Genomic DNA, 109,179 nt, shown 5'->3' on the forward strand with positions numbered 1-109,179 from the left:
CTGGGACTCCGTCTTTCCGTACCGGGTGGGACTCCTGAAACGCGAGTGCGTACTGTTTCGGCCCCTTCGCGGTGATAAACGACGGGAGTTCGTCGACGTACGAGGGGAACTCCTCCGTGTAGTACCTATAGATCTCTTCGCGGGTTGCGTGACGCCAACTCATGGATTCAACTCCTGATCGAGTTTGTTGAAGCTCCGAATCGTCGTCATCCCTTCTGCATTTAGCGATTCAACGGCTTCTCGAATATCCGAGAACCGACGCGCGGCGCGCCCACCTACGCTATGCTCTATCCGGTCGGCTTCTGCAAGACAGTCCAACACCTCGACGGCTGTCTCGCGCCTATTGAACGCCCAGACAGCGTTCGCATCCACCGCACTCTGCTTGTCATAGTCGTCAACCGGAGCGTGTTTGTTGTTACTCTGGAGTTCGGCTTCACCAACCCACACGAGTTCCCCGTCAGCGTCGAAGCCGGCGACGTCGAACACCGTCTCCTCATCGTATTCGTAGTACGGCTTGACCTGTGCGACGTCGTCGCGGGAGTCTAACCACCGTTCGAGCAGCTTCACACCGACCTTGTGCGGTGTCTTCTCACCGATGTCCCCCTGACCAGGACCGACCTTAAGCTTCTGACCGAGGAGTTCACGCCCTGCCGGGAGGACAGTATAGTATTTCCGACTACAGGCTCGCCCTTCTTCCAGCAGGTTTTGCTCGGCAAGTCGTTGTACGTCCAGATTCCCAAAGTCGCTCTTGAACGCACTCATATGATTCAGGAGCGTGTGATTTGGTGCATCTCTGTTCATCACGTCCAAGACGCGAGCCAAGAACCGAACATCATCATGAGTGAGCCCACGGCGCTGGAGCTCGTCATCCGGGACGGGTACACCACCAGACTGGACTGGTGACGACCCACTTTCGTCGACAGCAGCCTTCTCTTCTTCATCGGCTGGTTTGTCCGACTCAGCCATTCCGGCATTCGCAAACAGGGAGGTGGTGGTGTCAGCGCCGTTCTCTTTCTTCTCTTCGTCGCTTGCTGAACCACTGGTTGCTTGTCCGATGAACGACGACTGCGGCGAGTCCACCGAGTTAGCCGAATCAGCTGGTGCCGGCTGTTTATCGTTTGGTCTACTCCCCCAGCCCTCATCTTCGGCTGTCTCCGGTTCGATGGGAGTCTCAGCAAGCCCATACTGAGCCTGTGTTCGCTCCGACAGTCGTGGGAGGGCCACAGTCTCGAAATGGTCCGCCTGTTCGACAGATAACGGCTCGTCGCTCTCTGGATGACCGGCCGCTATCGGGAGCGGCTTCACCGAAAACGGGGCTGGGCCGGTCTCCCCGAATGACGGACTCGAGAGTTGGGCGATCCACTCCCCGCTCGGGAGCGTGTTAATCCGGTTTCGGAGATCAGTCGGACTCAGATCTTCGTGGGCCAGCGACTCTGCGAGGTCACGCTCGATGGAGATGTTCCCGATGAGTTTCGTCTTGATGTTATTGAGAACCTCGTCGTAGGCGCGTTCGTTCCGATTTCGAACCTGCCCGGGGAACTGCATTACCAGTCCCATGCTCAGACCGAACGACCGTCCCTGTGGAAGCAACTGCTCGGAGACAAGTTTCGTTGCTGCAACAGGAGCGGCCTCTTCGATGATGAGATTAGTAAGGTTCTCGTAGTCCGTATTCCCGTCACGTCGACGCACCTGCACTGCGTCCCAGAGGTTACTCAACAGGAGGAGTGTGATTGCTCGCTGTGCCTCCGGACGGAGGTCCCCCAAGTCGAACAGGATCGTGACGTCTTCGTCGAGGAACTCGCGGAAGTCGAATCGGTTGTCGACGTACTCTCCGGTCTCGTCCTGCTCCGGAACGTGGCTGAAGATCCGTCGCAGGTGTGCGTCCTCTCTGAGCTTATCAAGACGGTTCCCGACGGCGTCCATCGACACTTGGAACTGGTGATCATCCTTCGCGAAGTGCCGCGTGAGCGACTCCTCGACGCTCCGATTGTCCGCCGAAACCGGTGGCACAGTTCGCTCCCGCTGCATCTCGAGGGCGGCCGCAAAGAGGTCATCCAACCCGAAGACGTCGCTGCCGTACTCCTCGTCGAACAGCGCCTTGATGAGGTAGCTGAGAATCTCGTTTGCGACGAACGCTTGTCCGTACTGCTCGCGGCCCATGATCATCCGCATGATATCGTGGAAGTGGTCGACCTTGTCCTGAATCGCGTCCGCCCGATTCCGTCCAGCGTCGAGTGCCGGCCGAATATCGAAAAAGGAAAACGCGGGAATCGTCTCGGGGACGCGGAACTGGTAGACATCGCCCAGCCCGTTGAAGCGCTCGTAATGACTCCGAAGATAGTTGACGCACATCCCGTCGCCCTTCGGGTCAACGATGACGACGGGACCACCAGTCGTCTCACGGAGCGACAGCGCATCGTTGATGATTGCTTTCGACTTCCCACTTCCAGTTGAGGCGAACCGACCGTAGTGTGTCGTCAGGAGCTTCGGCGGAATCCGAATCGGACGCTGTTGCGGCGAGCCGTTTTCATCGAGTGCATACCCGATGGCCATCCCTTCCCGGAACTGCTGGACTAAGTCGGGATTGGGCCACGGAAGCGGATCACGACTCTGCTGTTCAGCACGCGTCCCTCTCGTCCCTTCGACCGTCAGTTGGTCCGACGACGGCACCAAGATGAAGTTCGCAAGCTCAGCGCCACAGAGAACCAACTCCGGCCGGGTCTTACCACGTCCAGTCGTTACCTCTCGCGAGAGGAGTCGCTGGAGCGCTGCTCGCGCGTTTTGTTCTTTCTTCGATTGTCGGAAGCCACGATCTCGAAGTCGCGTCGCTTCGATCTCGTAGAACGGGCCGTCGAGTGGGTCAAAGACCGGTGCGAGTGACGACAGGCGGTCATCAAGGACATCGCGACCAGCATCACTCGTTGGTACGCCAATCGCCCGGATATTCGTCGTGTACGAGCGCTTGGGATTGACCGCATCAATCGCGTCAAGCCGCTTGACGACGATGTCACTCAACTCGTCACGGGTTCGACGTTCGTACTCTAGTTCGGGGTCAAGTAGGTCGCCAAGGATCTTCTGCGACAGCGTATCCCGTCCATCATTCAAGTCCTCTTTGCGGAGTTCCGCATCCGCTTGCCAGCTCTCCCGGCGCTGAAACACGACTTGGAACGCGAGCGGTTCGCGTGCATCGTTCAGATGGTCGATCAGCGACGCAAGCACAGCACCCGGTTCGTCGACCGCCGGCAGCGTGCTCTCGTCGGGCGTCGCCGTCAGCGGTGTCAACGACGACATCCAGTCTTGCTTTCGAACTGCCGACCCACACCACCGCACGCCCCGTGGTGAGACGGCGTCGACTGCGGGGCGGGCGAGAATCGTCCCGTCTGCGGCTACTGTCGGCTTCTCGACGGACGTGGGCGGAACCTCGTCAGCGAGGGAGTCAGTCGTTTCAAGTTCGACAACTGTCTCTCCAATCGACACCAGTCCGTCCGCCGTTCTGCTGACTACCTCATCGTCAGCGTCCGTCGGTGAACCCTCAGACTCGTGTACAGTACTTTCGCCGTCTTCCGGCGTCACGTCCGCGTCGCCATCTGCAGTCGAGTACTGCTCGTCGTCGGTGAACTCGTACTGCAGGTCACCCTGCTGGTACCGCTCAACGAACTCCTCGTGAGACAATGCGACCGGGTGAATCAACTTCGACGCGACGTCCACCTCGACACGCTCGATGTCGAACGTCTTCGGATAGATCGACCGAAGCCGCTCTTCGAGTGTTCCGAGATAGTCGTCAGCACCATAGTAGAACTCAACCGGCGCGTCTTGTCCGGTACTGAGTGCGAGGAACTCGAAGCACGGTGGGGTCGCGGATGTAAACGGGTTGAGTTTCGACCACAGCCCCGAACTGTCAGGGATCAGTTTGTGGAGACTCTCGAGCGTCTGCGGGATACCACGAGCCGTGAGTTCCTCCGAGGTCGGCGTCACGCGAAGATACTCACGCTCAGGCATCGTCGGTACCTCCAAGCTGGTCGGTGTCAGTTGCTGTTGAATCAGTCTGCATGTCTTGTAACTCTCCGTTTGCTTGCTGCGCTAACTCCGTCCGAAAGGTCTCAATCTCGGGTGAGACCGCCGTCTCACCAGCCCCGGGGAGCGACGCCCGCCGTTGCTCGGTCGGGTCGAAGTCGATGACTTCCTTCTCTTTGGGCATCGCTTCGACTCTGATACCACGCCACTCGCCGTCGACGCCGACAAGTGCCTCGGAGAAACCAGCGTCTTCGTTCCCGGGAACCGCGTCCTGTACGTACCGCATCTGGGCGTGATTCAGGCCGAACTCGTCGGCCCATTCTTTGTCCATCCCATCCAAGCGATGGAACTGCTTGACGGCACACTGGTCGAGGATGGCTTCGGACTCGGCGTGTTCGAAGAACTCGTCGACGGTCTGGGTAACGAGGCGAATCGAGAGGTCGTGGTGGCGATGGTGTCGGAACACCGTTTCGAGGAACGCCAGACTCGCGGCGTCCTGCATGATGTACCGCGCTTCATCGATGACGAACACGACCTCTTTGTCCGTCTCTTTCGCCCGCTCGTAGACGAGCGAGATGAGCAACTGCATCGTCAGCGCCGTACTGCTGTCGACGCTGCCTTCTTGCTGGGCGAGGTCGAGATAGATGACTTTCTCGTCACGGATGTCGAACTCCGATTCCTTCCCGAGGTTCGCGTAGCGGCCCGCTTCTTCAAAGGGCCGCAGTTGATCGATCAACCACGTTGCATCGTCGCTGATTTTCTCGGCTTCCGCATCCGACCGAACCACGAACGACTCGGGGTCGCCGACCATCTCTTCGAAGACATCCAGCATCTCTCGAATCGTCGGGCTAGGGTTACCGTGGGTCGTGATATCATCGGTAATGCCATGACGCTCGTAGGCGTGTCTGAGACCGAGTTCGAGTGTCGTTCGCCGGTCGCCGAGTGAGATGCCACGGAGAGCGAAGAAGTTCGTCAGGAAGCTCATCGCGTCGTCGAGTTTCTCGTTGAACGGGCTCGCGTCTTCACCCATCGCCCGTTGGACGTGTTCGGGCGTCTGGCGGATTTCGAGCGGGTTCAACCCGAGTGTCCCACCAACGGTAATGCGCTTGGTATCGAGTGCTTCGGAGACGCCCGCCCAGTTGTTGAGCGGTTCGAGAATGATCCCGATGCGGTCCTTGCTCTGTTCGATCGACCGAATGAAGTTCTCCTTCGCACCGAACGATTTTCCGGAGCCTGTGTCGCCGACAGTGAACATCGCATAGCCGTTATCGCGGGCAAACGGGTCGATGACGACCGGACTCTGGTTGTCCTTGTGGATCCCGAACTCGACGCCTCCTTCTTCGAGAATCGTCGCGTTATGTGGCGACGCCAGAAGCGACCCAACAGCACCCCCGAGGGCAATCGACTCCCTACCAAAGACGTTGTCGCCAATTGGCGCGGCGGACTGGAGCGCGAGGTCCTGCCGGCAGATAGCCGTCTTCGGCGTGAGATTCGCCGGTTCGTCACGGAGCGCGCTTTTGACTGCTCTGACAGCATCTCGGAGGTCGTCCGTGTCGTCGGCGCGGACGGTGGCGAATAGCCCTTGGTCGAACACACTCGCACCGCTCTCGACGGCCTTGTACGTCGCCGCTGCCTCGTTCGCCCGCTCTTGGAGGTACTCACTCCGGACGCTCTGTTCTAAATCGGCGTCGACCTGCAGGTCGTCCGCAATATCCTGCAGTTCGTTTCGCGCGCGCTGTTGGTTCTTCGGCGTGATGTGCGCCGTCAGGTCAAACTCGACGTCGGTCAACTCGAAGAGGTCACTCAAGTAGCCGTCATTCGGGTAGTCGGCGTAATCAGCGATGTACAGCGTCGTCGTCCATTGCTCACCGACACGGGCAGCTCGTGTCTCCCATTCGATTGCCGCCGGTGCTGTCGCCGTCTTGTGTGACTCCGAGATGTCGTCGAGGAGTTGACCTTCCGCGTCACCCGCTTCGAGGGTTTCCTCGTCGAGGACATCCGAAAAGTCGACTTCCGGCTCGTCGTCGGTACGATATCGTTGCCAGAGGGCTGTCCCGCCGACGCCGAGCACCACGATAGTCCCCAGATAGAATGCTGCACCTTCGGGGGATGTCGGCTGTTGAGCCCACCGGCTGAGCTGCGTGAGAATATCACGACTCGCCTGCAACGGGAGGTTACGCATCGAACGCCTCCTTCCGGCGTGAGCGACCGAGAATCGGCTGTTCACGAATTACGTCGGCTTCGGTCTCGAAATCGTGTTCCTCGCCGTTCCAGAAGTCCATGTTCAGGACGAACAATTCGACCGTGCTGAGTCGGTGGGCAGACCAGCCGGAGGCCTGCTGGATGAACTCGGAACGGACGTCTGCGATCCGGTCGTCCAGCTTCTCGAACATCTGGGCGCGGCGTTCGACGTCAGAGAGGTCCTCTCGTCGTGTGACGAACGGGTTGAACAGGATGCCAATCACGGGGAACTGCGTCAGCTTTTCAGCCGGCGTTCCCTCGTCACGGTATCGGTCGTAGACTTCGAGTGGCGAGACTTCCACGCCGATGTAGTACCGAACTTGCTGAATACCGCGGTCACGCATTTCTTTGGGCCGCGTCTCCCGATACTCCTCGAGGAGTTCCCGGAAGATCGGGTTCTGTGTGACGTCTTCGTCGGTGAGTCGCTCCTCGATCGTCTCGGTGATCTGTTCGACCGGGAATGACCGGGTTGTTGCGTGGAATTTGAGCTTCGAGTCGAGTTCTTTGTTGGCGAACTCGGTGCCTGCGTCCTGGAGTTGGGCCCAGTCGTCGGCCATCGCGAAGTCCATGTTCCCCGGGTCGATTTCGATGAACGCCTCCATCGCGCCGTCAGTCCGCTGAATCGCGCCGGCGCCAGGCCACGCTCGCTCGATATTCGTGAGGTCTTGGGTTCGCTCGTCGGGAGTAAACGGCGTGTAGTTCGCGAGCCCGCCCTCGTTGCGCACGGTCTCGTTCGTTTGGCCGTCAGGGTGCTCCGGCGCGCTCAGCGTAACCCGGGGCCGTTTGGCGTAGCGATAGACGTCTTTCGTCCACGTCCACGCGTTCAGATGGTCGGGAGTGACGTAGACGATGGCTGCGCCCATCCCGAGGCCGCTTGCGATAAGCGGGACGGCGAGTGATTCAATGCCCGTGAGGCCGGCGAGGAGCAACCCACAGATGGGGAGAGCGATAAGGATGCCGACGTCACCCTCTTCGATGTTGAGGTAGGGGATGCGACTCGCTTCGCCGAACTGGTCCATGATGCGCCGAGCGGCTGTGTCTTGATCTGTCGACATGGTTAGCGGGTTCGGGGTTCGTTTTCGGTCCGCCGGTACGACGGCAGTCCGTCGCTGTCATCAGTCGAGTTACGCTGTGCGGCTGCTCGCTGGGCGAGGGCTTGGCCGGCGGCGGCTTTCGGCCCCCAGCGGGCGGCCGTCGTCGCGACGCCAGCACCGCCGACATACGCGCCGGCTGCGACGCCGCCGACGAGGGCTGCGCCTCGCGTTGCACCACCAATCACCTTCGCGGTGAGGGGCGTCGCGTACGTGAACGTCTTCCAGGTGAGATAGAGCGCGATTAGTGGAAGTGACGTTGCTACAAGATACCTCAAGAATGGACTACTTGGAGCAAGAGCATTCTGTGAGAACAGTAGGTCGTACCCTTTGAATACGACTGCTGCAGGGAGAGGGAGAACTGCAAGAGGGACAAACCGTTTGCTGAACCCAACTGCGATATCAGAGATGACCGGGAGGTTACCGTAACCGAGGGCGAACGCAATCGGCATCCCATACACGTAGACATAGATGAGAACTTCACGGATGTAATAGAACGCCTCAAGAGACCACATTGACAGTCCGCCAGCAACGCCGAATAAAAAGGCGAGAACGGGGTTAGTTAGCGACACCTCTAGAAGTTCGAACATCGTGTCTCCAAGTGAACTCAGACTCGGCATCAAGGCGATCGTGAAACCATCAACGAGGTAGAGGGACAGAATACTAACCCAGTACCAAGATACGATGAGGAGCGCACCAACCCACGCAGTTTTCTTAGTGCGTCTTGCCTCGTACGCACTCCCGATATTGAAAATTCGGAGCGCATGACGCCCCTGAACACACATTACCAACAACAACAGCGAGATCAGCATAATCTCACCGCCAACTAAAGCGTCTTGTATCGCAGGCCACGGCCCATTAGACGCTGTTCCAAACACAATCGGCCCATCAGTACGTGGAGTCGGAGTTCCAAACATACCCTCCGTGAGAGACTGATATCCAGTTCTCAGACCCCGCATGAACAGGCCAGTCAACCAGCTAAGCGCCTCTTTGAATCCCTCAAGTACAACGTCAATTAGATCAACCATCGTGCTCTCCGATGGAGATACTGCAACCCTCAGTACTAGTCGAGTCTGTATACTGAACGTTGTAGGTCTTAGACACCTCAGAAGCAGCTACACGTGTTTTGAGGATGAGGTTGAACTCACCACTCTGCTCCCCGTCTTGACACGAGATATCTGAACCGGGAACAAAAGCAAACGGAGACCGGAAGCTGTAAATCGTGAGTTGCTTCCCGGCTGGAATAACAACTTCAGCTACTTCAGAGTCAGACTCGGGGTCATAGATCCCACTAACATCGTCATGGTTGGCGTAGTTCGTCCCCTCTTCATCGGAGGGATACGGAACGTCTCCGATGAAGAGTAATTTCGTGACTGCGTTTGGCCCCGTTCCACGGTTCTCAACAGTCACAAACGCCTCATCAGTAACTTCGTCACCCGAAGAGTTCCACATCTTCTCTGGCTGATTTCTCCCAATCCCCATCTCGACGATGCTGAGGTCCGGTTGAATCGAAAGTGAACCCTCAGCAACGGTCTCCTCACCATCCAACGCGACGACACGGTACTCACCGGGCTCGTAGGCAGTCCCGATTTCGAACGAAACCTGTCGTGCGCCGGCGGCAAGCCCACGTTTCCCGAACAGTTCCCCATTCGGCTGAATGAGGTTCACCTGTTCGACGGGTGCGTCAGCATCAACCTCAACGACGACGGCTTGCCCCTCAACAGCGATGCGTGAGAGGGGACCAGCACGTTCGGTCGTCGCCGATGTCTGGTCGGGCGTCGTTGTACCCGAGCGACGATTACCATCAAGGCAGCCGGCAACGCTGGCGAGGGCGGCCCCGCCGAGTGTTCGAAGGACGGTACGTCTATCAATCGGTGAATCGGTCGGTATCATTGGTTTCGGTAGTAGCTATCTGTCGGTCCAAACATACGGAGGAGTCGGCGACCGGCGTAGAACGTCACGACGAACGGGATTGCCTGCCAGCCGACTTCGAACACGAATGCAACCCAACCCTCGAGAGTCCCGAGTGGGTGCCAGCGAACGGAGGCCGTATCACCCACATATGCTGGGTCGTGGCCAAGCCACGTGCCGGGGTGGTAGCGAGCGGTGTAGATCCCCGGCTCGTCCAGCGTGACGATCGCGACGCCACTCCCGTTGGTCTCAACGCGCTGGTCACCAACGGTGATGTAGCCGCTGTGTGACGACCCGCCAATCGGGTACTGTCGGTCACTCCCATTCGACGCGATCGGCGCACCCGTCTGATTATCGCGCAACTCGACTCGGAGCGTCGCGTTCGACGTCGTCTGCGAAACGAGCTCAACAGAGAGGTTACTCTCTCGAAGCTGTCGCGCCGACCCGACTTGGGGGTCGACAACCGTGGCATTCACCCCGCGAACGATCCCGCCTACCCGAAGCGCCTCCCGGTCGACAGTCTCTGCGCGGACGGCCAACCCGTAGGTCGGGGTGTACGACTCGTTGACGACCTCGATAGTCACGTTCTCGCCGATCGTCTCACGGGGTGACGCCCGGTCAGCCCCCCACGTGTCGATGATATCCGGCCCATCGCGAACCGGCTCTGCTCGCGGGCCAATCTGTGAGGGATACGCGTGAACTCGGACGGGAATCGCATCCGACTGTGCCGTGGTTGTCGTTGACCCGGTCGATGTGACGAGGGTGTCCCAGTTCGTGTTGCGAGCGGTGTAGAACCGCCACACACCACGGACCCGAGAGTTCTCATCGTCGGTGAGCGTATAGCCCTGCCACGGCCGGGACTGGAAAATCGCGACGCCAGTATCCCCGTTCGGGTACTGCGCGTAGTAGGGGTACGCCGCGAGGTCGTAAATCTCGGTATCGAGTGTATCCGAGACGGTTCGTGTCTCCGTCCGGTAGTTGACTGTCGTCTTAGATTCGCCACCAACCGTTGTCTCGACTGTCTTCTTGAGGCGAACAGAGATGGTCGCTTCGAGCGTGAGGTTCGCACCCCACGAGTGAGTGGTGTGATACTGTAATTCTGGCGTGTGAGTGCCGCTCGCAGTTGCGACTGGAATGCCGTCGATTTTCAGACGGATGTCCTCAATCTCATGGGAGACGAGTGCCCAGTCGGTAGTCCGGTTGCCCGTTTCGTTCCTGGTTGGAACGCGAACGCGGTAATCGACGAGTCCACGAACCGTCCCGTTGGGAGCGATATAGAGCGGTGTCTCACCTGCATCGAGATGGCCGCGCGTCGATGGCGTGACCGCGAAGATCGTCGCGTGCGCATCATCGATGAACGTCCCATCTTCGAGTGATGCGTGGGGCGGATACGTCGACGTGTCGGGCCCGCCGGCGTCGAGATCCGCGAAGTCGTTGCGCGTCCACGTCGCGGCTGTTGCCGGCGGGCGCGTGAACGTGATGTCAGTCCCGTTGGCGAGTTGGTGGAGTGCCGTTCGGTCGTCGCCGTACTGCTGCTGGTAGGCCTGTTGACTGACGTAGCGGTCGCTATCACGAGACCAGAGCGTCGCCGCCTCGCTTTCCGTGAGGCCGTTTGTCTCAGTCCCTGGTCTCGGGGGCTGTGCCGTGGCGAGGCCGATAATGGAACTCGACACGAGCAACGCGGCTACCAGTACGGAGGGCACTCGATGCTCCATGGGAGGGTAAAGGTGGATTGGTGGGGCGCTTACCAGGGGGCGAGGTTCACGCAGTCGCCGAGTGGGAGGCCCATAATCGACGCCACGACGGTGTAAAGCGGGCCAAGCACCGCCAAGATGAGGGCGGATTTGAGTGCCGCGCGCTTGTGGACTTTGAGTCGCTTTTTCTGTTCGGGGCTGGCGGTGAAGATCTCAGCGAGGGAGTCGGCCTGCCAGATGACTGCTAACCCAATGAAGCCGAGCGTCGTCGTGATCTGGAAGAAGCCCTCGACCATCCCCGGCAATTTCTCAGCGCTGCAGACCACGCTGTCTTGTGCGGCAACTGGCTGGACAGCAGCGATCGTGAACAGGACGCTCCCGATCGCGACGTGTCGGAGGATGGATTGGGAGGGCCGTCGCTGGTCGGTGGAGCGAGCGTCAGTAGGGGAGTGTGAGTCAGACATGAGGTCACTCGGTGTGGTCGTACACGAGCGCTTGGAGGTCGGCGTAGCGACTCGTCATGGTTGCAATCTCATCGAGCGAGTAGCCCAACTCACGCGCTTCGGAGAGTTGTGCGCGGAGTTCGTGCGGCTCAACGTCGCGAAGTTGCATCTCGTCGCGGAGGGCTTGCCGATAGAGGGCCGATGCGTTGAGATGGTCGTTCCATCTGAGGAACAACTCATCGATGTCTTCGACGGTGACTGAGCGGGAGATCATGGGTTCGGTATCGTTCCACACCGATTGTCTTGCGGTGCGTACATGTCAACCAGATTTCCGTAATATTATATATTTACTGGCCGACACGAAGTGTGGTAGCATGCCAAATCAGATGTAAGGTTCACAAAAGAAATCTCGAAGGCAGATAGATTTGTATCGTATTCTGCTTGAGTCCTTGATTCCTACCTGACTGCCAGGCGTACTCTGGGAAGACGCACGCGTTGAGATCCTCGAAGTGAGTTCTCGGTAAACATCGTCGGACACGATTGCCGTCTAGTCATCATCAGTATGGTCACCAGCGGCCCACTCGGAGAACCGCCAGCCAATGAGAGGGTTGCGTCAATAGTTCCTGTCGTCACCACCGCGACGTCATCCCCTGTTCTAGGGTAATGCTCAAAGCTTCGGCGAGAGTTATTTTGGAACGGAAGGATGATCGTCGTTCATCGGTCCTCACCTCGTTGCTGTGTTATCGAAATTCATTGGCCGTGATCGTCTCGAGATACTCAACGCTGACATATCGGAATTCGATACGGTCACTGAAGCCATGTTGAGGAAGGAGTGTTTCGGCCGCCCGACCCGCCGGTTTGTCGGTCGTCAAGAGAACGACGTGATCCGCCTGCTCTGTATCGAGTACCTGAGCAGCAAGCCCCACGAGTGCCGTGTCCGCTTTCTCGGTGATATCTTCGTCACGGCCAGTCTCGTTAGCGATAAACCGGCGGGCTTCGTCCATCACCGTCGAGACAAGCGGGTTGGTGTAGTCAAGTTCGTCGGCAACCACGATCCAGCCCTCCTCGAATCCATCGGGATAGGGAATATTTCCCGAGGGATACGCGTCCGCTGCCGGATCGCCACCGAGTTCTTCGTAGACGCGTTGGGGGACACGCAATGAGACACCAGCCTGTTGGAGTGCTCGACGGAGCCGTTGAAACTTGTCCTTGTCTGGCCCACCACACCGAACGAAGACACCGGTATCAGCGATATACACCGTCTTCATGCACCGGAATCGGCGTACTCAGTGGCAACTGGTTCCAGCGCCTGGAGAATGATCTCGGCTTCAAGCGGTGAAAGGTCAAGTTCCCGGGCCGCAATCCGATGGTTGACCGTCCCGTCGACGTACTCGGAAGCGTACTCGAGGGCGACAGCAAGGCCGTCGAGACCATGTCGCTCGATGTAGATGTCGATGTCCTCGTCCTGGTCGCGGCGGGCAACAGCGGCGATAAGTGCTGGTGTGATCGTTTGGGTTTCACCGTCTGTCGAGAGCGTAAGTGCGATCGACTCGGCATCGTATTCGTACGGACGCTGCTCACAGACTTTCTCTACTAACCCAGCTGTTTCGAGGTTCTGCATATAGTCGTAGGCAGTTCCCTGTGGAATATCGAGTTTGCCGACCAACTCGGACACGGTGACCGGTCCGTGTTGTAAGATATGGGCATACAGCCGAGCAAGTGTGGGTGTGTCGAGGAGGTCGGCCACCGTCTGAAGCTGCTGAATTGGTGGGCGGCCTGACCGGGGAGGTGATTGCGCCATCTCAATTACGAATTATCCATAATTCGTGATAAGACTTCCGGCGAAGGGCCAAAGCTCGAAACTAACTTGCCACTCACCGAAGGCCAGTCGCTCGCTGCGGCACCACCCCATTCTTGTTCTACAGAGAAAACAAGGCGAGTGCCTCGGGCTTGGCCCCGAGATGGTTCACTCCGCACCCGAGTCTGCATCTTCATACTCATCGAGGTCTGGGAGATTTGCATCCCAGTCCGGATTCTCGTCGTAGTAGTCGCCCTCAAACTGCTCGCTCACGGCAGCCAAGCCAATCAAGCTCGCAGTATGTGCATCGTAGGCGCCGGGATTGATCGCCCAATACTCGCCCTTGTGACGCACAAACCCCTGATTATGGAGTCTGCTGAGCGTCGTCCCAACACTTCCTCGTGGGATGTCGAGCGCCTCAGCAATCTCACCTGCTCGATAGCCTGTTTCTGGAGTCGCTGCGAGGAAGCGAAGAATGGTCCGCCCATTCGTATTCGGTCCTGGAAGATCCGATGGCTGGTAATTTTCGAAATCAACGGGCATATGTAACAGTATGTAACGGGGAGTAATAGACTTGGAGGAGTAGTTGTTCCAGAGTACTCTTTGGACGCTGGAAGGTCTCGATTGACGCGTTCTCCAATAGAAGTGTGATGAATCTGAGGTCGTTGGGAGGATACTAGTTTTTACTGGCAATAGTGGTGTGTCTGACCGAGTATTTAAAGAGTGGCGAGTTGATTCAGCAAGGAGATTGTTGATAGACAAAGACGACTCAGTATCCGCATTTTACGGCGGTACAAGGTGTTGTGGCTCCGCGCCAACTGATGAGTTTCCTACTGAAGCCACCGAGTGGCAGTGTCAGCAGGAACATCGGAGTGAATCTGGCCCCAGCAAAAAATGCCGCACCGTCAGTTGGACCGAAGCTCGAGTGAATCAGGGATGTACGGTTCGATACTGCGAAGGACTCCTACTACTTTCAGGGTTTCTTCTATCGATTCGAGAATGTTAGAGATGTCAGTCTTCAAGTCCCACTTCCGGTATTTTCCACCTTTCCGGCCAAGGTTCTTTTCGGTCACCGAAAGCAAGCCAAGCATTTTGAGCTCGTCAAGATGGTCAGATACCCAGCGAGAAGTATGGGGGTCGATATCACCAGCTTCACAGATTCGCTCATACTGTGGGTAGATCACACGTGTACGCGCAGGCATCTTGCCGTTTGCAGCCAACACACAGAGAGCATAGAGTATGTAGTGGTCGTGTTCGTGTAATCCCTGAATCCCACGCCTGACCTTCTTCGATTTCAGCCGGCTTTGTGCTCGGTTGACGTCGTCTTCGGTGACTAAGCTGCGTTTGTTTTCGCGAGCAACGTCGCCTGCCTCTAGTAGTAAGTCAAGAGCCTTACGAGCGTCACCTGCTTCTTTGGCGCCGTATGCAGCACAGAGTGGAATTACTCCTTCATCGAGTCCGTCGTCTTTGAACGCGATATCGGCACGCTGTTGGAGGACATCTTGGAGTTCAGTCGCGTCGTATGTTGGAAAGTGAAGTTGGCGTTCACACAGTGAGCTTTTGACCTTTGGTGAGAGGTCATCTGTGAATGTCAAGTCGTTTGAGATACCGATGATTCCGATCTTCGTATCGGAGACGTTCCCATTAGCATGGGCACGAGACAACTGGTACAGAATACTGTCTTCACCGGATTTGATGTGATCAACCTCGTCCAGAACGATGAGGACAGTTCCAGCTCTCGATTCCAGTTCTTCCCACAGCATCGCATATGCTTCAGACTTCGAGTAACCGGATTCAGAGATTTGTTGGGAGGCCGAGCGCATCTGGTTGACGAGTGCAATACACAGACGATAGCTCGTCTCCAGTCCGTCGCAGTTCAAAAATACCGTCCGCAGGACAAGGTCATCGTACTGTTCGGAATCTGCTTCGAGCTGCTTGAGGAAGTATTTAGTTGAGGCAGTCTTGCCGACCCCGGTCTTACCGTAGAGGAAGATGTTCTTTGGAGTCTCCCCCCAAATAACCGGCTCAAGCGCCGAGTGGTACTCTTCGAGTTCGTCATCGCGACCGACGAGAGAATTTGGAGTATACTCGTCGGTGAGTGCCCCTCTGTTGACGTAGGGGGTGTTCCCACGCTTGAACTCAAATTGACCCATTGGTGAGGGTTGTGTTGCCAAATGATATAAACCCCCCGGACCGCCTGTTCATCTGTTTCGTTTGTACACACCGTATTTCATTTGTTTCCCGAGCTGTTGTCCATATTGTCCACGGTCGACGAGACTAGTTCCCCAGCTTTTGCCCGGAGACAACTCCCAAGATATACTAGCGAAGTCCAAAAGTCGATTAGCTTGTGGAACTCTCGCTGTTTCCTTTAGAGAAATCAGGCATATCTCACCGGGTTGAAGCATCAATAATTTATCTATTGCAGAATTTCACGACGAGAGTGCTAGAACCACCTGTTCATCTGTTTCTTTTGTAGACACCACATTTCATTTGATTCGCTTGTTCAACTACACACTGATGTTGTAACAGACACCGCTGTTCATCTGTTTCTTCTGAAACATAGTCGAGGTCACGCTCTTACACCAAATATTCGCCAAAGCGATCATTACAGAGTCACCGCCCAATTCTCTTTTTCATCGATGTAGATTAGCGAACTACCGTGACGTCAGCTCGGCAAGGAAGCCTCGAATCTATGTCAGACACCACCTCTTCATCTGTTCGTTTGTTCTTCAGAGATTCCGACACACACACACCACATTTCATCTGTTCTTCCACGTGAACCCGAGGTCAGCAAGTGGCAAAACATGATTCATCGTGTTTGTACCACCAAAACCGAATCAACACTAGACTAGAACTAGAACCATTGAATGATTTTTACCACAAATCACTGCCTTCGCATTATTATATATTTACTGGTAGAAGATAATTATACCGTCTATTCTAAGTTCGCCTAGGTAGTTTATCAAGCCGTCAAACGCGTGTTAATGACGTTTAATCAATTCACCCAGAGTTATGAAACTGAGTGAAATATCCTTGTTTTATATACTAACTATAGTCGTCACTCCATCACCACTCTACTCTCGACTCAAAGAACAGATGAACGACGGTGTATGTGTCCGGACTCCGTGAGTGACCAACTTCGCTTCATCGTGGAGTGTCAACGGGTTGTGGAATAATTCTCGTCCTATGTCTCGCGAAGTTGGACCACCTTGTCGGCAATTGCGTCAGGATGTTCCATTACGAACTGAAGGATTGCTTCGTGTATCTCACGCTTCTCGTCATTCCGGATACCGTACTCTCTGAGCGCTTGTTTCACGTCGAATTGAATGAAGTCCTCAAACTCGTCGTGGGTGGTTCGCCGTGGGTATATCTGAGCTTGTACCGACTCAGAGAAGGGGAAACCGGGATTACTGTCTTCGAGCGCTCTAGAAGTATTTGGCCTTACTTCTTGATTGGATTCCTGTTCTGGTCCATCGATGCCTGACTGCTTACTCACCTCTGATTCACGTTCGAGGCTTTCATCTTCCTTTTTGGAATCAACGTCTGACTCTATGTCTTCATCTTTGACCGTCACCTCGTCCCGTACCTCTCCAGAGGTGTCCGTAGTTTCAGACTTGGCTGTATCGGACTCCTGCTCTTCGTCATCGTCTTCGACTTCCGCAAGTTCCTCATCCAACCCTGCAAAGCGGTCGGTGTAGTCCCCCATTAGCGACGCACCTCTCCGTGTTCAATGATGCTTGCGAGTTCTTCGAACGACGAGAGGATCGAATCTTCTGGTGCGTAGTCTCGAAGCGGTTTGTGATCTCCAATTGCACGGGAAAGTGACTCAGAGTGGCGAATACCTGGCTTTGGGAGTGAGCCATCCCATTCTCCGGAATCAATCTTTTCCAGGTCAGCTGGAGAGATATACGCGAAGTTTGGGACCTTCGCAGCGAGATGTTCACGCGTCACCAACGACTCGATCAGCTCTCGGTCAAGAGTTTGTTGATCGATACGACGTTGGAGGTCTGTCGGTACAATTGCAAGCAAGTCCAGCGAAATGAACTCTCGAAGTGGCTTGATTAGACGCTCGACCGTTCGCTCGAACCCTCCGAGTGATTCAGGGCCTGGGCGGAGTGGCACAAGAATCGACTCGGTTGCGACGAGTGCGTTGTCCGTGAGGTGGCCCGTACTCCCGGGCGTGTCGATGATGATGTAATCGTAGGTGTCGCCCAAGAGCGGCTCAACAAGGAACTGTCGCATCCTGACTGTTCCGTGGTTCACCGACCCGAGACGATCTTGGACGTCTTCGAGGTCTGCTGTTGATGGGAAGAGGTCAAACCCAAACTCAGTCGAAACGATTGCGTCATCTGGCTCTGCATCCCGATCTATGATGATCTCTCCGAGATCTGCGTGCTCATCGTCTAGATAGACTTCGCGGAAGTCAAGGCCAACTGTGAGGTGACCATTCGGGTCGAGGTCGACAAGCAGAACATCGTGACCTCGCTCAGCTAACTCGCGGGCAGTGTTAAGCGAAATCGTTGTTTTCCCGACGCCACCCTTGAGCGTGTTCAGTGCGACAGCGTTTGGTTGGGGTTCCTGTGACATTGGAGTTCACCTGAGTCACCTAAGGTAGCTGAGGTACCTGTGGTTGTGCGGATAGACTCACGCATATCATATAATATTTCCTGACTTAACTACCTCACCTAAGCCACCTAAGGTACCTAAGGCAGGTAAGGTAGGTACCATTGTACAGCTTGATTCATCTATGTTATCTATTGGTCCTAGCTCAACTACCTCACCTAATGGGCCTGTGCCACCTTAGGCACCTGAGGTACCTAATGTGAATGTGGAAACTAAGCTAACTAAGGCTGTTCTCGATTATGGATGGTATCCAGAAATGTCTCTGTCCTACCATTTCTACCTTAGGTGACTTAGCTGCCTTAGGTACCTAACTTGCTCCTAACCTTCTGCTCGGAATATGCGAGCAGACTCCGTTGCGCTTGAAGGCAAAATAGCCTATCTCGAAATAGCCAACTCTGAAATTGGTTATCCTGGTCCGATATCAACAACCAGTGCCGACCACAGGTCCGGAGATTGGGACTTTGGGGGGCGCGCGAACTGGCCAAACATCTTTGCTGTGACACCATGTAACTACTACTGGAGACAATCTGTGTCACATGCGTCTCCACAATCCCCCATGACGAGTGATTCGACGGCGCTTGGCCGATGCCCTGACTGCGGCGAAGAGATCGAAGCCTATCAGTCGATTATTGAGTTCGAGGATGGCGATGGGACAACTGGCGTGTTCGCAGAGTGCTATTCATGCGATGAAGTTGTCCGCCCAGAGTGACAAACTGCGCTACGTGTCCACGAGGTAGTCTGCGCCGTATTCCTTCTCGAATTCGTATTCTGACGGGAAAACCGGATCTGTTGTCGCCCAAATATCGTTAATTCGTTTCTCGATCGTCTGAAGAACGACCCGAAGCACGCCATTCGGATCATCTGGGTAGACTGCATCGACCGCACTCTCTTCTCGCGGCTGGGGTGGTACGTGGTAGTGGTCGCGTGTGTTGTGTGTATTCGGGTGGCGGTCCCATCGACACGACCAGCGCTCACCAGCCCATTCCTCAAAATACTGGATATTGAACTCACCATTCAGTCGAAGACGGATTTCGAGAGTAGCAGTATCCACGACGTCGGGATAGTAACTCGACTGAAGAGTGGCAACAACACGGTCTTCCTTTCCAGACGGGAAGTACTGGACGGTCTCGGTTACCGAGAGATCTGCGAGTCGACCACCGAGAATTCGCATCCGTTCTTCGTTGAGGTCATCTGTGCGTCCCATCGAGGTTAGGGAAACGAGGAGGCAGGACTTCCACTGACATTTGATTCGAGACGGAATTTGGCTTCTCGGAGTTCACGAAGGCGGCGAGTGACTGTTCGCCATTCACTCAACCTGTCGTACGCCTCATCGAGATCGTCGTACGTCGTCTCGGAAAGGACAACTGCCTCAGGCGAGGATTCCTCAAAGTAACTCGAGAGTTCCTGTTCTCGGGCTCGGTACTCGTCGATTGCTTCCTCAGCCGCTTCTGGTGTATTGAGCTCCCGGGTCAGTTCCGTGACACGACGGAACTCAAAGTAGGCCTCATTGCGAACGAAGAGAGCAGGATTGTCTGCGACTTTTTCGAGCACTCCGACGTCAACGAACCACTCGAGATGAGGACGTGCGCCTTCTTTTGTACAGTCAGCACGTTCTGCGACATCTGCAACAGTGGTCGGCGACGTGAGCGTCGTTACTGCTTCATACACACGATCTTTGACCGTCCGGCTCTCGACTGCTTTGTCCCACTCACCGGCCAGATTCATGTCCGGCGGAGACGGCGTATCCTCAGTCATTGTCCTAGAGACGGATTACGCTCATATTAGTTTGTGGGTGCTAAGATATGTTTGCAATTACGATAACACCTTCTAGGGTATGATACTTTGTACGATAATCCTGGTTTGGCGCTTTGACCCGTGGATGGTGAGCTGAAAAGAGGCTGTGTGGGTTTGTTCTGAGTCTTGGATACGATTCGCGGCACTGACTTAACCAACAAAATTTTTGATTAGCGACTTGTGTTGGTTAACACGAGGCAGCAGCCGATGTCCTACGAACCACCAACGCCGCCGCCGAACCTCCCCACGGAAGTCGTCAACGCTCTCAATGGATCATCGCCGAACCGTCTTCGGGACGTTGGCCGCTATGCCGAAGAGCTGGCCGAACACAAGGAGCGCGAGGCTCGTCTTGAGGACGAGTCACCGGAAGGCGAGCTCGAAGAACGGTCGGACGACCTTCCAGACGATGTCCCTACGAAGGCGACGATCACTGTCAAAGAGATCAACGACAACCGATACTACTACTGGCAGTGGCGAGAGGGAGACAAAATCAAGTCGAAATATAAAGGGCCAGTCAATTCGGGCAGGTGAATGAGAGACACGCGCAAGTACGGTTCAGCACCCGTGTGAAAGATGAAAAATTGAGGAAGAGAAGGCTGGTGATGAAGGGCTCTCGCGTAGGGATAGCATTTTTCGGCTCTGTTGAAATCCTATTATTCTACCACTTTTTTGCAGGAATAGCTGTTAGGTAGGTGTGTAAGTGGATTAGCTCAGACGTCGAATCCGTTTCGCCTGAGTGCCTCTGCCAGTTCCCCGTCAGGGTCGGCCGCAAACTCAACCAACGATGACTCAGGCCTTGTTGTCGTATATAACTCAGAGTCAATATTGTCTGGGATTTCGTTCGTGTGGCTCTTATCTACAACTGCAACTGATATTTTTGGTCTCGTGTCCGCGTCTTTTGGCTCACTCATTAACTGATTGTACGAGGAAACGATGTTTGGATTTTACCATTCGGGTATCAAATTTTCTCTTGGAGGACGAGTGAGCCGTCCTCACCGTATCTGACGACTCCGATCTGGTGGAGCCACTCAATATCGGACGTAGCTGTCTCCTCACCAAGCTTCGATTCAACCGCCCGTTCGGGAACTCCTTCGTACAGGTCGTCATCGTATTCGGTTTCCGCAAGTAGTCGAATACACTGAGCGACCCGTTCACGGTCTACGGTTCGCGAGTTCGTGAAACTGTTCTCGGATCGCCGTGTATTCCAACGTCGACTCGCGGGTCATATCTCTACCTCGTAGTCACGAGCGAGCGATTCCATTTCAGACCAGGGTGGGGTTTGGGCTGAGGACTGTTCGCCTTCTGTTCGTAGGTACGTCAAGAGAGGTGAGATGATGTCTTCGACTCCGTAGGATGTTGCGACTTTGTGAACGTCTTCGTGAGATGTGTTGGTTGCGGTAATGAGAAGTATAGCGTACTTTCGGTGGCGAGCGTCGTTCTCGATGAGGAGTGGGTGACAGACCAAATCGGCCGGTGAGAGTGACTCTCGGCTTTCTGAGTAGAAGTAATAGTTCCCCGAGCGCGTGAAAAACTGCAGACCGTATTCGCTGAATGCATCGAGTCCTGTTAGCAGGTACTGACTGTCGTCAACACCCTCGTCTGTTCGCACAATGAACTCGTCATAAGATTCCCACAGAAGTGTTCCACTCCCGATGTCGCTCTGGACTTGCATACGGTGGTGTTGGTGCCGGAGCTCCACGGCGAACTTGTGAAGTCCTGAGAACTGTTCGGTGAGGTGGTATCTCGTTCCTTGCTTAACAGCTATTGCCCGGTTTGTAAGCGTCTTGAGCGTCCGATAGACAGTTGCCCGTGACACCTCGGTTCGTTGGGCAAGCTCGGCTGCCGACACTGGTTCATCGGCGGGGAGATAATAGAGGACGCGAAGCATCGACGACGTCAGCAATTCCGGGAAGTCAACGTGGGAGTTGGTTGCCGTGAGGTCTTGGTACACCTCGAGGCACTTCGCAGACGTTGGGTGTATTATCGTCTCGTTTCCCACCCGATCGCGGGTGACCAAACCCAATTTTTCGAGATGTACCACAGCGTTCGTGATGGTCCCCGGCTCATATCCGAGCTCAGTAGCAAGTGCTCGGCGCTTTTTAGGGGAATCAAGTGTCGCCATGATTCGCAACTCATTCTCTTCTAGCATGGTGTCTCAAATTAGATGTACTTGTAATAAAGCACTACATCAGATATGAGACTTTTGGTGATGGTTGTTGAGAGATTCGATTGTTCTCTGCCGTAGAGAGTACACTGTATTCAAGGACAAAATATGGCTCTGAAATTGCGTCCGACAAAGAAATTGAGCGTGTCCAGATACCCTCGATTAGATGGAAAAGTGCTAGCACAACGGAATTGTTGTAACAGCCGGGACTTGGATATCTGCCCGTACGAGAGGTTGTTTCAGGACTGATCGCGCTGTTTGAATTCTAAGGGACAGGGCTTGTCGAACGAAATCTAAGAGAACGGCCTAGTTGGTCGCATTTCTCAGAAAACATACATAAGTATCGGTTAAGATGGTCACTATACTGCAGTCACCCCATTATGTTATTACTTTGACTGACTCTCGTCTAAACTGATGAGAGTATTTGAAGTGCCTTTGCACCTCCTGTACGAGAGGACCAATGGTTCTCAGACTCTGACGCCGGATGATTTGGCACTTGCACACCATATACTGACACCGCTATCTAAAGACCAATTATTGAGTGAGATTGATGTTGATAACCCATTTGAGGTTATCAGAGACAATCCCGCTGAACAGCCACAATTCTACTTGGCCCAACTATGTGGCTACAGTGAAAATGAGCACCCTTCGGTAGACACCCCATCGGCAGATCTACCACTCAATTGTGATGTTGCGTTTACTCAGGCTGTAGACGGACGGTTGGGACAAGCGCGTGAATTGCTAGAATACCTGATTCAGCGAGACGCAGAGGCAGATTCTCTCGACACTGCACTAATTGAGCGATACGAACAAAGACAACGCGAGTTCTCGTCTGAAGAACGTGACATCACAGTCCGTGCAGCCTCTGGGACTACTGCTGAGGAGGACGCATTGGCTGGGAGGTTGCTTAGATGGTTAGAGACGCAGGAGAACGACTTTGTATTCGCTCAACAGGAGGCACCAGTTGGAATACAGCGATCCGCGGCGACTTTAGATAGGGAGATTAGCACTGATCGAACCGTTTCGGAAGTACTCAAGCCAAGCGGACGCAGAAACCTTCCGAGGGGTTTCTGGACGGAAGCAGAAATCACACAGAATTTCGGCTCTGGGACTTCCTCTGGAGTCGCTCGGGTCGACCTTGTTATCGCTGGGCCAAAAACAGTCTATGTAACCGAATTAAAAACCAAGAGTCAACCTATTCGGTCTGTTTCTGATGTCTACCAGTATCTCGGCCAATCCCTATTTTACTCGGACTGCTTTACTGAGGACTATCCGTCAATCGCAACTGAACAAAGAGTAATCCCTGTATTAGCCGCTGGGAGTATTAGAATCGAAGACGAGATGATGAAGCCAAGCTTCCAGAAGCACGGTGTTGCGCTGTTAGATGTCTCCAAAGAGAAGTGGGTCGTACATCCCCACGACGTTGTGTGAACATCAATTTTGAAGCAGGGATTTTGCCAGTGACGTCATCTGTGCGAAAATATTTCTGATTTGTCACCGGAGCCTTCCACATGGATTCTAATCGGGCCGGTGGCGTGTTGGTGGGGTTCGCGTGTGGGGACGCACTGGGTCGGCCAGTCGAGTTCACGTCTGCAGAAGCGATTGCTGCTGAGCACGGACGCCTGACCGACATGGTTGGGTACGGGACCTGGAATCAACCAGCCGGGACAATTACTGATGACACCGAGCAGGCCCTGTGTATCGCACGAAGTCTTGCAGATAATGACGAGTTCTCTCCAGGGGATATCGCTGACCGATTTGTAGCGTGGTACGACAGCGAACCATTCGACATTGGACGGATGACACTCCGGGCACTAAGCCGACTCAAACACGGTGCAGCATGGGACGAGGCTGGGCAGGCAGTCTGGGAGTCGAGTCCGGAAGGGCAGAACGCCGGGAACGGCAGTGTGATGCGATGTCCACCACTGGCGATTCCGTATGCGAATAACTGGGACACTCTCGTCGATGTGAGCCGACAATCTTCCCAAATCACACACGCTGATCCTCGATGTACGTGGGGGTGTGCCGTGTTGAATCTCACAATCGCTGGTCTTCTTGAGGACGCTGACACACCGCTTCGTGACGCACTTGACTTCGTTGGTAGTGATGCCCCTGTGGCGCTTACTGATGCGCTCGAACCGATTGCTTGTGGAGAGTCTCCGGACGCATTGAAAACCTCTGGATACGTCGTGGCCTCGCTGCAGACTGCACTTCACGACGCACTTGGTGCAGCGACGCTTGAGGGTGCGATTGTAACTGCGGTCAACCGCGGTGGTGATGCAGACACAATCGGTGCTATCGCTGGGGCAGTCGCTGGTGCTCGATTTGGTCAGTCACAGCTACCTCGCCGTTGGACGGACGCCGTTGATGAAACAGCAGGACTCACAGCTCTCGCAAATCAGTTGCTCAGCCACGACTGAGAGAAGTCACACTCAGAATAGGGCTGCAGAAGTCCAGTTAGAGTACAGCGCGAGCAGGTTACACTAATTCACTTTGATCGGCCTCGCGACCGACGCCATCGCCGAGTCGCAGGGCAGTAGAAACCCAGAACGGGATTGAAACCGCTGTGGTCGAGCGAAGCGAGGCCGCATTATCTTGTCCAGTAGGGTATCCACCACGGTTGGTTCGAAATCACCGCTGACCACACCGTCGGTTTCTATATCACCTGGTTCTGTTGAAACCCTGTTTACGTCTGGCAATTTACTGAGAGGCTATTTCGCTAACCGGATCGACGAAATCCGGTGGGAAGAGGAGCCTTTCTCAATATCAACTCTGAAGGATTTCAACAGAGCGACTTTGGTGAATCGCCGGACAGCGACGGCTTTGCCTGTAAGGTGTGGTGTGAATACCCCAGATGAGTGCCGATTGGGGCCGCTATGAGCGTAACTACCGTTGAGACCAACTCCGGAGAGGACTTCATCGTAATCTTCCCGTTTCAAAGTTCTCCACTCCGGTTGCCTTCTAGCGATTCACCCGAGCCGAATGAAGAGGTCCGACCATTGGCATCATGGTAGTTAATCGGATATCGTAGGCCACACACATTCTGTACTTCGAGGTGCCTCATCGAGGATTTCAACTGAGCCAAAGATATCTAACGCGGGTCACATCACGGTGACGTGACACAACAGAAAAGTATCACCTGAACAACGCTCGTGTATGCAGGTTCCTCCCCCAGAGCTCCACAGGGGCGACCACTTTTCCCAAGAGGAAATTGAGGGCGTATTCGATACAGGATTCGGCTACCAAATCACTGGGATCAACCCTCGCACGGATGATAGCGGGCAAAAGTACGTCCTCCTCTTTGCAAAGGAAGACGGCCCGTACGACGACTCAGTACAGAGTGGCGAATTCACCTACATTGGAGAGGGATTGCGAGGTGATCAGTCAGAAAAATCGCCCGGGAACTCGAACCTGCTCCGAGCGGTCTCCGAACGTATGCCGATATTCTTCTTCTACAAGGGTGTCGACGACGGAAAGTGGCGGTACCAAGGTCAAGTTGAAGTCAACGACTCCGACTATGTCGAACGCGATGGACGAATGGTATACGAGTTCTCGATAGTCTATGTCGACAAACGGACCATCGACTCCGAACCCGGCCTCTATTTGATCCCTATCAGCGACGACTGGAAAACTCAGTTTGACCGGACGGTATCTACCCCTGTCGATATCACTCAGTACGACGATCTCCCACTAGCACTCGCTGAGGCGGGAAACCTTCGGGTTTGGGGGACGACAACGACCGAATCTGCAAAGAAACAGAACGCACTTGACCAACTGCAGTCGGGTGACTATCTTCTCTTCTACCACGCTGGTGAGTTTGTCGCTGGTGGACGGGTCGGCCGGATCATAACCGGAACCAATGCAGGTGAGGCGCTCTGGGGAGAGCCTGAAAGCCAGTACGTGTTCACGGTCACACGGTATACAGAGGACGTCCAACCAATTAGCAAGGTATGGAGCGCACTAGGCTACGAGGGCCGAGAAGTCGTGCAGGGATTCACACGTGTCGCTGACGAGCGCGTGAGCTCACTGCGTACTGGGAGACAGAGTCTGGGGGATGTAATTTTCGTCGACAGCACAGAAGACCTACCCTGGCCAGAGGAAATCGAACATGAACGGAAGGCGATAGCCGACCAAGTCAATCGTGCGCCCCAGTTGCTGGAAGACGCAGAGTACACTGAGAACCGGCGGATTGCCAGAGGTCAGGCCTTCGCTGACGCCGTGAAGGACGCATATGACGAGCAGTGTGCAGTGTGTGGAGCAAATCGACTGTCGCCGGCAGGGAACCCTGAGGTCGAAGCTGCGCACATCTATCCCCGCAGTGAGGGTGGGAAAGACGACATTCGAAACGGGGTTGCATTCTGTAAGCTTCACCACTGGGGCTTTGACACCGGTTGGTTCACAATCACCGATGACCACGACGTCGTGGTTCTAGATAAGCCTGACCTGGACGGCTATGAAGAGTTCATAGAGCTGGATGGTGAGTCACTGAATCTTCCTGATGACGAGGATATACACCCTGCCCAGATTTATCTCCAAGCGAGTCGGGAGTATCACGGTTTCAGTGTAGACGAGTGATGGTGAGGAACTCGAAAACAACTCTGAGAAGTAGTCTCGTGGTCTTACTGATTGAACGCTTCAGCCAACTTTTCCTTCATCCGCCGACGCCGCGCCTTCCGCTCTTGTTCCCTCGACAAATAGTTCCGAAGTACAACTTCTGTTGACGAACTCCCTTGGTCTTCTGCAACACCCTCCAATCCTTCGAGAACCTCACCAACGGCTTCCTGATATGCCGAGTACCAGAACCGCCGCCCCATCTTCGGCGTTGGTGTCTCGCCGTCGACAACCACCTCAGAACGGTCTGCAAGCTGTTTGAATCGTCGGCGAATGGTACTCACCGATATATGACCGGTCGAAGATGACCGTGACGGGAACAGATACCCGTTCCACTCTTTGCGGTCAGAAAGCGAATCAATCCGATCAGCGACGACGTCCACGCCGTACAGCAGTGCCACCTCTCCAGGCCCATTTTTCCTTTCACCGTCACAGAACGATAGATGTGCATCCTCAGCGTCGAGTACCACTTGATCGACGTGGAGTGCAGCGACTTCCGAAGGTCGGAGTCCCCATCCCGCGAGTGCGACGACGAGCAACTCCGCTTCGGGCGAATCCACCTCTCCATAGATTCGACGCACCTGCGACGCCGACAATGCCTGTGGATCCGGCTCAGCGGCCTCCCACCCGAACTCTTCGCCCGCCTCCGAGAGTGGGTTGTACTTTGCGTACTTCCGGCGTTTCACGAACGCGTACCACGCTCTGGCGACGTGCAGATACTCAAGTTTCGAGCGGTCGGTCGACAACTCTTCGTCGAAGGCGTCGAGAACTGTGAGGCAGCGCTCGATTTCTCGTGGTTGCTGGTCGAGGTCGGAGAGTGGTTTGAGTAATGCGTCTGTCCCGTGGAGCTCGTGATAGGTCCGAACCCACTTCGCTAGCCGTGTGCGGTGCGTCTCGACTGTACTGTCCGCTCGTCCACCACGGGTCTCGATAGAGGTGATATACGCGTTGAGTGCGTCGACAGTTGCGTCGTGGCCCACTCCCCATTGCCATTCTCCCGGACCTTCGCCTTCGAGACCAACGACATCGACGAAGAATTGCTTGGGTGTGAGGTCGTGGTGCTCACGCAGCGCGTACGCGATTCCGCTGTATCCGTGTTCAGTAAGCCAGTCGTAGGTTGGAATGTCGCGGTCTTCGTCGAACCCGTCTCGATATCGTTCCGGTGCGATGTCTTGCCAGTAGACGTCGACGAGTTCGTCGAGGCTCATTTGTGACCACTTGTAGCGGCGCTCTCTCGCCTCGTTCTCTGAAGCGTCCTCTTCGACCTCTAAACCCTGGGAGTCAGCCTCCGAATTCACGCCTGCTCACCGGGGAGTAACCCGCTCGCTGCGTGTTGGGGTAATTCTGAATGTGTGATTTTCATTACTCACCGACCTTATCCCATTGAGTTAATACTTTGGCTTATGCGGGAGTGGTTCGTACACAACGAAAATTAGTAAAATACGGCTACAGGGGGAGCCAACATTGAATACACTGTATAGTGCTATACAGAATCTAAAACCCGCCCGAATGAGTTTGTGTTCTGTTGCAAGTTTTACTCTCACACATCAGTGTCTGCTTATCTGAAGCACGAACGCTGGATGTTTATTAATAGTACTAAGTCGCTCAACGATGCTTGTCGAGATCGTAAATATCGGTTGAGTAAACTTGCGGAAAGATTTCATGCACCCGTTCGTCCGCGTCTTCGACGATTAGTAGGTTCTCGTCTTCCCACGATGCAAGTTGTTCATTCAGCGCGACGAGTGCCCGTTCTGCGCTTGTAACGTCCTGTATAGCAGCATGTATGAGCCGGTCAGTGTACCGGAGAACAACGCAAACGGCACTCTTGTCCGGTACTGCGAGACGTGAAGCGATGTACGCTTCCGAGTCGACACCACCCTCACCGACTAATGTCCTCGCATCGATTGAGCGGTAGACTATGTTGTCTACTTCGAGGTTCAGTACCTCACAAAGCATCCTCGGCTAGCTGTTTCTGAAGCCTGAGTTCTGTGCCGGAGCGGTTGTACTGGCGGTCTCGACGAGAGAATCTTGGGCGAACCGACGGAGAGCTGTCGCTGTCGGCGGCGGCTGCCGCCGACGCGACAGCGTCGCCACTCCCGCTGGAGGCTGTCTGGGTGGTGATTACCGGGTAAACCGGTCGTCCGGTGGCCGGTTCGCGGGGACGGCCCGACGCACCGCGAGGACCGTCCACGCTGCCCGTCGGATCATGTTGATGAACTCCTTGAACGGCCACTGCCAGAGGCGACGCCCGCCTCGGCGGGGCGTCGCCACGTACTCCCAGTGCAGATACCGCCAGACGTTCTGTAATAGCAAGCTCACCACGACGTACAACAGCCGTACGACCGGACTTTGTGTCGAGGTCGTCGCAATACTTTGTTCGGAGAGTCGATAGCTCGCCTCGATACCGAAGCGTTTCGCGTAGTGGTATCGAGCGTCTCGTGGTGAGTCGATGAACGGCGCGTCAGCGGCGTAGCCGTGACGTGCCACTCCATGTTCGTCGTACCGTCCGTTCTGGTAGGTACAGTCGATGTAGACGGGAAACTCGACGGTCCAGCTGTGACCGTCGAGTTTCGCCATCAGACTGTGCTGAATCACGCGACTCCAGCCTTCCGAGAGTTCTTGCTTGATCGTCCGTCCCCAGCGGACGATCGGCATGACGTAGGCGTGGTTGTGCGCCTGAAGCAGCGTCAAACACTTGCTGTCGTAGAATTCGCGGTCAAGATAGACGGCCTTGACATCGAGGTCAAGGCTGTCGAGGATACCAAGAAACTCGGCGAGGACGCTGCTGGCGGTGTCGCCGTCTTCGAGACGGCGCACCGCCAGCGTGTAGCGTTTGTTCTTCACACGCGCGTAGAGTGTCGCGTAAGCGTGGAACGCGGTGGTTCCACGCTTCGCTTGTGAGTGGTACAGGCCGTCCGTGTCATCTTCGTCACCATAGTAGGGCCGCAGGTGGAGGTCCGAAACGACCTCCACCTGCTGGGGAAGGACGTCGAGAACGTCCTTCTGGAGGAGCGTGTTTCCAACTTGTTCGAGCGTCTCAAGGTCGAACTTGGTGCGGAGATGGTAGAGAACCGAGTTTTTGTGGGGTGCATCTTCGCTTCTCTCACAGAGCGTTGAGACCGAGGTCCCGTCGGCGCACGCGCCGACGAGGACCTCGTAGATGTCTTCAGCATCGAGCTCGGCGTTTTCACCGAGAGTGAGAGCAACTTCCTCGTCAAGAGAGTTGACGAGGAAGTTAAGGAGCTGGTCCTCGTGGATTTCACTGTCTGCTTGCTGCTGTTGTTTGGACACATCTTCAGCAAGCAGACGTCTCAACTAACCGGCTTTGTGATGTACTGAGGTTACTCTCCGATGAGAGCCACTTAGCATACTCCTTTAGAATATCATGAGGAGCGTTCGAATTGCTCTCCGAGTACGCGACGAGACTGTCGTTAATTCCTTGCAACACGTCCGTCTCGATGGAGCGTGTTTCGGGCCCCTGGGATGCATCTCACGGACATGGGGGCCGTGTCTGACCTCATCGACTACTCCTACGGCGGTGAAAACGTCATGCTTAGATTTGATACGGTTACAGAAGCGCTCGCCGCGTACCGTGAAAGTATACAGCGCGTTGACTCGCCTGACGACATCGACGCCTACAATCTAAAAACCGAAGAAGGACTTCCTGAGCTACTCGTAGGCGGAGTCATCCCTACTGACGCGATTGTCGACGTGATTTGAATGAGTGTGCGACGATCTCCGACGTTGAGATAAATGAACAAAAATCGTACTCATCCACTTCAGATCAGTGTCTACGCAGTTCATAGCATTGTGAAGTAGCTTGAGGACAGTCTTGGTAGCAGGTTGAATACTCTCAAGACCCTGCCTTGGGATTAAAACTGGTAATTGTCGTTCCCACGAACCAGGTAGTGCTATTGTTTGTGACGGAGTTCAGAGATTAGAGCGTCCTCGAGTGCCTCACGCATGAATTCAGGGGTAGATATCCCGTGCTCTTCAGATAGTCTTTCAACGGCATCGTGATAGCCCTGCGGGACACGTACAGTCAACTCTACTTGTTTTGCTTCATCCACGTGACGCTGTAGAGCACCGCTAAAGAATTGGCTTCGACTCTCATAAGCCGAAGAACTCTCAACAACAGAATCAATCATCGAAAGCAGATTCGTCGGTAGTGAAATCTCAACCTCTGTTGTAGCGATTGGTGCTTGCGGGGTACTTTGGATACCGTCAATTGTACGCTTCAGAAGCGACCGAACAGCTTCGCCGAAAGCATCGTTTGTCCCGTCATCGGTATTAGCAAGGTAGAACGCAAGAGAATCAACTCGAACCTGGACACACTCGTAATCGGTTTCTTCACCAGAACTGCCGATGACGACCGAACCGGTACCTACCGCTTGTTGCCTCCCTTCGTCTTCCCAATTATCCAGAACCCACGATAATGACCGCTCACGCCACTCTGGCCAATTACAAAGTATTTCAGAACTTGGTATTTCCGTTTCTTCTTTAGTGATACTGTGAGCGTAAATACTCCTCCTGTGAGGCTTCACATCGAATGTGACAATGTCACCAACGTCAATACCGCCGCCCTCCACGTCATCCTCAGAATATGTGAAAGCACGACCTGAATGCGATCTAATTCTGCCGTACCCCTTGTTGCTTAACGAGAGTACAACACCTAGAGACCGCTCATACTCTCCCGGATCTATTCCTCCCAGGTCATTAAGAGACTCAGCGCGCGATTCGTCTTTCGGATTGAGATTTGCAGTTGGGTTTGACGTAATCTTCTTTGGACTAGCACTCGGCCTCGTAATCAAGTGATTGAAGTAGTACAGTATATCAGGACCAACTATCAGGAACTCATCAATCTGCTCTCTCGAGAACGTGTCACCCGCTGTATGCCACTCTACCTCGTCGGGTCCCATTGTGATTGATTGAGAGTGGCTGGTTCCAGGCTGGATTTCGAAAAACAACTCGGCGTTGGTACTTACCTTGTCAACAGTCCGGAAATCATGGACTGTCCAAGCGATACCATCAGTATCGAACGAATACGTAGGAACTCCTTGTGAGCTCACCCGAAAGCGCTGTACGATAATGGGGTGTTCAGTCGAATGATGAGCAATTGATTTCAGGATACCATCTGGATCATCTGCCCTCGCAATCCGATTTAATGTTGCCTCGTACTCGTCATCGGACGGACTCCACTTTTTGATGAACGATCGTTTCGAAGCGTCAATACGACCTACAATCGCGGTTTTCTCATCTGGGCTTGTCGACAATTTCTCTTCATTTAGCTCGCAATCGGTAGGTGTGTGTTGGTATAGAAAGTCTTTGAGCCGTTGCTTCATTTCGAGTGTCAGCTTCCCCGAGGAGACCGTGGCTTCGGGGTCAATATCTTCTGTTTTCACTTCTGTTCCAGACTTGTTAGTGTAGGCATGGCCGATGTCACAAAGAGGCTTGAGAAACTGCCACGAAATATGGTCTTCTCCACGGAGCCCAAGATCAGAAAACAAGCCTTCAGCCTCCGGACTCAACTGAAGTGTAACGTAGCTTCCGTTGATACTTGACCTAATATAATATCCTTTGTCGTTTTGATATTCTTTGACAGTAGGCATACTGTCCGAAATTTAATGCAACGTGATATTCTTTGGTGTTTGAGGAGGTGAGCCCAGGCGAAGATTTAATCATGTCACCTTCCACTATCCTAGGTTCGCGTGCAAACATTCCTATATAAATTGAGCATTTTGACCAGTCCAGTAGTTGCCGTTAGAGATGTTTAATAGAATTATTGACAAATTCTTCGATATCGTGATGAAGTTTTCCAGAAATTGAAAATTTAGTTTTCACTATCTCAGAGTTGCCTGACAAATCCTTCTGGCCGAGTTCCATAACGTATTGATTATCTCTACTTGACTTGATTTTGAACCAGGCAGTCTCAGAACTCTCGTACGATTTCAGCCAACAAATATCGAGGTCTTGCCATTCCCCCTTTTGTTTCTCCTTCTTTGCAGCTGACTGGATAGTTGATGGTATTTTCTCAACCAGATTAACTTCGTTAGGGGTCACGCGGACAAGTATACTTTCAGGCCGAGTTCCTCGTTGACCTTTACTCAATTTCAAAAAATACTGTCCTGTGGGACTCTCAACGAATTGGAGAGATCTCTTCGTCAGGTCTGCCTTCTTACTCAACCAAACTTGCTTGTGTGTCACCCAGCTACTAGACTTGTTACCAGAAACTGCTTTTTCTCTATGTGACGTCTCTGTAGGAGTTGATAGAGTCGGCGACTGAGACGCTTCTTGATAAGCCCGTTTTAATTTGGCTTCATTTGCTTCAAAATACTCTCTTGGAAGTATAATATCGACCTCCACTGACTCTGGGGGTTCGCAGATAGGCAACTGAAGACCATCGTATCCTCGAAGCTTTGGGAGTGCGCGTGGCCAAACGTGTTGAACATGATTAACTGAGACGTCGTATCCCGAATAGTGCTGTTCTGAGAGCCACAATACACTGAACCCTTGGTCATAATAATCTGAATCAGTCGCGAAGAGGTCCTTGGAATTGTTACGGTATTGGACCTCAACTGCGATGCCATGCCCAAACGGATGTCGTGGTTGGTTGAATTCTACGAGCAAATCCGCTCGTCTGTTTCCGACTGTCTTTTCCAACGAGACCGTGGCGTTCGGAAATTCAACCTTCAGCTTGGACAGTGCGATCAACTTCATTCGGAGGTGAGGAATGGATTCGCCAGCACAGTCCTCGTTCGTTTGGTGCCGGAAGTGCCGTGCGACGAATCTCCCATTTCGGTGATGTCCAGTCACTACGGTCAAATTGTCTGAACACTTTGGGCAGGTGAGTGAGGCCTCGGCAGTAACTTGGTGTGGTAACACTCGCTCACCATCGTTCATTGCTGAAAATGGCATATTGGGTTACCTACTCTCCCCGAATATTCTCGACAACTAACTCTCTGATCAAGTCAGATTCTGTTTCGTACGTGTTGTCATTCTCGACTCGTTTCGTCAGTTCAATTCCGACGTCCGGCGGTAATGTTACAGACACAGAGATTGGTTCAGCAATTGAGTTCACGTTCTCCTGTACGATAGATCCTACAAGCTCAGAACTAGTTTCAAATGCTTCATACCGTCCAACGATTGCACTAACCATATCTGCAAGCAGTGAATCGATGGGGATTGAAACGACTTCGCTAGACGATTTTTTAAATAAGGGCGGCAACGACTTTTCATCGCTCCGTAGATGCTCGGTTACTGAGTCTCTCACACAACCATCTACGAACGACTCCACCGAACTGGCTTCGATAACATTGCGGTTGACCAACGCGTCAATCGTGGTCACTAACGAACGTGGTAACTGGACCGAGTCCGACGAAGGTTTCTCATGCTCGCCTTCGACACTAGATACTTGAGTGGACGGTTCTGTTTGAGTGTCTTCAGTACTCTCCTGATTATCTGAACTTTCGTTAGCGTCGGGCTTAGTATCCTCACCTAACGTATCATGCTCATATTGTTTCTTTCCCGATTCAACGTTGTAGGTCTCTGTTCGAGCAAGCTCTTCTTTCCCTCCGAGTGCGTCCGCGATATCTTGGTAGGTGTTTCGTATCGTGACTTCAGTTACACCAACGGCCTCTGCGATGTCCCCTTGGGTGTACTCCAGACGGAGGTCGTTAAGGTAAACCACGAGATAGAGCGCAGATGCGGCGATACCAGCAGGAGAGCGACCTCCGTTTATTACCGAGGCTTCCTCTCTACGGACGTCTGTGAGTAATTGCTTCGTCTGTTCTACGATTTCATCTGACGTCCCTAATTCTGTACCGTAGCGCTCGACGAGGTCTTCCGGTTTTGTAGGCGTGTTTTCGATATTGAACTCCTTTGCGAGCACTTTCTCTGCTCGGAGGACACTCTTCAGGCTGAACTCTTCGTTGAGGTCACTCGACGCATCCACCTCACGCCAAGAACTCACGATGTCTTTGGCGGTGTACCACCCGCCAGACTGTTTGACCGCGAGAAGGAGTGCCGCTGCAGCGACGGTATCGTTTCCTCGCCCAGACGTGATGCCTTCCATCGAAGCTTGACGAGCAAGCATCTCTGCAGTTTGAAGAGAATCACCCGATACTTCGAGTTCCTCGGCGATACGGTTCATTCGATCCCCTCTCGGAACGTCAGTCATTAGTTATCGTGGAGGTACGACCAAGGGCCGTAAAAGCATTCCTAATACTGCATCTAGAAAACGGTAGAAAACTATTTACTCCATTGTGATGTATCTATCTCTGAAAAGATAATCGACAGGGAGTGTGACTGTATAGGTGATTTATGTATCTGTCAGTACGCCTGTCGAGCACACAAACAAACGAACCGGCTTGGGGCGTTCCGGTTGATCCGACTCGAAGTTCGTCCTATCCAAGAGACAGTTGGGGCACATAGATGGGATTTGATCCGTTCGAGAAGCAGTTCGGCAACAACAGCAAACAGGTCGACGAAGTATTCCGAGAATCACGACTTGATGGTCGTGGGCTGAGTGAAACTCAGTGGCCTGCACAGATCGACCGCGCAGCGACAGACCTCCTCTATGGTGTCGCAATTGGTGGGGGAGCGGGCACAGGTGATATCGGGGGAGTCATCGATCAAGTAAACTTCTCGGAGGCAACCGGGAGGTTCTACGTCGACGGACTCAGAAATCTCGGTGGCTCCGGTTCTGACCTCGACCGATCCCTGAGACGATACGATTCCGAAGCCGTCGGGAAATTGGCCTTCCACCTCAACAAGTTCCGAAAGGAGCTCTCAGAGCACGGAGATGGTCAGATGGACGTCGACAGGGCGGTGGAAGCTCTCGTCGAAAAGGCAGCTACCGAGGCTATCGAAGATAGTGTTCGCGTCGACGCGAACGACGGTGCTGGACTCCGGCAACTCCGTGATTCGAGTTCCGCGTCCGACCTCGTGATGAAACTGTTCTCTGATCCAAGCGTCGAAGCGTACGCCGACGCTCTCATAGGGACTGTTTCGGATCGATCGACTACGACAAGTGGGCTGCTCGCTCGGCTAGACGAAGCCAGGATGACAACCCCGCTGTGGAAGCATCAGAAACAGGCCCTCCGCAAGTGGTTCGAGAGTGACCAGAAGGGCTACGTGAACATGGCGACGGCTACGGGGAAGACGGTTCTCGGTCTCGCGACGATCGCTGCTAGATACGGTGCTCTCCATCCAGTCGATGCTCCCATCGCAGAGGATTACGAAACAGGGGGGTCTGACCCACGAATTCTGGTTGTCGCCGGGAACAACCTCCTACTGTCACAGTGGCGCGAAGAGTTAGACGAACACCTCGATATCCCGAAAGACAGGACCGTCCCCGTGGATGGAGACGGTGGGAAAGACATCGAACTTGGATGGGGGACCATCGAGTTCAGGACTGCACAGTCTCTCCTCACCACCCCATCACTCCGTGGACACGACCTCGTCATCTTGGACGAGGCACACCAGTATTCACGACGGAAACGAGGTGACGAACGAGGTTGGGGTGACGTCTTCGAGGAACTAGTCGATGGGAGTGACGCAATCTTGGCGATGTCAGGATCCGTGGACGGTGGGTGGAAAGGTGACGACGCCGCGGAGAACGCCCTCGAAAACCATCTCGATAGATGTTATCGGTTTACCATTCCGATGGCGCGTAGCCACGGTGTCATCGCGGACTTTAGTTGGGAAGTTCACTACGCTGCAGCGACCGAGGAAGACGAAACGAAACTCGCAGAGCAGACACAAATAATCCGGAAAAACCTCGACTCGCTTACTGGGGAACTGGATGCAGAGAACTTGGGTGTCGACCCTGGCGACCTCCCAACACAGGTCGGATCGTATGCAGACTTGCAGTCCTTCGCACAGTCAAACGCCGGTAACAACCTCCGTGAGCAGTCAGAAGAGTTCGACCTTCTCGCGACTGCGTTGTTCACACGTCGGCCGGTTCGCTGGAACCTCTCACCACAAGACGACGCAATCGTCGACCTCATCAAGCGACACGCACCAGCGCAGAAAACCGTGGTTCTCGTCCAGAACTACGATGACGCATCTCGGCTTCGGACGCGCCTTGTCGAGAACGAAGGGTTCTCCGACGACAGCGTCATCGCTCTCGAAAGTGGCGACGACGACCGCGCCGAGAAAATCGGCCGATTCAAAGACGCAACTGGCGGCGTCCTCCTCGGATCTGGCAAATTACTGGGAACGGGTGTGAACATGCCCGATGCTGAAGTCGCAGTCAACGTCGCCAGCGGTGGTGTGAACGCTTCCCTCGTTCAGCGGATCGGTCGGGTTCTTCGGAACCCAAAGGGCGACAAGGAAGCTCGATTCTACCACGTCGTTCCGACTGCAGTCCACGAACACGCAATCGATCCACACGAGGACGGTCAACAACTTCTCCGCCGAGCGGCCGAGTTCTCTGCACTTGGAGAGACGTTCAAAGAGGCGCCAGGGTTCTCCATTGCAACTGAAAACGTTGGGGTGACTGTCTCTGCCCTAGAAGTTGCAGGCGAAGAGACGCTCTCCACCCGACCCGACAGCCACATAGGGGAACTCGTCGATACTGACGCCGCTGCCGACGCTCTCAGAGAACTTCGTGCTGCAGTCCAGGCGGACGAGTCCAGCGACGGAGAACAGATTGAGCCGGTCGTTGCTCGTCACTGGCCACCTAAGACTTCTGACGACGATACTGGATCATCCACCTCCGGAAGTGAAGGTGAGGAGGAGGAGGTACCACAGAGTGAGGGCCTCTTCCCAACACGGAACGAGAAGTACGAACAATATCGACTTGCACTCGACAGGTACCGTGCCGCGAAGGGGGTCGCAGAGCACCTGCTGGGAATCGATTACGAGTTCCATCGTGAGAATGGTTCGTACGTCGTGTACCTGCCCTCGGAGTATAGTGGGTCCGAGTTCCACGAACATCTCGAAGAGGCACTCGACGAGTACCGTCGCATCAAGGCGATTGTGAACGGTGAAGACGGTGAGAAAGGGTCGCTGCCAAAATACCGTGCAGAGTGGCCCGCACCACCGAAATCGACTGCAGCGATGGTCGACGAAGGGATCGCTGCTGCCATCGGCACGGACTACTCAGAAGATGACCCACTGTTCTTCGCTCGCGAAGATGGCGAGCTCTACGAACTCCCACTCCCAGATGGGCGGCGCCTCGCGGTTGATCGGGTTTATGATCCGACTGAGGCTACTGACGATGGAGGCGCACCGAACGTGGTTCGAGTGTCGACAACGTTGGTCGAAGTTGCGCGTGGCCGTCTCGACGCCGAGACGAAATCGTCCATAGACCAGACGATAGAGTCGTGGACTCGCGACCTTATCGTCGGCTCGCTCAGTGGAGAACTGCCGGCCTTCGCCGGTGACGTCGAAATTGGTGAGCAGACGACACCGGTCGAGCTTTCAGATGACATCCTCTCGTTCGTACAGGCGAGTTGTGAGAATGAGACCAGCCCGTTCACCGAACCCGACGTACTCGTCGAGACTGCGATACGGTCCGCACTCGACATCGAACCGGGGGAGACAGAAACGGTGAGCACCGAGGTTTCAGCAGACTTTGCTGCGCTGGCAAGAAAAAACGACATCGACCTCGAGGCTGCGCTGAAGAGTGCACTCGAACAGGAGCTTCAGAAGTGGTGACGAACGAAGTGACTCAGCAAGCTTCCCAGTCCGTGTTGTTCCACGGCCCCGATGCAGAAGCCCTCGACGACGCAGCGTTTCAGTGGGCACACACGCACTCGTCCGGGCTCCCCGAGAGTATCCTGTACCTCACGAACCAGCCCCACAGAGAGACGGTCGTAGAGACACAGTGGCAGGAAGTCGGCAGACCCGCTGAGCTCGTCGCGATGAGTCTGGACGACTTCGTCGATCGCTGCTACGACCGGACAGCGATCGGTGGCCCGTCGACACGAATCGACCAACCGACCCGACAACGCTTGATGGAACGAGCGATCGAATCGCTTCCCGAGGAGTCACCACTCCACAGCGACAGAGACGGACTTCCGTCGACAGGCTTGACTGGTGAATTGGAAGACCTCTTCAGCTTACTCGAATTCGCTGGTGTACTCGACGTCGACACGTTGCAACAGCGACTCCGTGGCGAAGGTCTCCCGAACCTCGCCGACGAACTCGGTCGTGTCGCAGCGGAATTCTACGGTGGACGAGACGACATTGAAGACGGCTCTGGTACCGTTCTCCAGGCTGAGCGGTACCAGCACGTCGAAAGCATCGACCCATCTTCGATCTTCGAACACGTCGACGCCGTCATTGTCGCCGGATTCGACCGGTTCTCGGTACTCGCTGAGCGGGTCGTCGCGACGGTTGCAGACACGTGGCCGACGGCTGGAACGGTCGTCCGGCTCACCGACACTGACGAACCAGTGGGTGTCGACGTCGCTGCCGACCGTGCTTGGTCGTTCTTCAACGACGACCTCGAGTTCGAAGCACAACATATCCCCTCACGATCTGACCTTCCACGTGAGAACGCAAAGCTCGCAGCATCGCTCTTCCGCCGTGAGGGGCCGACTATCGACAACACCGAACTTACTGCTGACTTCGTGGTCCCGTCGTCTCTCGAAGCCGAGGTCCGTTTCGTTGGTCGGCAGGTCCAGCAACTCGTTGGAGAAGGTGTCGACCTCGACGATATCGCCGTCGTTCCGATCTCGTCACAGGCGTACGTACCGGCACTCGCCGCCGAGTTCGAGAGTCGCCGGATTCGCTACGCTGCGAACAAGCAGTACGATGTCGACGAGACCGCGACTGGAACAGCACTCATCGCGGCACTCGATCTCGTAATGGACGACGACCCCGACGCACTCGCGAAGCTCGTCGACAATCCAGTCGTTACATTCGGCGAGTGGTGGCCGTCTGGGCAGTCACGTCGAGAAGTCCACGATGTGATTACCGAAGCCGTCGAATCCGACGACTTCGACGACGGGATTTCGCAGTCCAGTGACGAAGTAGAGCAGTTTGTTTCAGACGTTCGGGTGCAGGCGTCCACAATTCAGACTTCGGACGCACCACTTGCTGAATTTAGAGCGTTCATCTTGGACCTCGGCATCGACGAGACCGTCGAGAACCGGGAGACGACCGGGTCGCAACGCGTCGTCCGAAGTGGTGTTCGGCGTGTCCTCGATGCAGTCGACCGAACCGCTGCCGACCGTGGCGGCGTGCTCGAACGTGCACGACACGCACTGTCTGGGGCATCTGTGACGGACACACCTCGGGGATGGGACGACCGCGTCGATATCATCGACGCGGGTTCGGTCGGAGCGAGAGCCTATGACTACGTCTTCGTCGTTGGCCTCACCGCTTCTCACTTCCCAGGTGGAAACGGTCGGTTAGCACTGTATCAGCGCGTGACAGATGCGCACGAAGATTTCGAGGAGGCAGACCACGCTCGCCGTGCCGAGTACCGCATCGCTGGGTTACTCGGTTCGTCGGCTTCGATCGTGTTCTCACGCCCATCGAAACAACTCGATGGCACGAAATACGTCGACGCATCCATTCTCGCGGAGCTTCGGCGTGTGACTGACACGAAGGCGACAGTCAGAGACGAGTTCGAGAACCTGTTCGACTCGACTGTCCCACACCGAGATGTTGTGGGTTCCCGAGGAGACCTTCACCGAGCGTTTAGTCTCGTCGGTGTATCGGGTGGCAAACTCGCTGTTGCGGACGCGATCGAGACTGCAGAGTCCGGTGGAGTATTCGAAATGGCACCCGGTGCGAACGACACACTCGCTCGGCCACAATCGCCTTCCAGTCAGAACGGTGTTCGGACTGCGTCCTCCCGCGACCGAGCACAACTCGACGATCGTAATGGGTGGCTTTCCGAAGCGACGGCAACAGTCCTCTCCCTCGAACCCAAGCCACTCTCACCCACTGCAGCTGAGGACTATGCAGCATGTCCGTTCAAGTACTACGCCAGGCGAGTTCTCGAACTGGACGACGACGACGAGACGACTGTTCCGATGGCCCGGGGGACGGTTGTCCACGATATACTTGAGGCGTTTTACGAGCGCCTCGCTGAACAGGAGGGACGTCCAGTACCGCTGGGCTCGTTCTCTCGGTCCGAGCTCGAAGGTGAACTTCTTGAAGTTGCACTATCCAGGCTTCGTGCAGCAGACGAGACAGAACGGGAAGCGCTCGACGAAGAGTGGCGGTATCGGCACCTCGCAGGACTGGGAACCGATAGCTCGAACCCGTACTACACGCTCCCCGGAATAGAGGCGGAAGCATCTGGCATCTTTGTGCGGTTCCTCGACGAAGAGGTCCGGTTCCACGTCGACCCAGATGACGATCTTCGAGATGGTCCAGTCACGGTTGCACCGTACCAATTCGAACAGCGCTTGTCTGGCTCAGTGGGTTCCGTCGATATGTTCGGGTATCTCGACCGACAGGACCGGAGTGGTGGTGGCCTCGCCGTCATCAGGGACTACAAGACCGGGAAAACGCCGTCGGAACGAGACACACTTGATGGCATCAAATTCCAACTCCCCGTGTACGCGAAGCTACTCGAACAAACGGAAGACGTCGAAGTAGTTGGCGGGACGTACTACCGTCTCCGGAAGCCGGGCGACGTATCATCCAACGCGGGACAGGTGACCTTCGACGACGTTGCTGCATGGTATGGACACGGGGGGACACCGACTGTCCGTGGGCGAACACCGGCGATCGAGACGGGAGATGGGTTCCGCGAGTTGCTTGATGAGGCCGTTCCCGACCGACTCTCACAGATCGTCGACGGTATCGAGTCTGGTGTCTTTCATCCGACACCCAACAAAGAAGACGCCGCTGGATGTTCGTCGTGTGCGTTCCGAGACGCCTGCGACGTCCGGCACCACAGACGGCGCGACCTCGTAGCGAATCTCGAATCGGCGGAACGGGACGCCTACGTTCCACCGATGGCGCGCGGTGTCGAGTGGGAACCGACTGTGGAGCGTGACGAGTAACGATGGAACGAGACGAACTTACAGACCAACAGAAGCAGGCGGTACAGACTATCGACGAGAACTACCCACTGACCGCGGGTGCGGGGACTGGAAAGACGACGACGTTGTCGTTTCGGTATCTCGAACTCCTCGAACAGAACGAAGAGCTCCTTCCCGAGAATATCCTCGTGACGACGTTCACGCGGCGTGCAGCGCGTGAACTCACTGCGAAAGTTCGGGAACGAGTCCTCACTCGACTCGCGGAAGCGGATTCAGCAACTGACTACGAACGATGGCGGGACGTTCTCATCGGACTCGAAGACGCGTATATCCACACGCTCCACGCGTTCTGTCAGCGCGTTCTCTCTGAACACGCGACTGCAGTTGATGGTCTCGACCCGGGATTCGACACCCTCGACGACGTGGAGGCGACGCGTCTACGGAGTGACGTTGTCGACGACATCCTCTCGGATCGGCCGCCAGCTGTCGAACAAGCACTACCTGCTTTCTCCGAGTACACGCTTCGTGAGGCACTGCTCGACCTACTGGGGAAGCGTCCCTTATCTGAACAGTGGGCGTCGTACTGGAGTGCGCCTGAGCGAACGACTGATGAGTACGTTGAGTACGTCGAACGCGTGCTTCATCCGTTCCCGGTCAACGAACTCGTCTCTCGACTCGACGACGAAGATCTTCGAGCAGACGTTACAGAACTTCGAGAACTGCTCGATAACCTCTCGTCGTCACCAAGTGGAAAGCGAACGAGATATGCAGTTACACTCCGCGACCTGTTCGACGAACTTGAGGGGGTTGCAGACAACGAAGCGTACGAACGCGTGCTCGAGGTCTGCGATACTCTCACCACGTCTAGCGGTGGCCTTCGAGCAAACTACACACCGACGAACGGAGATTGGAACGGCGACGACGTGGGACAGGAGCGTGTCGGAGAACTCGTGGAGTCGATTCTGCGGTCGCTCGGTGTTCCGGAACTCACCGAGGCCGACATCGATACGAGCGTCGACCGTGAGACAGCGCAGTACGTCTTCGCCCTCGCCCGGTTGCTGAACGAGGTCGCACAAGAGTACCGTTCACGACTTCGAGAACGGAATGCAACCGACTACGCGGGGTTAGTCGAACGAACGAGCAGGCTTCTCGACAAAGAGGCTGGCGTCGAGGACGTTCGTATCTCGCTGGGAGAACAGTTCGACTACGTCATGATCGACGAAGTTCAAGATACAGACCCCAGTCAGTGGGACATCGTTCAGTCGCTCACGAGCCTCGCAGACGAGACTCCGTATGGTGGTCGGAACGTCTTCGTCGTCGGTGACGAAAAGCAGTCCATCTACCGGTTCAGAAACGCAGACGTCTCTGTTTTCGAAGCGGCACGCCGAAATCTCACCGAGGCTAATCACACCGACGAGACCGCTACCGAAGGCCGGTACGAGCTTCAGGACAACTTCCGATCGCTCGATCCTGTCCTTCGATTTACGAACGCCCTCTTCGAGGAGGTGTTCCAACGTGGTCCCGACGCCGACTTCGAAGCAGAACCACAGGCTCTCGCCCCCAATCGAGACCACGACGGAGACGTCGACCCAGTCGTCGAGTATCTCCTCGTCCCAGACGACGAACTCGCTGTCGACCTCTTACCGGAGGAACACCCATTCCGAGAGGATGGTGGAGACGAGCGACGGTGGAACGAGGCAAGGGCGGTTGCCTCGCGGATCACACACCTCGTGGAAGGTGAGACGAAGGTGTACGATCCGGATCCGGAGGATGGAGTAGATCCACCGCACGATAGACTGGCGAGCTACGACGACGTGGCGGTCATCATCCGCAAACGAACCCACCTTGGCGCGTTCAAACGGGCGTTCGACGAGACGGGTATTCCCTACACTGTCGTCAACGGCGAGGGGTACTTCGACACCCCAGAAGTTCGGACACTTCTCAACCTCTTTCGGGTCCTCGCCGACCCTGAAGACGATATCGCGTTGTATGGATTACTTCGCTCTCCGATGTTCGGGTTCACAGACGACGAACTCGCACCCGGGTCTGTCGGCGGCGATATCTGGCAGTCCCTCGAAGGCGTCACGACAGGCGAGTTCGCGAAGGCGCGCGAACTCATCGAAGACCTTCGCCACTTGGTCGGTTCGACCGACGACGCTGCTGGTCCGCAGGTTGACTCGTGGACTGAAGCACTCGACGCTGCACTCGATGCGACAGGATACCTCTCGTCGATCTCTGCAGACAACCGACCCAGTCAAGCGGCAGCGAACGTCGAACGGTTCCGTGAGTTACTCAGAGATGGTGTCGGAAGTGCACAGAGCGTCGGGGAAATCGTCGAGCGCCTCGAAGAGCGTCAAGAGCTATCGATACACGACCCCGAAGCGTCGATTCCTGACGGCGCAGATGGGGTAAGTGTCCTCACGGTCCACGCGGCAAAAGGTGAAGAGTACCCAATCGTCGTCGTCCCCGGAATCAGTGACGCCTTCAACACCTCAGCACCCGTCGCTGGTGGGACCGAGTTCGAACGAATTGACGACAGACCCGCACTCGGCTTGTCGGTTCCCGACCCGGAGGACCCCTTCAACAGCATCGACACGGTAGCGAAACAAGGGATCCGACGACTGCGGCGACAGCGACTCGTTGCAGAGGAGAAGCGGACCTTGTACGTTGCGTGTACACGCGCACGAGACCACCTCGTCCTCGCCGGTACTCACGGAGGTTCTGATGGGAAGTTGAACGAGGCAGACCCCGAGGACCCGAAGAGTTGGCGTGACTTCGTTCAGCAACCGCTTCTCGGTCACGCCGACCTCCTCGCGACACTTGGCACTGAAGGTACGTTCGAAGGCCAGCTGGCACGCGACCCCCTCGACAGTGAACAGGAGCCTCCAACGTTCCGTGCTTCACTCCCTCGCCCACCGCTGAACGTTGCTGAAAGAACAGACGCAGTAGCCGATGCACCCACCGCACCCGACGTCGAAACTCCACCAGAGAAACCACTCACCTACCGCCTGTCGCCGTTTCAGGTAGCAGACATACTCAAAGAGAATCCTAACGGGGAGTTGGCCTACGACGAACGAGACCAGACGGTTTACTACCGGCGGCCGGACGACGAGGCGGAGGCCGAGGAGTCCGAAGAATGGCGGGAACGGGATGAGTTCGACGACGAATCGACCCGTGATACTCTCTCAGGGATGCCGTTTGGGGAGGCAGTCCACCGGATCGCAGAACTCCGCCTTCCAGAAGAGCGGTGGGACGAAATAATCGACGACGCACTCCGTACACAGGAGTACGACCACGAGATCACAGCAGAAGACAGGGAACGCGTGGCACGCCACGCACAACGTTGTATCGCCCACGTCGACGACGTCTCGGGAGAAGACGGGTCGGTCTACCGAGAGTTCCCAGCGTCAGTGGAACTGGCTCACGGAACTATCTCGGGACTCATCGATTGTCTCGTCGTCGACGAGGACCTGACCATCGTCGACTACAAGACGGGACGTGTGACCGAACGATCAGTCGAGAAGAGGGCAACCCAGTACGGCCCCCAACTCGAAGCGTACGCTCTCATGACGCACGAGTTCGACCCCGACCGTCCCGTGAAGACACAGTTGTATTTCAGCGAACTCGATGCCGTCTCCGAGAGATCGTTCACTACCGGTGAAGGTTCGGATTCACTCTCGGTGCTGCGGACGTCGCTCAATGAACGAATCAGGTCAGTCATAGAAGCGCGACTGGACGTCTCGTGGGAGTAACCCCCGAGAATACCCGCCGTTGTCGAACCGGGATACACTCTCAGTTCTACTATTCGACGAGGATTGTTGTGTCCAAATACCGCAAAAACACGATTAGAAGCATGAGATTGTGCAATACTTATTATCGTTGCACGCTGGAGTGTGACTATGATTGATTCCTCGACGACGGCGGAAGACTTCATCGCCGATGCCGAGTACCACAATCCGTGGTGGAGCGGCACTGGTGGACTCGAGGAGCTCCGATCCGTCTCAGAGTGGAAAGAACGATCAGATCTTCATCGGTTACTCGACAGTCTCGAGACACACGACGATGGTGTTGGCAGTCTCGTCCACGCAATGTATGGGCAGACAGGAATTGGAAAATCCACGATGCTCCGACAACTCATTGCGGCGCTCATGGACAACGATGCCGTTTCCTACGCGCCTGGAGACCGCGAGCGCTCACTGGTTGGGTCTGTCGCACCTCGGCAAATCCTCTACATTCCTCTGGAGGAGTCGCTTTACCACCTCGAACCACCAGAGGTCGCATTCAACCGACTCCAGAGTGTTGTCGATTACTTCGACTCCCACGTCGCCCCACGACGTGGAACAAAGTTCGTCATCTTAGACGATATCGGGGCGCTCTCTTTTGGTGAAGACGACGGTCCAGATCGACTGCAGGAACTCGTCGACGACAGAACCTACCTCTTCATCACCGGTATCGTCAGCCCACAAGTCGACGTCGACACGGCCTCGTGGAAAGACACGGTCGACCAAGTGACTGGGTCGTTCCCCATGTTACCTACGAAGTTCATCGACGCGGTCAAACAGGGTCACATCGTCGACTTCGACGACGAGCACGCACGGAAGTTGGCAGAGACGCTTGAACATCATCAGGTCGATGGACTCATTCATCGCGCGCGCAAGGAGGAACTGAGCAGTCGGAACATTGCAGGGATGGTGGATGCACTCTCGACGCTATTTTTCGACGAACTCGACACCGTCGACCACGATACCCTTCACGAGGCTGCGAGGGCGTATCTTCGACGAGGAGGGTCGTTCCACTCAGTGGAGGGAGATACTGTTCGAAACGACCTCGTCAAGTCGCATTTCCTCTTGTATCTCTACAAGGAACTCGCGCGGTACCACAGTGTCCAACGCCCCGAGAACCTCCATCGGTTGGGTTCGCTCGCTGCGAGTAAAGCCGGAGAAGAACTCAAATATACGACGCTGAGCGAGCAACTCGGTGTCGATAGACGGACTGTCGATTCGTACCTCTCAATCCTCGAAGGTGGGTTGGCTGTCGGCCAGTCACACGACTTCGCACTGCAGCGATATCGCCGGACTCGACTGTATCTCCGCGACCCCCGACACGTTGTGCTCCTCTCCCAGCGTAGAGAGCATCACGGGTTCGAAACGTACACAGATGCTGGCGTGCTGAACGCCGAATTCGAACACGCTCTCGCCCGGACGGTCGGATTCGACCACGCGAAGCGACTCGCATGGTCACTCCCCGGAGAGAGTGACCAACGGTTATCGGTCGAGTACGCTGAGACAGGGAGTGGAACAGTAGACTACGTCCTCCACGGTGACGGTCTCGTGCTCCCGTTCGTTCTCTCGTATCAACCATTCGCTGACGGTACCCTATCGACCGCCCTCGAGTTCGACCCGTCGACAGGAGCTCACTTCGACGATTCTGGAGAGGAGCTTCGAGAGTTAAGCTACGAGGCACCGTATCGATTTGTCGTGACTGATGCACTACCCCGGGAGGTGGAACAGTCATCCTCGCTGGTCGTCGAGCACAGCGGTACGAAGGTTTGTTATCTCCCGTACTGGCTGTTCCTGTTACTCGCCTAAGAACGACGACTTCTAGCGGCCTTTTCTGCTGTAGATCTCACGCGTATGGCGGTTATTGTCGTTCAGTCACGGGGGCTCCACTTCAGACTCCTTCAAACGCCAAAAGAAAATTTAGGCACATTCTATTGTAGTTGTAGACAGATTTATATTCTTGGATAAACAATTGACAAGTGCAATATGGGGATTAGGGACAATCGGAAGTCGGAAAATTTGGATGTCACAGCTGAAGGGGAATACACGTGGGACGAGGCGGTGGCGGGCGAACAGATCTCGGAGGGAACGAGGGTCACTCTCACTGGCGAGTTCGTGACACAGCACACAACACGGAAAGCCGGCGTAGTTGCATGCCGGATCTCGATTCGAATCGACGAGGACACGCTCGTCGACGTGGTGCTCACTCCCTGTGACTCCGAAGAGCGGTTTGACCTCGTGACGGGGTCCCAGTACACCATCTCAGGGAAGATAGCAACGTCACCAACTGCCTTGCCGCGCCACGAGTCCTCGTGTCTGGACTGTGGCGGCGTCCTCCGACAGCGGGGTGTAGTCGACGACACGGAAGGCCTCGAGACCGCAGTCACCTCACTGAACGTTGGCGACCACTTCGTCGTGTGTGACGAGATTCACCGAGCCGCTCGGGATTCGAACGAGAAGACCGACGATTGGATACCGAGGGAACGACAGAGCAGACCGATTCCGAGCGGTCGGTATGTGTGCGTCGACTGTGGGTCCGACGTTTCAGACTACGACCTCACACGAGAACACGGTGGCGAACTCATGCTGGAGATGGATGCGTGTGCTGCACCAGCCAGCAAGTCACTCGGACTCGCAGTCGGTGGTTCTCGTGACGCCACGAACTTCCGTGAGAACATCCACGAGGGCTACGTTCCCCAACCTGACGCCCTCGCGTACGAAGGGTTGTTCTACGACTACCGGTTCCCCACAACTGAATCCGAGCACACGGAAGATGCTCTGTTCACACCGACCTTCGAACGTGCCTCTGCACGGAACCCAGTGACTGGGGAACGAGAGGTGTACCTCTCGGTGGGACTCGATTCGTCGCTCAGTTCTTCTGAGTTCGAACGGCCACCCCTCGACGTCGTCGCTGTCCTCGACACCTCCGGTTCGATGTCGTCACCATTCGACGAGTACTACTACGACTCTACAGGGACTCGCCGAGAAGTCGGAGACGACGAGAAAAGTAACGACACCAAGATGGAGGCCGCAGCGGCGTCGCTGTGTGCCCTCACGAAGCAACTCGCTCCCGGCGACCAGCTAGGCGTCGTGCTATTCGACAGTCGTGCCCACGTCGCGAAACCGCTTCGAGACGTCCAATCGACCGACATGGACGCCATTCGAGGCCACATTCGCGACGTTCGTGCGGGTGGTGGAACGAACATGGGCGAGGGGTTCGACGCGGCCCGTCAGATGTTCGCAGAGATGCAACCTGAACGGGAGCAGCGTATCGTCTTCATGACCGATGCGATGCCCAATACGGGTACGACGCGGTCGAACCAACTCGTCGACCTAGTTGCCGATGCAGCGAGTGAGAGAATACACACCACGTTCGTCGGCATGGGGCTCGACGAAAACGCCGAGTTGGCAAGTGACCTCTCTGCAGTCCGCGGAGCGAATCATTACTTCGTTCACTCGGCTACAGAGTTCGAGCGTCGACTGGGAGAAGAGTTCGACTACATGGTCTCCCCGCTCGTCTTCGACCTCTCGTTGTCGGTCGACACCGAGGGCTACGAAGTCGACGGAGTCTACGGTGTTCCGAACGCGGATATCGAGGACGGCAGGGTGCTGGACGTCACCACACTCTTCCCTTCGCCGACGAGCGATGGTGAATCTCGCGGAGGTATCATTCTGGTACGGTTGCACCGAACCAATATCGAGGACACAAGCGTCGAACTCGACCTCTCGTGGGACGAAGGTGACGGTATCACACGGGGGACTCGTGTCGCCGTCGACGTCCCGAGCGGGAAACACTTCGACGGCTCCGGAATCCGAAAGGCCGTGGTCTTGAGTCGATACGGACGGGTCCTCCGTGAGTGGGCGTCGTGGGCACGGTCTGCGTCGGCCACTGACCAAACAGGGATGGTCGACGACTGGGTCGGTGCACGAAGGACTCAGAACGAACACGAACGTGGCTCGTTACCGATACGAATCTCCGACTCCTACGCCGCGGTCTTCCGCGACCTTCGCGTACACATCGTCTCCGAGTCCGCAGAAATCGACGACGAGACACTCGCTCGCGAAGTCGAGGTTCTCGACAGTCTACTCGAACACGCCGAAGAGGAGAGGCAGCGGCAATGAGTGCCGACCTCGTAGACGATGCCGATGTCGTCACCGAACACGCTGTCTCCAGTGTCTCGTACCACCACGTCAACGTCGAGGCCGGTAACGAATCGGTTCTCCTCCGGTTCGAATACGAAAACCGAGAACAGGCATCGTGTATACTCGTCGACGCGGGAGAAGGGGTAGAACTCGGCCCATATCTCCGCCCGAACGATTCGCTCGCCGCGGTCTGTCTCACACACGCCCACGCCGACCATTACCAGTCACTCGAGAACGTGGTTCGCGGCGACGTCCCAATACTTGCGTCTCCGTCGACAGCCGAGATACTCGAGACGGTACTCACGTCCGCTGCAGACCGTGGGTTCGTGACCGATACAAGTCGTGTCTGTGAGGCCGTGAACCCAGTCGATACGTGGACAGACGTCGCACCAGGAGTCCGCGTTCATCCAGTTCCTTCGGGCCACGCACCAGGTGCTGTTGGTTTCGTGATCCGGTTCCGTGACGACGATGGGACCCACGACATCCTCTTCACCGGTGACTTCACCAGTGAGTCTGCAGGGGGGTACCCCGGATTCGACCCTGATGTCGCTCCAGACGTAGAAGCGCTATTCCTCACAGTCGCGACGGCAGAGTCGTCTAGCGACGAGTTGACCGCTGGAATCGCAACGGCGTTGGAACGGGCACACGGTGGTGCAAGCGTACTCGTCACCGCCGGGGGACTCGATGCTGTACACCTTGCGACACTCCTCGCCAGTGCGTCAACCGAATTAGACCTCGACGTTCCGATACGTATCGCCGGACAAGCGGCGAAGCTCTACGAGGACCTCGAATACGAGTTCGATGATGTTCACACCATCCCAGAGTTCGAACACACGACTGAATGCCTCGATAGTGGTGCTATCACCATTGCTGGGCCAGACGTCCCAACTGAGGGGAGCTCAGGGCGACTCTACGACGCACTCTCGGACGACCCGAACGCGTGCCTCGTCCAGTTTGTCTCGTCTGGGAAGTCCCCAATATCCGGTGGTGGACCGTGTGCGACGTTCGACTTTGCCGCCACTGCACATCCTTCGAGAGACGTTCTCGACAGTGTCGTCGACGAAATCGACCCTGTCGAAGTCGTAACTATCCACGAACACGGTGGTGCAGGAGGTCGATACAACGACTGGAAACCATGCGTCTGGTCCTACGATTCTGACGAGAAACTGACTCTCTTCGAGGAGGGTCGATGGCTGACTCCACCCCTGATGCGATCTCGGTTTGCTCGAGTTCCCGACCGTCCGATGGATCTCGGGTTTCTGGCCGGACAGGAGATCGGTGATCTCCCGCTCGTGTCGCTCGACCGGTCCGAGACGATCGACCTCGAAGAGGAAGGTATCGATATCGAGCAGCTTCGCGATCGATTACACCTTGGTCACAGAGACGACCACAAGCCGACACAGAATACGACATCCAAGCAAATGACTGACGAATCAGAGACACCCGATCAGACGAATCGCTCCGAACAAAAACTGTTCAAGACCGTCGGTGCAGACGTCGAACAACAGGATACGCTTTCGAACGATTCCATCACACCGAAGGGTCTCGTCTCGGCGCGAGCGTGGAATGGACTTAGCGCCCAAGAGGCCGCACAGAGTTCCGGCACGGAGACGAATCAAGAGGACTCCGACCCCGAAGATCACGACCAGAAGAGCCAGGCCACAGAGAGCGATACGGCGTCGGCCACCGAGGCCGAGGCCGAGGATTCAGAAGTTGAAAAACCCACCACGGCTCGCGATGACGACACAATCCCCACGGAGGACACACGAGTGACAACCGACACAGTCGACGAGAAGAATTCTGACGAACGGATACACGGCGCTGAATCTGCACAATTCAGTCTCGAAGTCGACCCGCTTCTCCTCGCACTGGTCGAACGTGAGGTTGGTGCGGGTTCCATCGAATCCTTCGTCACCGAATCCATTCAGGCGTACCTCGAAGCATTGCTTCGGGCAGGGGAACCACCAGAAGGGACGGTTGGGAGTCTTGAATTCGACGTGACGGCAGGTACTCGGCTAACGCAGGCCCTCGAACGCGTCGTCGGAGACGACGGGCACGACTCATTGTCGTCATTCGTTCGGACAGCGCTCACAGACCTCCTCGGTACCACTGCTGGGACCGAAGTATCCATTTCCGACCATCAGGTCGACGAGCGGCTGATCGAAGCGGCGGTCGCCAACGACAAGCACGGCTTCGATACCCGTGGGGACTTCGCCGACGCGGCGACCCTCTGGGCACTCAGTAACGAAGAGAACTAGCCACGGATACGCCGATTCTCCAACAACCATGACATCAAAAATACACCTCGATGAACAGGATGGAACCGTTCGGCTCGACGACCTCACCATCGAAGATCACGAGCTAGTCGCGTACCTCGCAGAACACGACGCTACGAATCGCGAGGAGGCCTTCCATCAGGCATTGCGAATTGGCACTGCGACACTCTCGCTCGCAGAAACATCGAAGGAGGTCGAGCACGTAAAACACGAGTTCGAGCAGATGCGTTCGGACTTCGAAGCCGAGATCGATGACGTCAGAGAGGAACTCGACCGCCGGTTTGGTGACGACGGAGAAGTCTCTTCGATTCTCGACCGGCACCTCGGTCCCGAAGGCAGGCTCAATCGAGAACTCGACGACGTCTTCGGTGAGGAAGGGCTCTTCGCGAGACGACTCGACGAAGAGCTCGGAGAAGATGGCGAGCGAATTCAGGACGCACTCGACCCAGATAGGGAGGGAACACCGACGAACCGGCTTCGTGAAGCACTTCGTGGGGAGATACGCGAACTTTCGAAGCAACTCCAAGTCGAAGAAGGGAGAGAAGAGGTTCGACAACGAACGACCGAGAAGGGCCACGTCTTCGAAGATACTGTCGCTCAGTTCCTGACTGACCTCGTGTACGGATCCAGCCACTCGTTCGACCGAACTGGTGAGGTCATCGGGGAACTCGCTGAGAGCAAGGTCGGTGACTTCGTTGTGACTCTCGGCCCGACCAATCAGCGGATCGTCGTTGAGGCCAAGAGTGAACAAAACTACACGCAACCACGCATCAAAGAAGAGATGCGAGAAGCCATCGAGAACCGGGATGCAGATTACGGTATTTTTGTGAGCGAGTGCGAAAGCTACGTTCCAAACAAGGTGGGATACTTCCGGGAGTTCGATGGTGAATTCCTCTCTGTCGCACTGAGCGCCGACGAAGACGACGATGTCGACTCCCGGCTCTTCAATATCGGGTTCAATTGGGCAGAAATGCGAGCCGTCCAGTCTCACCTCGATGCTGGTGACGACGTCGATCCCGAGTTCGTGAGGACACAGGTCGAAGAGATCGAAGACTCGGTCAGCAAGTTCACGAACGTGAAACGGAAGTGTAGCAGCATCAGGAAGAGTGCAAACGGCATCGAGGAAAGTCTCGACGACATTCAGGGTGAGGTGACGACGCGGTTGAACAACATCGTCGGAGAGATGAGTAAGTCGAGATAATTTTTACTCAGCTAGCGTTTCGAAGGATAGAGATCTCAGTACAGGTCTTCGAAACTTTCAGGCGGGTCATCGATCAAGCTGCCTCCCTCCTTTTCGTCATAGTCCCACGAGTTCGGGTCGTCGACGACACCTGCGAAGATTGGATTGCCATCTTCGTACGCGATCGCGTGGTTTGCTTCGTTGACTGTCACAGCACCGCCCCCTTTGAGTTCATAGACGAACTCGGCAACCTGCCGAACTGAGTCCGTCGTGATGGATTTCCGTCCATCACTAGCCTTTTCGAACGGAGACCCTTCGTGGTCGACACTGAACTGGTATCCGTCACGTGGACCAGGATATGGTTCGCCCACCTCGAGTCCATCTTCGCTTGGCACCGGCCGGGATTCACGTGCTTCTGGGAGTTCGTCAATCGACGCTTCGCGAAGTTCACCCGCCAACGTTTCGTCACCGGGCACCCACGTCTGATGAGTCACCTCTGCACTCGCGAGGTCCTCTTCCCAGTCGTGCTCGTAGAAGATGTTCTCGTCGACAGTATCACGCGCATAGAGGACGTGAAGTTCTGAACGTCCCGCAGACTCTCCGGTACGGAGTACACGACCGAGTGTTTGGATACGCTGTCGAACACTCCCCGAAGAAACACGGACGATTCCGACGTCTGCACTCGGCACGTCCACTCCCTCGACGAGTGCTTTCACACTGAGCATGACGTTCGCGAACCCGTCGTCACCGAACCAGTCGATAGCGAGGTCGTTCCAGAGCGGGTTTCGATGCCCCGAGTGGTACATCACAGGACGGTAATCGCTGGACAGAAAGAGTTCCTCTAGTCCTTTGTCGACCTGTTTCAGTTGTGGATACTGTTCGTACAGTTCGGCGCGACCAGTTTCCGGCCCCGAGATCCGGCCGGTTCTGACGTTTCGCCCACGCCCTTCACTCGGTGCGACCATCCGCTCTAACTGCTGAATTCTCTCTTGGAAGACGATTGCTTTCTTCTCGTGTTCGATGGTGTTCTGAAGAAGGTGGAGCGTAATCGCCTGTCTCGCCACTGCGTCGGCGATGAGGTCTCGACGTTCCTGGGTGTACCTGAAGTAATCGGCGATTGCAGGGGTTGCACCTTCGGTAGAGTTCTGTATCGTCCGAAGTTTTTGGGCGAAGTTGCCATCGAGCTCGTAGAGTCGATTCTGGTACCGAAGCTCGATATCGTTGACTGCGTCCGAGACCTTTCTCGATAATCGGTCGTATGCCCCACGCTCTGCAGGTGTGAGGTCGAATCCGATGTAGTTCACACGGAATTCGGGGATGAGATTGCGTGAGATGGCTTCGTCGTACGTCAAGTCATAGTAGACGTCGCCCAGTTCGGAGACGAGCAACGAATCGGACGCCGTCCACTCCTCTGGGTCTCGGGACGAGAGCGGTGTCGCAGACAGACCCAGTTGAGCAGTTCGGGGGTAATCGAAGACAGACGAGAACACGTTACCGGTGTATCTGTGACACTCGTCCGCGACGAGGAGGTGTGGTGGGTTGTCGACTCGAGAAAGTGAGCTCTCGAGGTAGTCGTCTTTGACGACTGAGTTCACGATACCGACGAGAACTCGGCGGTCATCAGCGAAGTCGTCTTTGTGCCCACCGCCAAGCCATCCGACGTCACTTGGTGGGACGTTGAGTTTCTCGATGAGTTCGTCGAGCCACTGCCGCATGAGGACGTTCGTTGGGACAAGTACGGTGACGACTCCATCTGGGTTCTCGTCTAGCCACCGCTTGATGATCTCCAATGCCATGACCGTTTTCCCTGCACCGGTGACGACACTCGCGATGCCAGAGTGTGATGGGGTGGTCCCATCTCGGAACCACTGGTCTGCCGCCTCTTCTTGCCACTCGTAGAGTGAGAATTTGTCTGGGAAGCGGTAGTGTTTGCGTCCTTCTGGAGACTTTTGCTCGATCATGTCCCGCGAGAGCCCCGACCCGGTCCCGTCGAGGATCGCGCGTACCTCTTCCTCGTCTGTCGCATTCACTAATCGTTCCAAGACTGAAGCAGTGAGCCCGGAGAGATCGTTTCCATCGACCGACTCGAAACGGGACTTCACTTTTTTCCGGAGTTCGCGTCGGCGGCGCTCTTGGGCGACGTACTTCTCGTCGCGTCGCATTCGAGGCCGGGTCGGGTCGTTCGTTAAGACACCGTCGTCGAGGTAGTCCTCTCGGAAGGTATCGAACATCTGTCGGTGCTTCCCAAGTCCTCCGGACTCTCGGTACACGTAGTACTTCGCCAACTCGCGTTTTATTCTGTCATCTGGCGGGTCGACGCCGGAGCCCTCTCGTGCGAGCCATCGTTCGAACTGCCAGAAAATGTCGGCATCTCTGAAACGGTCGTCAAACCGTTCTGCGAGATCACCCACAACGTAGCCATCGTCTGTCTTTCGTGCAGCACCAAGTTCACACAGCAGTACTGGATACCCACGGATGCCCTGTTCGTTGAACTCGTAATCGTGGTCGTTTTCTAACCGTGAGCGGAGTGCTCCCCGTGAGAGGGGCGTATCTGCGTTGAGTAGGATGCGATTGAGTGCGTGGAGTCCCTCGATTCCCTCTGGAAAGTTCCCCTCGATGGCCCAACTCTGTTTAATCGCATACCACAGGAAAGTCTCGTAATCGATGTCGCCGTCTAACCACCGATTGGCGAACGACCAAACCGAGATGTCTCCGTCGACCTGTCTGAGTACGCCTAACTGAACGTACGTGCTCACGATCCGCTTGAGGTACTGTTCAGAGTATTGCCCACCCTCAGGTTTCAATAACCGCTCCTGTGCGCGTGTGACGAACGAGCTCTTGCCTATCGGCTCCGTGGCGGCTATCGAGACGAAGACTCGACAGCGCCGGTTCGTATCGTCGTCCACACCGAATAATGGGGTCGGAAAGCGGCGACTCATGGGCTACCAGTCTTCAGGATCGTCGGAGTATACGGTGTGGCCCTTGGAGTCCGTTTTTGTTGTAGTACCAAGAGATGCTGCCCACGATTCGAGTTCCTCACGTTCGTCGACAGAAAGCGAGTCTGTCAGCGATGGTGGCTCACTAACCTCGAGTGGTGTCTCTTCGATCTCCCCGATGTAGACGGGAAGCATCTCGACGCCACGCTCTTTTCGGAGCTTGATCACGTTTCTAACGACTCGGGGGAGGTCCCCGAACTGACTTCGAACTTGCTCGGGTGCAGGATGGGCATTGACCAGTGTGATAACTTCGTTTGAAGGCGTCACACGGAACGACCCGCCATTTGGTTTGTACGACTGGAGTGCAGCGAGAATATCTCCAGAAATATCTGTCTCGACTGGATGACGTTTCCCTGTTTCTGGGTTTTGCCACCAGACTCGTTCACCACCGGCACCGAGAGAGAATTTCGAGCCATCGTACACACTTGGCCAGAGGTCGCCCATGGAGAGACCAGATGGTGACACATCGAACGCAAACGTCTCTGCGTCTTTTGGCACCAGTTCACCCTGAAGCTCGAGGGTACCTACCCACGTGGTCTTGTACGAATCCCCGTCTTCTTCCTGAGTAAGGACATCCCCCGATTCCGTGACTCTGACACGGCCCCCAAGACGTTTGATCTTCAGGAGGTCTTCAACGAGGGATTCGGGCGTTGGGTCAAGGTACAAACGGTCGGTACCCTGGTAGACCTGCCACCAGACATCTCCATCTGGGTTCGTGTGGAGTCGGAATCCTCGATAGTATTCTGGCCATTCGTCACCGGGAGAGAGAGTGTGGCTCGTCATTGATAGTATCGCGTTACTATGTCTTCGGTCAGTCGGACATATATATCCACATGGAAATGAACCTGAAATAGAAATTCCGTATTTACGAAGGTTTTATTCTACTGACTGAGAGAGTATCGCAAAGACACCATGGGTAAGGGGAATTTGGGCACTTCACCCGACGTAGTGATGGATGTGGACCGGCGACCCGAGATACTCAAGCGACTCGGTGAGACCGACGTCACAGAGATCGGGGGACTCCCAACGCATTTGACAAATGTCGAAGCACAGCGATTTGCAGCCGCACAGGGACAGCAGGAACTGCTGTCTCTCAAGGAGATCGAGGACAAGATCAAGCTCCTCGACCACCAGTTGGATGCAGCGCATCGGGCACTTTTTCAAATGGGTGGGGGTGCGCTCTTTGCAGACGAAGTGGGGTTAGGGAAGACAATCGAGGTTGGCATGGCGTTGAAAGAGATGGACTTCAGGGAGACGCACAAGACATTTCTCATTCTGACGCCTGCTCAACTTGCTCCGCAGTGGCAGGAGGAACTTGATTCTAAATTTGATCTGGACTTCGTGTGCAACTACGACGAGGAATTTGGGGGGTTCGACGACCACGACAAGGTCGTCTCGAGCATCGATACGGCGAAGACGAAGAGTCACATTGACGATGTCCTCGAACGGCGCTGGGACGTGCTCGTCCTCGACGAAGCACATTATATAAAGAACGAAGACACCAAGCGGTACGAGCTCATCGAAGAGCTGGACTACGGACACGCGTATTTTGCGACAGCAACACCAATCCAGAACGACATCACGGACCTGTACAATATTGTCCGTCTCATTCGACCGGGTCTCCTCGGTAGTAGAGAAGAGTTCCGCCGAAAATTCGTTCCCAAGAACGGTGACGCCCAGGTCAAAAACGGTTCAGAGCTTCAACGTCGCCTGAACCGAGTCATGATTCGCAACCGGCGTGAAGAGACGGACATCGACTTCACGAACCGACGAGTGCAGACAAATACGTTCGAGCCCACACGCGACGAACGCGACGTGTACGATGCAGTAACGGACTACGTCCGTCAAAATTACACGAGCGAGGGGGCGAAGCACCTCGTCATGCTTATGCTACAGAAAGAAGCTGTGAGCAGTCCCTATGCCGTTCTTGGGACGATCGAAAAGTGGCTGAACGACCCTGAGAGGTCCGCCCCAGCAGAGCGCGAACAACTCTACGAGATCGAGACGCTGATAGATGGACTCGGTCAGACGACGAAACAGAAGAAGCTCGCGAATGTCGTCGAGGGTCTCGAAGAGAATCTGAACACAACCCGTGCAGTCGTGTTCACACAGTTTAGACCCACGCAAGACGCGATTGCAGACTACATCTCTGGGCGTGGTCACCCAGTCCACGTGGTCAATGGAGACGTCTCAAGTAAGGGGAAACAACGAACAATCGACAAATTCGAAGAAGAAGGCGGAGTAATGGTCGCCACTGACTCGATCAGTGAGGGGCAAAATATGCAGTTCTGTAACGTCCTCGTGAACTACGATCTGCCCTGGAACCCGATGAAGGTCGAACAGCGAATCGGACGTGTGGACCGCATCGGCCAAAACAAGGACGTCTACGTGTTCAACCTCGCTCTCGAGGGAACTGTCGAAGAACACGTCCTCGACAAGCTCTACGGGAAGATCGACCTATTCAACCAATCTATTGGCGGGCTGCGAGACGTTCTCTCACGGATGGAGAAATCGGGTTCAGACTTCGAGCGAGAGGTATTCGATCGATTGCGAACTGCAGACGACGAAGTCGAACTCGAAAACAACTTCGAAGAGATGGCAGTCGACCTCAAGAAGAACAAAGAGGCTGCCGAAAAGATGGCAGACTTCAACAAAGACGTGTTCGGAACCTTCGAGTTCACTGGAGGGACAGCGTGAGTACCGACGCCCAGGACTCGAAGGACACCCGCGTCCTCAACGTCCTCAACGTCAAGCGGTTCACCGAGGCTGTGATCACGTCCAGAGGAGGGACCGTCAACAGGGACGATCCGTCGCGCTGGGATGTCCATCTGCCCCCAGAGTTGGTTGACGGCCAATTCGATACGCGGGCCACACTCGTCTTCGACCCTGCCGAGCGACAGATCGGCGAAGGTGACGTACTCGCGGCACCAGGAACACCATTTTTCAACACCCTCGTCCAGGCAGCAGAAAGAGGAGAAACCATCGGCAGTGTGCGGTTCAGTGCGGAATCTGTACAGCTGCAAGTCCCACCGGTGCTGGAAGTGTGCGACCTCGACGTCACGACGAAGTCGTTCGTCCGCGATCAGACGAAGACAGCACTTGTATTCCACGTCGCTGCGGAGTTCGAGAGTAAGAGTTCCTTCCAGCAACTGACTCTCGAGACAGTCGTCGTCGACCCCCACACAGGAAAACGCCTGCCGGCTATCGAAGACCGGTACCTGTCACACTGGAACTCGTTCCTCGGCCAGACGCCCGCCCGAGCAGATGCCGATGTCGACACAGAGACGCTGTTTTCTGCGTATGACGTGGCTCTCGAAACCGTAGAAGAACGGATCCAAGACACAACACAGGAACTCGTTGCCGAAGCAGATTCGGACGTCTCTGAGCGTGCCAAGGAGATACGTCGACTCTACAAACAACGTAGAGGTGAACTCGACCAGCGAATCGAAGACAAAAAAGAGGAGATCAGAGAGTGGGAAGACAAGCGTCAACGTGCTCGGAAAGACAGCACCAGAAAGCGGTATTACCAGAACTACACTTCGGCGAAAGAAGAGCTCGAAGAAATCAAACAAAGCGTCGAAGACCGCAAAGCTGAGCTCAGGCAAGAAGAACGCAAGCGAATCGTGAACGTCCGTGATGAACACGACGTGCAGGTCGACGTCTCACTTGCAGGGTTCACGTATCTCGAGTACGACAGTGGTTCCCTTCGAATCGAACTAGACGACGGGGTCCGGGGCGGGGTGCTGGATATTGGATACACCCCCGCAAAAGGCGAGTTCGACCCCGTCGAGTGTACGGAGTGCGGAGTCACGTTTTCGAAAAGTGAGCGTCCACAGCTGTGTGACGACGGCCACGTCGTCTGTGCTGACTGTCTCGAAACCTGTGTGACCTGCGAAACAACACTCTGTGGCAACTGTTCGAACGGCTACGGATACGACTCGTGCGGTAGTTGCGGTGCCTTCGAGTGTGCACAGTGTTCCAGTACGTGTACCTCCTGTGGGAGCGACTCGTGTTCGTATCACAGATCCGAATGCACGATGTGCGGTGAGACTACCTGTGTACTCTGTGGTGTGGGGTGTTCGACCTGTGGTGAGTTCCACTGTGACTCGCACCTCGTGGAGTGTACTACCGACGGAGAACCACGATGTCTCGCACACGCGGCCATGTGTACTATCTGTGGCGATTACCACGGCGAAGAACACGTCGAACCGTGTGGAGAGTGTGGTACGCTCATCTGTCCGGAAGACAGTTCAGATTGTCATACCTGTGGTGAGGTACATTGTTACGACCATCTTGTCCAGTGTGCAACTGACAGCGAGTGGCGCTGTGCCACACACATCGACGTTTGCGAAGTTGACGGCGATGACCACGGGATAGAGAATCTCGAAGTCTGTTCCAAATGTGGTGACACGCTTTGTCCAGAAGATCGGGAGACTTGCCTTACGTGTGGTTCTATTCGGTGTCACGACCACTGCTCCCCGTGTCCCGCATGTGATGGCTACCACTGTACGGAGCACCTCGAAGACTGCACAGTCTGTGAGGTTGGACACTGTGAAGACCACCTTGAGGGATGTTCTGCATGTGGTGATCTCCTCTGTCCCGAAGATCAAATCACCTGTCAGGACTGCGGTGACGTTCTCTGTCCGACTCACGCAACCGAGTGCTCACACTCGGGGTCGAATTACTGCGATGCCCACGTCGGAACGTGTGGCCAGTGCGAAGAACTGGTTGGGTCCGGACATCTCATAGCGTGTGCCGATTGTAGTGAACCAGCGTGTCCGGATCACGCTGATTCGTGCATCATCTGTGACGACGACTTCTGTGAATCTCACGTCGAGGTATGTCAAACGTGTGAGCATGGGGTTTGTGAAGACCACTCTGAGACCTGTGTAGTGTGTGGTGACGTCACGTGTAACGATGACCTTGAAAAATGCAACACGTGCGACCACGAAGTCTGTGAAACCCACTCCGAGAAGTGTGAGGCTTGTGGCGAAGTCACGTGCACCGACGACCTCGAAGCGTGTACGTACTCTGGTGAACTGTTCTGCCCAGATGACCGCTCTGAGTGCAGCCACTGCGGAGAGACAACTGGTGACGTATTCCTCACCGAGTGTGAGACCTGTACTGAGTTCACGTGTCCATCTCACACCAGTACCTGTTCTATCTGTGTCGACTACTGCTGTGAATCACACGCTGGGACCTGCCACACGTGTGGGCAAGTGGTTTGTGAGGAACACGCCGAGGTCTGTGACGCGTGTGGTGAGGTCACGTGTACTGATGATCTCGAAACGTGCGCTCACTCTGGTGACTTACTCTGCCCAGACGATCGATCCACGTGCAGTCACTGTGGGGAGACCACCGGAAACGAATACCTCACGGAATGTGCTGCTTGTACTGGCCTCACGTGTCCGTCCCATACCAAAGCGTGCGCAATCTGCGACCAGGACTTCTGTTTGTTGGATACTCAAACGTGCCACATATGCGGCCACGAAGTCTGTAAAGTAGATTCTGAGACCTGCGAAGTCTGCGGTGAGGTCACGTGCACAGACGACCTCGAAACGTGCCAAACGTGCGGCCACGGAGTTTGTGAAGACGACCACGAGACCTGTGCCGCGTGTGGTGAGGTCACCTGCACGTCTGATTTAGAGGCGTGCGCCGACTGTGGAGACCTGCTCTGCCCCGAAGACAGGTCTTCATGCGGCCACTGTGGAGAACACTTCTGTACAGATACTGTCGCCCTGTGTGGGGTTTGCGACGAACCACACTGCACAGAACATATCGATCACTGTTCAGTCGGCGAAGAAGCAGTCTGTGTTTCTCACGTCTCGACGTGTACAGTTTGTGAAGACACCATCTGCGTATACCACGCCGAAGCGTGCGTCGAGTGTGGAGAGGATGTGTCGTACTGTCCGTCTCACCTCGTCGAATGCGGAACGTGTGGCGACAAGCTGTGTCACGATCACCGAAGCCAGTGCGACGTTGGTGGGGACGAGTTCTGCCGACGGCACCTATCTGGTGGTGGTCACGGAGGCGACATCGTCGCGTGTGACGAGCACGTCCACACGTGTGTAGAGTGCAACAAGCCGGTTATCTCGGTGAATGCAGTCGAAGCACCAATCCAGTCGGGATACGTCGCCAAGGAGCACGTAGAGACGTGCTCTCTGTGTGAGCAATCGTATGCGCCGGTTTCCCTAGAACAGGGTCGCTGTGAAACCTGTCGAACACTGGGTTCGGCGTCCGAGCAAGCGGTCCCTCAGTCCATCCAAGACGACTTCAGGACAGTCGAAGCGAGTACGAATGCACGGTATCTGGTCGTCTACGGCAAGTCACTGTTCGGCGCGAACGAGCTCGTCGTGTTAGATGATGCCGGGAATGAGGTCAACAGACGGAAACGGGGACTCATCCGCCGCATCGTGGAGGTGTTACAATGAGCAACAGACAGACTCCAGAGTGGTACGACACTGGGTCGGTCCGGAAGACCGTCGAACGAGCAGTCGACGACTCGGTTCCAGTGTATAAACTGATAGACCTCATCCACAAGAAGGAACATTCGTCTGTGTCCGAACGACGGGTGAAGTGTTTGGTCGAAGGAATCCTCGAACAGCTAGACGAGAAGAGCGGTCAAACGGAACTCTCGCAACCCCGGTCGACGGATTCGTCACCCAGACCGATGGAAAACCGACGTGCGGACGTCGACGACGTCGAATATCTTTCGACGGACGAGTTCGCTCGCGTGTTGGGTGTCGTCCTCCAACGTTTCGAGGGGAGGACTCGACGGTCTGACGTCCGTGACTCAGCCGTCGACCTCTACTGGAATCGCTCGCACACCACTGTGGGAATCCGTACCGTCTCTGTCGTATCTGGTTGCTCAGTTTCTGCTCAGGAGGTGCGTCCGATGGTGGACGGCAACACGAAACCCCGGGAGGGGCGAGCACCGTCTGATTTCGTCGTGGTCACGAATGGCACCTTCGACGCAGATGCTCGAGAGTTAGCTGACGAACACGGGATTTTCCTGTGTAATGGTGACCAGTTGGAGCAATGGCTCCGGATTGCTGGCGTCTCTGATGGTCTTCTCGCTGACGTGCTTGAGAGAGGGAAGGAACGCGAGTTCGACATGGACGCTCGTGTCGAAGAAGAACCAAGTATCCCACCCCAAGTCAGGGACTTCGACGTGATTGAGGAGTTGTCGTCATCACCCACTCCGAAGCCAGAGATCGCAGACGAGGAGGACGAGACTGAATCTCCGGAGAGTGGTGCGGACCGGTCTCCGCAAGCAGGAGAGTACGGCCGCCTCGGTGCCGACGAAAGCGAAGACGCAGATGGGGACGTGTTCGGTGACCTTCAGAAAAAGGTGAATGAACAAACAAATGATTCAAATTGACAAAGTACAATTTCCGAACACATCAGTGAATATGGAAATCGAACCTAATACACATCTCTGGAGGGTCGTATGACCGCGACGTACAGTCGTGAGGAGACCACAGTACCACTCCCTGGTGGAAGGTCTGTGACCATCGAGCCTGGGCAACCGTGGCCATCGGCGCATCGTGGTTCGCGATACAGTCTCGTGACGAGCGACGAGTTCCCCGAAGGGGCGATCAAGTGGGAGCAACGAGACCTCAATATCCATGCACGACCTCCTGAGGGGCTTCGAGATGTGCTGAGAGGGCTGGGGAAGAAAGGAGGACACGGGATCGTTCGTATCACGGCAGGAGGGGAGGTTCTAACAAAGATCAAAGCCGACGACTACGTGAATGTTGACCAGGCGGTAGTGTCGTCAGGTTGGATCCCGGTATACGTGGGTAAACTCATTGGGGAACTCGACTTTGGGGAAGTCAATCTGAACCCTCCAAAGCAGACCGGTTCTGTTCGTATTTGGTCTGGACTGCCGTTTCACCACGGAGAGCGATGGTCGTTAGCTGAGGATAACGAACTTCACTGGCGGTGGAAAGATTACGACTTCACCTCAGCGTTCGATCACGATGAATTGGTCGAACGATACCGAACATATCGGCCCACTGGAGGTCGACTGTACATCACTGAACTCGGTCACGTGTGGGGTAACGTTTCACCGGGTGACCTCTCCGGGGAACGAGCAAGAGATATTCAGAACGCAGTCGATACGTGGGTCACTGAGACCGAGCGGCAAGGAAACACAGCAGCACGTCGCCTAGTGAACCGCCGGTTGTTAGTAACGAGTCAAACGGACGATCCGTCTGATGGGTTACTTCCGGTTCACCTTGGTCACGTCTCAGAATTCGATGGAGGGACAACACCACGCCCAGTCGTCGACGACGAGACGTATTTCAAAGTCGTCGGCCAGTACGAACAGGTGTGGGAGTCCTGAGTTCTGGAAACGATTCTGAGAAAAAAACAGATCGTATCGAATCATATAGAGTCAAATACTGGTCACCGTGTGTCAGGATTGCGGCTATCACTTTTCGACCTAACGGGGGGTGTCAAAACAAACCTGGGTTGTACAAGGTTTCACACTGTACTACTGAGCTGTTCTGAAAGCGAGTGGAGTTCGTCGACTTCGTCAATCGCAGACAACCAGTGGTCTGGTAGTCCCGACGCACCAAACCGGGCACCGGCGACTGCACCAGCGATCGCGCCAATTGTGTCAGTATCGCCGCCGCGGTTGACGGCAGTCACGATTGCGTCCTCAAGATTCTCCGCGTAGAGGGCATCGTGAAGCGCCGTTTGAAGCGAATGAATCACGTACCCTGATGTCTCCAGCGAGTCGATTGACTCACCGCGTGAGATTGGGGAAAGGGCGTCAGTAAGTTCATCTGGTGCGTCGCTGGCGACGTAATCGAGTGCTTCTTCCAGCGGTGCATCAGCGTCGTCGAGTAAACCAGCGATTGTGAGATTCAACACAGCACATCCCCACGTGCACCGCGGGTCGGCGTGTGTGATTTGCGAGGACTGACGACTAACTTCGACGAGGGCGTCCCAGTCGTCAGCGTACGGGATCGCAAGCGGAGGACATCGCATCACACTCCCGTTCCCAGCGTTCGCCCCTTCCGAACTTGCCTCCCAAACTTCTCGACCAGCTTCTTCCCACGTCGAACCGCGAGACAATCGGGTGAGAGAACGCCTCGTCATGCCCCCAATGTCGAATGGGCCACTGTCATACCACGCGACGAATCGGTCAGCGACGTCTGTGGGGTCGAATTCGCCTTGGTCGACGAGGCTCCGAGCGATGCAGAGTGCTTGCTCCGTATCATCCGTAATCGTCCCAGCAGGCTGGTTCCACGTCCCGTACCCGATCATCTGGTCAAGCCGGCCGTGCTCGGCCGCGATTTGTTCTGCAGAACTGAACTCTACTGGCCTGCCAAGCGCATCCCCACACGCTAGTCCCAGTAATACACCACGAACGCAGTCAGAATCCATGCGGCAGTCAATGATGACAGTTCAGAAAAATGTACGGGAGAAGTTACTGGTCGAACGCGTCCCCCTACAGTTTTGCTTCGCGGATCGTCAATTAATATATTAGATGATAAATGTCGTCCCAGGACGCCGTCGTTTTCGGCGGGAGTGTATGCGGGAAATCAACGTGTTGGACAGGCGCGCCATGAAACGACTCAGAAGCAACCCAGTGTGTACTATCACGTCTTGAGTGGTTGTTCATGAACCGAGACGTGTCAGTGAGTGTCTTCTACACAAGAGGTAGACCCTGTGGATGTTGGGCCACTCTAAAAAGCAGATATTGTTTAAACTACCAGAGATGATATAATCGCCAGAGCAGAGTTAACAAACAGACAATCAATGAAATACTCACCCGAACCTGAACCTGAACCAAATGATGAAGACTTGCCTGGGGATTGGGTTGGTGGTGTAGTTTTTGAGACCTCTCGGGGATTCTCTCGACTATTTGTGAACAGAACTCGGACATTGTGTATCCACTATGAGTTTCCGGGTGGTCGAATCCTTCTTGAACAAATTAGAAAAGTGGAGGGTAATAGCTCGTCTTATTCTTGGGAAAGAGTTAATAAACTACTCTACTGACAGGCGAGGAATGAAATTGTCTCCCTCGATAAGTCGATTGGGATGATGCAGCAGATAGAGGACGGAAAAATAGAGAGTAAGAGGGGTAACCGGTCAAATTAGTCAATTATTTACTCTTTCTCAATCCGATGGAAGTTCAGCATACACTCCCGCGGAAGGATTCCTCCGTGGTAGTAGCGAGCGTCGGTAAGTCCGCTTTTGCTGTTGTACTGCCGAGGTTTAACGAGCAGTCGAACTGACTTGTTCAGATATTCTGTTCCGGGTGTCTGACCTGTGACTCGACCACCTGTCCTGCATCCGCAATGTCGTCTCCTGCGATTCGCCGGTATTTCACCTCGCCATCTCCGTGGTAACTGGAAATCAATTCCATTGTCGTCCCCTTCGGCAAATAGTTCCCCACGCAGCTTGCGTTCGTCTTCGCTGACGATTTCGAGAATGTTTCTGTCCAGTCGGGCGTTCTCGTATCGCTTAACGGTTTGCAAAATTCTACAATGTCGAAAACAACATAATTCGATAACGGCGTAAGGAGACAACGACAAACGCATTTCACACAGGAAGATTATGGCTTGAAAACTACTGTCACAAGTACGGATAACCGCTGCTATCCGAACTATACACCCTACTGTTTCCAGAGAAACGATGTCGGTATGCAGATGACTTAACATCATATTCAATTCAATGACGATAGAAATCTTAGGGGTGTTAAAGCGGGCGGTCAGAGGCACAACCCAACGCCCGCATCACAGCGTTCTCGGTCGACTATTAAATCGTCCACGTGAGCGATCGAACCACCTCAAAAAAATGACCGCTAGGAGCCTCAATTGCGGTCTACTGCAATTACGTGTAGTAGGAAGGGTAGAAGGAGCGACGAGGGATCTCCTGCAGACTGCTGAGATCGACTTCGTCAGCCTCGGAGAGCTCCCAGACGTGGTCGAAAAAGTCGATTGCGGCGGCGACGAAGTTTGAGTTCTCCGTATAGACCCCACATTCGGGATTCCAGTTGTAGCTGTTCTCCATGAAGTTCGCCGAACCGAGGAGTGCGGCACCCTCAGTTGCGTGTCCAATGGTCTGAAGTTTTGCATGGATGCCAAACTCAGCGAGGTCAGTTTCGTCCGTCTCGCTTGTGATCCGCTGATATTTCTTGTATCGGGAGTACGTCCGGATAGTGACATTCTCGCGGTTCTCCTCGAGATCGCCGAGGAGATTGTCGCGGAGTCGTTCCCACTCCCATCGACGTTTCGTGTGCCGAGTGAGGAGGCGAAGTTCGTAGCCGTCCCGGAGGAGACTCCGGAGCTGTGAGGTGTACTCGGAGAAAGTGTCGTCATCGTATGGTGTCATGATGCGGACGACGCGTTCGTCAAGGTCACGCTCTTGGCCTCGTGTGAAGAGGCGATCCGTCATTTCGGTAAAGCGGCGCAGATCGTTATCCCGCTGGTCCTTCCAGCGTTTCAAGCGCGCACGTTCTCGTCGTAGTGCGGGCTGGTCGTCGACGTACTGCTCCATGCGTTCCTTCCCGAGAGCTTCTGGGTCCGGGAGGGTATAGACGAAGTATGTCGGGGCAACAAGATCGTCGTCAACACCCATGACGAGTGATTCGATGATGTTTTCCCTCATTCGCGGTGCTTCCCTGAGCGTGACATCGGTGAGAGCGTCGAACCACGAGAGTCGCGTGTGGAGTGCGTCGAAGAGATCATCGCGGAAGCCGTCGTAGCGATCAGTCCCCTCCGGGGCGGACGGAACAGCGTCGAAGGTTATGAGGAGATCATCTCGGAGCGAACAGTCGACACCCGGAAGGTTGGAGATAGTACGGTAGAGTGGGTAGGGATCGAGATCCAGGGTATCGGTGAGTGAAGAGAGAGCGATCGAGTGGAGGGTGGGATGAGTGTGAATCGTGGCGATGAGGTCGAGTGTCTCCGTGACAGCCTCGCGGGACGGATCGTCTGGAAACACGTCCTTGACGAGGTCGCTATCGACGGTCGCGTCGTCGCATTCGACAGAGTGGTCCTCTGGGTCGAGAGCGGTCTCGAAGATTTCTGCGTGGTGGGCAACGGCGAGTCGGGTGTCTTCGATCGCGTTGGTAAGTTCGGCAACCGGGGTTCGTTCTGGTGAGTCGAGCTCAATGGTGGCAAGTGCGTCGAGTGGGGCCGTCTGGTCGACATCCGCTGGTGTGATAGTCGTGTTAGTGTAGGTTGTCGCGACGCGGGCGATGAGACGAGAGTTGTCGAGTGCCGTGAGCGCGGTGATGAGCGTGATTGCCGTGTTCGGGCGTTTCGTGTGCCGTTCAAGTCGGTCGACCGTCTGGGTAATCGTCTCACGGTTGAGGATGACACCTTCCGGATAGAGGCTGATGAACGCAAGTGAGGAGAGGAGTGGTGCAATGAAGACCTCGTCTTCCGCGTCACGGACGAGCGTGTCGAGTTCACTTCGTGGGAGGCGATCCGTATCGATGGTGGCGAACTCACGGAGTAGTTGTTGGATACGCGGTAGGCGTCGAGTGGCGACGAGGCGAACAGCATCAGCGGGTCGTTCGCTCGCCAAGACGAACCGTCCGCAGTCGGTCAGTTCGTGGGTATCAGTAACGAGTCCGAGTTTGGTGAGGAGGAACAGATGTACATCAGCAATGGTTTCAGGAGCGCGCTCATCGTTCGTCTGGAAGACGGTAGCGATATGATGTGGTCTGAGTGCGTACGTGAGGTTGGTATCGGTTGCGACGGCGCAGACGGCGAGGTAGATACTCTCGGCTGAGACGCCCCAGAGGGATTCTGGGGAGCGAGTACGGATGTCGGCGACCTCGGCAGGGAGGCTATTCGTCATCGTCCGCCTCGATCTCGCGCTGAGTGAGTGTCAATCCTGCGTCGATGAGCGCCATGAGGTCTTCTTTCGCGATTGTCTCAGGGTCGTTCTGATTCTCACAACCGTACTGGTAGATGCAGAACGGACAGCCATTGTCACAGCTACATTCGAATGCGTCTTCGATGAGGCTGATTGCAGTGTCGAATTTCTCCCGCGTGTTACCGGACCCCATCGTTAGGAGGACGGTGACACCGCTACCGCCAGTTTCGTTGTCGAAGATGTAGGTTCCGTCCTCACCGAGCGATTCGGGGACGGCCCGAACGCCGACGCCGCCAATGTACTGAAGCGCCATTCGGACTCCGTGCGAGAAGGCGTGCTCCAGGTCTTCGTCGTCGAACTGGATACGGACAGCCTTCGTGTCGAACTCGGTTGCGAGGCGGACGACGTCCGTGTTCTCAGTCGAGTGTTCGGGATGACGCATACAGTAAGCCGTCTCGTCGTCGCGTGCGATGACCCCATCACAGTTTTCCTTTCCACAGAGTTCGAAGACGTTCGGTAGCGGATCTGACCCGCCACCAACGTAGTGAGCTTTGAACTGACGGACGGACGAGTTGATGGTGACATCTCCGTAATCGAACCGTCCTACAGAGTCACCGTCGTCGGTCGTGATGGCGAACGCTCTCTCTGGTTCGGGGTCGAACGCAGTCACATTCGTTTCAGTAGGTGCGTAGGTGTCCTGCACCTCGGAATCCGACTGGTACAGCCGAGTCGGGAGGAGGGGGTCGCCGTTCGGCAGTTGACCGAGTACGAGGTCGGACTTGTACGCGGTGACGCGCTCGGGGACGATCGTCTTCAGGCGCTTGAGGTCGGAGCCGCACTCCTCGCAGGGGCCCTCACCAAGGTCGTATTCGGCGCCGCACGTCGGACAGATCGCGGCGGTGCTCTCGAGTTGAGAAGTCTGATAGGAGTGGGCGCGTACGCCGGTGACGACGTAGCGCTGATTGTCCGAATGGAGATAGGCGGCACCGGGATGGAGTTCGGAGAGCGCAATCCTGATTGGCCGAGAGTGCAAGTCGGCGGTCACAGACTCGAAGTCTTCACCGATAAGTTCGTATTCTACTGTATCCTCGACGGAGCGGAGACTGAACGGCGTGGTGCTGTGCTCTTCGAGGAACGACCCGTAATCCATCCGTGCAAGTCGGTCCAAATACTGGTTTAGATTTGCGCTCCGACTCTGTAGTCGATCACGCTCGTCGCGCTGTTCAACGCGATCATTCGAGTTCTGTCGGCGGCGGTTTCGCCGGCCACGTGACTCCAGATTGAGTTCGTTGAGCTGTGTTTGGACCTTATCGAGTTCGTTGAGGATGTCGTCCTCAAAATCGAAGTAGCTCTCGACGAACTCGTCGACGAATGTCGTCATCGCCTCCTCTATGACGTCCTCGTGTGCGTTGACCGCAGAGACGACACGGCCGTCGCACTCCGGACGACTACACGGACCCTCGTAGCCGGCCTCGTGCTTCCGACCGCAATCACGACAGTAACTGAAGCCGAGAATGTCCTCAAGCCAGTCGCGTACTTCGGTTCGATGTTCCTCGTACGCTACCTTGAGCGTCTGGAGAGGGGCTTCCTCGTCGACGAACTGGATCGCATCGTTCTCGCTCGCGAGAAGTGCGGTGAAGGTCACGATGTCATTTGGCCGCGGTTCACTCCGTGGGACGAGATCGTCCTCACAATAGAGTTCGTCAACGACATCGCTGCTCTCGCGACGCCACGGAATCCAGCATTCGGCGGCGAAATAGTCGAGGATTGCCCACGTCAGCGAGATACGAAGCACCTCTTCGTTCGTCTCGTTGAGTGGGACAGGCTGGGGTTTAGCCTGAATGAGTTCGTTCGGCTGTTCGTAGTAGTAGTAGTCGATCGGGTTTCGCTGACTGATCGAGTGGACGAGTGACGACCCGGACTGTCGGCCTGCTCGACCGATCCGTTGGAGGTACGAGTTCGTGTTTGGCGGGGTACCGTAGAGGAGGAGCGCATCGAGGTCACCGATGTCCATCCCAACTTCCATCGCCGGTCCAGAAGAGAGGAAGTTGGGGTAGCGACCCTCCCGGAACTGATACTCGATACGGCGGCGTTCGTCCTTCTCTGTGAGCCCGAAGTAGGCACGGGAGACGAGCAGTAGGGGGTCCGAATAGTTCACGCGGTAGGCTGTGAGGTCGAAGTGAGGGTGCGTGAACTCGCTACGGGCCTCGTAATCAGCGCTGAACGTGACCGTGTCGAGGTCTGGGCCGTGGTCAGCGAAGACCTCATCGAGCGTCGAGTAGAACGACTCCGTTGCGGGAACGTACGTTATTGGCGTCTCCGCGTCGACGGTCGTGCAGCAAACACAGGATTCGTCAAATCCGATGAGATATCCGGAGTCGGTCTCGATGCGACGGAGGACGTCCTGATCGATGAGGGATTCGACGTGTCGACCCGCATCCTCGATATCGTCACTGAGCGATTCGACGTACTGCTTGCTCTGCCCGTTCAAGGCCTCGATGACGGCCATCTCACCCGAATCGAAGTCGCTCAAGTCGATGTCAAGGCTGACATCAAGTAGGCCATCGGAGGGAAGATGGTCACGACTTCGCCAGCGGTTGTTGTAGCGCCCGCGAAGGACGCGTGCCGCGACTTCCTCCTTCAGGAAGTCCTCGACGGACTGCCGATAGCCCGTCATAGCTTCCAGTAGCCCACCATCGCCCTCAGTGAGCATATCCTCGTACTCCACGGCACGTTTGATGACTGTGGACTGGAGTTCAGCGAGCGAGACCCAGTTGTCGTCAGCCTCATCGAGTGTGTCAACGACGAGTTGTGTGACGAAGAGCGTCTGCTCAGGTTCGGTGAAGTTCCGGTTGAGTTCTTTCATGTCCGACTGGCTGTCAGCGAATGAGAGCATCTTCGCCTCCCGGAACGAGTCAGGTTCGTTGACGTCCGCGATCTCACGAAGGAAGTACTGCGCGGTCGTGACAGCGGTGTTCCCGGGGCCGCGGATCATCGACTCGTAGCGCGATGACTTCCGGTAGGTCTTCCGGGGGTCGTAGCAGGGAACGGCACCGTGGAACGACGAAGGTTTTCGAATCTGGCCGAGTTCGTCGACAAGTTTGTACTCGCGGAACCCGCGAACTGTCGGCGAGATCGCAGGGTCATCACAGCGACACTCAGCACCCAGCAGGAGATCGGTGTCGCAGTTCGAGCAGTGGTCAATTGCATTGATGTCGAGCAAACCAGTGCGCGCGAATCGCCGTTTCCCACAATCACAGGTGTTGGGCGGTTCGCCGAAATAGACTGCATCACAATCAGGGTCGCTGCACGACCAACCGAGATAGCGCTTCGGACGGAGCATCCCTCCGCAACTGCACTGGTGGCCGGCCTCCTGTTCGTGGGCGTCGCCGCAGTCCTCACAGTAAAGCACCGAATCGTCGCTGAGCGGTTCGAGGTCGTTTGAGTGGCAGTTCTCACAAACAACCTCCGTCCCGGTCTCCTGTGTGATGTCACACTCGGGGTTCCGACAGACGAGGTCGTCCTGATCGTCGCTGAGGACCATGGCGGTGTCGCAGTCCGGACAGTGAGTAATCCGGTCGATCTTCTGTTGATTCCAACACCCAGAACACTCGTAGTAGGGGCGCCAGACCGTCCGGATCGTCTCCGTTCCGCAACTGCACGTATGGTCTTGGAAGTACTCGAAGCGGCCCTCACCAGACGTGACGTTGAGTGGGGAGAGCCGTTCGCAGTCCGGGCAGAACCAGGACTCGAGCGCCTCCTCACCGCAGTGGTTGCAGTAAGCGAGTTTTGTAACGAAGTGATGGCCGCACTGAGTGCACTCTGACTGCGGCGTGTCGTAGACGGCGGCACAGTTCACGCAGGTGTAGTAGCCGTCGAGCGGCCAACTGAAGAGGTGAGCCCGACTCTCGAGGACACCGGATAGCTGACCGAGCGTGACGAAGTTATCGACGAGTCGGCCAGCCTGGTCATCGGTGAGGTCGTACGTCTCCGAGAGCGTCTCGCGAAGGTCCGCAGGACGCTGCGCCTCCTCGTGAAGCGTCGTATAGAGCGCGCGGACGATGTCGAGGTCGTCGCCGCGCTCGTCGAGGAGGGTGTCGTAGAGTCGGTCGCCGGCGATGCGCCGTCGTTCGCCAGAATCAGCATTACTGGGGAGTTCCCCGATAACATCTGCGACTAAGGATTCGGCGGGCGTCCACTTCGAAGACGTATCGGCGAGAAGACCCGGGTCGGCGGTGCGTTCAACGAGCGGGGCAGGGAGGTCATCGGGGAATTGGCACTCAAGCGTCCGTGGGTCCTCTTCGACAACGGTGATGTCCGCGTCTGTGAAGGGGTTGATGCGCTGGAAGATTGCACGCTTGTTCTCGACGGTCGCGCTGGCGCCGACGAGTCGGAGATCGTCGTCCACGTCATCATTGAGTCCGAGTAGTGAACGACGAGAGCGGAGATAGCGCCGCATGAGTGTCGCGGTGAACGAACCGAAGAGTTCGGAGTACTCGTGGATCTCGTCGAAGACGACATACTTCGGCTCCGTGACGAACACGGCCTGTTCGTCTTGCTCGTTGATATTGAACAAACGATAGTTGACGGTGTCTGGGTTGGTGAGGAGGATGTCGACTTCAGCGTCGACGATTTCCTCGCGCGTGAGTTCGATGAAGTCGAGGTCGACGTCCATTTCGGTGGCCGAATCGTGTGTGACACGATAGCCGTCCTCGGTCCGTTCGACCGTTAGTGAGGACGAGCAGTTGCTGCATGGACACTCGAAGTACTTGAACGAGGTGTCGAGATACGAGTAAGCGTCCGGGTCGTTGTGCGGGGTGTCACCGTCGAAGATGCCGACGGTGATCCGGTCGGTACCGGTTCGCGTCTCGTTGAGCGTAGAGAGGTACCCGATGAGGCGCTTCAGTTGATCCTGTGCAAGCGCTTTCGTCGGATAGGTGAGGACACACTTGACGCTCTGCGGATCGGCGTCGTGGTAGCCAGCTTTCGCCTCACAGATGTACTGGAGAATGGGGATGAGCCAACTCTCGGTCTTGCCGCGACCGGTCCCGGCGGTGACGAGGGTGTGGTCGTCGGCGAGTATCGCGTCCGCTGTGTCCTCTTGGAACGCGTAGAGGCGCTCGAAGCCAGCCTCAGAGAACGTCCGAACGATATCGTCGTGGAGGCCGTCAGGCGCGTCGTCGGCGATTGACGGCCGGGTTTCGGCGAACGCTGGCCACGGAGTGTCACTCTGCCGTGGCAGATTGAGGGCCTGGAGGAATGGACCGCGCGTCCGCATGAATTCGGGAAGTCGATCGTGGAGCGACTGCTCTGTCCCGCCCTCGTAGCGCGAGATGATGTCTTTGAGCGTCGCGGTGTTTTGGCTGGCGACGTAGTGGTCGCCATATGTGCGCTTCAGGTCTTCAGCATGCTCAAGTGTGTTGTGGGTCATGGGTCAGTAGCTGGCGAATCGGTGGTAATTGTATCGACCGGTGCAATCGTCGGCAGTCCGAGCTTGAAGTAGTCGAGAACGCTGCCGCGAGCGAACGACCGTGGCTGGTTGTGTTCGTCACAGCCGTACTGGTAGAGGCACAATGGACAGCCGTCCTCACAGTCGCAGACGAAGTGGTCACGGACCAGTTCCATCGCGTACTGGAAGTTCCGGAAGTCACCAGAATCGCGTTCGACGAGGAGTTTGGCGATGTTCGCACCACCTTCCTGAGCGTCAAGCAGATCGACATGGTCGTCGGCCGTCGTTTCGTTGAGCTCCCTGATATTTACTCCGCCGAGCGACTGAAGCGCGACGCGGAGGCCGTGAACAAATGTATGCGACTGCTCGGTGTCGTCGAGTGAGACACGGATGCCACTCGTCTCGTAGGAGTACCCAAGGCGGACGTACTCAGAGTCGGCACCGCGTCGATTCGGACTATGTTCGGGATCCGCGGAGCACTGCGCGTGCCCCTCGTCGTCACGATAGATTATGCCTGTGCAGTTCCCCTCGCCACAGACCTCGAAGAGAGTCTGGCGTGGATCGGTCTCGCCGTTCTTGTATTTCGCGCGGTAACTCTGGGTGTGCGTGAGAACGGTGTAATCCCCATACTCAAGCGACCCAATCGGAGCGCCGTCTCCATCGTGAACGCGGAAAGACTCAATCGGTTCAAATTCCAAAATGGACGTCTCGCGTTCCGCATAGGTGTTCTGTACTTCCTCTGCCGGCTTCTGGTAGAGTTTGCGGGCTGGCTCACCATCCTTGCTCATGCGGAGATCGTCGCGGTGGGCTTCGACGCTGTCCATCGCGACGAGTCGACGGCGTTTGAGCGGGGCGTCGTGGTCACAGGGGCACTCGGACGTGGTGAGGGGGTGCGACGTGTGGCACGCACTGCAGACCTTCTCCTCGGCGAGGTGGTCGGCATCGGTATCGGCGTCCACGACTTGCTCGCGGAGTGTTGAGGAATCGAAGTCGTCTGTTCGAAGGTGACTGACGACGTATGTCTCGCCGTCGTCGAGGTACGCCGCTGCGGGGTAGAGTTCCTGAATGGCCATGCGGACGTTCCGTCCACCGTAATTACCACCGACATCGCGACGAGTGTACGCGCCGTCCTTTTCGGTGACTAGCGTTAGTCCGACGTTGTTCGAGACGTTCCGCATGGTGAACGCGAACTTACTGGTGCGTGCGTTCTGGAGGAAGTCTGAATAGGGTTGTCGCTCGAGCGTGTCGAGGTGGTCCTGAAGTGCACGGATACGTTCTGCAACCGCGCTCTCGCGACGGCGAAGCCGCGTCGCCTCATCACGTCGAGCACGCCGTTTCTCTCGACGGAGGGTCGTCCGCTCCTGGCTCAGCGCCTGCTGTTCCTCGATGAGCCGGTTGCGGTACGTCCGATACTGGTTGAGATAGCGGTCTTGGAAAGACGCCACCGCCTCGTCGACGATGTCGCCGAACTCCACCTGCGCGTCGAGGATTCGGCCATTGCATCCGTCCACACGACAGGTGTCGACAGTGTCCGAGCGATCGTATTTCGCGCTACAGTCGGTACAGTACTGGTACGCAAGCAGGGAGCGCAAGTAGTCACGAATCTGTCGCTCGTTGTCGCTGACAATCGTTCCGAGCGCGGCGAGTTTCGAGACATCGGTGGCAAGGCCAAGTTTCGAGACGGGTAGCGTCATTAGATGCGTGAGCTTCCCGTAGTCGGAATCGTCGGTATCGGTGTCACGACGTTCGAAGTCGTCCCCGCCTGAAACAGTGGCGTTCGGACCCCAGCCGTCGACCTCCCAGGGCACAACGAAGTTCGCTGCGACGTAGTCGAACACAGCCCACGAGAGTGAAACACGGAGGACCTCCTCATTGTGCTCGTTGAGCGGGACGGGTTTCGGATCTGTGCTTATGAGGTCCGTCGGTTCTTCGTAGTAGTAGTAGTCAATCGGGTTACGCTGGCTGACGCTGTGGACGAGTGAGGAGTGCGAACTTCGACCGGCGCGGCCGACGCGCTGGAGGTACGCGTTCATGTTCGGCGGCACCCCGTAGAGGAGAAGCGCATCAAGGTCACCAATGTCGACACCGAGTTCCATCGTTGGGCCTGAGGAGAGGAAGTGAGGGTAGTTGCCCTCTCGGAAGAGATACTCGAGTTCGCGACGCTCGCGTTTGTCCGTCATCCCGAGATAGACTTTTGCGATTAGGATTCGCGCCCGAGAGTACTCGGCGCGGTACGCCCGTTGATGGAACTGAGGACTGGTTGGGTCGGCCCGCTCCTCGAGTGTGGTGTCGAAGGGGACTAGGTCACGCGATTGGACGCCGAGCTGGCTGAGCCACGACGGCGAGAACCGGCCTGACCCAGGATTGTACTGGATGCTGTCGGCGTCACCTGCGAGCGTCAACTCAAGCACCATCGGGTTCAGTGAAAGATAGTCGTCGCTTCCCCCGTCAAGGACGCCGCGCTTGATTAGCGCATCGATGACGTCGCCGCGTGTGCTGTCTCCGAATCGCTCCGGGAGTGAACCGACGGGACAGCCGTTCCCGGTTTCGACGACGCCCCGGAGGAGGTCACGCTCGGCATCGGAGAGGTCCGCGAGTACCCCCGGATCGACGCGGACGTCGACGAGGCCGTCCGAAGCTAGCGAGCCACCCCGCTCTCGGAACCGTTTCGTGTAACTGTGTGGGACCGCCCGTCGACTAAGTCTGTCCCGGATTGCCTCCTCGGTATCCATGAACCGGCGAGAGCGGTCGACGAGATGCTCCTTCAAGTCGAACGAGACGTCCTGGAGGGCACGGGGTGGACTGAGTTCGTCGTGAAGGATGTCGATGCACGCCAACGATTCCGTGAGCACGTTATCGAGCGTCAGCCACGAGTCGTCGGCAGTACGAATCGCTTCGACGAGTGCTTGATCGAGGAGTGTCTCAACTTCCGGTTCGTTGAAGTCCCGTCCGAGTTCCTTCATGTCGCGATGGGAGTCGGCGAACGACAACATCTTCGCCGACGAGTAGTCCTCATCGTCCGCGACCCCGCGGAGCAAGTACTGAGAGGTCGTGACGGCGATGTTGTTCGGGCTGCGGACCAACTCGTCGTAGCGCTGTCCGATCCGATACCCGAGTCGCTGATGACGACACGGAACGACTGACGTATGGTCGCGAACCGGAACGATGCGTCCGCCGTTAGTGATCGTCTGATAGGACTGAAAGGCGTCGGCCTGCTGTTGGTGCTCCGGATCGTCACACTGGCAGGATGACCCAGAGAGGACGGCGGTATCGCACTCAGTACAGTGGTCATTCTCGAACACCTCAAAGAGCCCCTTCTTGACGAACACCTCCGTACCACACTCACACTCCGTCGGGGGAGACGGCGCGTGATAGTCGCGCGTACATCCCCCGCGGACACATATCCAAGGGATGAGCCGGGTGTTCTCGACCGAATGCCCACACGCGCACTGGCGTGGGATGTCTGTGGCATCGTACGCCTGCCCACAGGACCGACACTCGACGGCCGCGTCACTCCGTCGGAGGACGCGTTGCTCGGAACCGCAGGCGGAACACCCTGAGTCAGCGGATTTCGCTCGGCCACATTGTGGGTTCGTGCACGTCCACTCGTTGACAGAGGTACGCGTCATCGCCGCATCACATGTGCAGGTCTCAATGACGCTGCGCTCTTCCACAGCGCCACAGGACTGACACTCCAGTTCGGGCGTGAACGACACTCGAAGCAGACGCACCTCGTCATCGCGTGCGGCCTCACACCGTCCACAATACTGCTCATCTCGCGAGGCGAAGCTTCCCTCTTCGGACGGCGTATAGGACTCGAGTTGATCACACTCGGGACAGTACCACGCCACAAGAGCTTCCTCAGCGCACCGACGGCAGTACGTCGCACGCGTGACGATGCCCGAGTCACACTCCGCACACGAGTCATGTGGGGAACGATAGACGGCCGCGCACTGTGCACAACTGTAGAACCCGTCGAGCGGCCACGAGAAGAGGTGGCTTCGGTTCTCCAGTAAGCCCGAGTACTCGCCGAGCGTGCGGAAGTTTTGGAGAGCAGTCTCCGCCTGTGAGTCAGTAAGCGAGTGTGCCGTCCGGAGATCGTCGAGGAATGCCTCGCGCGTCCGCGGTTCCTCGGCGAGTTCTTGATGGAGATGCTGTACAGCGTGTATGACCGAATCGTTCGACGTCGAGGTGAGATGCTCGAAGAGTGCGTCACCGAGCAGTTCGTCGAGGCTCTCGTTGTCGATCGAACCCGGGTCGTCGATGGATGGATCGAAAGAGTCGAGCGGGGCCGGATACGGTCTCTCACCACGAACCGCGCGACGCAACTGCGCGACTGTTATGGGCTCGTCGTAGAGGACCTCGGGTATGTCGTCGAGTGGTGGTGGGTCGAGTTCGCGGGGGTTCTCGTCGACGTGCGCGACGTTCGTTGCGCCACTGATGCGGCGGAACAGTTCGACGTCGTTCTCGACTGTAGCACTACTCGCAATCACCTGCGGGGCGCCGATGTCGCGTGACTCACGTAGTGCGCGGATGCGCTTCGTAAGCGTCGCCGTATAGCTCCCGAAGAGACCGTCGTAGGTGTGAACCTCGTCGAAGACGAAGAACTGTGGTTCGTAGACGAATGCGTCGTGTTCGTCGCTCGCGTTGGTGTTGACAAGTTTGAGGTTGATCGTGTCTGGATTTGTGAGGAGGATGTCGACGCCCTCCTCAAGGATCTCGTTCTTCGTCAACCGGAGGAAGTCCAACGGAACATCGTCGATGCACTGCTTCTTTTCAGGTTCGAGTTCGTAGCGCTGGCTGGCGTTTCGGACGTGAACACTCTTTCCGCAGTTCTGGCATTTCTCGAGCGAGTCGTTGTAGCCCGGGCATTCGAAGTACTTGAACGTCGCATTCAGGTAGCCCTCGGCACGTGAGGACATATTGCCCGGAGTGTCTCCGTCGTAGATTCCGACGGTGATGCGGTCATTCGTAGGAAGTTCCGCGTTGATCCGATAGAGGTACTGAATAAGGCGTTTTAACTGGTCTTGGGCGAGGGCTTTCGTCGGATAGGTGAGAACCGCTTTGACATCGTCCGGGGCGCTCTCATCTACTTTTCCCTGATTCGCGTTGAGGATGTAGTCGAGGATCGGGATGAGCCACGCTTCGGTCTTCCCTCGGCCAGTCGCAGCCGTGATGACGGTGTTCTGTCCGTTGAGGATCGTCTCGACACTCCGCTCTTGGAAGTCGTAGAGGCGGCGGAATCCGATGTCCTCGAACGCGAGTCGGACGAGCGGATGAATACCTGCCCGCTTGCTAAACGAGAGCCAAGACGTTGTGCTCCAGTTCGCAACATCAAGTGCCTGCAAATACGGACCACGGAAGCCGATCACGGAGCCCTCGCCGTTATTGGTGGCTTCGAAGCGATGTGCGACGTTTCGCGCCGCACGTCCACCAGCTCCGATGAAGTGGTTCCGATAGGCGTCCATCGCCGCTTCCGCACGTTTAGCAGGATTCTCCATTGGCGTCTATAGACTCACCTTGATTGTCGACCGGAGTTCGGGGACATTTAGCATCTCATTGACGCTCGTATCCGAAAGGTCATCGAGGTCGACTTGGCCCTCCTCACTAAGCGTCTTCAGATCTTCAATCGTTTGATCGCTGAGGCTGTGGCGTCTCTGGAAGCCCTTCCAGTCCGTATCGAGGTTCTCGAAGGCCTTCTCGAGTCCCCGCCACTGTGACTTTAGGCTGGAAACCGACCCATTGGGATTGAGGATGGACCTGACAAACGACCGATACCGACTGATCGTGCCCATCGCGTCTGGATCCTCGCCAACGATCTTCTGAATGCTCTCCGCGGTGTTCGCGTCGTCGAGTTGTCGACGCTGAATCTCTTTTAAGTGTTCGTTGATGAATCGCCGAGCGTCGTTCACGTCTTCCCGTGTTTCTCGGATCTCGTCGATATGATTCGACAACGACTGGCCACTTTCGTCAATCATGTCGAGAACGTCATCCTGAGAGACGCCTGTAATCGAGCGCGCCTTGTCACGGGCACTTGTCGCCTTCGACGGGAGGGAGCGTCCGAAGACCTCTGTAAGGATTCCCACCTGCTGTTCGAAAACATCAAGCGAATCCTCGAGTTTATTAAGCGCTTGATTCAGTTCCGTCAGGTGTTCTTCAGCTTTGTTGACTCGCGCTGCCGTGTTCGTTCGCGTGTCGTACTGGTCTGCCTTCTGTTCGAGGCTATCGAGTTTTGACTCGAGCGCTGTGGTCTGTATAGCCATAATTAGTTTCCTCCCAGTGTGGTTTCGATGGCATGCCGCCGCTTCTCGTACGTCTCAAACTCTGAAAGGTCTCTGACGCGGTCACGGAAACCGACATCTTCTGGGAGCGTGACGCCATCTGCTTCCTCGATCATCTCCGCGATAGCTTCGTAGATCTCCCATGCCGATTCCGCCGCACGACTCTCCTCATAGTCATGAAGCGTCGCGATGAGCTCGTAGCCATGTTTATCGGAGATGTCCTCGAACGTCCGCATTCGCTGACGGAACTTCCCTAGGTCGATCTCTGCGTCGCCCGCTACCGCTTCACGAGCTTCTTTCCACGACTCGTACTTGCTTGCGTCCAGTTTATCGAGGACGTCATGGAGTTGCGAGAGTGCATCATGGAGGTCGTCCCGGTCGTGGCTCGGTTCATAATAGGTGGTAACCCTTTCGATGGCTTCAGTAACGTGCACGGCGTTCTGTTCGGCCGAGACATCGTCGAGCGTCGTCGCATAGTCCTTCACGCGGTCGAAGAGGACGTCGACGCTGTAGCCAGTCGATCGAGTGGTGCTAATCTGGTAAGCGCTGGAGAAGTCCGCTGTGTCGATCTGCATGGCCTGCAGTAGGTACTGATCGAGGTTCTCGGAGACGCTCTGGACCGCCTTCGAGAGACGTTCACGGTCAACGACGTTCGACTTGAGGAGAAACAGTCCTTTCGAGAGGTGGTACGGAGCGTTTCGAGACTTGAGGAGATCCAGCGTCGCCTCTCTTAGGGCAGACGGCTGTTCGTCTTCGGCACCAGGGATGAATCCGCCCTCTGGTGGTTTCTCGAACATCATGTCGGCTTCGATCTCACGTCGACCGGTCTTCGCGTTGAGAATGAGGAACTGCGCGAGTACGGTGAATTCCTCGAGCGTCATCGGGTCAATGCACGCTTCCAGATCGGCACGCATCTTCGCTCGGAAGTCGGCGACCTGTTTGTCCGTCCACGCGCGGAGGAGATCGTAGTTGAGGTCATATTTGTCTTCTTGGGGGAACTCGCCCGACTCGCTAATGCCGTACCAGAATAGCGGTTCGTAGATATCGTCGTATTCAACACCGAAGTCGAGCTCGAAGCTCATCCCCTGACGCTCGTCTGCGCCGACGATTGTGACCGGAATGTCTGCTCCACGTGTGTAATAGATGCCATGGACACCGTCGTTACGCGCGTTGAGGTTGCCGAGGAGAGTCGGGTCGTGCCACTCGTTTAGAACGCCAGCGGTCCCCTTACGGAGGACTGTCGAACTGTCGTAGGTGTCACCAACCTTGATCCAGTTACGGTACTGGAGGAGGTACTCTTTGACCGTCGTCGAGTCGAGGTCAGTCCCAACGGGAATGTGGATGTCCGAGCTCTCGATGTCGATTGTCGTCTCCTCGCATGCGTCGCCATAGACTGCCTCGACGGTGGCTGACCCAGTATCCGGCGCGTTGAAATGAATCTTCCCGTCACTACGTGTTTCGCCGAGTTCGTTATCGTCGATGGAGACTCGCACACCCCTTCGCGGTTCGCCATTTACACGTGCTGTGACGGTGACTTCGTCACTCACCGCTGGCGTCTTCGGGTTGACCGTGACCGAAATAGACGTATCGTCAGATGGTTCCACGACGGTAACGGCTGTTGCGTCTGTCTCACCATCTTTCTCAGCCTGGAACGTAATATCTCCCTTCTCGTTCGGAAGCCGAACGGAAGCGAAACCGTCGGAGTCGGTCGTCGCGATCTCGCTACCGTTGAAACGAATCGTAACGTCTTCCTCGCCACGGTTGTCGAGCGTCGCCCGTAGCGTGATGTATTCGCCGGGATGGAACGTTCCCTCACTAACCCCGAGATTAAGTGTCGGAGCCGGGACGTCCGCTTGGAAATATGCCCAGTCGTCGTCGATATCGACATCGGTCAGCGGAACGTCAAACGTCTCAGGGATCTGGCGGTGAACGCGGAGTTGGCGATCCGTCGTTGCGCTCCCGTACCACTTGCCGAGTCGCTGGAGACTCTCCGTGTACGAGAGATCGACTGGGGAGGGGAACGGTTCCACGTACGGGTTATCCTCGATCGCGTCGAAGGGTGGAACGGTTGAGCTCAGGCACTCTCGAATGACTCGCATCAAGAGTAGGCGGGGGGTTCGACGTTTGTTTCCATCCTGAACGAGATGGTTGTAGGACTCCTCGATGAACGTCTCGTTGAACGGGTACAGACTGTCGAACGACTCGAGGACACCATCGGCAAGTGACTCGTCCATATCTGACTCATCAAGGATAACCGACATGTATTTCCGGGCGAGTTTGACGGTGAGGTCATCGTCGAGGAAGTACGCCCGACCATCCTCGTCCGTCGTGCTAAGGTACCCTTCTGCACGGTCCTCCATGTACGTGCTGATGCCCTGGCTCGTACCCAAGGCACGCGAGAGGTCATCCTTCTCCCAACCGGACGTCCAGCCAAGTACGACGTCGTAGTGACCGCTGTCGAGTTGGAAGATGTGATCGAGGAGTTGTTCTTTGAGGACGGTGAATGTCGTAAGATCCTCACAGATGAGGACGGGACGGAGATTTCGTTTCTCGTATTCCTCGGAAAGTTCCTCGAGTTTCCCTTGGAAGTCTTCGACACCGAGGTTTCGGGAAAGGATTTCGTGGACTTGGCTCTGTAAAGCGGGAAAGAGTGTATCGCTTCCCTTCGTCGAGCCGAAGGCCGCCATTGAGAGGTCCCTGTAATCCTTCTTCGTGATGAGGTCTGACATCCGCTTTTCGCCCTCACTCGTCGCGGATTCCTGATACTCCGCGATATTTTTCTCGAGGATTGACGAAAGGTCGGCTGCATTCGATCGATCTACAGTAAGGGCATCGATTTCGTCTTTACTGAACTGCTCCATCCCCGCACCGAACGCTTGAAGCGTGGTAATGATCGCGTCGGCAACCTTCTCGGGGTCGAGGTCCGAGACGTTACTCACAGTAACGTCGGTGTCGATCGGTCCAGAGATGATGTCGAGTATATCGCCGATCCCAGTCTTACTCCGGGACACGTGGAGTGCGATGTGTGTCTCGTCCCCCTCATTTGGATCAGCGCCGATCTGGTATTCGAGCCACTGACAGAGCTGGCTTTTCCCACTTCCGGTCTCGCCACGGAGGATGAATATCCGATTGTCGTCGTCGACCTTTGATTTGAGGATAGCGTCTCGGAACTCCTCCTGCGTGACGAATTCGTCTGTTCCCTCGTGCGGGAAAAGGTAGTCTGCTCGGATCTTATCGATGTCTATGTGTGTCTTCAGGAACTGTTCGCGAGATTTTTGATGAGCTTCCGGCGTCAGGTAGTCACGGACGACGCTATCATCCCAGATCTTGGGCATTCTACTCATTGGGTAATCACCTGCTCAAACTGCGAGAGCGGATACTGATAGGTGGGCGAGTCAGGGAGTGTAGCTAGGTCGTAGACGTTGACCGACCGGGAGCGTTGTGTATGCACGGATTCAGGGAGCGTGACTGTGTCTCTGGCGTCGGACATCCCACGGAGTTCGAGAACGTCTTCGGACTCCATATTTTGGAGGACGTCAGAGATCGCAGGATGGACCCGAGGCGAGCCAGTCGTCGTCTCGAAGACGTTGAAGAAGTTCTCTTCAATCCATGTGAGAGCGCTATACAGGTCTGTGCTGTCCTCCTGTTGTTCATAGAGTTCGAGAAGATCATAGAGAAGGCGACGACACGGACTCAGGATCAAGCCGCGTGTTTTCGTCTCGGAGACTAACCCGAGTTGCGTACTGAGCGCCTGCCACATGCGGAGTTTGGTCTCGTTCCATGCGAAGTCGTACTGGTCAAGTTCACCCTTCACCCGCGGGAGGAGAACGTCGAGAGTGACCGACCGATCGGCGGTTTCTAGTGCGACATTCTGAATCCGCGTCAGATGATTCTTCGGGAACCGTTGCTGGCGGAGGTGATAGAGGAACCGTGCTTCGAATTCGAGATTTGGGAACATGTCACGGTTCAATGGAGAGACAACACGGTCGTCACCGCCGCGTTCGATGAGGTCAATCGCGTGCAAGAAGCTGATGCAATTGCGGACGTTGTCCTCCTTCTCGTGTGCAAAGTCCGAGACAATGTTCTGAACCGTCCGATTGCTCACGAGCGACTCGTAAACGGCCTTTAGTTCGGCTGAACGAACTGTGTTGTAGTTGATCAGCACTCGATCCGGCTTGTTAACTGCAAATTGATAGTCAGCCATGATTAGCGAAGGTGTGGGTCGGTCTGCTGGTATTCTTTTAGCTGTTCTTTCTCAAACTCGCAAACACGGAGTGCATCGAGCATCTGATTCGCGACGTACCGGGTTTCACCACGCTCAGTCCACGATCGGAGTGCGTCACTGATACGCTCGGAATACTCGTCAAGGACATTCTCGAGATCGTGCTCGATGAAGTAGTAAAGCGGTTCCCAGACGGGACTCTCTTTGGGTGCACGCGTGTAATCGTAGATGTTCTCGAGAGTGTCTGCGGGTGCGTCGTGCTGTTTGTGGTATTCGGAGGCCCGGTGATAGTGGAGATTGCGTGTCTGAGACGCCGGTAGTGCGGAGTCGACGTAGTCACCGAGGTAGTCGGCAGAGAGTTTCTTGTAGTCTTTCACGGCGACGTCGTAGTCGTCAACGATAGACCGCCCCGGCTTTTGGATGTACGTCGGGAGACGAGGCGAGGTTGTATCGGTGACTAGGATGTATCGCTCGCGTTCTTCGGTGGCACGTTGGAGTAATGCTCGGACGAGTTCTTCCTCGCCGTATTCCTCGACTCCTTCCTGAGTGGTGATATGGACGAGAGGGAACTCGATGTCATTGACGGAGTCCACAACGTCCCCCGAAGAGTAGTGAGTGTAGTCAATGAGTTTGAAGTCATTGTCGTAGACGTCCGCATGGACGACGGTGTCGATGCCGAGTTCTACGAAGAAAGGTATACTCCGGAGTTGTGCACGTGCGTGTTTGTTGCGCTTCTGGAGTTGCGGGTCCCGCATGACGACGGTCGATGTCGTCGTCTTCAGGATATCCTCGATAGAAGGCAGACTAGGCACGTTCTCGCATGGGGAAGGTTGTGTCATAAATCCATGGTTGGGATTATCGATTTTGATGCCATGAATCGGTTTGGTTACAATTGGCACCCTCGTTGCTGCATAGCGATTCGTGGAAATGGATAGAACTATTAACGTATTATATCTGTCGTGGGAGCTACAACTATTGCAAACTGGAGAGAAATACAACACATGAGGACATAGATTCCGTTTGTTTCACTCGCGCAAATATAGTGAGTCCATAGATACTCGATTCCTAAGGGTGTGGCCACTCCGAAATAGTACACTATACTAGAACCGTTTCATATACGCGCAACAGTATTATATACGGGGAAGGGATGTCATAGGCAATGCGATCGTATATTGCACCCATAGGATACGATAGCACCCGCGTAACACGGCCTATACTGAGTCAGGGCATCGAGCGCAACACCCACATCGACCTCTTGATTCCGACCACAACCACAGATGATAGCCGCGGTACTCAAGCAATTAACGACGTTCGTCGGATGATCGAACAGATCGAACCAAGTGTTGACATTGAGACAACCGAGATACCGCACGACGATTTCGAGGTGGCGATCCAAATTTGCGGGACACTCATCGATGCTGCCAACGGGGAGGTTGTCGTCATCTTCGGAGGTGGAGCTCGGGATATCTTCTTACCTCTCACCGTCGCTGCGCTCTCGCGGACACACCATATCCACGCAAGCTATCAGTTCAGCGATATCGACGGCGAAGTCCGGGAACGAACCCTCCCCGACCTCACGGCGAACGCACCGACACAAACGGAGCCGACACTCGAGACCATCGTCACACTCGACATGCCGGTCTCACTTACTGAGATCACCGAGACCATGGATGTCTCGAAGAGTACCATTACCCGACACGTGAAGCTCCTCGAACGACAAGGACTCGTTACCTCTGAAACGCACGGCAAAACGAAGGTTGTTGAACTGACCACAACCGGACGCATCCTGATCTCTCGAACACGTTCTTGACTGGTCACCGAATCTAACCGCACCACCGTAGAGTTTTGCCTTCCGGTCGAGACGATACTCTATGGACAGGGCCTGGGTCACATCGATGAGTCCGAACGTTGAAGCGGTCGCGAACCCACTCGCAGCAGCCTGTGAATCCGGATATGTCCCAGACGAGATCTACATCCTCGGAAATCCAGGACTCAGCAGCTACCTCGATAGTGTCACATCGGTGCTAGAACGGATCGTCGTCGAATATGGGAGCAAAACACCTGAGATCACCGTTACGAACCTCGACAATGAGACGGAGTTCGGGCGGATCGTCGAACATTATCGCACACCGGTACTATCGGCACACGAGACCGACGGGACAGTAGCCGTCGACGTTACACCAGGACGAAAGTTCATGTCCGCGATTGCGTTTCAAGCCGGAATCCAATACGACGCCGATCATGTCTTCTACCTCTACCTCTCCGAAGGCCAGTTCTACGGGCGTATTTTCCCCGACGTGCCGAATCAGGCGCTTGACCTTATCGACTTCCAGGAGGTATTCTGATGTACCTCGAGCGAGCGCACGTCACGCACTTGCTTAATGCCCTGTACACAGAGGGCATCACCTCAGTCAGCGTGAAACACCCATGTGAGGATATCGGGGAATTACTCCGTCTCGATATCTCGAATCCGGTCGATACGACCGTTCGATTCACACAGGGCGCACTCACCTATCAAGATACCCGTGAGCAGATGCAGACAGCCTACGGTGAGCGTGTCTATAACGATCTTCCGGATGCTGAAACGTATGTGCGTGCGCTCGTCGCCGCCGGGGTTGTCGACATAGAGAACGTCGACGAAGTCGAGACGTTCTTCCATCGATACGGCTATCCAGATCTCGACGCCGGACACAAGCCGATCGTGCTCGGCATCGACACGAACTTGATGGCGTGGAGAATGCCCGATGTTTTAGGACTTGACCCGACGACGTACAGTAATTCAACTGGCCGCAGTCCAGTTAACGGATTTGGACTTGCAACGGGAGTCTACGACGAACTCAACTGGCACTACAACCATTATGAGACGCGGTCGCTCGAGGACGCATTCGGTCCGGAATTCGCTCGACTTGATAACCAACCTGCTGGTGCGAATCGAGAGGGACTCCTCGGCCTCTACGAATACCGGCAACTGCGCGACCATCACTACACAGACACGATCGAGAGCGAGAAGGGAGACGAGTCGATCGTCGAGGCCTACGTCGAGTACAACGCTAATAACCGCAAACGAGTCATCCTCCTCAGTAACGACTATGGGTTCGTTGAACAGGCACGTGACGCCGATATCCTAGCGCAGCACATTAGCTTCCCTGTCGACACCCCACGGAAAGTCACCGTGACGTGGGATGAGCTTCATGACCTTCTCTATATCCTCGCAGTACTCTTCGGTATTCTCGAGTTCCCCAAAGTAACCGTATACGGTGTCTGGAACGGAAAATCGGGAGATGACTGGAAACGATGTCGTCTCGATATTGACTGTCGGAGCAACCGTGTCAAGGAAAAGCTACGTAGAGATCGTGCCATCACGACCGAATACGAGACGAATCGATAGACTCGCCACGCCGAACCAACAGTGAGGACGAGCGCCGGTTGAGGAGTTACTAACTAAACAGTGTTATCTGATTATATTGACTAATTATTTGTTAGTTGCTATGTTAGTGATAACGGGATGTCGGTATCGTCAGCCAAGCACTTAGCTACGATTCAACCAGAGTGGGAGGATTTGCCGCTAGCGTGTGAGTTGCTTGAGTTGCGATACAAGGAACCAGAACACGATCTACGTGTGTTAGCATCGGATAGAGGTAATGTTGGTAGTAAAAAAATTCAACAAGTCATCCGTCTATTAAGGCTTCTCGGTCTTCTTGACGAAGGGAAATTAACGAGTACTGGTCAATGGTTAGCAGTAGTATTTGATCAACCGGTACAGCAGAGTTACTTCGGTTCTAAGTTGGGAATTGGCTTGAAATCCACACTCTCAACAACCGAAAAGGTGCTTCTCTGGATGGTTATTTACTACGAACACCATCTACCGGTGTTGGCCACTCTCCACCAACTTTCCACCGAGGTTGTCCCAACAAAACAGGATTCACCCGCGGTTCAGAGGCTAGCGGAGCGAATTAGCGAACTCTATCCGAGCGTCAATAGTATGAATTCATGGACGCCGCGTGCAAAAGTACACTACAAATGGATGACACACCTTGGATTATCAAGGGTTCACTCAAACAGATATATACTAACGGCGGACGGTAAAGCTGTGTTTGAACAAGTTGAGGCAGAGTGCCCTAGTGAATGGGAGTCAGCTTCTGTCTACCAAGGTACTACGCTATCCGACTTTTAGTGGTGTTTGTCTGATTATTTCAATGTGTTCCAAAGGTGCTGCTTTGCTTCTAGAATACTCCTCAACTACATCGACATAAATCGTCTCATAGTCAGCGTCTGCAGCATCACCAAGAATTCGACTACTAAGCGCTAAAATTCGACAAACAATTTTCTGTGAACGCTGCAAGATCAGATTCAAACCTTCGAGGAGTAGCGGGCGCAACTGAACCAAGTGGAACACCTGCTCGTCAAATTAGAGTAACCGTGACTCCGAGAGAGGTTGCATCGGGTCAACTATCGGACGAGCGTATTTCCTACTGGGGATTTCAACAGATCCACTTATGCGGATTTGGTTCACTTTCAGTCAACAGAACACTTTTCCACCACCTAGATAATATTGGAGTATGACTAGACGAATATCAGAGGAATCAGAGTCCAGTCGAACCACGCTATCTGATGCCGGTGAACGAACACTCCATATCGGACAAGACCGGCCGATTCGAATCAGTTCAGGCCATCGACTTATTCACCATGAGGGAAAGTGTTCTCGACCACACGGACACAACTACGAAATATCCGTCACAGTCACGGGCACGCTAACAGAAGAGGGATGGCTCGTCGACAAGGCAGATATAACGAGTACTATCGATGAGTGGGACCACCGCTTCCTTCTGGAGAAGGGTGACCCACTCATCGATGCATTTACTCAGTCAGGAGATGGCGATGCCGTCGTCGTCCTTGACCACCCACCGACAGTAGAAGTAATGGCTGTTGTTCTCGAAAACCGACTGCTCGAGTCGTTACCGGACGACATATCGGATGTCTCCATAGAGATTGCAGAGACGAATGAGCTCTGTGCTGAGTAAATGTCTTCACGCATCAATCCAGAGTTAGATGACCTCCTCAACTACGTCGACGGAAATCGTCTCATAGTCAGCGTCTGCAGCATCGTCAAGGAGCCGACTACAGAGCGCTAAGATTTGACGAACATTTCCCTGTGAGCGCTGCAGAATCAGATTTAGACTCTCTTCAGTAAAGGGTCGTAGCGACTCTTCCGCACCACCGTCTACGCGCTCTAACGAGAGATAATCTGCGATGAGATCAGACAGATGCTCGCTAGTGAGTGGCTTAAGCGTCACTTCTTGGCCGATACGCTCGCTGAATGCATGGTATTCGCTCATGACATCCTGCCACACTTCGGGTGCACACCCGAAGAGCAAGCAGAGACCAGAACTGTTCTGGTCCATGAGGTGACGAACACTATTCAGCGTCGCTTGTTCGTTTTTTGGAGAGAGTCGAGCAATACTCTCGAACTCATCGACAAAAACGAAGACAGCCGTATACCCTAACTCGAGAAGCATATTTTTGAGCGCTGTAAATGCTCGAACCCCCATCGTATCATCATCAAGGGCGCTGTGAATCTCCATCTCTTTGCGCTGCTCGTAGCGGATTCCCTCAGCTGTCAGCCACTGCCAAGCGTAGAGGTTGGTATCTTCGTAGATCATATGAACGATGGCACGAGCGAAGTCGGCGAACTTTGTGATATCGCTTAATTGCTTGATTGCTTCAGGGATGATCTCAGACAGCAAGACGTCTCCCTCGTCGATGAGCGATCGCATCGCTGCTGCACTCGCTGGAGACTCGTCCGTACATTCTTGCGTGATTGAGGCAAGGAACTCGTAGGCTAAGTTCTGAAGGTGAGTGAACCCGAGGTCGTAGACAAACTCATGGTAGATGTCGAGGAACCCCTCACCAGGTTGTGCGACATAGCCGACAACGACGTCATCGCGATCACGAAGGAGCGAGCGAGTGTACTTTAGCGTGTGCGATTTCCCGTTTCCGTATTTGCCAGTCACGACGAGGTGTTTCGACTTCCCAGTAGACAGCACCGAAGACACCGTCGAACTGATTTTCTCTGAGACGTGGTCTTGGCCACAGAATATCTCGGGGTTCTCTGCGGGGACTGGACTGTAGGGGAATGGGTTTCCGCGAAGGTCGTACTGTGAGTAGTCTCGCTGCTGATCGGTGATGGTGAAGTTGTTGGACATTAGTGTGCCTCCTGCTCAAAGGTGATGTCGCGGTCGTGAACCGCGAGATAGTAGTATTTCTTCCCGTACAATTCAACGCCTGACATAACTTGCTGTGTTGACTGTGAGGTAGTGATTAGTGGCCCTTCATCCGCAAGCTCGAGTTGTTTGATGCCTAGTGCAGCGTCCTTGGCAGCAGTATCCATGGGTGCTCCCGAGAGTTCGAGTTTTCCGACGTTTTGCTGGCACAGCGCAAGGATTGCGTCATCGAAATCGTCCCGCTTACAACCGATTCGCTCACAGATCTCCTCTCTGAGTTTTGGAATTGAGAGATACCGCTGCCGTAAATTAACACCAGCAGTCTGTTCAAGATCGTCGTATGCGTCAAGCACGATGAAATGGAAGTTACGAGGGATTTCGGTTGTCTGGGAGAGGTAGTAGTTCCCTGTGAACGCATTTCGCTGTACGCTTCCGAGACGTTCAGCCCAGTCTCCAACAATTTCGATGCCGGTTTGGTTGAACGAGTAGGGTGAGTATTCGTGAGTCTCTTCGAGATGCTCTAAGAGGCTGTCAAGACCAACGTTGTCTACCGCGTCGAGCGCTTCAAGAAACGCACCGTAATGCGGACTCCGGACGGCAAGGATTGAGCTCGCTTTGTCCCAATCTTCGGCTCGAATAGCAGCTAAGAATGATTCGCCGATACTTGTTGTAGTATAGATGGCGCCGTCGATATCCTCCTCTTCAGATAAGAGCGAGATCCGCGTCGCTTCGAGAATTGTTTCGCGGGCGCGGCGGTGGGTCACATCGAGGATGTCTGCAAGCTCCTCTGTCGACTTATAGCCATCTTCGCAACTATAGGTGAGTTCTACCAACCGACTCAGCGTGACCGGGCGTATCGTCGGTCGTTCGTCGCTCATGTGAGCCTCCGGACTTGTTGCTTTGCAGTTTCGTATGCACGCTTCGTGACCTCGTTTCCGTTGAACCTGAGGTCGAGATACTCTTCGATGTCTCGTCCAGATTCAGCAACGTACTGGAACCGCCGCAGTTCGGTCGCTAACGCCCACAGGTTGTGTTGCACGAGTGCAGAGCGGTCCTCGCGAATCTCCGCGAGTGTCCGTGGTCCACAGACTGGACACGGACACGGAAGTCGCTCTAACTCCTCGATGTTCCGTAACTCTTCACCACCGAACCCTGGTATCAGATAGTTACGATTTCCGGCACTCCGAATGAACGCTGACGAGTCAAAGCTATCAACACCCAGATATAGTAATAGTGGTTGGTATACAAGCCCACCAAGTCCGTAGACGTGGAGGTGCTTGTCTGTTGCAGTTCGTGCTGCTAATATCAGCTTAGTTACTTTTTTATAATCTGTTCGAATTGGAACCATGCTCCCAAGAGCATAACCATCAAAGTCTCCGTGTTTTTCGAGGTGTGCGATGGAGTTCCGAACCGTCTCGGGGTCATATCCGTGCACACTTGCGAAAAGGACTGCGTCACCAGGGTGTTGGTCACTCGCCTCTAGTGCATATTCGATACTCTGGTTCACTCGACGCTGATTCTCTGCTGCTCGGTTCTCACGAGAGAGTGGAATGTCAACAGTTCCGTAGATGTCCGCACCTAGTCGTTGCTGTGCTTCGAGGGTTTTTGCTGGGGTAGTGTCGACTTCCTCCGAACTAAAATCGAAGCCACCACTATCAGCAAAAACGATCGTTTCGTCCGGAACATCCATCTCTTCCCGGAGTGTGACTCCATTTGTCAACCGGTCCCACATCGGTTTCCGATTCCGGATTGCCCGGGTATTGACCATGGCGACTGGTAAGTCAGGAATTGATCCAATGTAGGGGGGAGTATTGTCACTCGACCGTTTTCCCACATTACGGACGGGGAAGAGAACAGGTGTCTCTAGTTCTCCGTGTGGGAGGTCGAGTGTTCGTCGTCTGTATAACATGCCTCCCGCTCGGATAGGCTGTTGGCCTACTTAGATAATGGCCTAATAGAAAGATTACTTACAAAACCAGCATTGTCAATTAGTACTGCTCAAGTGCTGCTTGTGTTGGCCCCTCTACGACTTCCCGACAAAGTGCTTCAACGAGATCTGGGTCGAGTGAGTCGACAGTCCCAACACGGCGAGCGAAGTTCTTGAGGTATACCCCCTTCAGGCCAACAACAATTGTACCGTGATTTTTTGCGTCTTCAGTTCGTGCACCAACTGACACAATATTGTCATATTGGTCGTTGACCAGATCACGATTAAACACAACACCGATCTGGTCCGCAGGAACGTCTCGGACGAGCGAGTCAATGTCAATGCTCGTGTAATAGTCACTTCCGAGTGTGAAGAAGACGACGTCGTAATCACTCTGCTTGAGGACGTCCTCCAAGTCGGGGCGGATATTCAACTCAGACGAGCGGTGGCGAATCTCGCTGACGTTCATCGAACTGAACGTGACTTCGTATGGCGGGAGCGGGTCATATTCTGACACGAGTCCGAAACCGGCACTAATGAAATACCGACTAACCTCGTGCCCGTCATCGCGAAGTGTCCGAACAGCCTCTCGAACATACTTTTGCTGGCGGCCAGTATACAGGTCGTGTGCTGCAATCTGGGGAACGTTATCTCGTTCGAGGAGTTCTTCTCGTGAATATTCAAGCGTCTCCTCTGCATCGAATACCGGTGCACCGTCCGGGAACTCCTTGCTCCCAGAGCATTGGTCGACGACGAGAATATTCAGGCCGTCAGTAGGGTCCACTTGGGGGACGTGCGGGACGAAGTCATCACCAACAACGTAGTCTTCACCACACGCCTCCAGAACCTCACGTCGGAGGTCCGTTGAGTTGGAGAATGTTTGTAGCTCGCAATTACTCGCTGCAACTGCTTGACCAAGTTCACCATCGACGTCACCGTCTGGCGTGACAAGGAACAGGTGCTGGTAGCGGTTCGCCTGCTCTTGAAGGTTCTCTCGCATCCGTGTTGGCGCAAAGGAAACAGTTTGGCCCGTCTCTGTCCACCACTCACGGACACCTGCCGCATCGAACACACCGATCTCAGCGACCGGCAGATCATGGACGGCCTCCCAGAACGCTGGCTCTTCGTTTTGGAGATAGTCTTCAATCGTATCATACCGACTGAGCCCTGCAGATCCCTGAACCGCTACGAGAATCTTCGGAATCGAATCAGTAAACTCGTCGTAGAACCGGCGTGTGTTGTGGAATCCACGCCGTCGGTTCCGGTCATTCCCACGGAAGATGCAGACTTCAATACCGTGTTCGCTGCAGATTGGGCACTCACAAGATTCCCAAGGTCGGCTCGCGAGCGTGCGACGGTAGTCCTCGAGGAGGTCATCATCACCGATCCACGTAGCGTAGTCCTCGACCGCAGTCCAGATTCTCTCAAGCGGCGTCGGTTCGGCGTCTTCAATAAGTGTGGGTATTCGCGGGAAGTCGGCGAATGCAGTCGCTGCAGTATTCAGTAACTCGTCGTACTCCTTGAAGGGGACTGGGTCTTCGGGACTGTCTTTGCGCAGCAGTTTCACAAGCTTTCCACGGAGAGAGTCGCTGAAACTCGCCTGCAACTCGCGGGCGTGTGTGAAGTCGTCACGGAACGCCTCTTCAATATCTTGCAAAAGCGACTGGTCATACCGATCTTCATGGCGGTGTTCTCGAAGGTACTCCCGCGTCTCTGGGATGACTGTCGCTGCCGTTTCGTACCACGTGTCAACAGCCGCTGAGAGCGATCTCTTGGCGTCGTACGCTCGTAGCGCAACTAACAGTTCTCGTCCACGGAGTGATTTTTCGACTGACTCGTGCAACGAATCCCGATTCGAGGGGTAGCGGACACGAATCGCGTCATACCGCTCGTCGTTGGTCAGTCGGTAGTTGTCACCACCGGTCCATGCCGAGCGAAGCATACTGGCGCTGTCGAAGCTCGTCATTCCAGAACGACCGACTGCGTCGAACCCTTCGGTCTTCGCAAACCCGAACACGTGAGTATCGATCCGGCAGGTGTGTTCGCGCTCGAATGCTTTGACTGACTTTCCGACACTCTTCACGATTTTTCTGACGTCGTGGATCGGACTCCCAGCAACACCACCGATTCCGACATAATCGTAGCCAATCTCGAGAACATGCTCAAGCGCCTCAACATAGGAGGACGGATCCCATCCCTGGATGGCAACCATCAGCCGGAATGAATACTCTCCGGCTTGGTACTGATTGTACATCTCTTGGGCATTGTCGAGCGTTAATTCGTATCGGAACGCAGCGTCGTCAGCACGATAAACCGCCCGCGGGTCTGAAGCTAATGTAGAGAGGACAGTATCAACCTCACCTTCGAAGTCAGACGGTGTGAAGGGGCTGACAGCCTCGTGTGTCCGGAGACTCGGCTCGTAGTCATCGACGTAACTTGGCCACTCGTCTGGCCATTCATCGACCATCAGGTCGACGACATCGGTTATCCGGTCAGGGATATCTGTTTTAGAAAACCCATCGCTGAAAGCACGTTCATCGAGATACAGACGACCTTTGTCTTTTCCAGACCCTAACACGAGATGATCGATTGTGACGCCCACAGAGACATCGAGCGTTTCGTAGAAATCCAGCATCTCCGCGTTGTCGTACGGGGGAAAAGGGAGAGATTTGTAGCCCCACGCACCACAGTCACTAATTGTTGGAAGCCAGTCCGGAATCGACAGGACAGGGTCGTCGTAGACACCGTGTTTCCGTAATCGCTCAGATTTGCGGTTCGTCGTTTCGACCTGCTCGCGCGAAATTAGAACGCCATCAATCGGGGTCGTGCCATACTCAAAGATATCCCAGATGTAGCTAAGTTCCCGCTCTGAGCGGTCAATCGCAGAGAGTTCGTCGTGCTCGAAATCATAGTGAGCATCGACAGCGTCGTCCCATTCTGGAACGTAGAATCGCACAGATTAGATCACCTTACTAGCCATAACTCCAGCTCTCCTTATGTATGTCTCTATCTCTGATTCATCGAGGCGTATAAACGAGAATATCTGTGGGCACTACCAGTATTCGTGAGGGATGTTTTAGCGTCTCAGACACCGAGAGGTTCTGCGCTACTGGTGGAGAGTTCGCGGTAGACTCACCAACGAAACGAGATACGCATAGTAGAACACATCGGTTAAAACACCGATCTCTTTGCCACGCTCGTCATATTGAATGAGTCCATGCTCGTGCATCCGTGGTAGGTGATTTTGAATTAGACCGTTGTATACTGATTCATACGCAGTAGAAGTCACCTGACTCGGCGGCGTGTTTGTTTCAATGCCACAGATGACCCGTGCAACGTGACGGACACTTACTGTCTGGCCGCAACTAAACAGCGAGAGGTAACGGACAACGAGGAGCCGACGACGGTTCCCCAGCAATGCAAAAACTTCTGCTGCAGTAGGGCAGGAGAATTGGGTACTCATACGCACCGATCACCGGCAAGCCATCGTCGGTCGTAACTACGTCGCCACAACGAAGTTGATACAACTGAATCGTTCGTGTTCGAAGCTTGTTGGGTGCTTACTGACATGCTCCCACCCCTCTGGAGCAAAAAATCAACTAGAAGCGCCAGCAGTTATTGACACGGACCTGGCCCTCAATCAAGGAACTCGAGGATGATGTCTTCGAGACAGAGGATCGCGAGGTGAGTTACACCATCAATCGGGTTTGGCCCCGCGAGCTCGTCGAAGGGAACGGGGGCATCAAACTGTGTGGCGATACTCCACGGGCAGAGGTTGAAATCATCCTGCATTGCAGTCGCCGCCTCGTATGAGTCATACTGTTCAGCGACCGAGCGGTACTCCTCAATATGCTCATCCACAAAATCGCGAACTGCCGCCGAAGACTCAAAATGAATCGTCTCAGATTGGTGCCCGCTCATATTTCAACCCGATGGTTGTTCAAGACTTGAACCTTCGGTAGTCAGTTGACTACTCACCAAATGCCGTTTTGATTTTCTCGGATACATATTCTATTCGAACACCACTCTCAGAGCGTTCCACCCTGAATTGCTGGTGCCCTCACCATTTGGGGGCCACAAAACTACCGCAAAGACAGGAGGAAACTGGTCTCAACGAACAGCTAACACAGTACTTGGGACCGAGACTACACGAATCGTTCGAAATCCCAAATCTGAACCCCGATTTCCGCAAGGTGGTCAGATCGGTCTTCGATCTGTTCGATAGTCCACTCGTCGTACTGTTCGCGAACCTCTTGCGTCATTTGGAAATCAGACAGTTTATACTGGTCTTTCTTTTGTTCGAACGGATTGTCCTTCGCGGACTCGTTCAGACGTTCTTCGAGGAGCGTGAGATTGCCGAGGCGATTTCGGTACTGGTTGAACTCCGCCTTACCGACCCCAAGGACGTCACGCCATGAACTGTATTTTTTCGCGGTGAACGCTTGCTGTGGGGCGATATGTTCAATGTCGACTGTTGCGCGGTCGTAATCCTTTCCTTCGCCAGATTCCATGTAGTGTCGCCGCTCAATCGTATCAAGAAGGTATTTTGTTTGTGCATTCCGGCTGAAGTCGCTATTCGCAAGCCGTGAGCGGAATTCATCGTCACCAGGTGCCTCCTCAGCTAGACGCATTTGGATCGTTTGGACGGGGTCAGTCGTATCGAATGCATCAGAACAAAGCTCGGAGAAAATCCGGTCCAGTTTGCTTCCGGTTTGGTTACCTGAAACGCGCCAACGGACCATGAACACTTCAAGCAGTCGCAGAACACTCAGAATCTGATCGTACTCATCGAACTCCTCGAAGATACGGAGCATAAGCGTCCGAGAGTGTGACGACTGGATATCATTGAGATTTCGAAGACGGCGGTTGATTCGCTTCTGTGCTCGCCCACTAAACGCGTCAACGTTGGCTTTCGTGAATCCAACGTACAACTCAGAGGTCTCAACCATTCCATCGACATACCCAACGAGATCGGTCTCGTCAGTTGGGAGTTGGTTTTCAATGAGATCCCGGAACGTATCGTAGAGTGTCCGTGACGTCACACTCCCCTCGATATCGGGGTCCTCCCGGGACATCATATAGTGCCGGAAGAACCGGTCCGGGTTGTTGATCTCATAGACGACGTTCTCGAGGACGTGTTCCCACTGTTGTCGGATATGCTCGTACGTCTCTCGGTCGGTCCCACCGTACTTCTCAGACGCGACCTGCAACAACGCGTTTTTCATGAGATCGACTGCCGACAGCTCTAGGCCACGATTGTTGAGTGTCTCAAACAATCGAAATGCAGACGCAGTACTGTCACACTCAACAACGACGAGCGTCATCGACCCGAGAAGTCGCTTCCGCAATTGATCAATCGTCTCGACATCACAGTCGAAGACCTGCTCTTGGAAATATTCGTACGCTTGCCGAAGTTGGCTATCCTCATTGACAGTAGTGGGGTCACCGTCAAGGATAGACTGATAGTCGTCATCTTCGAACCGACTGAGGCTAAGTTTCGGGTAGCGATCGTTATCGAAATCGGTCTCGTGGAGATAGTCAGAATCGATTTTGTCACCTAACCCACCATCCGAATGCTTCCGATAGAAGTCACGCATAACCCGCAGTAGCAGCGAAATTGTCGTGATTCGCTGTTGACCGTCGACGAGTTCTAACTCGTTGAGTTCGTCGTACTTTTTCTGATGTTGAATGACGACAATAGAGCCTAGAAAATGCGTGTCATCTTCGTCGATATTCGTGAGATCGTTCCAGAACTCCACCCATTGCGACTCTTTCCAAGAATACAGGCGCTGGTAGTCGGGGACTGTAAAACGGTTGCTTCGGGTGAAGATATTCTGTAGATCAGCCTCCGAAGCCGAAATTTCAAGATTACTTCCCATTGACACGGGGGTATCGGCACTGATAAAATAAACGTGACGACGTGGTCCCGCAGCAACGTTTGGTACCCTAATTTTGGGATGACTCAGTCAAACCTACGATAATGAATCACCTATTTTACTTTCCTGAAATGAATATAGTTATTCAGTACTGATATCAACCGTGTAGTTAACATACCAGAATTACGGACCACGAGAGATATTACGCATCTACTCCACACAATGTTTGGTGATGCGTTCGAACCGTTTCGGTTGAAGTATCACTCACCGCTGCAACACGCGCCTGCGTGAGTGGCCAGTCTCGTTCTGCCGCCGCGATGTACACACACGCTGCCGCGACCGCATGCGGGTTCGCGCCTCGATGAGCCCACTCATCGCTTGATGCCTCGGCTAACGACCGTGCTCGTCGCTGAATCTGGTCCGTCACATCAAGCGCATCTGCCACTCGCGGAACGAACTCAACCGGTGGAACTGGCTTCGCAGGCAGCCCGAGTTCTGTATTGAGTGCGTTGTACGCTGACCGGACGCGCGAGTCAGCCACCCGTGCGAGTGGGACAAGTTCAGCGAGCGTTCGCGAGAGTCCTGCACATCGACAGGCGGCGTGGACGCTCGCAGCCGCGACTGCTTCGATCGACCGCCCCGGCAACAGATCTGCCTGCTGAGCAGACCGGAAGCACCGACAGGCTTGGTCACGCAGGCTGTCGGGGAGGTCGAGTGCGCCGGCGAGCCGCCCGACTTCGTCAAATCCGTGAGCCAACCGTCGCTCGCAACTCGACTGGTACCGACTCCGACTGTGCTGGGTGCGGAGCCGGGAGAGTTGCTGTCGTCGCTCGCCCGGGATCGGTGTCCCGTTCGCGTCGACGTGTCGGCCGATCTCGGTCGCGAGGCCATGGTCGTGCCGCGTCGGCGTTCGGGGCGCACCCACTCGCTTGCGCTCGTCACGTTCGAACGACCGCCACTCGGGACCGCGGTCGATGCCGTGACCGTCGATGATGAGCCCACAGGATTCGCACCGTCGCTCACCAGCGTCCGTAATGACCTGTCCACCACACTCTGGACAGGAGGCGTTCCCACAGGATTTCCCGCACGATTCGTCGAACTGTCGCTCGTAGACATCTCGTGTCGCCATCTCGAACACCGCGCGACGCATCTCGCTGCGCCCCGCACCCTTCAGGGGCTCAAAAACATCGTCGCCGTCTCGAACAACTTTGACCCGGCTGGGGATCATTAAATGACTGAACCATAACACCAAACATGCTAGCAGGTGGACTGCCGTTGCAGGCTCGTCGTGTCACACAAGACGCACCCTGTTCTGCAACGGGTGCGGAATCGCGTACCAAGCCATCTGCATCCACCCCTTGATAACTCCCTCGTGGGCCTCGTGCCCACCGAGTTTCGTACACCCGACAGTCGTATCAGTAGATCTCTGCAGGCCACAGTCCGTGGACATCGTGAGTAGGAATTCTCACCAGGCGAACAGTTAACTGAACCAACAAATAATTGTCTTGTATGAGTAGCTCACCATGGACCGCGAACTTTGCGACTGAAAAAAGCAGATGTGCAGCCGACATCCAACGCCTCCTCGAGAAGTACCCGCAGCCGGTCGTCTACGAAGTGATGAGCGAACTGCTCCGTCGAGAGATGCGCGAGCAGTTTGCTGGTGCGTACGCTGCGTCCCAGCAGTCTGACGACTGACGAGTACTGGTGACGTACGAAACCCCACACGACTATTCAGACAGATTACGCCGCCCAGCGTCGATACAGTTCCAACAGGGAAGAGCTTCAGAGAGCTGTTCACACTCGCAGGGCAGGTCTGTTGTGTCGTCATCGCCGCTTGACGAGATACCACCATCTGCGACGACGCGCATCTGTACGGCGAGTTCGAGTATTCGTGGGCGAATCGCGACTGCAACCCGATGTTTACACGGGGCGTCACCGCTTGCATCGGCGGGACACGAACACGAATCGGGCACGCCGTCCTGAATCCGAACCCGGTACTCGTGAGCAGTCGGGTCAGCATAGCTCTCGTTGCGAACACGGACATCGCCCTCGAGGAGTTCGAATGCAAACGCCTCGTACTGCGCCCGCTTGAGGACGCGCGTAGGTGGATCGAACTCTGGTAGTACAGGAATCATGGTAGCCAGCGCGCAATGCGCGCACCCCTTCGGGCGCATGAAAAACTACGCTGTCGAACGGAGTGACAGGTGACACAGAATCAGGTCGGATTCTTTGTGCTGTCCTGTCCTGATTGTCCTGCAGTCAATACAGAGACCCAACTCATCGTAGATACGGTCAACAAGTGTGTCCCATCTGCATCAACCAATAGGGTCGAGTTGTCCTCTTCGACAGTGACCGAGGTCTCGCCGAATCAGATGATGACTTGTTTCAATCCCGAGTTGGGTTTCTACCGCATTGCGACCTTCCAGTTATACCTACTTACTGGTCAGCTCACTCCAGGTTCTCGGAAGTAACAGGGTAGGTGCGCTGATTATATTCTCTGTAGTCTCAATTTGCCCGTACACCCAGTAGTTGAGACCGTCACTCTCAATGCAAACGATTCGAGTCTACTCTCGAGGTTCCGTCCAGAATGGTCCCGATCGAATCAGCTGCTCAGTAGGAGTTCCTATCTCACTCTCACGGGACCCATTTGAAGCGAGCCAACACCGAAATATAGTATTTTGCCAAAGGCCTATACTACTTCAACTTGTTAGTGGAGACATGAGCAATCGAATCCCACCAGACGAGTTCGAGGATATCAACGAAGCAGTTGGCGAGGAATGGGAATCGGAGACGACCCCTTACGAGCGTATTCGCCGTGTTATCGCCCACACGTACACGCCTGCCTCAGCGGATACTGTTGCCGAGGACGCACGAACATCCCCGAAGACGGCACGAAGACATCTGAATACGCTCGCTGAAGAAGGGTTCGTTATCACTGCAACCGGCAACCACGGTGGAACGGTCTATCGTCGGTCGCCGGAGTCTCTCGTTGTCGAGCAGGCCGCAGACATCCTTGAGCACGTCTCGACCGACGAACTCGTCACGCGAGTTGCGGAAATGCGCGACCAACTCAACGACTATCGGGCTGAGTACGGTGTCGACTCCCCCGAGGAGTTGACGATCGAGCAGGCAAACCAGACACTTTCCGAACCCACCTCGGAGCAGAGCGAGATCGACGCGGAGACGATTCGAGACTGGCAGACGACACGTCGGAACCTCGCGTTCGCGAACGCAGCACTCTCAATCGCGAACGCCGAGAGATTCGTCGACGGCGACCTCCACTCGACTGATGGTAGTGTCCCCGCCTAACCGACGATGAGGATAGCTGAGACAGACGAGGCCCACTCGCTCCGAGGGCCTATCGACCGGCCAGCGCTACTCACAATTTGTGGGATCATCGAGCGAGAAGAGCCACTCGCAACTCCTGCGCTAGATGACTACCTCAATCCCACCGTTGTCGAAGTCACGCTCGACGATGGTCTCTGTAGTGCCGAATCCGCCCGGATCGACATCCAATGGACAACACATGCAGACTACAAATTTCACTACACGGATTCTGAAGGAGTGAACTTTCGGTGGGGAAAGCATCCTCACGACGGCGACTACATCCATGTTTCCGGACTCGAGCACTACCACCCACCACCTGACGCAACCTCTGATCCCAACGATGTCGAAGAATCCTGTATTAAGCAGTCCCCCGAAGCGCTTGTCACTCGTGCCGTCCTCAAACTCTGGCGGGTCGCCTATCACGCAGACTCCTACGCACCCCTGAACGCCGCGAGTAACCCTCCGTAGCAAAGGCCACTTAACGTCGTGTTGAAGCCCTAGTAGTTCGGCACTTTCGTGGGTGAAATAGCCGCTAGGTGGGTGTGCGAACCTAACGTGGCGACTCCTATCGGCTACCCGACGATGTTACCGAATACCTGCTGAATGCAGGCGCATACTGCACGACCATTCTCGGGAGCAAAGCCGTAACTTCGTCCGCAATGGTGACGAGAACGAACATGAGAAAAGAGATTTCTCGGGCGACGGGTAGCTCCGAAGAGGTCTCATCACAGCCGCCGTTTGTTGTTCTCGTCGTACGCTCGGAGGTCCTGCGCCGCGAGTTCGACCGTTCGTTCGATGCGCTTTTGCCTGGTCTCGTCCGTCTTAGCCTCCTCGACGAGGACGATGAAGCCGTGCTGGTCCGTGTTCGAGAAGTTCTGGAAGTTCTCCCAGGCGGCCTCGTTCTCACGAAGCGCCGTCTCCAATTCGGCGGGGATCTCGTGATCGTCTGCTAACCGGTACGCCGCGCCCCACTCGCCCGACTTCTTCGCCGCTTCGACGAGTTCCATTCCGGCCGGGGTCATCTTCCCCGCCTCGACCACCGCCTCGACCCGCTCCTTGTTCGCCTTCGACCACTTGCTGTCGGGACGTCTAGGCGTGAACCGGCGCGTGTACGTCTCGTCGTCGATGCCCTTGATGAGACCGTCGATCCACCCAAAACAGAGCGCTTCCTCGACCGACTCGCCGTAATCGATGCCAGACTGCTCGGCGTCGGCCTTGTAGTACCCAACCCACAGCTCATCGGCCGTCTCGTGGTGCTCCTCCAGCCAGGTGCGGAACTCGTTGCGAGATTCGAAGAATATTGGGTTCATGGTTCAAGAGAGACGTCCCGCGTCTATAATCCCACTCCGAACGTGGGCACCAGTGGAGATTCTCAGCGGATCGGAGAGGCGAAGCACGGCTTCGGTAACGCCTTCGCCTCGATGTCTCAGGTGATTCACCGCTGAACCTGCGAAAACAACACCCTGTAAAGTGTTCCTCAACACCCTCTGTCGCAGGGCAAGATATAGCTGACAAAGAGGTTCAACAGAGCCGCGACAGCAGAACCACAGATGAGAGATCTCAGACCGCGTCGAGTGTCGAGAGAATCTCTTCGGCCGTCCCGCTAATCCGACCCAGTCGCTCTTGCAGCACGTCCGTCTCGTCGCCCTGCCACACCGCGAGGTAGAACGCCGACCCACTCGTATCCAAGCCGAGATAGCGACCGACAACGTATGCGACGGCCTCCGCTTCGACCTCGCGTTTCGCCCGCTCGGTCGCGTCGGTGATGTCGAAGTGCAGAATCGCGTGGGCGTACTCGTGGATGATCGTCGATGCGAGGTCTGCGCGATTCGGACGATTCTTCACTTCAACGAGTGGGGTGAGATCCTGGACGCTCCGCGACTGGCAGACACCCTTCGCCTCCCCATGACGCCACTCGTCGGGATCGACGATGCGGATGGTCACGCCGAGGTCCGACGCGATGTGAGTGAGGTCATCGACGAGCGTATCAGGCTCACCGGTCGCCGCCGTATCCAGCTCCGGGAGTGGCTCGCCCTCGGTCTGCGAAATGTCGAAGACTGGAGCGGGCTTGAAGCCCACGAGGCCCTCCGACCACTCTTCGGGCGGCGTCTCGTCGTAGTCGCAATCACTATTCTCGTGATAGCTCGGTGCGTTCCCACACTCGGGGCATTGGGTCGTGATGATCGGCGCCCAAATCCAGATCGCCGACTCGCCTTCCTCGACGTATCGGTCGAACTCTTCTTGCCACGTCCGGTAGCCAGCGACCTTCGTCGCCTCGGGACACTGGAGGGTGATGAGGAGTGTATTGCGGTGGGAGTAGTCGTGGAACCGGCTCTGGACGTCCAGCCATTCTTGGAACTGCTTGCTCGCCCGAGCGTCGTCGACATCGGCAGCGAGGTCTGCAAGCCATTGTTCGATCGTACGATGCATCTCATCGTGTCGCGTGTCGGTCTCGTCGAACGACACCGACGGGGAACTCGTTGTTGCCATTGGTTTCAGTTCTGACGCGTCCCTCTAGGACGCGCCGCACCCCTCTGGGGCGCACAAAAAACAGGTGAGACGACCTACTGGTCGGTGTCCTCGCACTCGAGGCTCCGAAGGTACTGTCGACACTCGCCGAACAGGCCGCTTGCAGTCGCCTCGCCAGTCGTGAGGTGGCGAACCCACTCAATCGCCCAGCAGTACATGGGATCGGACTCACCTGTGCCGTGGATGTACCACCAGCGAGCGGCTTTGAGCACAACGAGCGAATTCGTCGGCGGCCGTTCGCTCAGAAGGTCCCACGAAATCGACTCGATTTCATCGGGAACGTCGGCTCGGGTGAACTCCGAACGATGCACGAGGTCGAGGTCGACCGGAACCTGATCGATTGACACGTCTGACTCTGTTTGTTGGTGACTCATGGAAATCACGTCACACGGACTGTGTCTTCAGCCCGCACCCATCACGGGCGCAAAAAATCTCGATGTCGCGCTAGTACCGACGGGTCTCTCGACCGACGCTATGCGAGGTGCGACACCTCCTCCGGTTCGGAGTCGTCGACGAACTCGTTGCGCTCGACTGGCGTCCAGTCTTCGGTCGTGGTTGGTGCCCACCAATCGACGTGGAAGTAACCGGGCGCACCGAGAATCTTAACTTGTGCTTCGTCGTCGGGAAGCGGTCGACGAAGCTTCTCGTCGACGTGGAGATTCCACGTCGTCGTTCGTCGAACGTGACGATAACTGCCTCATCGTAGCCACGCGACTCAGGCGACTCACGGCACGTCGCACTGGTATTGCACTCAGTGCAGAACACCCCCTCGAAGGGAATGTGCGTGAACGCTTCCGTGCCACACACCGGACACCACAGAAATTCGAACAGCGCCTCGTCGTGACGGAACCCGCGCTCGAGACTCATCGATTACTCACCACCGGAGCAGGTATCACGAGCGGGTGGTGTGGGGAGTGAGACAACTCGGCTGCGGGCGTTGGAATCAACATCTGTTACTGCGCCTCCGCCCCTTTGGGCGGCGCAAAAACAACGCCGTAGTGTAGACCTGCTGAACGCGCAATAGAACTGAATGAGGTACCCTGTCGTAGGAGTTCGGTAATCCGTCGACTGTGAGGTTGCGAGTTCACGAATACAATCTGAAAGTGGCAGAGTGAGAGTACATTTCGTCTGTCTCCCTGTGGAGATTGAGAAGTAGTAACCCAATATGTGCCCGGTTCGACACACCACAGGAGGACTTACTCTGTGTCTACTGCTAACTCCGCGAGGACGTCATCGTGTGAGGTCGTTCGAACGCGCTCGACAAACGCACGGGCAGCAGTGTCAGTCGCAAACACCGACGCATCATAGCCGACGGAGCCACCGAACACAGTCCACTCGTCGGTCACCACACCACCGGACAGCGGCGTGTACTCGACACGATAGGTGTCAGCCACGTCGTCGATGACGATTCGAACAGCAATACCACGATCAGGAAGTGTCTCTCTCAGGAGTACCATTGGACACAGCGTCGACTCAGTAGTGGACATCAGCGGGAACGATCCATAGATAGTCGTTCGACCCGACGAGTTGCTCAAGTCGCTCGCGATGCCGAACCCCATCAGCGAACTCGTCGTAGAGGTACACCGCTGGGCCACGGTACGCACCGAGATTGTGGCACGCATGCCTGACGAGGTCCTCATCACGCATGATTGCCGTCGCGTCAAGCTCGTCAACGCCCTCTCGAACACGCTCGAGATTTCGCTCGAACTCGCGTGTCGTCGCCTGCCACCCACGCTCGAGGAGTTCCTGGCCGTCCTCCGAGCCAACAGGCTCTGCAACCGGGAGGTCACCCCACCGGTCGCTGCCGGCGACCGTTGTCGAGTCGTCATCAAACGTCACATAGTAGTCGAACACCGACTCGGCGTGCGGGGCAGCACCCATCAATTGATCGAATACGTCAGCGGCCCGCGAGAGGGCTTGGTCTGTTGTCGATGCAGTCACGAGTGCGTAGATTACCTGGTGCATTCGTCGTCACCTCACCGGCTCAAGAGTCGAAGTCTGTCCGACCTCCTGCGCCGGCGCCCATCGCCGGCGCACACAAACACAACCCACTACGACACACCAGAAGTCACGAGTGCAGTTGCTCTTGGGTCCTAGAGGCCCCGTATAATATCCCGCCTGAGAGAGTCGAGTCGCTCAAAACGACTGCTTGGATTATATCTCGGCAGCCCGGAACGGTGGTGAGTAACACTAACTGGAATCAGATATTCAAGACAGGACAGGGCTGACTGTACAATGGATGTACAATATCTGTCCAACTATTGGACAATTCAGCAGAAGTATTACCAACCAGTCGGTCGACCGCTATCTTAGGGGGTATCCACCAAAATGTTCGACTTCTTACCGCATACTGTTGACATCGCGCTCAGTTCTGAGCTATTTAGAACGGCCGCAGAATTAGCTTCGGTCGGTGCTGTCTCAATCGCACTACTCAAACAAGCGGTTGAGTAGTGCCAGTAGGAAAGGACAATATTTTCGACGGCATCCCTCCAGAAACAGCCGGTAACTACGTTCTTACTACTCACCGGTTAGTTCAGAGTGAGTGAGATGGAATAAACGAGAGTTCTGTGATGAATGCACCCTCGATCTGCGTCACACGATCTCTGTTAGTTCCAAGGAACTCAACAGAACCCCCTGATTCATCCTCGGACCAACATCAGATATCTGGATCAGGTCCGTACTGCGGTGTTCGACACACGGAACACTGCCAGACCGACTCTCCAGCCCATACTGCAGGCGGACTACCTTCGCGTGAATCGAACCGATGCGGTGTCTGTTCACCACACGACTGACAACGGAGCAGTTGCCGTGTTGGTGAGGTGGATGCCGACTGTAATGGGGAAGTGTCGATAGACGCTTGTCGAAGCGCAATCGCTGGGACAATCCACGTCTCCGAGTCCGAAAGCAACCGTTCACGACGGGAATCCTCGGTGATCTGTGTCCCAGCAGCGTCGTACCACCGGGAAGCAGAACCCTCCGTCGAAGGAGAAGTGGACCACAACGAGACTGACCGTGCTTTCGCCACGAATCCATCCTCTCGTGAGCCAGTCGCAGGAACGACGTCCGGGAGGTGACCCCACCGCGCTCGAAGTGGCGCCGCGATCGGCTGTTCGAGCGCCCCAATGAGTGTACATTCGTCGATAGGGGATGAGTGGGACTTCTGCAGTAATCGCGCTGCTGCAGTCCCTTTTGCGAGTGCACCTCGCGAGGACTGTGACGTAACGAGCACGCAAATAATTCCGTGGAGTGATTGCGTGTGGGGCTCTGAGGCGCTGTCAGAGACCGAGATGTCCTGTTGGAGGCAGAACCGACACTGGCTCTGAGTCGATGAGATAGCTCGCTCGCAGGACTGACAGATGTTCGTGTCCGACTCGTCGCCGGCTGGGTAGTCACGCTCCCGGATCACATCGCCGTGCTCAGCATGGTCGGGTTCCAACTGTGCGTCTGTAATCTGCGTCGCTTCGCCATACGGTCGAAACTCCGCGGTCGGGTCACGGTAGGGCGGCATATCGCATCGTGGCTGTACGTTCCGATATAAACGTTCGTCCAGCGAGGCCGCTCTGAAACCCGGCCGATAGCCAACAAACGTATATGTATTCTTAAACTAGCTGTGGGCAGCAAAATGTACGATTTGACCGGGTTCCAACGCGACCTGCTGTACGTCACCGCCGGCTTGGACGAGCCACACGGCCTCGCAATCAAAGACCAACTCGAGGACTACTACGAAACCGAGATCCACCACGGCCGGCTGTACCCCAATCTCGATACGCTCGTCGAGAAGGGACTGCTCGACAAGGGCGAAAAGGACCGCCGAACGAACGTCTACGCGATCACCGCTCGCGGTCGTCGAGAAATCGAAGCCCGCGACGACTGGGAACAGCAGTATACCAGCGAACTCACCGAGTAAGAACTAGCAAGGCGACCGCAAAGATACGCTATGTATCTTGTCGCGGGCTATGCTTTGCATCGAATTCTGTTACCGCTCGCTTGATTACGACTGGTCGACGGCTGACGCGACCTGAAGCAACCCGCATTAATCCCTGGGGATAGTACTCATCGTCATACCCAAAGATTCGATTGACAGCAGCCCGCGGAACAGCGACCTCGTCAAACTCAGTAATCGTGTAGATGAGATTCGACGGTGCGTTCCGCCAGAACGTTGTGCTTGCCCAATCGGAAGAATCCTCAAATGTTAGCCCAACGAACCCAACACCTACGTATTGACCATCCTGATAAAACAATACAAGATCGTCTGACTCCATTTTCTCGAAGTAGTTTCGGTTACTCTCACCATCACGGGCACCCCAGAACCGGACAGACTCAAGGTTGGAAAGTGCAGCAGGGTGATCCGGATAGTCATCCAATTCAACGTGGGTTAGAACTGTTTCGCGGAAGTTTCCGGGGTCACACGGGACGAGAAAGACATTTCCAGCCATGATAAGTCACTACAAATACATGTTTTATAGTACTTCTGGACCTCACGTTATTAGACCGTGATTCCTGCTGTTCGGCTCCTGTTGAAATCCTCAGTCCTGATACTTTGTTGAGGCCGTACTGAATAGAGCGCGCAAGTCGGTCGTGAGAAACACATCTGACCGGCGAGTACTGAATAGCTACCTAATGTGAACAGGTGACGAAAGCTAAAATCGGGTGTTCAAGAAAGTACTTCGCTCTTGTGAAGCAGGTTGTTGGTCAAGGAAAGCTGGCGCTGTGAAAGCGTAGCGGGCAAGGGTGACGCGAACGCGTCACCCGATATGTTCCCATTTGAACTGCTAAACTCGGAGGCGAGCGCCGC

73 protein-coding genes and 2 pseudogenes are annotated in these 109,179 nt (G+C 55.4%); 23 read left to right on the forward strand and 52 right to left on the reverse strand.

All coding sequences use genetic code 11. The features are described from left to right. From NDI65_RS19740 to NDI65_RS19820, 17 genes and pseudogenes are all read right to left on the reverse strand, one after another. A pseudogene (locus tag NDI65_RS19740) lies at positions 1–163 on the reverse strand (DNA primase); the annotation flags it as partial. Beyond that, on the reverse strand, positions 160–3,999 hold the full coding sequence (locus NDI65_RS19745; protein ID WP_310894129.1) for an ATP-binding protein: 3,840 nt from the start codon (positions 3,997–3,999) through the stop codon (positions 160–162). The pseudogene NDI65_RS19740 and the gene NDI65_RS19745, both read right to left, overlap by 4 nt. Then, a complete protein-coding gene (locus tag NDI65_RS19750; protein WP_310894130.1) occupies positions 3,992–6,196 on the reverse strand; it encodes a transferase in 2,205 nt (734 codons plus the stop codon). The genes NDI65_RS19745 and NDI65_RS19750 overlap by 8 nt, the downstream gene beginning before the upstream one ends. Continuing rightward, positions 6,189–7,310, reverse strand: coding sequence for a hypothetical protein (locus NDI65_RS19755; RefSeq protein WP_115819444.1), 1,122 nt, complete (start codon positions 7,308–7,310; stop codon positions 6,189–6,191). The genes NDI65_RS19750 and NDI65_RS19755 overlap by 8 nt, the downstream gene beginning before the upstream one ends. A 2-nt stretch (positions 7,311–7,312) precedes the next feature. Further along, positions 7,313–8,374 (reverse strand): hypothetical protein, encoded by a 1,062-nt coding sequence (locus tag NDI65_RS19760; protein ID WP_115819443.1) that lies wholly within the window; start codon positions 8,372–8,374, stop codon positions 7,313–7,315. Next, positions 8,367–9,239, reverse strand: coding sequence for a hypothetical protein (locus NDI65_RS19765; protein WP_310894131.1), 873 nt, complete (start codon positions 9,237–9,239; stop codon positions 8,367–8,369). The genes NDI65_RS19760 and NDI65_RS19765 overlap by 8 nt, the downstream gene beginning before the upstream one ends. Further along, complete coding sequence (locus NDI65_RS19770) at positions 9,236–10,972, reverse strand: hypothetical protein (RefSeq protein ID WP_115819441.1); 1,737 nt, start codon at positions 10,970–10,972, stop codon at positions 9,236–9,238. The genes NDI65_RS19765 and NDI65_RS19770 overlap by 4 nt, the downstream gene beginning before the upstream one ends. A gap of 29 nt (positions 10,973–11,001) precedes the next feature. Then, entirely contained in the window at positions 11,002–11,415 is a 414-nt protein-coding gene (locus tag NDI65_RS19775) for a hypothetical protein (protein WP_115819440.1), read from the reverse strand. 4 nt (positions 11,416–11,419) lie between these two features. Continuing rightward, complete coding sequence (locus NDI65_RS19780; protein ID WP_004967632.1) at positions 11,420–11,668, reverse strand: hypothetical protein; 249 nt, start codon at positions 11,666–11,668, stop codon at positions 11,420–11,422. 466 nt (positions 11,669–12,134) lie between these two features. After that, a complete protein-coding gene (locus tag NDI65_RS19785; protein ID WP_042662858.1) occupies positions 12,135–12,662 on the reverse strand; it encodes a hypothetical protein in 528 nt (175 codons plus the stop codon). Further along, positions 12,659–13,195: a helix-turn-helix domain-containing protein gene (locus NDI65_RS19790; RefSeq protein ID WP_310894132.1), complete on the reverse strand. Its 537-nt coding sequence runs from the start codon at positions 13,193–13,195 to the stop codon at positions 12,659–12,661. The genes NDI65_RS19785 and NDI65_RS19790 overlap by 4 nt, the downstream gene beginning before the upstream one ends. A 165-nt stretch (positions 13,196–13,360) precedes the next feature. Continuing rightward, entirely contained in the window at positions 13,361–13,735 is a 375-nt protein-coding gene (locus NDI65_RS19795; protein WP_310894133.1) for a helix-turn-helix domain-containing protein, read from the reverse strand. Positions 13,736–14,097: 362 nt separating this feature from the next. Further along, positions 14,098–15,345 (reverse strand): orc1/cdc6 family replication initiation protein, encoded by a 1,248-nt coding sequence (locus NDI65_RS19800; RefSeq protein WP_004968215.1) that lies wholly within the window; start codon positions 15,343–15,345, stop codon positions 14,098–14,100. 1,031 nt (positions 15,346–16,376) lie between these two features. Next, entirely contained in the window at positions 16,377–16,898 is a 522-nt protein-coding gene (locus NDI65_RS19805; RefSeq protein WP_310894134.1) for a hypothetical protein, read from the reverse strand. Next, positions 16,898–17,779 carry a ParA family protein gene (locus NDI65_RS19810; RefSeq protein ID WP_049922180.1) on the reverse strand — a complete coding sequence of 294 codons (882 nt, stop codon included), beginning with the start codon at positions 17,777–17,779 and terminating at the stop codon, positions 16,898–16,900. The genes NDI65_RS19805 and NDI65_RS19810 overlap by 1 nt, the downstream gene beginning before the upstream one ends. A 754-nt stretch (positions 17,780–18,533) precedes the next feature. Next, positions 18,534–19,019 carry a hypothetical protein gene (locus NDI65_RS19815; RefSeq protein ID WP_310894135.1) on the reverse strand — a complete coding sequence of 162 codons (486 nt, stop codon included), beginning with the start codon at positions 19,017–19,019 and terminating at the stop codon, positions 18,534–18,536. 5 nt (positions 19,020–19,024) lie between these two features. Continuing rightward, entirely contained in the window at positions 19,025–19,570 is a 546-nt protein-coding gene (locus tag NDI65_RS19820) for a hypothetical protein (protein ID WP_310894136.1), read from the reverse strand. 246 nt (positions 19,571–19,816) lie between these two features. On the opposite strand from NDI65_RS19820, the gene NDI65_RS19825 reads away from it, so the two are divergent. Beyond that, positions 19,817–20,140 (forward strand): hypothetical protein, encoded by a 324-nt coding sequence (locus NDI65_RS19825; protein ID WP_275880870.1) that lies wholly within the window; start codon positions 19,817–19,819, stop codon positions 20,138–20,140. A gap of 691 nt (positions 20,141–20,831) precedes the next feature. Here the strand turns inward: NDI65_RS19825 and NDI65_RS19830 are convergent. Further along, positions 20,832–21,758, reverse strand: a complete 927-nt coding sequence (locus NDI65_RS19830) for a helix-turn-helix domain-containing protein (RefSeq protein ID WP_310894137.1) — start codon at positions 21,756–21,758, stop codon at positions 20,832–20,834. A gap of 429 nt (positions 21,759–22,187) precedes the next feature. Between NDI65_RS19830 and NDI65_RS19835 the strand changes: the two genes are divergently transcribed. From NDI65_RS19835 to NDI65_RS19845, 3 genes are all read left to right on the forward strand, one after another. Beyond that, positions 22,188–23,204, forward strand: coding sequence for a hypothetical protein (locus tag NDI65_RS19835; RefSeq protein ID WP_310894138.1), 1,017 nt, complete (start codon positions 22,188–22,190; stop codon positions 23,202–23,204). An 80-nt stretch (positions 23,205–23,284) separates the two neighbouring features. Beyond that, the gene (locus NDI65_RS19840; protein ID WP_310894139.1) at positions 23,285–24,193 is read left to right on the forward strand and encodes an ADP-ribosylglycohydrolase family protein; all 909 of its coding nucleotides are present in this window, start codon (positions 23,285–23,287) and stop codon (positions 24,191–24,193) included. A gap of 736 nt (positions 24,194–24,929) precedes the next feature. Continuing rightward, positions 24,930–26,348 (forward strand): HNH endonuclease, encoded by a 1,419-nt coding sequence (locus NDI65_RS19845; RefSeq protein ID WP_310894140.1) that lies wholly within the window; start codon positions 24,930–24,932, stop codon positions 26,346–26,348. A 44-nt stretch (positions 26,349–26,392) separates the two neighbouring features. On the opposite strand, the gene NDI65_RS19850 is transcribed toward NDI65_RS19845, so the two are convergent. From NDI65_RS19850 to NDI65_RS19860, 3 genes are all read right to left on the reverse strand, one after another. Next, positions 26,393–27,592: a tyrosine-type recombinase/integrase gene (locus NDI65_RS19850; protein ID WP_310894141.1), complete on the reverse strand. Its 1,200-nt coding sequence runs from the start codon at positions 27,590–27,592 to the stop codon at positions 26,393–26,395. A gap of 397 nt (positions 27,593–27,989) precedes the next feature. After that, complete coding sequence (locus NDI65_RS19855) at positions 27,990–28,340, reverse strand: hypothetical protein (protein WP_310894142.1); 351 nt, start codon at positions 28,338–28,340, stop codon at positions 27,990–27,992. A 165-nt stretch (positions 28,341–28,505) separates the two neighbouring features. Continuing rightward, positions 28,506–29,675, reverse strand: a complete 1,170-nt coding sequence (locus tag NDI65_RS19860) for an ISH3 family transposase (protein ID WP_310894143.1) — start codon at positions 29,673–29,675, stop codon at positions 28,506–28,508. A 216-nt stretch (positions 29,676–29,891) separates the two neighbouring features. On the opposite strand from NDI65_RS19860, the gene NDI65_RS19865 reads away from it, so the two are divergent. Next, entirely contained in the window at positions 29,892–30,104 is a 213-nt protein-coding gene (locus NDI65_RS19865; RefSeq protein WP_310894144.1) for a hypothetical protein, read from the forward strand. Between the two features lie 191 nt (positions 30,105–30,295). Here NDI65_RS19865 and NDI65_RS19870 read toward each other — a convergent pair whose 3' ends face one another. The 3 genes from NDI65_RS19870 to NDI65_RS19880 all read right to left on the reverse strand — a co-directional run bounded on the left by NDI65_RS19870 (position 30,296) and on the right by NDI65_RS19880 (position 34,560). Continuing rightward, positions 30,296–31,993 carry a hypothetical protein gene (locus NDI65_RS19870; protein ID WP_310894145.1) on the reverse strand — a complete coding sequence of 566 codons (1,698 nt, stop codon included), beginning with the start codon at positions 31,991–31,993 and terminating at the stop codon, positions 30,296–30,298. A gap of 151 nt (positions 31,994–32,144) precedes the next feature. Next, positions 32,145–33,299, reverse strand: a complete 1,155-nt coding sequence (locus NDI65_RS19875) for a competence protein CoiA family protein (protein ID WP_310894146.1) — start codon at positions 33,297–33,299, stop codon at positions 32,145–32,147. Between the two features lie 10 nt (positions 33,300–33,309). After that, positions 33,310–34,560 carry a transcription initiation factor IIB family protein gene (locus NDI65_RS19880; protein ID WP_275880866.1) on the reverse strand — a complete coding sequence of 417 codons (1,251 nt, stop codon included), beginning with the start codon at positions 34,558–34,560 and terminating at the stop codon, positions 33,310–33,312. Between the two features lie 254 nt (positions 34,561–34,814). On the opposite strand from NDI65_RS19880, the gene NDI65_RS19885 reads away from it, so the two are divergent. The 7 genes from NDI65_RS19885 (at position 34,815) to NDI65_RS19915 (ending at position 52,734) form a co-directional block, all read left to right on the forward strand. Next, on the forward strand, positions 34,815–38,045 hold the full coding sequence (locus tag NDI65_RS19885) for a DEAD/DEAH box helicase family protein (RefSeq protein WP_310894147.1): 3,231 nt from the start codon (positions 34,815–34,817) through the stop codon (positions 38,043–38,045). Further along, on the forward strand, positions 38,042–41,356 hold the full coding sequence (locus tag NDI65_RS19890; protein ID WP_310894148.1) for a PD-(D/E)XK nuclease family protein: 3,315 nt from the start codon (positions 38,042–38,044) through the stop codon (positions 41,354–41,356). The genes NDI65_RS19885 and NDI65_RS19890 overlap by 4 nt, the downstream gene beginning before the upstream one ends. Before the next feature lie 2 nt (positions 41,357–41,358). Continuing rightward, positions 41,359–45,087, forward strand: a complete 3,729-nt coding sequence (locus NDI65_RS19895) for a UvrD-helicase domain-containing protein (RefSeq protein WP_310894149.1) — start codon at positions 41,359–41,361, stop codon at positions 45,085–45,087. 147 nt (positions 45,088–45,234) lie between these two features. After that, positions 45,235–46,923, forward strand: a complete 1,689-nt coding sequence (locus tag NDI65_RS19900) for an AAA family ATPase (protein ID WP_310894150.1) — start codon at positions 45,235–45,237, stop codon at positions 46,921–46,923. Between the two features lie 177 nt (positions 46,924–47,100). Then, the gene (locus NDI65_RS19905; protein WP_310894151.1) at positions 47,101–49,236 is read left to right on the forward strand and encodes a VWA domain-containing protein; all 2,136 of its coding nucleotides are present in this window, start codon (positions 47,101–47,103) and stop codon (positions 49,234–49,236) included. After that, positions 49,233–51,515, forward strand: a complete 2,283-nt coding sequence (locus tag NDI65_RS19910) for an MBL fold metallo-hydrolase (protein ID WP_310894152.1) — start codon at positions 49,233–49,235, stop codon at positions 51,513–51,515. The genes NDI65_RS19905 and NDI65_RS19910 overlap by 4 nt, the downstream gene beginning before the upstream one ends. Before the next feature lie 28 nt (positions 51,516–51,543). Continuing rightward, positions 51,544–52,734, forward strand: a complete 1,191-nt coding sequence (locus NDI65_RS19915; protein WP_310894153.1) for a hypothetical protein — start codon at positions 51,544–51,546, stop codon at positions 52,732–52,734. A gap of 35 nt (positions 52,735–52,769) precedes the next feature. Here the strand turns inward: NDI65_RS19915 and NDI65_RS19920 are convergent, their stop codons facing one another. Beyond that, a complete protein-coding gene (locus NDI65_RS19920; protein ID WP_310894154.1) occupies positions 52,770–55,619 on the reverse strand; it encodes a DEAD/DEAH box helicase family protein in 2,850 nt (949 codons plus the stop codon). Between the two features lie 36 nt (positions 55,620–55,655). Next, positions 55,656–56,492, reverse strand: a complete 837-nt coding sequence (locus NDI65_RS19925) for a hypothetical protein (RefSeq protein ID WP_310894155.1) — start codon at positions 56,490–56,492, stop codon at positions 55,656–55,658. Between the two features lie 168 nt (positions 56,493–56,660). Here NDI65_RS19925 and NDI65_RS19930 point away from each other — a divergent pair, with 168 nt between their 5' ends. Continuing rightward, positions 56,661–58,406 carry an SNF2-related protein gene (locus NDI65_RS19930; RefSeq protein WP_310894156.1) on the forward strand — a complete coding sequence of 582 codons (1,746 nt, stop codon included), beginning with the start codon at positions 56,661–56,663 and terminating at the stop codon, positions 58,404–58,406. Between the two features lie 524 nt (positions 58,407–58,930). Here the strand turns inward: NDI65_RS19930 and NDI65_RS19935 are convergent. The 3 genes from NDI65_RS19935 to NDI65_RS19945 all read right to left on the reverse strand — a co-directional run bounded on the left by NDI65_RS19935 (position 58,931) and on the right by NDI65_RS19945 (position 60,856). Further along, positions 58,931–59,353 carry a hypothetical protein gene (locus NDI65_RS19935; RefSeq protein WP_275880855.1) on the reverse strand — a complete coding sequence of 141 codons (423 nt, stop codon included), beginning with the start codon at positions 59,351–59,353 and terminating at the stop codon, positions 58,931–58,933. A 606-nt stretch (positions 59,354–59,959) separates the two neighbouring features. Next, complete coding sequence (locus NDI65_RS19940; RefSeq protein ID WP_275880854.1) at positions 59,960–60,361, reverse strand: hypothetical protein; 402 nt, start codon at positions 60,359–60,361, stop codon at positions 59,960–59,962. 12 nt (positions 60,362–60,373) lie between these two features. Beyond that, complete coding sequence (locus tag NDI65_RS19945; protein WP_275880853.1) at positions 60,374–60,856, reverse strand: hypothetical protein; 483 nt, start codon at positions 60,854–60,856, stop codon at positions 60,374–60,376. Positions 60,857–62,136: 1,280 nt separating this feature from the next. Here NDI65_RS19945 and NDI65_RS19950 point away from each other — a divergent pair. Together NDI65_RS19950 and NDI65_RS19955 are read left to right on the forward strand one after the other, a co-directional pair. Further along, the gene (locus tag NDI65_RS19950) at positions 62,137–63,090 is read left to right on the forward strand and encodes a restriction endonuclease (protein ID WP_275880852.1); all 954 of its coding nucleotides are present in this window, start codon (positions 62,137–62,139) and stop codon (positions 63,088–63,090) included. Between the two features lie 69 nt (positions 63,091–63,159). Then, entirely contained in the window at positions 63,160–64,056 is an 897-nt protein-coding gene (locus NDI65_RS19955) for a hypothetical protein (protein ID WP_310894157.1), read from the forward strand. A gap of 140 nt (positions 64,057–64,196) precedes the next feature. Here NDI65_RS19955 and NDI65_RS19960 read toward each other — a convergent pair whose 3' ends face one another. The 8 genes from NDI65_RS19960 to NDI65_RS19995 all read right to left on the reverse strand — a co-directional run bounded on the left by NDI65_RS19960 (position 64,197) and on the right by NDI65_RS19995 (position 85,316). After that, positions 64,197–65,105: an ADP-ribosylglycohydrolase family protein gene (locus tag NDI65_RS19960; RefSeq protein WP_310894158.1), complete on the reverse strand. Its 909-nt coding sequence runs from the start codon at positions 65,103–65,105 to the stop codon at positions 64,197–64,199. A 1,452-nt stretch (positions 65,106–66,557) separates the two neighbouring features. Further along, positions 66,558–68,534 (reverse strand): phospholipase D-like domain-containing protein, encoded by a 1,977-nt coding sequence (locus NDI65_RS19965; RefSeq protein WP_310894159.1) that lies wholly within the window; start codon positions 68,532–68,534, stop codon positions 66,558–66,560. Further along, positions 68,524–73,983, reverse strand: coding sequence for a DEAD/DEAH box helicase (locus NDI65_RS19970; protein WP_310894160.1), 5,460 nt, complete (start codon positions 73,981–73,983; stop codon positions 68,524–68,526). The genes NDI65_RS19965 and NDI65_RS19970 overlap by 11 nt, the downstream gene beginning before the upstream one ends. Next, positions 73,980–79,469 (reverse strand): DEAD/DEAH box helicase, encoded by a 5,490-nt coding sequence (locus NDI65_RS19975; RefSeq protein WP_310894161.1) that lies wholly within the window; start codon positions 79,467–79,469, stop codon positions 73,980–73,982. Before NDI65_RS19975 ends, NDI65_RS19970 begins: the two co-directional genes overlap by 4 nt. A gap of 39 nt (positions 79,470–79,508) precedes the next feature. Continuing rightward, positions 79,509–80,264, reverse strand: a complete 756-nt coding sequence (locus tag NDI65_RS19980; RefSeq protein ID WP_310894162.1) for a hypothetical protein — start codon at positions 80,262–80,264, stop codon at positions 79,509–79,511. Positions 80,265–80,266: 2 nt separating this feature from the next. Continuing rightward, positions 80,267–83,626, reverse strand: coding sequence for an S-layer protein (locus NDI65_RS19985; RefSeq protein ID WP_310894163.1), 3,360 nt, complete (start codon positions 83,624–83,626; stop codon positions 80,267–80,269). Further along, the gene (locus tag NDI65_RS19990) at positions 83,623–84,486 is read right to left on the reverse strand and encodes a hypothetical protein (RefSeq protein ID WP_310894164.1); all 864 of its coding nucleotides are present in this window, start codon (positions 84,484–84,486) and stop codon (positions 83,623–83,625) included. The genes NDI65_RS19985 and NDI65_RS19990 overlap by 4 nt, the downstream gene beginning before the upstream one ends. Before the next feature lie 2 nt (positions 84,487–84,488). Beyond that, on the reverse strand, positions 84,489–85,316 hold the full coding sequence (locus tag NDI65_RS19995; protein ID WP_310894165.1) for a hypothetical protein: 828 nt from the start codon (positions 85,314–85,316) through the stop codon (positions 84,489–84,491). Positions 85,317–85,663: 347 nt separating this feature from the next. Between NDI65_RS19995 and csa3 the strand changes: the two genes are divergently transcribed. The 4 genes from csa3 (at position 85,664) to NDI65_RS20015 (ending at position 89,525) form a co-directional block, all read left to right on the forward strand. Further along, positions 85,664–86,314, forward strand: a complete 651-nt coding sequence (gene csa3 / locus NDI65_RS20000) for a CRISPR-associated CARF protein Csa3 (RefSeq protein ID WP_310894166.1) — start codon at positions 85,664–85,666, stop codon at positions 86,312–86,314. 61 nt (positions 86,315–86,375) lie between these two features. Continuing rightward, positions 86,376–86,849 (forward strand): hypothetical protein, encoded by a 474-nt coding sequence (locus NDI65_RS20005; RefSeq protein WP_310894167.1) that lies wholly within the window; start codon positions 86,376–86,378, stop codon positions 86,847–86,849. After that, positions 86,849–87,892: a hypothetical protein gene (locus NDI65_RS20010; RefSeq protein WP_310894168.1), complete on the forward strand. Its 1,044-nt coding sequence runs from the start codon at positions 86,849–86,851 to the stop codon at positions 87,890–87,892. Before NDI65_RS20005 ends, NDI65_RS20010 begins: the two co-directional genes overlap by 1 nt. A gap of 1,171 nt (positions 87,893–89,063) precedes the next feature. Continuing rightward, positions 89,064–89,525, forward strand: a complete 462-nt coding sequence (locus NDI65_RS20015) for a 6-pyruvoyl tetrahydropterin synthase family protein (protein ID WP_310894169.1) — start codon at positions 89,064–89,066, stop codon at positions 89,523–89,525. Positions 89,526–89,549: 24 nt separating this feature from the next. Here the strand turns inward: NDI65_RS20015 and NDI65_RS20020 are convergent, their stop codons facing one another. The 7 genes from NDI65_RS20020 to NDI65_RS20050 form a co-directional block, all read right to left on the reverse strand. Then, positions 89,550–90,707: a BREX system ATP-binding domain-containing protein gene (locus NDI65_RS20020; RefSeq protein WP_004971301.1), complete on the reverse strand. Its 1,158-nt coding sequence runs from the start codon at positions 90,705–90,707 to the stop codon at positions 89,550–89,552. Then, the gene (locus NDI65_RS20025; RefSeq protein ID WP_004971300.1) at positions 90,707–91,603 is read right to left on the reverse strand and encodes a hypothetical protein; all 897 of its coding nucleotides are present in this window, start codon (positions 91,601–91,603) and stop codon (positions 90,707–90,709) included. Before NDI65_RS20025 ends, NDI65_RS20020 begins: the two co-directional genes overlap by 1 nt. After that, a complete protein-coding gene (locus NDI65_RS20030; protein ID WP_160163075.1) occupies positions 91,600–92,634 on the reverse strand; it encodes a tRNA-guanine transglycosylase in 1,035 nt (344 codons plus the stop codon). Before NDI65_RS20030 ends, NDI65_RS20025 begins: the two co-directional genes overlap by 4 nt. A gap of 79 nt (positions 92,635–92,713) precedes the next feature. Next, positions 92,714–95,608, reverse strand: a complete 2,895-nt coding sequence (locus NDI65_RS20035) for a queuine tRNA-ribosyltransferase tRNA-guanine transglycosylase (RefSeq protein ID WP_310894170.1) — start codon at positions 95,606–95,608, stop codon at positions 92,714–92,716. A 680-nt stretch (positions 95,609–96,288) separates the two neighbouring features. Next, the gene (locus NDI65_RS20040) at positions 96,289–96,573 is read right to left on the reverse strand and encodes a hypothetical protein (protein ID WP_004971298.1); all 285 of its coding nucleotides are present in this window, start codon (positions 96,571–96,573) and stop codon (positions 96,289–96,291) included. Positions 96,574–96,797: 224 nt separating this feature from the next. After that, on the reverse strand, positions 96,798–98,531 hold the full coding sequence (locus NDI65_RS20045; protein WP_004971297.1) for a DUF262 domain-containing protein: 1,734 nt from the start codon (positions 98,529–98,531) through the stop codon (positions 96,798–96,800). 199 nt (positions 98,532–98,730) lie between these two features. Beyond that, positions 98,731–99,657 carry a transcription initiation factor IIB family protein gene (locus NDI65_RS20050; protein WP_310894177.1) on the reverse strand — a complete coding sequence of 309 codons (927 nt, stop codon included), beginning with the start codon at positions 99,655–99,657 and terminating at the stop codon, positions 98,731–98,733. Positions 99,658–100,037: 380 nt separating this feature from the next. Here NDI65_RS20050 and NDI65_RS20055 point away from each other — a divergent pair, with 380 nt between their 5' ends. Beyond that, positions 100,038–100,223 (forward strand): hypothetical protein, encoded by a 186-nt coding sequence (locus tag NDI65_RS20055; RefSeq protein ID WP_042662797.1) that lies wholly within the window; start codon positions 100,038–100,040, stop codon positions 100,221–100,223. Positions 100,224–100,255: 32 nt separating this feature from the next. Here NDI65_RS20055 and NDI65_RS20060 read toward each other — a convergent pair whose 3' ends face one another. Beyond that, positions 100,256–100,663 carry an SWIM zinc finger family protein gene (locus tag NDI65_RS20060; protein WP_310894171.1) on the reverse strand — a complete coding sequence of 136 codons (408 nt, stop codon included), beginning with the start codon at positions 100,661–100,663 and terminating at the stop codon, positions 100,256–100,258. 583 nt (positions 100,664–101,246) lie between these two features. Between NDI65_RS20060 and NDI65_RS20065 the strand changes: the two genes are divergently transcribed. Both NDI65_RS20065 and NDI65_RS22230 read left to right on the forward strand, forming a co-directional pair. Next, a complete protein-coding gene (locus tag NDI65_RS20065; RefSeq protein ID WP_049921850.1) occupies positions 101,247–101,837 on the forward strand; it encodes an Rrf2 family transcriptional regulator in 591 nt (196 codons plus the stop codon). A 6-nt stretch (positions 101,838–101,843) separates the two neighbouring features. Next, entirely contained in the window at positions 101,844–102,323 is a 480-nt protein-coding gene (locus NDI65_RS22230; RefSeq protein ID WP_082256228.1) for a hypothetical protein, read from the forward strand. A gap of 257 nt (positions 102,324–102,580) precedes the next feature. On the opposite strand, the gene NDI65_RS20075 is transcribed toward NDI65_RS22230, so the two are convergent. From NDI65_RS20075 to NDI65_RS20100, 6 genes and pseudogenes are all read right to left on the reverse strand, one after another. Beyond that, positions 102,581–103,165 carry a YdeI/OmpD-associated family protein gene (locus NDI65_RS20075; protein WP_310894173.1) on the reverse strand — a complete coding sequence of 195 codons (585 nt, stop codon included), beginning with the start codon at positions 103,163–103,165 and terminating at the stop codon, positions 102,581–102,583. A gap of 250 nt (positions 103,166–103,415) precedes the next feature. Beyond that, the gene (locus tag NDI65_RS20080) at positions 103,416–104,345 is read right to left on the reverse strand and encodes a DUF955 domain-containing protein (protein ID WP_310894174.1); all 930 of its coding nucleotides are present in this window, start codon (positions 104,343–104,345) and stop codon (positions 103,416–103,418) included. Between the two features lie 74 nt (positions 104,346–104,419). Further along, positions 104,420–104,758 (reverse strand): hypothetical protein, encoded by a 339-nt coding sequence (locus tag NDI65_RS20085; protein WP_310894175.1) that lies wholly within the window; start codon positions 104,756–104,758, stop codon positions 104,420–104,422. A gap of 98 nt (positions 104,759–104,856) precedes the next feature. Further along, a pseudogene (locus NDI65_RS20090) lies at positions 104,857–105,251 on the reverse strand (hypothetical protein). Positions 105,252–105,580: 329 nt separating this feature from the next. After that, positions 105,581–105,841: a hypothetical protein gene (locus NDI65_RS20095; RefSeq protein ID WP_148414609.1), complete on the reverse strand. Its 261-nt coding sequence runs from the start codon at positions 105,839–105,841 to the stop codon at positions 105,581–105,583. A 16-nt stretch (positions 105,842–105,857) separates the two neighbouring features. Continuing rightward, positions 105,858–106,349, reverse strand: coding sequence for a hypothetical protein (locus NDI65_RS20100; protein ID WP_310894176.1), 492 nt, complete (start codon positions 106,347–106,349; stop codon positions 105,858–105,860). A gap of 1,657 nt (positions 106,350–108,006) precedes the next feature. Here NDI65_RS20100 and NDI65_RS20105 point away from each other — a divergent pair. Continuing rightward, a complete protein-coding gene (locus NDI65_RS20105) occupies positions 108,007–108,291 on the forward strand; it encodes a PadR family transcriptional regulator (RefSeq protein ID WP_148414611.1) in 285 nt (94 codons plus the stop codon). A 28-nt stretch (positions 108,292–108,319) separates the two neighbouring features. Here NDI65_RS20105 and NDI65_RS20110 read toward each other — a convergent pair whose 3' ends face one another. Beyond that, positions 108,320–108,820 carry a hypothetical protein gene (locus tag NDI65_RS20110; protein WP_255516658.1) on the reverse strand — a complete coding sequence of 167 codons (501 nt, stop codon included), beginning with the start codon at positions 108,818–108,820 and terminating at the stop codon, positions 108,320–108,322. Positions 108,821–109,179 lie beyond the last annotated feature (359 nt).

The sequence above is a fragment of the Haloferax sp. S2CR25 genome, assembly GCF_031624535.1.
GTDB lineage: Archaea > Halobacteriota > Halobacteria > Halobacteriales > Haloferacaceae > Haloferax > Haloferax massiliensis.

Bases quoted from the DNA above. Each gene is read 5' to 3' on its own strand.
- NDI65_RS19915 (WP_310894153.1), top strand. From the start codon at position 51,544: ATGACATCAAAAATACACCTCGATGAACAGGATGGAACCGTTCGGCTC.
- NDI65_RS22230 (WP_082256228.1), top strand. From the start codon at position 101,844: ATGAGGATAGCTGAGACAGACGAGGCCCACTCGCTCCGAGGGCCTATC.
- NDI65_RS19840 (WP_310894139.1), top strand. From the start codon at position 23,285: ATGGATTCTAATCGGGCCGGTGGCGTGTTGGTGGGGTTCGCGTGTGGG.
- NDI65_RS19745 (WP_310894129.1), bottom strand. From the start codon at position 3,999: ATGCCTGAGCGTGAGTATCTTCGCGTGACGCCGACCTCGGAGGAACTC.
- NDI65_RS19925 (WP_310894155.1), bottom strand. From the start codon at position 56,492: ATGACGAGCCACACTCTCTCTCCCGGTGACGAATGGCCAGAATACTAT.
- NDI65_RS19750 (WP_310894130.1), bottom strand. From the start codon at position 6,196: ATGCGTAACCTCCCGTTGCAGGCGAGTCGTGATATTCTCACGCAGCTC.
- NDI65_RS19885 (WP_310894147.1), top strand. From the start codon at position 34,815: ATGGGATTTGATCCGTTCGAGAAGCAGTTCGGCAACAACAGCAAACAG.
- NDI65_RS19930 (WP_310894156.1), top strand. From the start codon at position 56,661: ATGGATGTGGACCGGCGACCCGAGATACTCAAGCGACTCGGTGAGACC.
- NDI65_RS19875 (WP_310894146.1), bottom strand. From the start codon at position 33,299: ATGCCATTTTCAGCAATGAACGATGGTGAGCGAGTGTTACCACACCAA.
- NDI65_RS19900 (WP_310894150.1), top strand. From the start codon at position 45,235: ATGATTGATTCCTCGACGACGGCGGAAGACTTCATCGCCGATGCCGAG.
- NDI65_RS20055 (WP_042662797.1), top strand. From the start codon at position 100,038: ATGAGTAGCTCACCATGGACCGCGAACTTTGCGACTGAAAAAAGCAGA.
- NDI65_RS19825 (WP_275880870.1), top strand. From the start codon at position 19,817: ATGTCCTACGAACCACCAACGCCGCCGCCGAACCTCCCCACGGAAGTC.
- NDI65_RS19985 (WP_310894163.1), bottom strand. From the start codon at position 83,626: ATGAGTAGAATGCCCAAGATCTGGGATGATAGCGTCGTCCGTGACTAC.
- NDI65_RS19810 (WP_049922180.1), bottom strand. From the start codon at position 17,779: ATGTCACAGGAACCCCAACCAAACGCTGTCGCACTGAACACGCTCAAG.
- NDI65_RS19990 (WP_310894164.1), bottom strand. From the start codon at position 84,486: ATGGCTGACTATCAATTTGCAGTTAACAAGCCGGATCGAGTGCTGATC.
- NDI65_RS19970 (WP_310894160.1), bottom strand. From the start codon at position 73,983: ATGACCCACAACACACTTGAGCATGCTGAAGACCTGAAGCGCACATAT.
- NDI65_RS19755 (WP_115819444.1), bottom strand. From the start codon at position 7,310: ATGTCGACAGATCAAGACACAGCCGCTCGGCGCATCATGGACCAGTTC.
- NDI65_RS19820 (WP_310894136.1), bottom strand. From the start codon at position 19,570: ATGACTGAGGATACGCCGTCTCCGCCGGACATGAATCTGGCCGGTGAG.
- NDI65_RS19850 (WP_310894141.1), bottom strand. From the start codon at position 27,592: ATGAGCCTCGACGAACTCGTCGACGTCTACTGGCAAGACATCGCACCG.
- NDI65_RS19790 (WP_310894132.1), bottom strand. From the start codon at position 13,195: ATGGCGCAATCACCTCCCCGGTCAGGCCGCCCACCAATTCAGCAGCTT.
- NDI65_RS19980 (WP_310894162.1), bottom strand. From the start codon at position 80,264: ATGGCTATACAGACCACAGCGCTCGAGTCAAAACTCGATAGCCTCGAA.
- NDI65_RS20025 (WP_004971300.1), bottom strand. From the start codon at position 91,603: ATGAGCGACGAACGACCGACGATACGCCCGGTCACGCTGAGTCGGTTG.
- NDI65_RS19910 (WP_310894152.1), top strand. From the start codon at position 49,233: ATGAGTGCCGACCTCGTAGACGATGCCGATGTCGTCACCGAACACGCT.
- NDI65_RS19880 (WP_275880866.1), bottom strand. From the start codon at position 34,560: ATGACTGACGTTCCGAGAGGGGATCGAATGAACCGTATCGCCGAGGAA.
- NDI65_RS19845 (WP_310894140.1), top strand. From the start codon at position 24,930: ATGCAGGTTCCTCCCCCAGAGCTCCACAGGGGCGACCACTTTTCCCAA.
- NDI65_RS20085 (WP_310894175.1), bottom strand. From the start codon at position 104,758: ATGAGTCACCAACAAACAGAGTCAGACGTGTCAATCGATCAGGTTCCG.
- NDI65_RS20075 (WP_310894173.1), bottom strand. From the start codon at position 103,165: ATGAACCCAATATTCTTCGAATCTCGCAACGAGTTCCGCACCTGGCTG.
- NDI65_RS19975 (WP_310894161.1), bottom strand. From the start codon at position 79,469: ATGGACGCCTATCGGAACCACTTCATCGGAGCTGGTGGACGTGCGGCG.
- NDI65_RS20065 (WP_049921850.1), top strand. From the start codon at position 101,247: ATGAGCAATCGAATCCCACCAGACGAGTTCGAGGATATCAACGAAGCA.
- NDI65_RS19795 (WP_310894133.1), bottom strand. From the start codon at position 13,735: ATGCCCGTTGATTTCGAAAATTACCAGCCATCGGATCTTCCAGGACCG.
- NDI65_RS19855 (WP_310894142.1), bottom strand. From the start codon at position 28,340: ATGCTTTGTGAGGTACTGAACCTCGAAGTAGACAACATAGTCTACCGC.
- NDI65_RS20095 (WP_148414609.1), bottom strand. From the start codon at position 105,841: ATGGTACTCCTGAGAGAGACACTTCCTGATCGTGGTATTGCTGTTCGA.
- NDI65_RS19765 (WP_310894131.1), bottom strand. From the start codon at position 9,239: ATGATACCGACCGATTCACCGATTGATAGACGTACCGTCCTTCGAACA.
- NDI65_RS19895 (WP_310894149.1), top strand. From the start codon at position 41,359: ATGGAACGAGACGAACTTACAGACCAACAGAAGCAGGCGGTACAGACT.
- NDI65_RS19830 (WP_310894137.1), bottom strand. From the start codon at position 21,758: ATGCTAGAAGAGAATGAGTTGCGAATCATGGCGACACTTGATTCCCCT.
- NDI65_RS19960 (WP_310894158.1), bottom strand. From the start codon at position 65,105: ATGGATTCTGACTGCGTTCGTGGTGTATTACTGGGACTAGCGTGTGGG.
- NDI65_RS19775 (WP_115819440.1), bottom strand. From the start codon at position 11,415: ATGTCTGACTCACACTCCCCTACTGACGCTCGCTCCACCGACCAGCGA.
- csa3 (WP_310894166.1), top strand. From the start codon at position 85,664: ATGCGATCGTATATTGCACCCATAGGATACGATAGCACCCGCGTAACA.
- NDI65_RS19905 (WP_310894151.1), top strand. From the start codon at position 47,101: ATGGGGATTAGGGACAATCGGAAGTCGGAAAATTTGGATGTCACAGCT.
- NDI65_RS19950 (WP_275880852.1), top strand. From the start codon at position 62,137: ATGAGCAACAGACAGACTCCAGAGTGGTACGACACTGGGTCGGTCCGG.
- NDI65_RS20030 (WP_160163075.1), bottom strand. From the start codon at position 92,634: ATGTTATACAGACGACGAACACTCGACCTCCCACACGGAGAACTAGAG.
- NDI65_RS19870 (WP_310894145.1), bottom strand. From the start codon at position 31,993: ATGCCTACTGTCAAAGAATATCAAAACGACAAAGGATATTATATTAGG.
- NDI65_RS20060 (WP_310894171.1), bottom strand. From the start codon at position 100,663: ATGATTCCTGTACTACCAGAGTTCGATCCACCTACGCGCGTCCTCAAG.
- NDI65_RS20040 (WP_004971298.1), bottom strand. From the start codon at position 96,573: ATGAGCGGGCACCAATCTGAGACGATTCATTTTGAGTCTTCGGCGGCA.
- NDI65_RS20080 (WP_310894174.1), bottom strand. From the start codon at position 104,345: ATGGCAACAACGAGTTCCCCGTCGGTGTCGTTCGACGAGACCGACACG.
- NDI65_RS19835 (WP_310894138.1), top strand. From the start codon at position 22,188: ATGAGAGTATTTGAAGTGCCTTTGCACCTCCTGTACGAGAGGACCAAT.
- NDI65_RS19965 (WP_310894159.1), bottom strand. From the start codon at position 68,534: ATGACGAATAGCCTCCCTGCCGAGGTCGCCGACATCCGTACTCGCTCC.
- NDI65_RS20010 (WP_310894168.1), top strand. From the start codon at position 86,849: ATGTACCTCGAGCGAGCGCACGTCACGCACTTGCTTAATGCCCTGTAC.
- NDI65_RS20110 (WP_255516658.1), bottom strand. From the start codon at position 108,820: ATGGCTGGAAATGTCTTTCTCGTCCCGTGTGACCCCGGAAACTTCCGC.
- NDI65_RS20015 (WP_310894169.1), top strand. From the start codon at position 89,064: ATGACTAGACGAATATCAGAGGAATCAGAGTCCAGTCGAACCACGCTA.
- NDI65_RS20050 (WP_310894177.1), bottom strand. From the start codon at position 99,657: ATGGCGACACGAGATGTCTACGAGCGACAGTTCGACGAATCGTGCGGG.
- NDI65_RS20105 (WP_148414611.1), top strand. From the start codon at position 108,007: ATGTACGATTTGACCGGGTTCCAACGCGACCTGCTGTACGTCACCGCC.
- NDI65_RS19805 (WP_310894134.1), bottom strand. From the start codon at position 16,898: ATGGGGGACTACACCGACCGCTTTGCAGGGTTGGATGAGGAACTTGCG.
- NDI65_RS20100 (WP_310894176.1), bottom strand. From the start codon at position 106,349: ATGCACCAGGTAATCTACGCACTCGTGACTGCATCGACAACAGACCAA.
- NDI65_RS19780 (WP_004967632.1), bottom strand. From the start codon at position 11,668: ATGATCTCCCGCTCAGTCACCGTCGAAGACATCGATGAGTTGTTCCTC.
- NDI65_RS20045 (WP_004971297.1), bottom strand. From the start codon at position 98,531: ATGGGAAGTAATCTTGAAATTTCGGCTTCGGAGGCTGATCTACAGAAT.
- NDI65_RS19785 (WP_042662858.1), bottom strand. From the start codon at position 12,662: ATGAAGACGGTGTATATCGCTGATACCGGTGTCTTCGTTCGGTGTGGT.
- NDI65_RS19955 (WP_310894157.1), top strand. From the start codon at position 63,160: ATGACCGCGACGTACAGTCGTGAGGAGACCACAGTACCACTCCCTGGT.
- NDI65_RS19815 (WP_310894135.1), bottom strand. From the start codon at position 19,019: ATGGGACGCACAGATGACCTCAACGAAGAACGGATGCGAATTCTCGGT.
- NDI65_RS19770 (WP_115819441.1), bottom strand. From the start codon at position 10,972: ATGGAGCATCGAGTGCCCTCCGTACTGGTAGCCGCGTTGCTCGTGTCG.
- NDI65_RS20020 (WP_004971301.1), bottom strand. From the start codon at position 90,707: ATGTCCAACAACTTCACCATCACCGATCAGCAGCGAGACTACTCACAG.
- NDI65_RS20005 (WP_310894167.1), top strand. From the start codon at position 86,376: ATGGACAGGGCCTGGGTCACATCGATGAGTCCGAACGTTGAAGCGGTC.
- NDI65_RS19760 (WP_115819443.1), bottom strand. From the start codon at position 8,374: ATGGTTGATCTAATTGACGTTGTACTTGAGGGATTCAAAGAGGCGCTT.
- NDI65_RS19800 (WP_004968215.1), bottom strand. From the start codon at position 15,345: ATGGGTCAATTTGAGTTCAAGCGTGGGAACACCCCCTACGTCAACAGA.